This window comes from Dactylosporangium sp. NPDC005572, from assembly GCF_040605515.1.
GTDB lineage: Bacteria > Actinomycetota > Actinomycetes > Mycobacteriales > Micromonosporaceae > Dactylosporangium.
In genome coordinates this window covers 1-92,780 of the sequence record NZ_JBEXCY010000025.1, presented here as the reverse complement: position 1 = coordinate 92,780, position 92,780 = coordinate 1, and the positions used below count along the sequence as shown (strand labels likewise).

At 71.6% G+C, this 92,780-nt stretch carries 83 protein-coding genes, 1 tRNA gene and 2 pseudogenes; 40 read left to right on the top strand and 46 right to left on the bottom strand.

Annotated elements, in window-relative coordinates; all coding sequences use genetic code 11:
• Window positions 1-68: 68 nt before the first annotated feature.
• The 6 genes from ABZS66_RS15770 to ABZS66_RS15745 all read right to left on the bottom strand — a co-directional run bounded on the left by ABZS66_RS15770 (window position 69) and on the right by ABZS66_RS15745 (window position 6,455).
• Window positions 69-1,667 carry an ABC transporter substrate-binding protein gene (locus ABZS66_RS15770; RefSeq protein WP_354758049.1) on the bottom strand — a complete coding sequence of 533 codons (1,599 nt, stop codon included), beginning with the start codon at window positions 1,665-1,667 and terminating at the stop codon, window positions 69-71.
• 93 nt (window positions 1,668-1,760) lie between these two features.
• On the bottom strand, window positions 1,761-2,924 hold the full coding sequence (locus tag ABZS66_RS15765) for a sialidase family protein (RefSeq protein WP_354758047.1): 1,164 nt from the start codon (window positions 2,922-2,924) through the stop codon (window positions 1,761-1,763).
• Window positions 2,925-3,051: 127 nt separating this feature from the next.
• Window positions 3,052-4,041 (bottom strand): Gfo/Idh/MocA family oxidoreductase, encoded by a 990-nt coding sequence (locus tag ABZS66_RS15760; protein WP_354758045.1) that lies wholly within the window; start codon window positions 4,039-4,041, stop codon window positions 3,052-3,054.
• A gap of 13 nt (window positions 4,042-4,054) precedes the next feature.
• Window positions 4,055-4,807 carry an SDR family oxidoreductase gene (locus ABZS66_RS15755; RefSeq protein WP_354758043.1) on the bottom strand — a complete coding sequence of 251 codons (753 nt, stop codon included), beginning with the start codon at window positions 4,805-4,807 and terminating at the stop codon, window positions 4,055-4,057.
• On the bottom strand, window positions 4,804-5,562 hold the full coding sequence (locus tag ABZS66_RS15750; RefSeq protein WP_354758042.1) for an MBL fold metallo-hydrolase: 759 nt from the start codon (window positions 5,560-5,562) through the stop codon (window positions 4,804-4,806). Before ABZS66_RS15750 ends, ABZS66_RS15755 begins: the two co-directional genes overlap by 4 nt.
• Entirely contained in the window at window positions 5,559-6,455 is an 897-nt protein-coding gene (locus ABZS66_RS15745) for a dihydrodipicolinate synthase family protein (protein ID WP_354758040.1), read from the bottom strand. Before ABZS66_RS15745 ends, ABZS66_RS15750 begins: the two co-directional genes overlap by 4 nt.
• Before the next feature lie 203 nt (window positions 6,456-6,658).
• Here ABZS66_RS15745 and ABZS66_RS15740 point away from each other — a divergent pair, with 203 nt between their 5' ends.
• From ABZS66_RS15740 to ABZS66_RS15715, 6 genes are all read left to right on the top strand, one after another.
• Window positions 6,659-7,450 (top strand): IclR family transcriptional regulator, encoded by a 792-nt coding sequence (locus ABZS66_RS15740; protein ID WP_354758038.1) that lies wholly within the window; start codon window positions 6,659-6,661, stop codon window positions 7,448-7,450.
• Between the two features lie 137 nt (window positions 7,451-7,587).
• Window positions 7,588-7,971 carry a RidA family protein gene (locus ABZS66_RS15735; protein ID WP_354758036.1) on the top strand — a complete coding sequence of 128 codons (384 nt, stop codon included), beginning with the start codon at window positions 7,588-7,590 and terminating at the stop codon, window positions 7,969-7,971.
• Entirely contained in the window at window positions 7,968-9,275 is a 1,308-nt protein-coding gene (locus tag ABZS66_RS15730; protein ID WP_354758034.1) for an aminotransferase class III-fold pyridoxal phosphate-dependent enzyme, read from the top strand. The genes ABZS66_RS15735 and ABZS66_RS15730 overlap by 4 nt, the downstream gene beginning before the upstream one ends.
• Window positions 9,272-10,717: a M81 family metallopeptidase gene (locus ABZS66_RS15725; RefSeq protein ID WP_354758032.1), complete on the top strand. Its 1,446-nt coding sequence runs from the start codon at window positions 9,272-9,274 to the stop codon at window positions 10,715-10,717. Before ABZS66_RS15730 ends, ABZS66_RS15725 begins: the two co-directional genes overlap by 4 nt.
• Window positions 10,717-11,730 carry a PLP-dependent lyase/thiolase gene (locus tag ABZS66_RS15720; protein ID WP_354758030.1) on the top strand — a complete coding sequence of 338 codons (1,014 nt, stop codon included), beginning with the start codon at window positions 10,717-10,719 and terminating at the stop codon, window positions 11,728-11,730. Before ABZS66_RS15725 ends, ABZS66_RS15720 begins: the two co-directional genes overlap by 1 nt.
• An 82-nt stretch (window positions 11,731-11,812) precedes the next feature.
• On the top strand, window positions 11,813-12,589 hold the full coding sequence (locus ABZS66_RS15715; protein ID WP_354758028.1) for an SDR family oxidoreductase: 777 nt from the start codon (window positions 11,813-11,815) through the stop codon (window positions 12,587-12,589).
• Window positions 12,590-12,679: 90 nt separating this feature from the next.
• Here ABZS66_RS15715 and ABZS66_RS15710 read toward each other — a convergent pair.
• The 4 genes from ABZS66_RS15710 to ABZS66_RS15695 all read right to left on the bottom strand — a co-directional run bounded on the left by ABZS66_RS15710 (window position 12,680) and on the right by ABZS66_RS15695 (window position 16,142).
• Window positions 12,680-12,754: transfer RNA gene (locus ABZS66_RS15710), tRNA-OTHER, on the bottom strand.
• Window positions 12,755-13,528: 774 nt separating this feature from the next.
• Window positions 13,529-14,515 carry a hypothetical protein gene (locus tag ABZS66_RS15705; protein WP_354758026.1) on the bottom strand — a complete coding sequence of 329 codons (987 nt, stop codon included), beginning with the start codon at window positions 14,513-14,515 and terminating at the stop codon, window positions 13,529-13,531.
• An 83-nt stretch (window positions 14,516-14,598) separates the two neighbouring features.
• Window positions 14,599-15,267, bottom strand: a complete 669-nt coding sequence (locus tag ABZS66_RS15700) for a formylglycine-generating enzyme family protein (RefSeq protein ID WP_354758024.1) — start codon at window positions 15,265-15,267, stop codon at window positions 14,599-14,601.
• A gap of 32 nt (window positions 15,268-15,299) precedes the next feature.
• Complete coding sequence (locus tag ABZS66_RS15695; protein WP_354758022.1) at window positions 15,300-16,142, bottom strand: LLM class F420-dependent oxidoreductase; 843 nt, start codon at window positions 16,140-16,142, stop codon at window positions 15,300-15,302.
• A gap of 123 nt (window positions 16,143-16,265) precedes the next feature.
• On the opposite strand from ABZS66_RS15695, the gene ABZS66_RS15690 reads away from it, so the two are divergent.
• Both ABZS66_RS15690 and ABZS66_RS15685 read left to right on the top strand, forming a co-directional pair.
• The gene (locus tag ABZS66_RS15690; RefSeq protein ID WP_354758020.1) at window positions 16,266-17,156 is read left to right on the top strand and encodes a LysR family transcriptional regulator; all 891 of its coding nucleotides are present in this window, start codon (window positions 16,266-16,268) and stop codon (window positions 17,154-17,156) included.
• A gap of 28 nt (window positions 17,157-17,184) precedes the next feature.
• Window positions 17,185-17,340: a zinc-binding dehydrogenase gene (locus ABZS66_RS15685; RefSeq protein WP_354758018.1), complete on the top strand. Its 156-nt coding sequence runs from the start codon at window positions 17,185-17,187 to the stop codon at window positions 17,338-17,340.
• Here ABZS66_RS15685 and ABZS66_RS15680 read toward each other — a convergent pair.
• From ABZS66_RS15680 to ABZS66_RS15645, 8 genes are read right to left on the bottom strand one after another with little or no spacing between them, the layout of a single operon-like run.
• Window positions 17,333-18,253: a cyclase family protein gene (locus tag ABZS66_RS15680; protein ID WP_354758016.1), complete on the bottom strand. Its 921-nt coding sequence runs from the start codon at window positions 18,251-18,253 to the stop codon at window positions 17,333-17,335. The two genes, ABZS66_RS15685 and ABZS66_RS15680, sit on opposite strands and share 8 nt — an antisense overlap.
• Window positions 18,254-18,287: 34 nt before the next feature.
• Window positions 18,288-20,543: a glycoside hydrolase family 3 C-terminal domain-containing protein gene (locus ABZS66_RS15675; RefSeq protein WP_354758014.1), complete on the bottom strand. Its 2,256-nt coding sequence runs from the start codon at window positions 20,541-20,543 to the stop codon at window positions 18,288-18,290.
• Window positions 20,540-21,757, bottom strand: a complete 1,218-nt coding sequence (locus tag ABZS66_RS15670; protein WP_354758012.1) for a family 1 glycosylhydrolase — start codon at window positions 21,755-21,757, stop codon at window positions 20,540-20,542. The genes ABZS66_RS15675 and ABZS66_RS15670 overlap by 4 nt, the downstream gene beginning before the upstream one ends.
• Window positions 21,758-21,813: 56 nt before the next feature.
• Window positions 21,814-25,023 carry a family 78 glycoside hydrolase catalytic domain gene (locus ABZS66_RS15665; RefSeq protein ID WP_354758010.1) on the bottom strand — a complete coding sequence of 1,070 codons (3,210 nt, stop codon included), beginning with the start codon at window positions 25,021-25,023 and terminating at the stop codon, window positions 21,814-21,816.
• A gap of 58 nt (window positions 25,024-25,081) precedes the next feature.
• Window positions 25,082-26,338, bottom strand: a complete 1,257-nt coding sequence (locus ABZS66_RS15660; RefSeq protein ID WP_354758008.1) for an extracellular solute-binding protein — start codon at window positions 26,336-26,338, stop codon at window positions 25,082-25,084.
• Window positions 26,335-29,019, bottom strand: a complete 2,685-nt coding sequence (locus ABZS66_RS15655) for a family 78 glycoside hydrolase catalytic domain (RefSeq protein WP_354758006.1) — start codon at window positions 29,017-29,019, stop codon at window positions 26,335-26,337. Before ABZS66_RS15655 ends, ABZS66_RS15660 begins: the two co-directional genes overlap by 4 nt.
• The gene (locus ABZS66_RS15650) at window positions 29,016-29,837 is read right to left on the bottom strand and encodes a carbohydrate ABC transporter permease (RefSeq protein ID WP_354758004.1); all 822 of its coding nucleotides are present in this window, start codon (window positions 29,835-29,837) and stop codon (window positions 29,016-29,018) included. Before ABZS66_RS15650 ends, ABZS66_RS15655 begins: the two co-directional genes overlap by 4 nt.
• Window positions 29,834-30,754, bottom strand: a complete 921-nt coding sequence (locus tag ABZS66_RS15645; protein ID WP_354758002.1) for a sugar ABC transporter permease — start codon at window positions 30,752-30,754, stop codon at window positions 29,834-29,836. The genes ABZS66_RS15650 and ABZS66_RS15645 overlap by 4 nt, the downstream gene beginning before the upstream one ends.
• Window positions 30,755-31,076: 322 nt before the next feature.
• On the opposite strand from ABZS66_RS15645, the gene ABZS66_RS15640 reads away from it, so the two are divergent.
• The 3 genes from ABZS66_RS15640 to ABZS66_RS15630 all read left to right on the top strand — a co-directional run bounded on the left by ABZS66_RS15640 (window position 31,077) and on the right by ABZS66_RS15630 (window position 35,573).
• Window positions 31,077-32,114, top strand: a complete 1,038-nt coding sequence (locus tag ABZS66_RS15640) for a LacI family DNA-binding transcriptional regulator (protein WP_354758000.1) — start codon at window positions 31,077-31,079, stop codon at window positions 32,112-32,114.
• A 74-nt stretch (window positions 32,115-32,188) separates the two neighbouring features.
• Window positions 32,189-33,229, top strand: coding sequence for a LacI family DNA-binding transcriptional regulator (locus ABZS66_RS15635; RefSeq protein WP_354757998.1), 1,041 nt, complete (start codon window positions 32,189-32,191; stop codon window positions 33,227-33,229).
• 316 nt (window positions 33,230-33,545) lie between these two features.
• Window positions 33,546-35,573 carry an alpha-L-rhamnosidase C-terminal domain-containing protein gene (locus ABZS66_RS15630; RefSeq protein ID WP_354757996.1) on the top strand — a complete coding sequence of 676 codons (2,028 nt, stop codon included), beginning with the start codon at window positions 33,546-33,548 and terminating at the stop codon, window positions 35,571-35,573.
• A 156-nt stretch (window positions 35,574-35,729) separates the two neighbouring features.
• Here the strand turns inward: ABZS66_RS15630 and ABZS66_RS15625 are convergent, their stop codons facing one another.
• Window positions 35,730-35,882 carry a hypothetical protein gene (locus ABZS66_RS15625; RefSeq protein ID WP_354757994.1) on the bottom strand — a complete coding sequence of 51 codons (153 nt, stop codon included), beginning with the start codon at window positions 35,880-35,882 and terminating at the stop codon, window positions 35,730-35,732.
• Window positions 35,883-35,929: 47 nt separating this feature from the next.
• On the opposite strand from ABZS66_RS15625, the pseudogene ABZS66_RS15620 reads away from it, so the two are divergent.
• Window positions 35,930-36,136 (top strand): annotated as a pseudogene (locus tag ABZS66_RS15620) (helix-turn-helix transcriptional regulator); the annotation flags it as partial.
• Between the two features lie 7 nt (window positions 36,137-36,143).
• Here the strand turns inward: ABZS66_RS15620 and ABZS66_RS15615 are convergent.
• Window positions 36,144-36,545, bottom strand: a complete 402-nt coding sequence (locus ABZS66_RS15615) for a helix-turn-helix domain-containing protein (RefSeq protein WP_354757992.1) — start codon at window positions 36,543-36,545, stop codon at window positions 36,144-36,146.
• Window positions 36,546-36,649: 104 nt separating this feature from the next.
• Here ABZS66_RS15615 and ABZS66_RS15610 point away from each other — a divergent pair, with 104 nt between their 5' ends.
• A complete protein-coding gene (locus ABZS66_RS15610; RefSeq protein ID WP_354757990.1) occupies window positions 36,650-37,537 on the top strand; it encodes a zinc-binding dehydrogenase in 888 nt (295 codons plus the stop codon).
• Between the two features lie 84 nt (window positions 37,538-37,621).
• Here the strand turns inward: ABZS66_RS15610 and ABZS66_RS15605 are convergent, their stop codons facing one another.
• From ABZS66_RS15605 to ABZS66_RS15590, 4 genes are all read right to left on the bottom strand, one after another.
• Window positions 37,622-38,056, bottom strand: a complete 435-nt coding sequence (locus ABZS66_RS15605) for a hypothetical protein (RefSeq protein ID WP_354757988.1) — start codon at window positions 38,054-38,056, stop codon at window positions 37,622-37,624.
• A gap of 50 nt (window positions 38,057-38,106) precedes the next feature.
• Window positions 38,107-38,718, bottom strand: coding sequence for a DUF998 domain-containing protein (locus tag ABZS66_RS15600; protein WP_354757986.1), 612 nt, complete (start codon window positions 38,716-38,718; stop codon window positions 38,107-38,109).
• 5 nt (window positions 38,719-38,723) lie between these two features.
• Window positions 38,724-40,019 (bottom strand): sigma-70 family RNA polymerase sigma factor, encoded by a 1,296-nt coding sequence (locus ABZS66_RS15595; protein WP_354757984.1) that lies wholly within the window; start codon window positions 40,017-40,019, stop codon window positions 38,724-38,726.
• A gap of 116 nt (window positions 40,020-40,135) precedes the next feature.
• The gene (locus ABZS66_RS15590; protein WP_354757982.1) at window positions 40,136-40,516 is read right to left on the bottom strand and encodes a YciI family protein; all 381 of its coding nucleotides are present in this window, start codon (window positions 40,514-40,516) and stop codon (window positions 40,136-40,138) included.
• A 164-nt stretch (window positions 40,517-40,680) separates the two neighbouring features.
• On the opposite strand from ABZS66_RS15590, the gene ABZS66_RS15585 reads away from it, so the two are divergent.
• The 4 genes from ABZS66_RS15585 to ABZS66_RS15570 are packed head-to-tail and all read left to right on the top strand — an operon-like array spanning window position 40,681 to window position 43,727.
• Entirely contained in the window at window positions 40,681-41,427 is a 747-nt protein-coding gene (locus ABZS66_RS15585; protein ID WP_354757980.1) for a flavin reductase family protein, read from the top strand.
• On the top strand, window positions 41,424-42,116 hold the full coding sequence (locus ABZS66_RS15580) for a dihydrofolate reductase family protein (RefSeq protein WP_354757978.1): 693 nt from the start codon (window positions 41,424-41,426) through the stop codon (window positions 42,114-42,116). Before ABZS66_RS15585 ends, ABZS66_RS15580 begins: the two co-directional genes overlap by 4 nt.
• Window positions 42,117-42,149: 33 nt before the next feature.
• Window positions 42,150-43,040: an alpha/beta hydrolase gene (locus tag ABZS66_RS15575; RefSeq protein WP_354757976.1), complete on the top strand. Its 891-nt coding sequence runs from the start codon at window positions 42,150-42,152 to the stop codon at window positions 43,038-43,040.
• 30 nt (window positions 43,041-43,070) lie between these two features.
• Window positions 43,071-43,727 (top strand): DUF998 domain-containing protein, encoded by a 657-nt coding sequence (locus ABZS66_RS15570; RefSeq protein ID WP_354757974.1) that lies wholly within the window; start codon window positions 43,071-43,073, stop codon window positions 43,725-43,727.
• A gap of 91 nt (window positions 43,728-43,818) precedes the next feature.
• Here ABZS66_RS15570 and ABZS66_RS15565 read toward each other — a convergent pair whose 3' ends face one another.
• From ABZS66_RS15565 to ABZS66_RS15535, 7 genes are all read right to left on the bottom strand, one after another.
• Window positions 43,819-44,724: a hypothetical protein gene (locus ABZS66_RS15565; RefSeq protein WP_354757972.1), complete on the bottom strand. Its 906-nt coding sequence runs from the start codon at window positions 44,722-44,724 to the stop codon at window positions 43,819-43,821.
• A 65-nt stretch (window positions 44,725-44,789) separates the two neighbouring features.
• Window positions 44,790-48,206 (bottom strand): serine/threonine-protein kinase, encoded by a 3,417-nt coding sequence (locus ABZS66_RS15560; protein ID WP_354757970.1) that lies wholly within the window; start codon window positions 48,204-48,206, stop codon window positions 44,790-44,792.
• Between the two features lie 51 nt (window positions 48,207-48,257).
• The gene (locus tag ABZS66_RS15555; protein ID WP_354757968.1) at window positions 48,258-50,009 is read right to left on the bottom strand and encodes an ABC transporter ATP-binding protein; all 1,752 of its coding nucleotides are present in this window, start codon (window positions 50,007-50,009) and stop codon (window positions 48,258-48,260) included.
• Window positions 50,006-52,567, bottom strand: a complete 2,562-nt coding sequence (locus tag ABZS66_RS15550) for an ABC transporter ATP-binding protein/permease (protein WP_354757966.1) — start codon at window positions 52,565-52,567, stop codon at window positions 50,006-50,008. The genes ABZS66_RS15555 and ABZS66_RS15550 overlap by 4 nt, the downstream gene beginning before the upstream one ends.
• On the bottom strand, window positions 52,567-53,271 hold the full coding sequence (locus ABZS66_RS15545) for a hypothetical protein (RefSeq protein ID WP_354757964.1): 705 nt from the start codon (window positions 53,269-53,271) through the stop codon (window positions 52,567-52,569). Before ABZS66_RS15545 ends, ABZS66_RS15550 begins: the two co-directional genes overlap by 1 nt.
• Before the next feature lie 221 nt (window positions 53,272-53,492).
• Entirely contained in the window at window positions 53,493-54,167 is a 675-nt protein-coding gene (locus ABZS66_RS15540; RefSeq protein ID WP_354757962.1) for a flavodoxin, read from the bottom strand.
• Between the two features lie 19 nt (window positions 54,168-54,186).
• Window positions 54,187-55,071 carry an aldo/keto reductase gene (locus ABZS66_RS15535; RefSeq protein WP_354757960.1) on the bottom strand — a complete coding sequence of 295 codons (885 nt, stop codon included), beginning with the start codon at window positions 55,069-55,071 and terminating at the stop codon, window positions 54,187-54,189.
• 229 nt (window positions 55,072-55,300) lie between these two features.
• On the opposite strand from ABZS66_RS15535, the gene ABZS66_RS15530 reads away from it, so the two are divergent.
• The 3 genes from ABZS66_RS15530 (at window position 55,301) to ABZS66_RS15520 (ending at window position 57,909) form a co-directional block, all read left to right on the top strand.
• Window positions 55,301-56,059 carry a carboxymuconolactone decarboxylase family protein gene (locus ABZS66_RS15530; protein WP_354757958.1) on the top strand — a complete coding sequence of 253 codons (759 nt, stop codon included), beginning with the start codon at window positions 55,301-55,303 and terminating at the stop codon, window positions 56,057-56,059.
• A gap of 132 nt (window positions 56,060-56,191) precedes the next feature.
• Complete coding sequence (locus ABZS66_RS15525; RefSeq protein ID WP_354757956.1) at window positions 56,192-57,190, top strand: RNA polymerase subunit sigma-70; 999 nt, start codon at window positions 56,192-56,194, stop codon at window positions 57,188-57,190.
• Window positions 57,191-57,195: 5 nt separating this feature from the next.
• Complete coding sequence (locus ABZS66_RS15520) at window positions 57,196-57,909, top strand: DUF6069 family protein (RefSeq protein WP_354757954.1); 714 nt, start codon at window positions 57,196-57,198, stop codon at window positions 57,907-57,909.
• A 273-nt stretch (window positions 57,910-58,182) separates the two neighbouring features.
• Here the strand turns inward: ABZS66_RS15520 and ABZS66_RS15515 are convergent, their stop codons facing one another.
• From ABZS66_RS15515 to ABZS66_RS15505, 3 genes are all read right to left on the bottom strand, one after another.
• Window positions 58,183-58,773 (bottom strand): DUF4328 domain-containing protein, encoded by a 591-nt coding sequence (locus ABZS66_RS15515; protein ID WP_354757952.1) that lies wholly within the window; start codon window positions 58,771-58,773, stop codon window positions 58,183-58,185.
• A 240-nt stretch (window positions 58,774-59,013) separates the two neighbouring features.
• Window positions 59,014-59,463 (bottom strand): HIT family protein, encoded by a 450-nt coding sequence (locus ABZS66_RS15510; RefSeq protein ID WP_354757950.1) that lies wholly within the window; start codon window positions 59,461-59,463, stop codon window positions 59,014-59,016.
• 102 nt (window positions 59,464-59,565) lie between these two features.
• Window positions 59,566-60,171: an NAD(P)H-binding protein gene (locus tag ABZS66_RS15505; protein WP_354757948.1), complete on the bottom strand. Its 606-nt coding sequence runs from the start codon at window positions 60,169-60,171 to the stop codon at window positions 59,566-59,568.
• Between the two features lie 114 nt (window positions 60,172-60,285).
• Here ABZS66_RS15505 and ABZS66_RS15500 point away from each other — a divergent pair, with 114 nt between their 5' ends.
• Both ABZS66_RS15500 and ABZS66_RS15495 read left to right on the top strand, forming a co-directional pair.
• On the top strand, window positions 60,286-60,579 hold the full coding sequence (locus tag ABZS66_RS15500) for a putative quinol monooxygenase (RefSeq protein ID WP_354757946.1): 294 nt from the start codon (window positions 60,286-60,288) through the stop codon (window positions 60,577-60,579).
• An 83-nt stretch (window positions 60,580-60,662) separates the two neighbouring features.
• On the top strand, window positions 60,663-61,271 hold the full coding sequence (locus ABZS66_RS15495) for a helix-turn-helix domain-containing protein (RefSeq protein ID WP_354757944.1): 609 nt from the start codon (window positions 60,663-60,665) through the stop codon (window positions 61,269-61,271).
• Window positions 61,272-61,332: 61 nt separating this feature from the next.
• Here ABZS66_RS15495 and ABZS66_RS15490 read toward each other — a convergent pair whose 3' ends face one another.
• Both ABZS66_RS15490 and ABZS66_RS15485 read right to left on the bottom strand, forming a co-directional pair.
• Window positions 61,333-62,475, bottom strand: a complete 1,143-nt coding sequence (locus ABZS66_RS15490; protein WP_354757942.1) for an NAD(P)-binding domain-containing protein — start codon at window positions 62,473-62,475, stop codon at window positions 61,333-61,335.
• A gap of 365 nt (window positions 62,476-62,840) precedes the next feature.
• A complete protein-coding gene (locus tag ABZS66_RS15485; RefSeq protein WP_354757940.1) occupies window positions 62,841-63,179 on the bottom strand; it encodes a TraR/DksA C4-type zinc finger protein in 339 nt (112 codons plus the stop codon).
• Window positions 63,180-63,455: 276 nt separating this feature from the next.
• Here ABZS66_RS15485 and ABZS66_RS15480 point away from each other — a divergent pair, with 276 nt between their 5' ends.
• The gene (locus tag ABZS66_RS15480) at window positions 63,456-63,872 is read left to right on the top strand and encodes a YciI family protein (protein WP_354757938.1); all 417 of its coding nucleotides are present in this window, start codon (window positions 63,456-63,458) and stop codon (window positions 63,870-63,872) included.
• Window positions 63,872-65,086 carry a sigma-70 family RNA polymerase sigma factor gene (locus ABZS66_RS15475; protein WP_354757936.1) on the top strand — a complete coding sequence of 405 codons (1,215 nt, stop codon included), beginning with the start codon at window positions 63,872-63,874 and terminating at the stop codon, window positions 65,084-65,086. Before ABZS66_RS15480 ends, ABZS66_RS15475 begins: the two co-directional genes overlap by 1 nt.
• A gap of 94 nt (window positions 65,087-65,180) precedes the next feature.
• Here the strand turns inward: ABZS66_RS15475 and ABZS66_RS15470 are convergent, their stop codons facing one another.
• Window positions 65,181-65,720, bottom strand: coding sequence for a hypothetical protein (locus ABZS66_RS15470; RefSeq protein ID WP_354757935.1), 540 nt, complete (start codon window positions 65,718-65,720; stop codon window positions 65,181-65,183).
• A gap of 240 nt (window positions 65,721-65,960) precedes the next feature.
• On the opposite strand from ABZS66_RS15470, the gene ABZS66_RS15465 reads away from it, so the two are divergent.
• The 5 genes from ABZS66_RS15465 (at window position 65,961) to ABZS66_RS15445 (ending at window position 71,420) form a co-directional block, all read left to right on the top strand.
• A complete protein-coding gene (locus ABZS66_RS15465) occupies window positions 65,961-66,725 on the top strand; it encodes a class I SAM-dependent methyltransferase (protein WP_354757933.1) in 765 nt (254 codons plus the stop codon).
• On the top strand, window positions 66,722-67,312 hold the full coding sequence (locus ABZS66_RS15460; protein WP_354757931.1) for a hypothetical protein: 591 nt from the start codon (window positions 66,722-66,724) through the stop codon (window positions 67,310-67,312). The genes ABZS66_RS15465 and ABZS66_RS15460 overlap by 4 nt, the downstream gene beginning before the upstream one ends.
• A 114-nt stretch (window positions 67,313-67,426) precedes the next feature.
• Window positions 67,427-68,242 (top strand): class I SAM-dependent methyltransferase, encoded by an 816-nt coding sequence (locus tag ABZS66_RS15455; RefSeq protein ID WP_354757929.1) that lies wholly within the window; start codon window positions 67,427-67,429, stop codon window positions 68,240-68,242.
• A 98-nt stretch (window positions 68,243-68,340) separates the two neighbouring features.
• On the top strand, window positions 68,341-70,959 hold the full coding sequence (locus tag ABZS66_RS15450; RefSeq protein WP_354757927.1) for an AAA family ATPase: 2,619 nt from the start codon (window positions 68,341-68,343) through the stop codon (window positions 70,957-70,959).
• 188 nt (window positions 70,960-71,147) lie between these two features.
• Window positions 71,148-71,420 carry an adhesin gene (locus ABZS66_RS15445; RefSeq protein ID WP_354757925.1) on the top strand — a complete coding sequence of 91 codons (273 nt, stop codon included), beginning with the start codon at window positions 71,148-71,150 and terminating at the stop codon, window positions 71,418-71,420.
• 133 nt (window positions 71,421-71,553) lie between these two features.
• Here ABZS66_RS15445 and ABZS66_RS15440 read toward each other — a convergent pair whose 3' ends face one another.
• Window positions 71,554-71,823 carry a DUF1876 domain-containing protein gene (locus tag ABZS66_RS15440; RefSeq protein WP_354757923.1) on the bottom strand — a complete coding sequence of 90 codons (270 nt, stop codon included), beginning with the start codon at window positions 71,821-71,823 and terminating at the stop codon, window positions 71,554-71,556.
• 219 nt (window positions 71,824-72,042) lie between these two features.
• Between ABZS66_RS15440 and ABZS66_RS15435 the strand changes: the two genes are divergently transcribed.
• Together ABZS66_RS15435 and ABZS66_RS15430 are read left to right on the top strand one after the other, a co-directional pair.
• Window positions 72,043-73,161, top strand: a complete 1,119-nt coding sequence (locus tag ABZS66_RS15435; RefSeq protein ID WP_354757921.1) for a CapA family protein — start codon at window positions 72,043-72,045, stop codon at window positions 73,159-73,161.
• A 105-nt stretch (window positions 73,162-73,266) separates the two neighbouring features.
• On the top strand, window positions 73,267-74,250 hold the full coding sequence (locus ABZS66_RS15430; RefSeq protein ID WP_354757919.1) for an endonuclease/exonuclease/phosphatase family protein: 984 nt from the start codon (window positions 73,267-73,269) through the stop codon (window positions 74,248-74,250).
• A gap of 14 nt (window positions 74,251-74,264) precedes the next feature.
• On the opposite strand, the gene polX is transcribed toward ABZS66_RS15430, so the two are convergent.
• The gene (gene polX / locus ABZS66_RS15425; protein WP_354757917.1) at window positions 74,265-75,998 is read right to left on the bottom strand and encodes a DNA polymerase/3'-5' exonuclease PolX; all 1,734 of its coding nucleotides are present in this window, start codon (window positions 75,996-75,998) and stop codon (window positions 74,265-74,267) included.
• An 83-nt stretch (window positions 75,999-76,081) separates the two neighbouring features.
• The gene (locus ABZS66_RS15420; RefSeq protein ID WP_354757915.1) at window positions 76,082-76,330 is read right to left on the bottom strand and encodes a hypothetical protein; all 249 of its coding nucleotides are present in this window, start codon (window positions 76,328-76,330) and stop codon (window positions 76,082-76,084) included.
• 136 nt (window positions 76,331-76,466) lie between these two features.
• Between ABZS66_RS15420 and ABZS66_RS15415 the strand changes: the two genes are divergently transcribed.
• The 4 genes and pseudogenes from ABZS66_RS15415 to ABZS66_RS15400 all read left to right on the top strand — a co-directional run bounded on the left by ABZS66_RS15415 (window position 76,467) and on the right by ABZS66_RS15400 (window position 80,123).
• Entirely contained in the window at window positions 76,467-77,000 is a 534-nt protein-coding gene (locus ABZS66_RS15415) for a M48 family metallopeptidase (protein ID WP_354757914.1), read from the top strand.
• A 107-nt stretch (window positions 77,001-77,107) separates the two neighbouring features.
• Window positions 77,108-77,524 (top strand): annotated as a pseudogene (locus tag ABZS66_RS15410) (GPP34 family phosphoprotein); the annotation flags it as partial.
• A 27-nt stretch (window positions 77,525-77,551) separates the two neighbouring features.
• Entirely contained in the window at window positions 77,552-78,607 is a 1,056-nt protein-coding gene (locus ABZS66_RS15405) for an NADPH:quinone reductase (protein WP_354757912.1), read from the top strand.
• A 286-nt stretch (window positions 78,608-78,893) separates the two neighbouring features.
• Window positions 78,894-80,123: an acyltransferase gene (locus ABZS66_RS15400; RefSeq protein WP_354757910.1), complete on the top strand. Its 1,230-nt coding sequence runs from the start codon at window positions 78,894-78,896 to the stop codon at window positions 80,121-80,123.
• A 43-nt stretch (window positions 80,124-80,166) separates the two neighbouring features.
• On the opposite strand, the gene fxlM is transcribed toward ABZS66_RS15400, so the two are convergent.
• A complete protein-coding gene (fxlM, locus tag ABZS66_RS15395) occupies window positions 80,167-81,435 on the bottom strand; it encodes a methyltransferase, FxLD system (RefSeq protein WP_354757908.1) in 1,269 nt (422 codons plus the stop codon).
• Between the two features lie 157 nt (window positions 81,436-81,592).
• Between fxlM and ABZS66_RS15390 the strand changes: the two genes are divergently transcribed.
• Complete coding sequence (locus tag ABZS66_RS15390; protein ID WP_354757906.1) at window positions 81,593-82,117, top strand: hypothetical protein; 525 nt, start codon at window positions 81,593-81,595, stop codon at window positions 82,115-82,117.
• A gap of 148 nt (window positions 82,118-82,265) precedes the next feature.
• Complete coding sequence (locus ABZS66_RS15385; RefSeq protein WP_354757904.1) at window positions 82,266-83,768, top strand: hypothetical protein; 1,503 nt, start codon at window positions 82,266-82,268, stop codon at window positions 83,766-83,768.
• 105 nt (window positions 83,769-83,873) lie between these two features.
• Here ABZS66_RS15385 and ABZS66_RS15380 read toward each other — a convergent pair whose 3' ends face one another.
• The 4 genes from ABZS66_RS15380 to ABZS66_RS15365 form a co-directional block, all read right to left on the bottom strand.
• The gene (locus tag ABZS66_RS15380; protein WP_354757903.1) at window positions 83,874-85,052 is read right to left on the bottom strand and encodes an ankyrin repeat domain-containing protein; all 1,179 of its coding nucleotides are present in this window, start codon (window positions 85,050-85,052) and stop codon (window positions 83,874-83,876) included.
• Complete coding sequence (locus tag ABZS66_RS15375; RefSeq protein ID WP_354757901.1) at window positions 85,049-85,978, bottom strand: hypothetical protein; 930 nt, start codon at window positions 85,976-85,978, stop codon at window positions 85,049-85,051. Before ABZS66_RS15375 ends, ABZS66_RS15380 begins: the two co-directional genes overlap by 4 nt.
• 300 nt (window positions 85,979-86,278) lie before the next feature.
• The gene (locus ABZS66_RS15370; RefSeq protein WP_354757899.1) at window positions 86,279-87,478 is read right to left on the bottom strand and encodes an MFS transporter; all 1,200 of its coding nucleotides are present in this window, start codon (window positions 87,476-87,478) and stop codon (window positions 86,279-86,281) included.
• Between the two features lie 89 nt (window positions 87,479-87,567).
• Window positions 87,568-88,542 carry a YafY family protein gene (locus tag ABZS66_RS15365; RefSeq protein WP_354757897.1) on the bottom strand — a complete coding sequence of 325 codons (975 nt, stop codon included), beginning with the start codon at window positions 88,540-88,542 and terminating at the stop codon, window positions 87,568-87,570.
• A 104-nt stretch (window positions 88,543-88,646) separates the two neighbouring features.
• On the opposite strand from ABZS66_RS15365, the gene ABZS66_RS15360 reads away from it, so the two are divergent.
• Window positions 88,647-89,771, top strand: a complete 1,125-nt coding sequence (locus tag ABZS66_RS15360; RefSeq protein ID WP_354757895.1) for an epoxide hydrolase family protein — start codon at window positions 88,647-88,649, stop codon at window positions 89,769-89,771.
• 50 nt (window positions 89,772-89,821) lie between these two features.
• Here the strand turns inward: ABZS66_RS15360 and ABZS66_RS15355 are convergent, their stop codons facing one another.
• Entirely contained in the window at window positions 89,822-90,907 is a 1,086-nt protein-coding gene (locus ABZS66_RS15355) for a hypothetical protein (protein ID WP_354757893.1), read from the bottom strand.
• A 92-nt stretch (window positions 90,908-90,999) separates the two neighbouring features.
• Here ABZS66_RS15355 and ABZS66_RS15350 point away from each other — a divergent pair, with 92 nt between their 5' ends.
• Window positions 91,000-91,356 (top strand): PadR family transcriptional regulator, encoded by a 357-nt coding sequence (locus tag ABZS66_RS15350; protein WP_354757891.1) that lies wholly within the window; start codon window positions 91,000-91,002, stop codon window positions 91,354-91,356.
• Window positions 91,353-92,315 (top strand): hypothetical protein, encoded by a 963-nt coding sequence (locus ABZS66_RS15345; RefSeq protein ID WP_354757889.1) that lies wholly within the window; start codon window positions 91,353-91,355, stop codon window positions 92,313-92,315. Before ABZS66_RS15350 ends, ABZS66_RS15345 begins: the two co-directional genes overlap by 4 nt.
• Window positions 92,316-92,780 lie beyond the last annotated feature (465 nt).

Genomic DNA, 92,780 nt, shown 5'->3' with positions numbered 1-92,780 from the left:
TTTCCTGCTCCAGGACGAGGACCCGCACGTCGTGCAGCCGCAGTTCGGCGGCCAGTCCAGGGACCGGGTCAGCTCACCGACCAGTCCGCGGCGTTCCAGAACGCGTCCACCACCGACGGGTTGAGCTTGAAGCCCTTGAGCCGGTCGCTGGTCGCCGCGATCGTGTTCGGCACGTACATCGTGAGGATCGGCATCTGCTCGTTGACGATCTTCTGGGCGTCGGCGTAGATCTGCTGCCGCTGGTTCTGGTCCCGGGTCGCGATGCCCTTGGCCAGCAGCTCGTCGAGCTGCTTGTTGCAGTAGGCGGAGATGTTGGTACCGCCGACCGCGGCGCACGACAGCCGGGCGTTCATCGACGCCGGGTCGATGGTGAACAGGCCGTAGGACGAGATGAGCAGGTCGAAGTCGCGCTTGCCGATCGCCTTGGACAGGTCCGCCGCCTGGTAGTTCTGCACCTTGGCGTTGATCCCGACCTCTTTGAGCTGTGCGGCGATGATGGTGGCGGCCGTGTCGCGGTCGCGCTGGCCGGGCGTGAGCTCGATGCGCACCTCGGTCCCGGCGTTCCAGCCGGCCTGGGCCAGCAGCTGCTTGGCCTTTGCCGGGTCGTAGCCGTAGTGGGTCAGGCCGCTCGGCACCGCCCACGCCGGGCCGTGCACCAGCGTGTCGACGACCGTGCCCTCGCCGTTGAGGACCTGCTTGACCAGCGCGTCGCGGTCGATCGCGTACATGATCGCCTGGCGGACCAGCGGGTTGGCGAGCTTGCCGGAGTCGTGCGCGGTGTGCAGGGCGAAGATGCCCGGGCCCTCGGCGCGCTGCACCGTGACGCCCTTGAGGCCCTCGATCCGCTTCGCGTCGGGCGCCGCGACCTGGGCGTAGTCGAGCTTGCCGGTCTGCATCTGGGCCATGGCCGCGTCGGTGGTGAGGTACTGCGCGAAGACGCGGTCCAGGCCGAGCTTCTTGCGGTACTGCGGATTGGCCTTGAACTCGACCTGGTCCGCCGTGACCCAGCGGGAGAAGACGTAGGGGCCGAGGCCGACCGTCGGGTTGCGGAAGAACGGGTTGTCGGTCAGCCCCTCGATCGGGAACTTGCCGACGATGTGCTCCGGCAGGATGAACATGATCGGCTGGACGAGCTCGTCGAGGAACGCGACGTTGGGCTGGTCGAGCTTGATGACGAAGGTGTTGTCGTCCGGGGCCTGGAAGCCGGCCACGCTGGTCGCGGCGCCGGACTTGAGCGCCGCGGCGCCGTTGACGGTGGCGAACTTGCCGGCGTAGCCGCTGCCGCTCTTGGCGTTGGCGTAGAGGTTGTACGTGAACACGACGTCACGGGCGGTGAACGGTGTCCCGTCGCTCCACTTGACGTCCTTGACGAGGTGGAACGTCCAGGTCTTGCCGTCCTCGCTCACGTCCCACTTCTCGGCCAGCCGCGGGCCGTAGGTGTTGTCCGCGGCGGCCGAGACGAGCGAGTCCCAGTGCAGTTGTTCCATCAGGTGGTCCGGCCCGATCGAGGCCAGCAGCGGGTTGAACCCGCGCGGGGCCTGGTAGAGCTGGACGGTCGCGTCGCGGCTGCCGCCGGTGCTGCCTTCGCCGCTACCGCCGGAGCAGCCGGCGAGGGCCAGGGCGAGCACGGCCAGGCCGGCGAGTAAGGCCCGGGTGTGTCGTCGCATGATCATGAGCCTTCCAGGGGTCAGTATCAGCCACAAGAACAGGAAAATCACAGGTCACGGCGGGCGCGGAGCGGCTGGATCGGGTAGGCCCCGTTACAGCAGCCGCAGCTTGTTCCACGCGACGAAGCGCCCGTGTTGCGGTGCGAAGCTGTAGAAGGTGACCAGGACTTCGCCGCCCGGCAGGTTCGCCATGGCGGGGTAGCCGCACTGGTACTCGGCGGTGTACCGGTACCCGTGCGGGTCGGCCAGCGGGAGCGGGCCGGAGAACGACCGGCCCCCGTCGTGGCTGCGGCGGACCTCGACGCCGGGGGCGTCGGGGCCGCCTTCGGGCGCGCACCGGCGGGTCGCGAGCAGCAGGCTGCCGTCCTCCGCCCGGTGCAGCAGTGGGGACATGCCGGTGAAGCCCATCGGCTCGTATGGGCTCCACGTCTGCCCGGCGTCGGCCGACTCGGCGCGGAAGAGCCGCATCGTCGTGTCGCCGCCGATGCCCTGCTGTCGCAGGACCGCCAGCAGGTGCCCGTCCTGAAGGTCGAGCACCGTGGTCTCGTTGAACCCGTCGATCGGGCTGTGCGGGCGGAACGCGGGGTCGTTGGTGACCGAAGGATCCGGGTCGCCGTCGGCGCTCAGGCCGTCGATCTCCGGGGAGGCGTACGGCCCGGCGAGCCGGGCGTCGGGGTCGAAGGCGATCGTCGGGCCGACCGTCCAGGTCCGCCCGGCGTCGGCGGAGACCAGCACCGCCGAGGACCACCGCTCCCCGCTCGTGCGCTGGCCCCAGACCGGCCACAGCAGGCGGCCGTCGGCCAGCTCGACGATCTCGCCGTAGACGGCGGGGCTGTGGAAGTCGAGGTCGAGGCGCTCGCCGCCGGTCCAGGTGCGGCCGCCGTCGGCGGAGCGCAGCAGGTGGACGGAGATGACCCGGCCGGCGACGCCCCGGCCCGGGGTCCACTTCACGCCGTTGTAGGGCAGCAGCAGCGTCCCGTCGCGCAGCGTGGTGAGGGCGACCGCGTTGAGCACCGCGTCGAGCCCCTCGCCGGGGGTCGCCACGATCTGCGGCGCGGACCAGGTGCGGCCCTCGTCGCCGGAGCGGACCACGCCGACGGTGCCGCCGGGCCAGCCGTCCGGGACGGTGGAGAACGACGCCACCAGCTCGCCGCCGATGCGGGTGAGCCCGGGGAACATCGCGGGGACGGCGTCGACGACGACGCCCGCCTCGGCGATCTCGAAGGCGGCGTCCGTGCCGGTGCGGTAGTGCGTCACCCGAACCTCCAGCGTTTCATCTAGTGAATCGCGCGTTCTATTTCTCGGGAATGTAGACGGTGGAACTGCCTCGGTCAAGATTCGGAGGCCTGGTCTATCTCCCCGAAACACTGTCGGCATGACCGTTTCATTTCAGCGACGGCAGGTCCTGCCAGGCCCCGGCCGTGGCCGCGCGGCGGACGGCCTCGGACGCGGCGAGCGCGGCGACCCCGTCGTCGAGGGTCACCAGCGGCTCGGCCTCGCCGCGGGCGACGGCGACCAGGTGTGCGGCCTGCCGGGCCAGTGCCTCGGCCGGCGGCTCGGGCAGCTCGTGCCGGACCACCCGGTCGCGGCCCTGCGCCCGGGCGCGGACCTCGAGCGTGCCGCGGCCGAAGTCGGCCAGCAGCGTGCCGCCGGTGCCGAGGACCTGCACGGTGCGGGTGCCGATCGGCTCCAGATAGTCGAGGTGGAACGTGGCGCGCAGGCCGGAGGCGAACTCCAGCAGGCCGTCGACGCAGTTGGGTCGCTCCACGTGCGGCACGGACGTGACGGTCCGCGCCGCCGCGAACGCCCGGACGATCGGGCCGAAGCACCAGCGCAGGTAGTCCCACTCGTGGGAGTAGTCGCGGTACAGCCGGTCGGGTTCCTTCGTCGCGAAGCGGGACACGGCCGCCTCGATGGTGCCGTAGGCGCCGAGCATGACGTGCACGGCCACCGGCTCGCCGATCTCCCCGCCGGCCAGCACCGCCCGGGTGCGTTGCACGACGAGCCGGTGCCGCAGCACGTACCCCACCAGCGCCGGCGTCCCCGTCGCCGCGACTCCGGCGGCCGCCGTCCGCGCCTCGTCCAGGGTCGCCGCGACCGGCTTCTCCACCAGCAGCGGGAGTCTCCGGTCGGCCGCGGCCCGCATCTGCGCCGGGTGGACCTGGTCCGGGCCGGCGATCACGAGCGCGTCCGGCCCCGCCTCCAGCAGCTCGCCGAACTCGCCGGTCGTCCGGCCGACGGCCGGGTGCGCGGCCGCCGCGGCCCGCCGCCCCGGGTCGGGGTCGAACGCGACCAGCCGGACCCCCGGCACCTTGGCGAACGCGGTGATGTGCTGCAGCCCGATGGACCCGAGCCCGCTCACGCCGACCAGCATCGTCTTGTCCTCATCAGTAGCTCGTCCATCCGCCGTCGACGACCAGCCCCGTCCCGGTCACGAAGGACGCCTCGGGGGTGCACAGCCAGGCGACGGCGGCGGCGATGTCGGCCGGAACGCCTCGCCGGCCCAGCGGGGTGGCCCGGTCGAAGGGGCCGGTGCCGGGCGCGGGGCCGTCGGGGCGGACCAGGATGTCGCCGGGCGCGACGTGGACGGCCCGGATGCCGTGCCCGGCCAGTTCGAAGCCGAGGGCCCGGGTCAGCCCGGCCAGCCCGGCCTTGGCCGCGACGTACGCGGAGGCGTCGGCCTGCGCGGCGTAGGCGGCGACGCTGGTGACGTTGACGATGACCGAGCCGGGGGGCATGTACGGCAGCGCGTCGCGGGCCAGCCGGAAGGGCGCCTTGAGGTTGACGTCGACGACGGCGTCGAGGCGCGCGTCGTCGTACTCGCCGAACGGGGCCGCGGCCGCGGGCCCGGTGACGCCGGCGTTGTTCACGAGGATGTCGATCCGGCCGCGGTGGCGCACGGCGGCGTCGACGAGCGCCCGGCACCCGGCCGCGGTGGCCAGGTCCGCCCCGGCCGCGACGATCGTGCGCCCGGGGCCGGCCAGCCGGGCGGCGGCGGCCTCACCCTCGGCGGTGCTCAACGCGCAGAGGACGACCTCGGCGCCGTCGTCGGCGAGCCGCTGCACGATCCCGGCCCCGATCCCGGTCGCGCCGCCGGTCACCACGGCGACCCTGTCCGCCAGGGGGCGCCGCGCGGTCATGGGAGCAGCCCCGGCGGGAGCGCACCACGGTCGAGGTGGTCGACCGCGGTCCGCAGGTGTGTATGGGCCTCCCGCAGTACCGGCGCGCCGTGCCCGGGCAGCAGGACGTCCGGCTGCAGCGCCGCCACGGCCCGCAGGCTCCGGCCCAGCGCCGGCAGGTCGGTGTCGGGCGTGGCGAGGACCGCGACCCGGCCGCGGGCGAACACCAGGTCGCCGCTGAACAGGGCGTGCGACCCGGCGTCGCGGAGGCTGAAGCAGCAGTGGCCGGCGGCGTGGCCGGGCGTCGGGTGGATCCCGAGCGTGAGCGCGCCGACGGCCAGCTCGTCCACTTCGAGCGGCTGCACCGGCACCGGCTCCGGGCGCAGCCCGGGCGGGTAGACCCCGGCCCGCCGCGCGGTGCGCAGGCCCGAGGCGTCCTCGTCGCCGGCCGCGACGATCGCCGCGGCCGGCGGCAGCGCCATGACGGTGGCGCCGAGCAGCCGGGCGAGGTCGGCGGCGCCGCCGGCGTGGTCGGCGTGCGCGTGGGTGAGCAGGATCCGCGACACCGGGCCGGCGCCGAGGCAGGCCCGCACGTTCGCGGCGATCCGGTCCGCGGCCAGGCCGCAGCCGGCGTCGACGAGCACGGCGTCGGTGCCGCCGTCGACGAGGTACACGTGCGAGTCGTGCGCGTCGGTGAGCCCGAAGCCGAGCGTGCCGCTGCCGACCAGGGTGACCCGGGGCGTGAGCCGGACCGGGGCCGGCCACGGACCTGTCACTGCCGGTCCTCGCGCAGGACGTCGCGGACGTGGCGGCGGGCCTCCTCGCCGGGCGAGGTGAACGGCTCGCTCATCGTCGCGGTCTCGATCACGCCGAGCTCGACCAGGGCCGCCTTGAGCGCGCCGATCGCGCCGGCGGTGAATGAGCCGTCGCCGTGTGGGCCCTCGTAGATGCGGTGCAGCTGCGTCAGCCGGTCCTGCACGTCCCGGGCCGCGGGCCAGTCGCCGGCGTCCGCGGCGTCGGCCAGGGCCCGGTGCAGCGAGGTGAAGACGTTGGACAAACCGGGCACGGCGCCGGTGAAGCCGATCTGCAGGGCGGCGTCGATGCAGGTCTCGGATCCGGTCAGCAGGCGTACCGCGGGCGATCGCCCGGTGGCCAGGACGGCGGCGCGGTGGCCGCCGAGGTCGCCGGAGCTGTCCTTGACGCCGGCCAGGACGCCCTTGGCGACCAGCTCGGCGAGCAGGGCGGCGCCGACCGGGGTCGGGACCCGCGACGGGACGTGGTAGGCGATCGTGGGCAGACCGCCGGCCTCGGCGACGGCCGCGAAGTGCCGGGCGAGCTCGGTCTGAGAGAGTGGAAACATCGACGGCGGTGGCACGAGCAGGCTGCGCGCGCCGGCGGCGGCGAAGCGGGCGGCGAGCTGGGCGGCCTGGCGGGTGTTGAGCGCCGCGACGCCGGCCATGACCTCGCGGTCGGTGGCCTCGGCGGCGGTGGCCACGACGGCCTCCTGCTCGTCGGGGAGCAGGTGCCCGCCCTCGCCGGTGGAGCCCAGCACCAGCACGCCGTCGGCCCCTTCGGACACGACGTGCCGGACGAGGCGCGACAGCGACGGCCGGTCGACCGTGCCCCGGTCGGTGAGGGGGGTGATCAGCGGCGGGACGACCTCTGTCACATCGGGCTCCCTTGCATCGGCTGAGTGGGCCGTCCCGCGGGTGACCGCGAGTCGGTATGCTCGCAGAGATAGAAATGAAACTCTCGTTTTAGCACGTGGTATACCTTCTAGTCGTCCGCGTGGATCATGTCAATCCTCGTAACAGGGTTGGAACACACTGGGCAGCGCGACGACAGCGGACTGTCGAACGGAGGCCAGGAACGATGCGAGAAGACGACGCCGCAGGTCAGGGCGGCACGGCGGGGTACAACATCCGCGCCGTGGACCGGGTGTGCGACGTGCTGGACGCCCTGCAGCAACACCCCGCGACCGGGCTGTCGCTCGCCGCGATCGCCGAGGCGGTGTCGCTGCCGAAGAGCTCCGCGCTGCGGTACCTGTCGGCGCTGGAGGCCCGCAGCTACGTGGAGCGCGACGCCGAGGACGGCTCGTACCGGCTGGGCCTGGCGTTCCGGCCGCAGCGCTTCGACTACCGCGCGGCCCTGCGCGACGCGGTGCTTCCGCACCTGGTCAAGCTGCGTGACCGGTTCGAGGAGACGATGAACTTCGCCGTGCTCGACGGCATCGAGGTCGTCCACGTCGAGGTGGTCGAGAGCGAGCGGCGGGTGCGGCTGGCGGCCAGCCGCGGGGAGCGGGCGTGCCTGCACTCGACCGCCACCGGCAAGGTCATGGCCGGCCAGATCCCCGAGAGCCGGCTGCGCACCATCCTCGAGCAGGCCGGGATGCCCCAGTTCACCGCCGACACCATCACCACCGTGGACGGGTTCCTGGGCGAGGTCAAGCTCACCGTGGAGCGGGGCTGGGGCATCGACGACTGCGAGAACCAGCCCGACGGGCGGTGCGTGGCCGTGCCCGTCGACGGCCTCGCGGTCCCGGCGGCGCTGAGCCTGTCCGCGCCCGCGTCGCGGTTCGCCTCGGAGGACGCCCAGCGGGTCGCGCACCTGCTCAAGAAGCACATGGGGCCGCTGGTGGACGCGGCCCAGGACGTGCCGCACTGACCGCCCCGCGGGTTCCGTTGTGATCATTTATCGCCGCGCGGGGGTTGACGGCTCCCGCACCGCGATGATTAGGGTGTCGAAACGGAACATCAATTGCAGCTAGTGAAACGGTGGTCTTCGTGCGGTACCCAACGCCCGTGACAAGTCCTGCCATCGGTCCGGCGGCCGGCCCCTACAGCCCCGCCGTGCGCGTGGGCGACCTGCTGTTCGTCTCCGGGCAGGGCCCGTTCCGCCCAGACGGCAGCCAGGCCGGCCCCGCCTTCCGCGACCAGGCCGAGACCGTCTTCGACAACATCGCCGCCCTCGCCGCCGAGGCGGGCACCTCGCTGGCCCACGCCGTCCGGATCGGCTGCTACCTGAGCACGCTGGACCACTTCGCCGAGTGGAACGCGGCCTGCCAGCGGCGCCTCAGCGCGCCGCACCCGGCCCGCACCACCGTCCCGGTCGCGCTGCCCGGCTTCGACATCGAGGTCGACGCCGTGCTGTGGATCCCGCCCGCGGACGAGGACACCACCCGATGACCGCCGACCAGGCCGTCCGCTCCGGCACCGCCGCCGCCGACCTCGCCGCCCGGGCCGCCGCGGTGCTCCCCGGCGGCGTGAGCTCCAACGTGCGGCTCGCCACCGCCCGGACCTTCTTCGCCCGGGGCAGCGGCCCGCGCCTGTGGGACGTCGACGGCAACGAGTACGTCGACTACCTGCTCGGCCAGGGCCCCGCGTTCCTCGGCCACGCCCACCCGCAGGTCAACGGCGCGGTTACCGCCGCCGTCGGGCGCGGGATGGTCTTCGGCGCCCAGCACGCCCTGGAGGTCGAGGCGGTCGAGAAGCTGCTCGCCGCGGTCGGCTGGGCCGACATGGCCCGCCTCGGCGTCTCCGGCACCGAGGCCGTGCACGCCGCGCTGCGCCTGGCCCGCGCCGCGACCGGGCGGCGGAAGGTGATCGGGTTCGCCGGGCAGTACCACGGCTGGCTCGACACCGTCCTCATGGCCCACGGCCCGGACGGGCACCGCCCCGGCTCCGCCGGACAGCCGCCGCAGTACATCGCCGACTGGGTCGTCGCCCCGTTCAACGACGCCGACGCCGTCCAGCGGTCCTTCGAGGAGCACCCGGGCGAGATCGCCGCGGTCATCCTCGAGCCGATGATGTGCAACAGCGGGGCGATCGCGCCGCGCCCCGGGTTCCTGGCCCGCCTGCGCGAGCTGTGCACCGCCCACGGCGCCGTGCTCATCTTCGACGAGGTCGTCACCGGCTTCCGGCTCGCCTTCGGCGGCGCCGCCCAGCGCTTCGGCGTCACCCCCGACCTCGCCATCTACGGCAAGGCCGTCGCCGGCGGCTGGCCCGTCGCGGCCGTCGCCGGGCGCCGCGAGCTGCTGGAGCTGTTCGGCACCGGGAAGGTCAACCACTCCGGCACCTTCAACGCCTCGGTCATGGCCGCCGCCGCGGTCTCGGCGACGATGGACGTACTGCGGGAGACCCAGCCGTACCGCTCCGTCGAGGAGCACGGCACCGCGCTCATGACCGGCCTGCGCGGCATCGGCGAGCGCCACGGCGTGCCGCTGCACGTCCAGGGCCTGCCGGCCGCGTTCCACGTCTCGTTCCGCGCCGAGGGCGCCCCGCCGACCGACGTGGTCGACCACGCCTCGCTGCAGTCGCTGGACCTCGCGCGGTACACCCGGGTCAGCCGCACCCTCGCCGCGCACGGCATCTGGGTCGCCGCGCGGGGGATCTGGTACGTCTCGGCCGCCCACGGCCCCGCCGAGCTCACCGACACCCTGGACCGCTTCGACCGCGCCCTCGCCGCGCACGTGGCGGAGTCGCGGCCATGACGCTGCCCCGGGTCGCGGTGCTGGGGATGTGGCACGAGACGAACACGTACGGTCCCAACCCGGCCGACCTCGCCGCGTTCGAGGCGTTCGAGCTCGTCGCCGGCGACGACGTCCGCCGCCACCACGACGGCGACCGGTCGGTCATCAGCGGGTTCCTGGCCGCGCCAGGACTCGACGCGGTGCCGGTCTACTCGGCCGGCGCCTGGCCGTCCGGTCCCGCGCCCGCCGAGACCCTGGCCACCCTGCTCGACCGCCTCACCGCGGCGCTGACAGCGGCCGCCCCGTTCGACGGGGTGCTGCTCAACCTGCACGGGGCGATGGTCGCGGCCGGGACACCGGACGTCGAGGCCGCACTGCTGCGGCGGGTCCGCGCGATCGTCGGCGGCGTGCCGATCGCCGCGGTGCTCGACCTGCACGCCAACCCGTCGCCGGCGTTCGTGGGCGCCTGCGACATCGTGCTCGCCTACGACACGTACCCGCACGTCGACATGTTCGAGCGCGGGCACGAGGCGGCGACCCTGCTGGCGGAGGCGATCGGCGGGCATCCGCTGACCACCGTGCTGGCCAGGGTGCCGCTGCTGACCTGTCCGCTCGCGCAGTCCACCGACGCCGAGCCGATGCGGGGGCTGATCGAGCGGGCGCGGGCCCGGGTCGCCCGGGCCGGGCTGGCCCGGGTCTGCCTCACGCCCGGCTTCGCGTACAGCGACGTCGACCGGGCCGGCATCGGTGTGCTCGTCGTCGCCGGCGCGGATCAGGCCGATGCCGCCCGCCGGGTCGCCAACGAGATCGCCGGCGACATCGAGGTACACGCTGAGGAGTTTGCCCTGCAGCGGCCGGGCGTGGAGGCCGCGGTGCGGGAAGCCCTCGCCGCCGGTGTCCGGCCGGTCGTGCTCGCCGACGTCGCCGACAACATCGGGGGCGGCAGCCCCGGGGACGGGACCGCGCTGCTGGCGGCGCTGATCGCCGCCGACGCGCCGGACGCCGTCGTCGTGATCGCCGACGCCGAGGTGGCCCGCCGGGCGGCGGCGCTCGGCACCGGGGCGAGCATCCTCGCCGCGGTCGGGGCGAAGGCGGACGCCCGGCACGGTACACCCGTGCAACTGCACGCCGAGATCCTCGCCGTGACCGACGGCGGTTACACCACCGCGGGGTCGTGGATGACCGGGCAGTCGTTCAGCATGGGCACGACCGCGGTGCTGCGGCAGCGGGGCGTGCGGGTCGTCGTCACCGAGCGCGCGACCCCGCCGTTCCATCGGGAGCATCTGACGTCCGTCGGCATCGACCCCGCCTCGGTCGCCGTCATCGTCGCCAAGGGCGCGGTCGCCTGGCGGTCGGCGTTCCCCGACGTGGCCCTCGCCATCGAGGTCGCCACGCCCGGGGTGTGCCCGGTCGACGTCGCGTCGCTGCCGCGGTCCACCACCCCGTCGCGGGTGGTGGCCTGATGGCGAGCCTGGGCGAGGGTGACACGCCGCTGCTCGACATCACCGACGTCCTCGACGTCCCCGGCCTGTCCGGCCTGTCCGGCGTCACCGTGCAGGTCAAGTGCGAGCATCTCAACCCGACCGGGTCGTTCAAGGACCGGGTGGCGGCGGTGGCCGTCTCGCTGGTCCGGGAGCGGGCGCTGCGCGGCATCGTCGGCACGTCCTCGGGCAACGGCGGGGCGGCCGTCGCCGCCTACGGGGCTCGGGCCGGGGTCCGGGTGATCCTGCTCGCCCTGGCCACCACGCCGCCGGAGAAGCTGGTGCAGATCCGCGCGGCCGGGGCGGAGGTCTACCTCGTCGACGGCCTCGGGCACGACCCGCGGACCACGCTCGCGCTGGCGTCCGAGGTGCGTGACGTCGCCGCGCGGCAGGGGTACCTGGCGTTCCTGACCGGGGGCCGGTACGCGCCGGAGATCATGACGGGAGCCCGGACGATCGCGTACGAGCTGGCCGCGCAGGCCTCGCCCACCCATGTGTACGCGCCCATCGGCGGGGGCGGGCTGTACGCCTCGCTGTGGCGCGGATACAAGGATGTCGGCGGTGCCGTGCCCCGGCTCGTGGCCGTCCAGCCCAGCGGCTGCCCGACGGTCCGGGACGCGCTCGCCGGCGGGCCGGGCGTCCTGACCTCGCCGAGCACCACCGGCATCTCCGGCCTGCAGGTGGCCACGCTGTTCGACGACGACGTTCCCGCGGCCGTCACCGGATCCGGCGGCCACCTCACCGAGGTCACCGACGCGGAGGTCGCCGCCGCGCACGCCCGGATGGTCCGGGCCGGCATCTTCGTCGAACCGGCCGGGGCCACCGCCCTGGCCGGGCTGCTCGCCGACGCCTCGTCCGGCCGGTTGCCGGCCGGGTCGCGGGCCGTGCTCATCGCCACGGGCGCCGGGTGGAAGGACGCCGGCGCCCTGCACGCCCTGACCGAACCCGGACCGCCGCCGCGGTGGACCGCCGGCCTCGCGGAGCTGCTCGCATGACCGGTTCCGGAGCGAAGCGGAGGAGGCCGGTCATCATCGGCTCAGGTTGGAAGACATGCGGCCGGAGCGAAGCGGAGGACGCATGACCGTCTTCGACGCGTTCTCGCTCACCGGCCGGACGGCGGTCGTCACCGGCGGCACCGGCCTGTACGGCACGCCGATCGCCCGCACCCTCGCCGAGGCGGGCGCCCACGTCGTCATCACGTCCCGCTCCCCCGCCCGCGCCGAGGCCGCGGCCGCGACGCTGCGCGCGTCCGGCCTCGCGGCGTCGGGCGTTGCGCTGGACCTGTCGGATCCGGCGTCGATCGCGGGCCTTCCGGGCCGCCTGGACTCCGGCGTCGACATCCTGGTCAACAACGCCGTGCACCGCCAGGGCGGCGATCTGTTCACCACGTCGGCCGCCGACTGGGACGCGACGTCGGCGGCCAACTCCCGCGGCCTGTTCCTGGTGACGCAGACGGTGGCGGCGGCGATGATCGAGCGCGGCACCGGCGGCGCGATCGTGAACATCGGCTCCATCTACGGCATCACGGGCCCCGACTTCGACCTGTACACCGGGACCTCCATGACGATGCCGCTGTTCTACGCGTACGACAAGGCGGGCATGATCGGCGTGACCCGTCACCTGGCCGTGCAGCTGGGCCCGCACGGTATCCGGGTCAACTGCCTGGCCCCGGGCGGCCTGGCCGACGGCACCCAGCCGGCGTCGTTCGTGGAGCGCTACTGTGCCCGCACACCCCTGGGCCGCCTGGCCACCGAATCCGACGTGACGGGTGCCCTGCTGCTGCTGGTCTCCGACGCGGGCGCCTACATCACGGGCGTGACCCTCCCCGTCGACGGCGGCTTCACCGCCCACTGACGAAGGACGCCGCGGAGCACGCGGTTGCGGGTGCCCGAGGTCGAGGCGGCGTCGGAACGTTTCGTGCTTCCACTACACCATCGGCCCTCACGGGCCTTGCGGGATTCGAACCCGCGCCTCCGATTGAAGAGATCGAAGTAACCGGCACCTACGCACCGGGCACCCGCGCGGTCACGCTAACAGCGGATCGCGAAGGTGTCTCGCCATTTCCGCGGACGGCGCGCCGCCCACCTCCGTCGTGCCGTTGTGCCCTAGTCGACCGCGGTTGCGGTGATGCCGGCCTGCGCCGCAGCCGGCAGCCACAGCAGTGCGGTGGTCGTCGCCGCGGTGAGCGCGGCGAGCAGCCAGCGGCGCGTGCGTCGGGTCATGGGAGGTCCTTCCGTCGGAGGGTGTGACGGCAGGGATTCGGGTCCCGGCACGAATCGGATTGGTGAACCCGCTCCCGGAATGGGGTGGGCCGTTCGGCCATACTCCACCCGTCCTGGTTTACAGATGCACGTGCGGGTAGCCACGTTGCACCGGGCCGGGCTTACCGCGTTTCCTGCACCGCCCGCCCGGTGTTCGTGGTGGCGCACCGCGGGTGCCACCACAGCCGGCGGGCAGGGTTGCGGGGTGTTGTAGACCCGCCCGCCGGCGCCCTACCCGGAACGGGTGGGCCGTCCGGAGCCGTGGCATGGCCGGTCGGTGATTCGTGTGCGGCATGCAGAGACTCCCGCGTCCGCGGCTTCCCCACCCGGCGCCGGTGGCGGTACATGTGGTGAGGGTCGGCGTGGCGCCAGGTGACTCCCCGTAGGAATCACCGCCTCCCACAGCTCGGCCGTTCCACGCCGACCCGCCGAGCGCCTGCTCCGGCCATGATTCTTGTGAACGCTCGCCGAGCTTCAGATCGCCGTCTGTGATGCACCTCCAGGTCCGCTCGGCGCTCGGGGGGGGCCGAGATTAGTCGATGTGGATGGTCTGTACCGTCTTCTCGGTGTCGATGTAGGCGATCTGCTTGCCGTCCGGCGAGTATGCGACGTCGAATACGCGGACCGAGTCAACGAGGTGTCTCGCCGCCCCGGTCTTGACGTCGACCAGAACCATCCCGTATCGGGTCCCTACTGCGATCTGTGTGCCGTCGGGGGACACCGCCAGCGCGGCGGCGTCTTCGATGTCGGGGCCGACCAGCTCAAGGGTGGAGCTCTGCTCACGGGCCAAGGCAACGTTCCAGGCGTAACCGTAGGATGCCTCGGCTGACCGGCCTGCCGTGATCGGCGATGAGGTGAGCAGGAACGACACGAAGCCGCCACGCCGGCTCCACACAGGATCGCCCACATCACCGGTCGAAGGACAATTTCGCGTCCCGTTGTAACCGTCTCGCAGGAACCAGGTTCCTACGGGTGAACGCACCGACAGGTCGGAGTCGACGATCACACCACCCTGGAAGGGCATGACCCTGAAGCACGGGAAGTCGCCGTGCATGACATATCCGTCATCCGGATGCGCGCCAAACGCAACCCGCCGCGCGTTGTCGAAGGCGATGATGCGAGAGAGCCGCTTGGTGGCAGCGTTGAACGCATAGACCACGATCCGGCCGTCGTTGCACTCCACACCGACCGCCAGCTGGCCCGTGGCGAGGGTGGTCAGGAACTCGATGTTTCCGCGACCCACGTCGCACGCGTCGGGGACCTCGGCCAGGATCTTCCTGCTGCCGCCGTCCTCCTTCATCTGCCACACTTCCGGATGGGCGTCGAATCCCTGCTCCCGAATGAAGTAGCGGGAACCGTCGGCGAGCCACTCGATGTCCTGGACGAACACCTCGGACCGCAACGATGACGCGATGAAGCAGCCCTGCAAGAGCAGCGCGCACCCGACGACTGCCGCGAGCGCGCAGGAACGGGCCAGCCGCCGCGTCAGCCTGCCGTAACTCGTCATTCGTGCGTGCACGAGAGGTCGAGCTCCTTCTCCGGTGACGTGTTCTGTCCGCTCGTACGCTGTGGGTTCCGGACCGTTGCCGACCATGCGGGCGATCAGCGCGGGATGGAGCGTGCGATGCGGAATCCGACGTCGTCGAGTTGGAGGTTCGGGTGGCTGCGGCGGCGCACGGAGGCCCGGCAGCTCCAGGGTTCGTCGAACCAGCCGCCGCCACGGAGCACTCGGTAGGTGCCGTAGACCTCGGCGTCGTAGATGTCCCAGCACCAGTCCCAGACGTTGCCGAGCATGTCGTGCAGGCCCCAGGGGTTGGGCCGCTTGCCGCCCACGTCGTGGATTCGCTCCTGCGAGTTGCCGCGGTACCACGCGATCTCGTCGAGCGGCCCGTAGTGCGGGCCGGTCGTGCCCGCGCGGCAGGCGTGCTCCCACTCGGCTTCGGTCGGCAGCCGGTACCCGTCGGCGGAGGCGTCCCATGTGATGCTGTCGGCGTGCAGGTGGTAGGCGGGTGCGAGGCCGTCGTGGTGGGACAGGGCGTTGCAGAACCGGACCGCGTCCCACCAGGAGACGCCCTCGACGGGTAGCTGATCCCCATGGGCCGTGCTCGGCCGCCGGCCGGTGGTCTCCGCGTACTGCGCCTGGGTGATCGGGAACACGGCGAGTTGGTAGGGCGCGAGCTCAACGGACCAGCGCTGCTGCGTCCGCCGGTCCGACAGGGTCACCTGCCCCGACGGGACCGTGATCATCGGGATTCCGGTGCTCGCGTCCATGGGTAGGCGATCCTACCGATCCACGGACGACGTCATTGCGGCAGATCAGCGTGACGTTCGAGAAACGCGGCGACCTCCGCTGGGTGCTCCAGCGGAAGCGGGTAGACCACGAGCCGGTCAACGCCGAGGTCCGCGTACCGCCGGGCGGTGTCGCGGTCCACCGGGGAGAGCTGCATGAAACTGATCTGCAGTCTGCCCAGCCGCTCCGGGCGTTCGACCTCGGCGGCCGCCCTCCGCAGCCCGGCAAGATGCCGGGCGAGGTCGTCCGGGTTGTCTCCGTTGCCGAACCAACCGTGGCCGCGGGTGACCGCTCGCCGGAAAGCGGCGGGGCTGTGACCACCGATCACGATTCGCGGTCCGTCCTTGTGGACCGGCCGCGGGTGAGCGTCGATACGGTCGAAGGCCACGTACCGGCCCTGGTAGGACGGTGCAGGCTGGGTCCACAGCGCCCGCATCGCGTCCAGGTACTCGTCGGTGCGCCGGCCACGCTCCGAGAAGGGCACTCCGACGGCGGTCATCTCCGGTTCCAGGTATCCGGCTCCGACGCCCAGAATCAGCCGGCCGCCACTGAGCACGTCGAGGCTCGCGACCTGCTTGGCGAGCACCAGCGGATTGCGCTGCGGCAGGATGACGATCCCGGTGCCGAGCTCCAGCCGTTCGGTGACGGCCGCGACGTAGGCCAGATGCACCAGCGGGTCGAGGATCGGATCTGTCGGCTCCATCGGCGCGGCCGGTACCCGCGGGCTGGGCAGCACGACGTGCTCACCGGCCCACCACGACCGGTAGCCCAGTTCCTCCGCCAGCCGGGCCAGCCGGACCGTCTCCGCAGCGCCCAGCGTGGCCTTGGCGTTCAGCCCATTGACGCCCAGTTCCACCAGCGCCACCCCCCCCCATCAGCTTCCGGCGGCGACGACGTGCGGCGCCGAGGTACGACCATGTGACCAATCGTGGGATCTCCCGCGCCCCCTGTCCAAGAGCTGGAGTTATAGCCTTTGGCTATGGATGTTCACGTCCGGGACCTGCGCTACTTCGTCGCTGTCGCAGAGGAACTCAGCTTCACCCGAGCCGCGAGCGACCGGCTCTTCGTCTCGCAGCCGACGCTGAGCAAACAGATCCGCCAACTGGAGCTCTCCTTCCGGGCCGCGCTCTTCGAACGGGACCGGCGGACGGTCACCCTCACCGCCGCCGGCACAGCCCTCCTCCCGCACGCCCGGCAGATCATCGAGCAGTGGGAGAGCGCACAGCGTGCGGTGCTGCACGCCGCGGCGGCCGACAACACGACGCTCACGGTCGGTTTCCAGACGAGCATCGGCCGGGGACTGATCCCGGCCGTCACCGCCACGATGGAGCGGCTGCTTCCCGGTTGGCGACTCCAGTTCCGCCAGGTCACCTGGGCCGACCCGACTGTGGGACTCGCCGGCAACGACGTCGACGTCGCCATCGCCTGGCTGCCCGTCCCAACCGGCGGCAACCTCGCTCACAAGGTCATCACCACGGAGGATCGATGGGTCGCGCTGCCGTCCAGTCACCGGCTGGCCGAGCGTCCCGTCGTCCACTTCGACGATCTCGCCGATGAGCCTTTCATCGCCCTTCCCGTCGCGGCCGGCGCGCTCCGCGAGTTCTGGCTCGGCAACGATCATCGCCGCACACCGGCGCGCATCGCCGCGACCGCCGAAACCGCCGAGGAAGCCTTCGAAGCGGTCACGTCTGGAATCGGCGTCGTCCTCCTGTCCGCCGGCAACGCCGAGATCTACCAGCGGGCAAACCTCACCTGTCGACCGGTCACCGGTCTGCCTCCCAGTGAGCTTGCCGTCGTCTGGCGCACCGGAGACGACCGCGAGGCGGTGCGAGCCTTCATCGACGCGTGTTGTCTCTGCACGGCAGCCTGACGAACACTGAATCGGGGCCGGGAAGAGCGTGGAGCTCCTCCCGGCTGTTGGCTCGATCGGATCAGTTGAGGTTGAACAGTGCGTCGAGGTCGCGTCGCTGCCGCTGGACCGCGCCGCGGAGGCGCACCGCCGCATCGAGTCCGGCGGGACCACCGGAAAGCTCGTGCTCGACGTCGCTACATGAGTGCGAGTGCGTTCGCCGGCGAGCCGACACCGCCCGCCAGGTGCATGGGCGCGGAGGCCAGCAGGCCGGTGTACCGCCCGGTGGCGGCGCAGTGGGCGGCGAGGCGGTCGAGGTACCACAGCTCGCCGAGGGCGACCCCGAGCAGGGTGAGCAGGTCGGTGTGCAGGCTGCGGTCGCCCGGCCCGGCGGGGACGGCCTCGACTGCGGGGTTGTCGGCGGCCACCGCGACGACCCCGCTGTCCCAGAGCCAACGCAGCATGTGGGTGTCGGCGCGCAGCCCGCTCGCGGTCCAGCCGCCGGCCGGGTCGGCGACAGCATCTCGTGCTGGCTGGTCGAGCTGCTCGTACCAGGTGATCCAGCCGAACCGCAGGAGCAGGACGGCGCCTGGGCGTAGTTCAACGGCCTGGGCCTCCAGCGTGGCGATGACGTCGGTGGCGGGGACGCCTTCGCCGCGGTCGGGGTGGAGCGGGCGGCCGGTCGACGCCCGCCAGCGGTCGACGTCGGCGAGCACGAACCGGGCCGCGATGCCGCGGCGGGCCCAGTGCTCGATGCCGTTGCGGGCGTCGGGTCCGCGTAGTTCGTGGGCTTCGCGTCCGCCGTAGAAGCCGTGCCGGGGGTGGCGGATATGGGCCAGACCGTCCCACTGGCTCGACTGTTGCGGCCAGAAGTCGTCGTAATAGTCGTCCAGGGCGCCGCCGTGGTCGATCACGGTGCGGGTGAGGGTGCCGCGGGTGTACAGGGCGGGGTCGGGCAGGCGCTGATCCCAGTTGAGCGCGAAGACGGCCCCGTCGGTGACGAGCCGCGCGGCGTCCGCGACGTCCTCCGGGGTGACGTCGTTGAACGCGCCAACCTGGTCGGTGTCGCCCCACAGGCCCCAGCTGCTGCGGTCCGGGTATCCGGGACGGCCGCGCAATTCGTCATAGGGTGGCCGCGGACGGGCCTCGCGGTCACCCGTGGACCGCATGACCTGCTCCGAACCGGCGGACGAGGTCGTCGACCACGGCGTTGGTGATGCCGGTGCCGGGGAACACGGCGAGGCTGCTGATCGGGAAGTTCCCGATCACGGTCAGCAGTTCGTCGTCGCCGAGGATGCCCTGCGGTCGCCCGTCGGCGTCGACGCCGATCGCCGCGCGTACGGCGGCGGAGCCGTCCGGATCGGCCAGCCATTCCTGCAGGGTGGCCATGCCGTCGAGCGGCCGCGCCGGCAGTGGGCCGGCGACCTCGACGCCGGCGGTCAGGCGTAGGTCGCGGGAGGACGCGCCGATCGCGAGCTCGAACGTGCCGCCTTCGAGCACCCATCCGCTGCGTGCCCAGTAGGACAGATCGCGCCTACTGAGGTGGAACGTCAGCGTCCGGGACGCCCCGGACTCGAGGTAGACCTTCGCGAAGCCTTTCAGTTCGCGGACGGGTCGGGCGACCTGGGCCTGGGGGTCGCCGACGTACAGCTGGACCACCTCGTGGCCGGCCCGGTGGCCGGTGTTGCGGACCGTGCAGCTGACGGTGATCGAGGCGTCGCCGGTGACGGCGGTGTGCAGGTCCGAGTACGCGAACGTGGTGTAGGACAGGCCGTGGCCGAACGGGTAGCTCACGTCGCGGCCGACGGCGTCGTAGCCGCGGTAGCCGACGAAGACGCCCTCGCCGTAGCGGACGTGTCCCGCCTCGCCGGGGAAGTTCAGGTACGACGGGGTGTCCTCCAGGCGCAGGGGGATGGTCTCGGCGAGCCGTCCGGACGGGTTGGCGATGCCGAAGAGCAGGTCGGCTACGGCGCCGCCGGCGGCCTGGCCGGACAGCCAGCATTCCAGGATCGCCCGGCTGTGCTGCTGCCAGCCGTCCAGTCGCACGACGGACCCGTTGACGAGGACCACGACGATGTTCGGGTTGGCCTGGGCGAGCTGCGCCAGCAGGCCGGTCTGGCCGGCCGGCAGGTCGACGTGGGTGCGGTCGAGGCCTTCCGATTCGTCGGCGGCCGGCAGGCCGAGGAAGACGACGACCGTGTCGGCTCGACGGGCCAGCTCGGCCGCCTCGGCGGCAAGGCCGTCATCGCGGGCCGTGTTGCTGAGGTCGTAGCCGGCGGCGAAGGCCACCTCGACGCCCGGCGATGCGGCCGCGCGGATCTCGTCCAGGGCCACCTCGACGCGGGTCGGGTTGACCTGGGAGCTGCCCGCGCCCTGGAAGCGTGGGGTGCGGGCGAGCTCACCGATCACGGCGATGGTCTGGCCGGCCGCCGGCTGCAGTGGCAGCATCGTGTGGTCGTTCTTGAGCAGCACGGCGCACTCGGCGGCGGCGGCGCGGGCCAGCCGGTGGTGCGAGTCGGCGTCGAACGTCGCCGCGACGGGGTCCGCCGCCCGTGCGACGAGGTTGAGCACCCGCAGCACGGCCCGGTCGAGGACAGCCTCGTCGAGTTCACCGTCGCGGACGGCGGTCACAATGGCTCGGTCGCTGACCCCGAGCCTGGGCGGCATCTCCAGGTCGAGCCCGGCGCGGAGCGCGGCGATGCGGTCGTGTACAGCGCCCCAGTCGGACACGACGAGCCCGTCGAATCCCCATTCGCCGCGCAGGACGTCGGTGAGCAGCCAATGGTGCTGCGACGCGTGCACCCCGTTGATCCGGTTGTAGGCGCACATCACCGTCCACGGTCCGGCCTCGGTCACCACCCGCTCGAAGGCCGGTAGATAGATCTCGCGCATGGTGCGCTCGTCGACGTCGGCGCTGACCCGCAGCCGGTCGGTCTCCTGGTTGTTGACCGCGAAGTGCTTCACCGACGCGCCGACGCCCTGGCTCTGGATGCCGCTGACGTGGGCGGCGCCGAGCACGCCGGACAGCAGCGGGTCCTCGGAGAAGTACTCGAAGTTCCGGCCGCACAGTGGTGATCGTTTGATGTTGATGCCCGGCCCGAGCACGACGGCGACGCCCTGCGCGCGGGCCTCCGCGCCGATCGCGGCGCCGACGCGCCGGACCAGGTCCGGGTTCCAGGAGGAGCCCAGTGCGCTCGCGGTCGGGAAGCAGGTGGCGGGCAGGCTGCCGGAGATGCCGGCGTGGTCGGCGTCGGGCTGGCGGCGCATCCCGTGCGGGCCGTCGGCGACCATGACCGCTGGTACCCCGAGGCGAGGTACCGGTGCTGTTTGCCAGACGCTGGAACCCAGGCACAGCGACGCCTTCTCCTCCAGGGTGAGCTCGGCGAGCAGGTCCGTCGGGCTTCTCACGATGTGTGGCTCCCGTGATGGATGGCGTCGAGCCGGCCGGTGGCGGCGACGCGGGCGAGGGCGTGGGCGGAGGGTTTGACGACCCGCGTGTGGTCGTCGCTGACGGCGATGAGGCCGAACTTGGGGCGGTAACCCTCGCTCCATTCGAAGTTGTCGAACGCGGACCAGTGCAGGTAGCCGCGGACGTCGGCACCTTCGCGGATCGCCTGGGCGGTGGCCGTGAGGTGCCCGTCGAGGTAGGCGAGGCGTTCGGTGTCGTCCTCGGTGGCGATGCCGTTCTCCGTGACGTAGAGCGGCAGGCCGGTCGCCGCGGCACGATGCAGCACCTCGCGTAGGCCGTCGGGGTGGACGGCCCAGCCCATCTGGGTCGTGGGTGTGCCGGGTGGCGGGTCGGCGAAGAGGGTCGGGGAGGCCGGATCGACCCATTGTTTGCGGTAGTACTGCACGCCGAGCCAGTCGCCACGGTCGGGTCCGGTGAGCCCGTCGAGGTACAGGTCGACGATCTCGTGGCGCATGGTGCGGTGGAATGCGTGGCAGGCCGGGTCGTCGCGGATGGGCGCGAGCAGCGGCAGCTGCACGGCCAGGCCCGTCTGCGCGCCGGGCGATGCGGCCCGGACGGCGGCGACCGCGGCGTGGTGGGCGTCGAGGAGGGTCCGGCCCACTCGCTTCCACAGCACCGGGTTGGTGGTTCCGGGCGGGTGGTACCCCTCGAGGTAGCCGTGCAGAGCGACCATCTGGGGCTCGTTGATGGTGCAGACGAACGGCATCAGCTCGCCGAGCTCGGCGGCGACGTGCCGGCAGTAGCGGGCGAACAGGTGCACGGCGTCCGGGCCGAGCCAGCCACCGCGGGCCGCGAACCAGCGGGGCAGCGTGAAGTGGTGCAGGGTGACGAAGGCGGTCATGCCGGTGCCGGCGAGGGCGGTGAGGACCCGCCGATAGTGCGCGACGGCAGCCCGGCTGAACTCGCCGGGCGCCGGTTCGATCCGGGACCACTCCAGCGACAGCCGATGGGCGTTGTGCCCGAGCTGCCGCAGGAGCGTGAAGTCCTCGGCGTAGCGGTGGAAGTGGTCGATGCCGTCGCCGGACGACTCCCGGGCGGCAGAGGCGGGGGCGTGTTCGAAGTCCCACCAGTCGTTGTTGACGTTGCCACCCTCGACCTGATGTGCGGAGGTGGCGGCACCCCACAGGAAGCCGGCGGGAAAGTCGCGGTGCACGTGGCTCCGATCTGCCGGAGCGGCCCGCCGCCGACGGCGGGCCGCTCCGGGCTGGGCTATCGCTGGACGGTGGTGAAGGTGAAGGAGCCGGATCCGGCGCGGTAGACGGCGTGGCCGCCGTCGACGCGCAGGAACTGGGTCCGGGCGGGCTGGTCCACGACGCGGCCGCCGCGCAGCGGCACCCAGATCTCGGCGGTGGTGTTCGCCGGGATCGTCACGTCGAGCCGGAACCGCTTGCCGTCGACCTTCCACGCCGAGCGGGCGGTGCCCTGCGGCGTCTGGTAGCTGCCCTTGACGAAGGTCAGATCGCCGACGAGCTTCGGCCGGATGGTCAGCGACCGGTAGGCGCCGCCGGCCGGGCGGATGCCGGCCAGGTCGGTGTGGAACCATTCCTCGATCTGGGCGAGGATCATGTGGTTCTTCGAGTCGCCCCGGGTCCACCGCTCCCCCATGGTCGTCATGCCGCCGGGGTTGGCGGTGGTCGACGCCATGAAGTAGCCGTAGCTGGGCTGCTCGTCGCGCTGCAGCAGGTCCCACAGCACGTCGTCGCGCCCACCGTCGGCGAGCGCCCGCACGGTCGGGGCCATGCCGATGGTGCCGCCGCTGAAGTGCGGCCCTTCGCCGGTGGGGTGGAACGCGTAGACGAGCTCGACCAGCGCGTCCAGGACGGCGCCGCGCTCGCTGTCCGGGACGAGCCCGGCGTCAAGAGCGAGGGCCTGCGCGGTCTGGGTCGCGCCGGTGGTGCCGGCGTTGCCGTCGGTGGTGTACCGGCGCAGGGTGGTGTTGTAGAAGTGGGCGTTGAACGCTGTCTTGATGTCGGCGGCGAGCGTGCGGTACTTCGCCGCGTCGGCCTGGTGGCCGGTCAGCTCCGACATCACCGCCAGCTTGCTGATCATGGTGTAGTAGCCCCAGGTGCCGGTGATCCGGCCCGAGGTCTGGTCGGCGGCGACCCAGTCGGCGAGCGCGGCGTCGACGATGTGCGCGTTGTCGCCGGTGCCGACCTTCTGGCGCTGGATGTAGTCGGCGAAGCGGACCATCGGCTCGTAGTAGCGGGCCATGGTCTGGGTGTCGCCGTACAGCTCGTACAACATCGACGGGACCAGGATGATCGCGTTGCCCCAGTTGATCTCGTCGCCGAACCGGCCGGTGTAGCCCCAGTCGTAGACCGGGGTCTTCAGTGCCACATTGCCGAACATCGGGGTGTCGGCCGTCGACTGGCCCTCGACGAGGTGGCGCATGGTGGTGCGCAGGTAGGCGTCGAGCTCGAAGTTGCGGTGGATGGACGCCATCGGCATGGTGTAGTCGGCCGGGTAGGACAGCTTCTCCCGGCCGGGGCAGTCGGTGAACACCGACATGACGTTGGATGCGAAGGAGTACCGCGACATCGTGTGGATGCGGTTGATCCGGGCGTTGGACGTGGTCACCTCGCCGGCGACCGGGACGGCCGCCTGCAGCCGCAGGCCCTTGACGAGCTGTTTCGTCGGGACGTAGCCGGCCGGCAGGCCGGTGACCTGGACCCACTGCATGCCGAAGTAGTTGAAGTTCGGGTGCCAGGTCTCCCAGGTTCCTCGGTCGCGCTGCCCGGCGGTGGTATAGGTGTTGAACAGGTCGCGGCCACGGCTGCCGCCGCCGCCCATGAGGGACGCCTGGTCGACGGTGCCGTCCGCGGCGAGCGACTCGGCCGGGGCCACCTTCACGACCGTCCCGGCCGGGAGGTCGCCGGGCAGGTGCAGTTCGGGCCAGCCGACGATGTTCTGCCCGAAGTCGAACACCCACGTGCCGGCGACGGGGTTCGTCACAGACACCGGTGTAAACGTTTCAACCACGCCGACGGGTTCGGCGCTGCGGGCGACGAGCTTGGTGGCCAGATTCGGCGGCGGCGCGATGCCGGCGTCGATCCAGCCCGTCGCGGTGCCGTCGCGGCGCTTCGCGGTGGCCGACAGGTCGGCGCCGGGCTGGTCCCAGCCGGCCTGCTCGCGGCGGGCGTCGTAGTCGGCGCCGGAGTACCAGGCGTCGGTGACGAGCGGACCGAGCGCGGTGCGCCAGGACCGGTCCGACACGACGATGTCGGTGGAGCCGTTGATGTAGCTGATCTCCAGTCGCGCGATCAGCCGGGGCGTGACCGCGGCGCCGGCCGAGGCGTCGCTGGCGGCGACGTTGTTCCCGGAACCGGTCACGGTCGCGCCGGAGAGGTGCGGCTTGGACAGCGCGGGCGTGAACGTGATCGCGGTGCCGGCGATGGTGGTGACCGTGCGCGACTCCAGGTTGTCTCCACCGCCGCCGGTGTCGACGTTGACGGTACCGCCGACGTGGTAGCCGGTCACGGAGTCGAGCTGCACGGTCGTGGCGCCCGGCGGGGTGTCGGCGGTGAGGGTGCCGGTGCCCTTGAGCTGGCTCTGCCACCAGGAGTACGGCGCGGTCCGGCCGACTGCCGGGTTGGTGACGCTGCGGCGCACGTAGGCCGGGCCGTTGCCGAGCTGGACGCCGATGGTGTTGCCGCCCGCGCGCAGGTCGCGGGTGACGTCGTAGGTGCGGTACTCGCTGGAGAGCTGGTAGTTGGCGTTGCCTGGGGCGAGAACCTCGTCGGTGAGCGTGCGGCCGTTGAGGGTGGGCAGGTGCAGGCCGACGCCGGACAGGTAGAGCCGGGCGGAGCTGACACGTTTGCGGTGGTCGACGGTGAACTGCCGGGCGAAGATCGGCATCGGCTGGTTCTCGGCGCGGCCGGGATACTCGATCCAGCGGGACGCACCCCAGTCGGATGGCTGGAGCAGGCCCATCTCCCACGACGACGTCCTGCTCCAGTCGGACTGGCGCCGGTCGGCGTCCCAGACCCGCACCTGCCAGACGACCCGGTCGCGCGAGGCGAGGGCGCGGCCGGCGTAGGGGATGCCGGTCTGAGTGGCCGAGGCGACCTTGCCGCTGTCCCAGATGAGCTTGCCGTGTTTGAGGTTCGCCTCGCTGGTGGCGGCCTGGAGCTGGTACGCGGTCTGCCGGTCGGCGGGGCACGCGGTATGTGAGTTCGGGCGGTAGCAGGGGTGTGTGGCCGCGCGGCGGGTTTCGGCAATCTGCCAGCCGAGGACCGGGGTGGCGTTGTCGATGCCCAGGGACTGGTCGGAACGGCCGTCGACGGTGAGGTTGACGACTTCGACGTTGGCCTGACCGGCGGCTGCTGCGGCCGGCGTGGCGTTCAATGCCTGGGACATGACCAGGGCGAGGGTCGCCCCAAGTCCCACGAGTGTGCGCACCTGATGTCTGGCGGTTGACACTGGTACTCCTTCACAAATGGCCCCGCCGGCCGTCGCCGGCCGGCGGGGTGTGGGGTGGTCAGGCGCCGGCCTTGTAGTCGGCGTCCATGGCGGCGAGCACCTTGTCCGGGGTGGACTGTCCGCTGAAGATCTCCTGCAGGCCGGACAGCATGGTCTGCTGGACCTTGGCGTTGGGCCAGAGCTGGTCCATGAACGGAACAGTCCGGTTGTCCTTGAGGTACGTGGTGAGTTCGGTGAACGCCGGGTCGACCGCGGATCCGCTGTCCGCCAGCGACGGCAGGCTGCCCTGCTTGGCGTTGAACACCTTCATGCCCTCGGGCGACATGACGAAGTTGACGAACTTCAGCGCCAGGTCCTTGTTCTTGGCCTTGGCGTTGACGCCGTAGCCGGCACCCGCGGCGGCGGGCATCATGAACTCGGCTGGGGTGTCGGTCGCGGGCAGCGCCTTGAGGGTGAACGTGCCGCTGGGGTTCTTGCCCTTGAGCAGGGCGACGACCCAGTTGCCCTGGATGATGCCGAGGGTCTTGCCGGTCGCGGCGAGGTCCTGGCTGGCCTCGTAGCTGGTGCCGAGCGGGTTCTTCTGGAAGCAGCCGGTCTTGTCCATCTCCTGGTACTTGGCCATCGCGGTCGTCCACGGCGACTTGGCGAACGAGGTGGCCCCGCTCTGCAGCTTGGTGTCGAAGTCGCGGTCGGTACCGAAGACCACGGTGGCGGCGAGGGCGTAGAGGGCGAGCTGGTTGACCCAGTTGTCCTGGATGCCGAGGGCGAACGCCGGGGTGCCCTTGCCTGCTGCGGCCTTGCAGAAGGCCAGCAGCTCCGTCCAGGTGCCCGGCGCCTTGAGGCCGGCCTGGGCGAGCGCCTGCTCGTTGTAGACGGCGCCGATGCCGTTGAGGCCGAACACGGCGTTGTAGGTCTTGCCCTGGTACTGCGCGACGCTCTTGAGCCCGGCCGGCAGCTTCGACGCCCACGGCTGGTCGGACAGGTCCATGAGGTAGCCGGGCTTGGCCAGCACGAAGGTGGCGCCGGGGTTGCCGTTGCCGGGCCAGACCGTCATCACGTCGGGTGCGGTACCGGAGGCGAGCTGCGTGCGGATCTGCTGCTGGTACTGGTCGGCACCGCTGGTGGTGTAGCGGACCTTGACCCCGGGGTTGGCGGCCTCGAACGCCGTGACGACCTCCTCGATGGAGCCCTGGTCGACGGAGGCGAGGGTCAGGGTGTTGCTGTCACTGCCGGAGCCGGCGTTGGTGCCACTGCTGCACGCGGTGACGGCGACGGCGAGCGCGGCGGCCAGAGCGAGTGCTCGGAACGATCTCATGGCGTCTCCCGAACGGGGGTGTGGTTGGGGATGGCGGTGAAGGTGTAACGGCCGGACGCCAGCCGCAGGACGAGCCCCGCGGCGGACGGTTCGGCGCCGAGGACCCCGGGCTCGTCGCGCTCGCGCACGCTGGCCGGGTCGGCGGTGGGGACTTCCAGCAGGGCGGTGCTCCCCGGAGGTACCGTGGCGGTCACGGTGATCCGGTCGTCGGTGATGGCCCAGCCGCAGGCGACCGTGCCGCGGGCCGTGTCCTGCTCGGCGCGGGCCCAGCTGAGCCGGCCACCCGGCAGCGGGCGCAGCAGCAGCTCGCGGTAGGCGACCGAGGCGGGCGTCTGGTCGATGCCAGCGACCCGGCTGAACAGCCAGTCGCCGACGCTGCCGAGGCTGTAGTGGTTGAAGGAGTTCATCGCATCGGCCTGGAAGCCGCCGTGCTCGGTCCAGCCGTCCCAGCGCTCCCAGATCGTGGTCGCGCCGTGACGGATCGAGTACCCCCAGGACGGGAACTCGTCCTGGTGCAGCAGCGCGTAGGCGAGGTCGGCCCGGCCGTGCTCGGCCAGCACCGGGCACAACAGCTGCACGCCGACGAACCCGGTGGTGAGCCGGTTGCCGCGCTGTTCGATGCCCGCGGCCAGGTGCTTGACCGCCGCGGCGACCAGGTCGTCGGGCAGTAGCCCGAACGAGAGCGCGAGCAGGTAGCCGGTCTGGGTCTCCCCTTCGACGGTACCGTCGTCGCCGACGTATGCGTCGATGAACGCCTCGCGGACGGCGGCGTACAGGGCGCGGTGCTCGGCCGCGTCGTGTGGCCGGCCGAGGACGTCGGCGGCGTCGGCGACGATCGCGGCGCTGCGGGCGAAGTAGGCCGTCGCGAGGAGGTCGCGCGGGGTGTCCGCGTCGACCTGCAGCCAGTCGCCGTAGTTGTTGCCGGTGTGGTGGCGCCAGCGCAGGTCCGGGTTGTGCCGGCGGATGTGCGCGACCCAGGCGGCCATCGCGTCGAAGGAGTCGGCCAGGACCTGCCGGTCGCCGTAGGTGCGCCACAGGTGCCAGGGGATGATCACGCCGGCGTCGCCCCAGGCCGGGGCGGCCTCGCGGTGCATGGTGATGACCGGCGCGACGTCGCGGAAGGCGCCGCAGGTGTCCTGGCCGTCGACGACGTCGCGCATCCAGCGGGAGAAGAACGCGGCGACGTCCGCGTTGCGGCTGGCGGTCGGGGCGAAGATCTGGGCGTCGGCGAGCCAGCCGAGGCGCTCGTCGCGCTGCGGGCAGTCGGTCGGCACGGCGACGAAGTTGCCCCGCTGGCCCCAGACGATGTTGTGGTACAGCTGGTTCGTGACCGGGTCGGAGCACTCGAACCGGCCGGTCCACGGGGTGTCGCTGTGCAGCACCCGGGCGACGATGTCGGCCGCGTCGAGCTCTCCCGGGTGGCCGTCGATCTCGGCGTAGCGGAACCCGTGGCTGGTGAACTGCGGCTCGAACACCTCGACCGGATCACCGGCGGCGACGTAGACGTCGGTGGCAGCGGCCCGCCGCAGGTTGGCCACATACAGTTCGCCCTCGGCGACGACTTCGGCGTGCCGGACGGTGACCCGGTGGCCGCGCGGCGCGGACCGCAGGGTGAGCCGGACCCGGCCGACGACGTTCTGCCCGAAGTCGACGACGTACCGGCCCGGCGCCTTGTGCTGCACCGTCGCGGCCGGCAGCTCCAGCGTGACGCGGACCGGATGGTCGGGCTCGGCGACCAGCGGTCCGGGATCGGTGCCGAGGACCGCGACCGGCGCGAAATCGTCGACGGTGGCGGCGGCGTCCCAGCCGGGCAGGTGCCGGCGGGCGTCGACGACCTGCCCCATCAGCAGGTCGGCGCTGAGGATGTCGCCTGGGCGCTCGGTCCAGGTGGTGTCGGTGGCAATGACCCGCCGGGATCCGTCGGCGAAGTCGAGGACCAGCTGCGCGAGGAACGCCGGGCAGTCGCCGTAGTGCTGCGCGGCGCGGCGCGGGTCGAAGCCGACGTAGCCGCTCCACCAGCCGTCGGCGACGACGGCGGCGAGCACGTTGTCGCCCGCCTGGACGAGGTCGGTCACGTCGTACGTCTGGTACTGCAGCCGCCGGTGGTACTCCGTCCAGCCGGGGGCGAGCTCGTGGTCGCCGGCCCGCCGGCCGTTGAGCCGCGGCTCGTAGACGCCCCGCGCGGTCGCGTACAGCCGGGCCCGGACCGGCCGGTCGGCGAGGTGGAAGGCCCGGCGCAGGTGCAGCGGCGGGGGTAGCAGGTCGGCGCCGGCGACGTCGTCGGCGCCCGGGGGCTCGACGGCCGGGTGGCGGACCGGGTCGCGGCCGATCCACGCGGCCGACCAGTCGGAGCGGTGCAGCAGGCCGGTCTCGAACCAGCTCTGCGCCGACCCGGCCGGTGCGCCGGTCTCGTCCCAGACCTCGACCCGCCAGTGGTAGCGGGTGGCCGACTGCAACGGCGGTCCGTCCCACGGGATCAGCAGGCCCTCGCCGGACTCACGCCGGCCGGTGTCCCATAGCGGGCGGCCCGGGTCGTCGAGGGTGGCGGTGATGCGGTACGCCGTCTGTGCGGCGCCGCGCCGGTCGCTGTCGAGCTTCCACGACAGCCGTGGCCGGGGGTGGTCGATGCCGAGCGGCTCCTGCCGCTGCTCTGCCTGCAGCCCGTAGATGCGGATGGTCATCCCTTCAGCCCTCCGGCGAAGCCGTTGATGATGCTGCGCTGCAGCGCGAAGTACACGGCCAGCACCGGCACGATGCTGATGAGCAGCGCGGCGAAGACGAGGTTCCAGTCGGAGACGTACTGGCCGAAGAAGCCCGCGAGCGCGACCGGCACCGTCTGCTGGGTGCCGCCGCTGAGGTACAGCAGCGGCGTGAAGAAGTCGTTCCACACCGCGACGGCGTTGAGCACGAGCGCGGTCACCGTGACCGGTTTGAGCATCGGGAAGACGACGTACCGGAACACCTGCACCGGCGTGCAGCCGTCGATGGCGGCGGCGTCCTCGAACTCGCGCGGCAGCGACCGCAGGAAGCCGACGTACAGGAATGTCGTGAACGGCACCTGCAGCCCGGCGTAGAACAGCACGAGCGCCCAGACCGAGCCGAGCAGCCCGAGGTCGCGCATCGTCTGGTACAGCGGCAGTGCCGCCAGCTGGAACGGCAGCACCAGACCGAGCATGACCAGCAGGAAGGTGCCCTTCGACCAGGCCGCTGCGATCCTGGCGAGGGGGTAGGCGGCGAGCGAGGAGACGGCGAGCACGACGACGACGCTGACCGCCGTGACGAGGGCGCTGTTGATGAGCGCCCCGCCGAGGCCGGCCTGCTGCCAGGCCTCGGTGAAGTTCGACAGGGTGGGCGAGGTGGTGGGCCGGATCGGCGAGCCGGTGTCGGACGGTGCGCGGACCGCGAGGTTGATCAGCACGTACACCGGGAAGCCGATCACGGCGGCGACGGCGACCATCACCAGTTCCAAGGCGAGGGTGCGGCGGCGGTAGCGGTTCATGACGCCGCCCGCTCGTTGCGGGCCAGCACCAGGTACTGCCCGGTCGACGCGATCGCGACGATGATGGTGAGGACGACGGCGAGGGCGATGCTGTAGCCGAACTCGCCGAGGGTGAACGCGTCCTTGTAGATCAGCGTCGAGATGGTGTCGGTGGCGTGCCCGGGACCGCCGCCGGTGAGCGCGTACACCTGGTCGAACAGCTTGATCCCGCCGATGAGCGACAGCATCAGGTTGATCGTGATCGCCGGCGCCAGCAGCGGCCGCACGATCGACCAGAAGCGGCGGACCGGTCCGGTGCCGTCCATCGCCGCGGCCTCGTAGATCTCACGCGGGATGGACTGCAGCCCGGCGAGGAAGATGACCATCGAGTACCCGGCGAACTGCCATACGATGACCGCGACGACCGACCACAGCGCCAGCTGCGGGTCGCCGAGCCAGTCCTGCTGCCACGCACCCAGCCCGACCGCGCCGAGCAGGCTGTTCACCGCGCCGTCGGGGCCGAGCAGGTTGCGCCACAGGTAGGCGGTCACGATCGGCGTCACCACGGCAGGAGCGAAGAGGAAGACCCGCAGCACGTTCCGCGACTTGATCATCGTGTTGACGCCGAGCGCGAGCAGCAGCCCGACGCCGTTCTGGATGACCGTGATGGCCACCGCGATGAGCAGGGTGTGCCGGATCGCCTGCAGCGCGTTCGGGTCGTCGAGCATGGCGCTGAAGTTGTCCAGACCGATGAACGACCAGGCCGGCGACAGGCCGTCCCAGTCGGTGAAGGCGTAGTACACGCCCCGCCCGCTCGGCAGGAGCACGACGTAGGCGAACAACGCCATCGCGGGGAGCACGAACCACCACGGCGGGTCGGTGCGACGCCGGCGCGGCGACCGGGGCACGTGCTCGGCCGTCTTCTCGGTCAGTGTCATGGGGCTGCGACCACTCTCTAAAACGTTTCATTCGGGATGGCCGGAATCGGTCCGGCCCGGGTCGATCGAGCCGCGCCGCAGCCAGGCGAGGCGGCGGCACCGCGGAGCGCGCAAGGGGTGTTCGCGTGAGCGGCGATCAGCCGTGGGCAACGTTTTCCAAATGTGTGACGCCGACCATAGGAGGGCCCCGGCTGTTACGTCAAGGGGTCGGAGGTGCTTCACGCTCATGAACGGCCTTTACCTGGAACTGGGTCTAGGAATTTCGCAATGATCATCCCTACACTGCGAGGGTAACGTTGCCCACCGCCCGGAGGTCCATCGGATGACCCGCGACGCACCGGCCCGCCGGGTCACCATCGTGGACGTGGCCCGGCACGCCCAGGTCTCCACCACAACGGTGTCCAAGGTGCTGCGCAACGCCACCGGTGCCAGCCCGGCGATGCGGGCCAGGGTCCAGCACGCCATCGCTGAGCTCGGGTACCGCCCGTACGCCGGCGCACGGGGCATGCGCGGCCGCACCTTCACGATCGGCGTGATGCTCCCCGACATCCGCAACCCGTTCTTCGCCGACGTCCTCGCCGGCCTGACCGAGCACCTGCACGGCACCGGCTACCAGGTGCTGCACGGCACCGGCCGCAACGGCGAGGTCATCGAGGCCCGGGTCACCGAGGCCATGGTCGACCGCGGCATGGACGGCCTCGTCCTCATCGCGCCGATCTCCTCCGGCGCGCACCTGGAGCGCATCGCCCGGGCTGTGCCGACCGTGGTCGTCGGGCGGCACGGCCGTTCCACGGTCTACGACACCGTCGCCGACGACGACCACACGGGCGCCCACCTCGTCGTCGCCCACCTCGCCGGCCTCGGCCACCGGCGCATCGCCCTGATCGACCACCACGAGACCGACCCCGTCCGCCTTGTCGAGATGCCCAACGCCGTGCGGGCCGCCGGCTACCGCCACGCCATGCGGATGCACGGGCTGACCGACGAGATCGACGTGGTGTCCACGACGTACACCCACGACGGCGGCTACCTCGGCGCGAAGCAGTTCCTGGCCCGCCCCGCACTGCCCACGGCCGTCTTCACCGGAGCCGACATCGTCGCCATGGGCGTGCTGCAGGCCCTGGCCGAGGCGGGCCTGTCGGTGCCGGCGGACATCTCGGTCGCCGGCTACGACAACACCGCGATCGCCGCCTTCGGTCCGGTCTCGCTCACCAGCGTCGACCAGGCCGGCCGGCAGATCGGCGCTGACGCCGCCCGGCTCCTGCTCGCCCGAATCGCCGACCGTCGCACGCCGGCGAGTCATCTCAAGCTGACCCCGACGCTCGTGGCCAGGCGTACGACCGCACCGCCGCGGCTGTGACAGTAGCCCTGGCCGCACCCACCGACCGGCCCGTACACTCCCGGGCGACGTTGCTCATGCTGTAAGGAGCTAGGATGCGGAAGCCGTCGGCACGCACCCGGCGAGTCACCATCGTCGACGTCGCGCAGCACGCCGAGGTGTCCACGACCGCCGTGTCAAAGGTGCTCCGCAACGCGTACGGGGCCAGCCCCGAGATGCAGGCGAAGGTCCGCAAGGCGATCGCCGAGCTCGGCTACCGGCCGCACGCCGCGGCCCGCGGCATGCGCGGCCAGACCTACACCATCGGCGTGATGCTGCCGAACATCCGCAACCCGTTCTTCGCCGACGTCCTCGACGGGGCGACCGAGGTCCTCGAGGCCGCCGGCTACCAGGTGCTGATGGGCCCCGGCTGCAACGGCGAGGCGGAGGAGGCCCGCGTCACCGAGACCATGATCGACCACAGCATGGACGGCGTCATCCTCATCGCCCCCGTATCCAGCCGCAGGCACCTCGAACACGTCGCCGCCGCCGTTCCGACCGTCATGGTCGGCCGCCACGGACGCTCGTCGAGCTACGACTCCGTCGCCGACGACGACCTCTCCGGTGCCGCCCTGGTCGTCAACCACCTCGCGGACCTCGGCCACCGCCGCATCGCCCACATCGAACACCTGGAGACCGACCCGGACCGCCTCGCCGAGATGCCCAACGCCGTACGTGCGGACGGCTACCGGCAGGCGATGCGCGCCCGGCGGCTCGACGAGTACATCGACGTCGCCTCCACCAGCTACACCCAGGAGGGCGGCTACCTTGGCACCCAGCAACTGCTCGACCGGCTCCACCGGCCGACCGCGATCTTCGCCGGCGCCGACATCGTCGCCATGGGCGCACTGCAAGCCATCGCCGAGGCCGGCCTGTCCGTGCCCGACGACGTCGCGGTCGCCGGCTACGACAACACCATGTTCGCCGGGTTCGCGCCCGTCTCACTCACGAGTGTCGACCAGGGCGGCCGCCAGATGGGCCGCAACGCCGCCCGGCTCGTCCTGGAGCGTATCGCCGACCCGTCACGGCCCGCGAGCCACATGAAGCTCGCGCCGACCCTGGTCCCCCGCAGGACCACTGCCGTGCTGTCCGGCTGACCTCCACTTGGAGGGAATGGGCATCGTTACCCGCGGCTGCCGAGCAACTTTCTGACTCGCGGTGCTGCGCTGCGACACCTTCGCAGCTCCGTGACGAGCCCAGTCACGCTGCCGCCACACGGCTGCCGTCACCGAAACCCAAGCAGTGCTTGGCCCGCAGCGACGGGCCGCCCTTGACCGGCCCGCGACGCGGCTTCTAGCATATTCACAACAGGCCATATGAAACGTTTCAGAACCGCCAACCCTGAAGCGTGGCAGCACCGCATGCTGCCCGGCGCCAGCCGGGCAGACTCCCCCGCCCCTCATGGAGGTCCAGGTGCACGTCAAGGCTGTCCTGCGCCCGTCCCGCCGACACCGAGCACACCTGAGCGCATCGGTCGTCACCGCCCTCGTGACCAGCATCGCGGCGGCCGTGATCTCCGCCCAGCCCGCCCAGGCCGCCCCGCCGACCTGGCCCAGCAACCCGAACTGGCAGAGCCTCGTCCCCGCACCGTCGAGCGACGCCGTCCGACCCGTCGCCGTCACCCGCACCAGCGGCTCGGTCACCAACGCCGGCGCGCTGACCGGCCAGAGCACCGGCTCAACCACGCTGCGGACCACCTCGGCCGCGTCACCCGCGACCATCGTGCTCGACTTCGGCAAGGAGGTCGGCGGCACACCGTACGCCACGGTCTCCGCCTCCACACCCACGAGCGGGTCGTCGAACACCCTGCGAATCGCCACGAGCGAAGCGCTGCCCTTCCTCACCGCCGGCAGCAACGGGCTCTACAACAACGACAACGGCTCCCCGATCAGCCTCAGCGTCAGCTCCGCCCGGACCTACACCGGAGCACTGCGCGGCGGGTTCCGGTTCATGGCCGTCCAGCTGACGACACCCGGCACCCTGACGCTTACCGCCGCCGGCGTCAACTTCAAGGCCTACCGCGCCGGCCCCGACAAGTACCAGGGCTGGTTCATCTCCAGCGACGACCAGCTCAACCGCATGTGGTACGCCGGCGCCTACACCGCCCAGATGGACATGGTGCCCACCGGCGTCGCCTCCTGCTTCACCACCCCCGTCATCTTCGACGGTGCCAAACGCGACCGCGCCATCTGGTCCGGCGACCTCATGATCACCAACCCGGTGGTCCAGCTGTCACTCGGCACCAACAGCGCCCCCTACGTCAAGGGCTCCATCGACAGCATCATGAACCTCCAGGCGACCAACGGCCGCCTCACCAGCGCCGTCGGCTTCCGCGGCTGCGGCAAGTTCGACTACGCGGTGACGTACTCGGCGTACTCCGCCATCCTCGCCATGCAGTACTACCGCTACACCGGCGACACCGCCTACATCAGCGCGCTGCGGCCGAAGCTCGAGTCCGCGACCGCCTACCACGCGACCCGGCTCGACGCCAACGGCCTCGTCGTCACCAACGACCCCGACTACTGGCAGACCACCCAGAACGGTGAGGTGACCGAGTACAGCCTGGCCTACTACGAACTGCTGCAGAACATGATCTGGATGGAAGACAAGGCCGGCACGGCCGCCAAGGTCACCGAGTACACCAACAAGGCGAACGCGTTGAAGAACGCCATCAACGGCCGGCTGTGGAACACGACCGCCGGCCTGTACCAGCACACCGACACCAGACCCAACGTCTTCCCCCTCGACGCCAACATGAACGCCGTCCGGCTCGGCGTCGCCCCGCCGGACAAGGTGCCGGGCATCCTCACCTACTTCAAGAACCGCTGGCAGGCCCACGGCAGCACCATCAGCCAGCCGTCACCGAGCATGGCCGACCCCTACGGCCACACCATCGAACCCCTCAACAACACCTGGGAGGTCATGGCCCGCTTCCAGAGCGGCGACACCGCCGGCGCCGTGGACCTTCTCCGCCGGCTGTGGGGCATCCAGGTCGACCCGAACAGCGGCTACTACACCGGCACCTTCTGGGAGTTCGTCAACAGCAACGGCCTGCCGTCCCGCGGCTTCGACAGTCTCGCCCACGCTTGGGGCGCCGGCCCGACCCAACTGATCACCGAATCGGTCCTCGGCCCCACGGCAGTCAACCCCGGCTACACCACCTGGCAGGTCAAGCCCCAGCCCGGCAGCCTCACCTGGGCCCAGGGCCAGGTGCCGACCTCCCGGGGTCCGCTCATCGTCAGATGGGCCCGGGACACGGCCGGCCAGTTCCGCCTGCAGGTGACGGCCCCGACAGGCAGCAGCGGCGAGGTCTGGGTGCCGTTGCTGACGGCCTCCGCCACCAGCACCCCGCCCGCCGGCGCGACGTTCGTCCGGCGTGACGGCACGTACGACGTCTACACGGTCGACGCGGGGACGTACGAGTTCACCTCGGCACCGTAGCCGCGTCGCAGCAGTGCGGGTGCCTCTCGCACTGGGGAAGGACACCCGCACCCATCAGGTGGCCGACGCGGTCCTGAGTAGCGCCAATGAGCGGTGTCTGCTGATCGGCAGACGCCCGGGGTCGGGGGCGAGGCTCCCCGACCCCGGGACGTCCGGTCACTCGGCCACCGGCGGCCGCGCGGACCGTGCGATCCAGGCCAGCGCGACGCCGCCGAGGAAACCGGCCGTGCAGTACGTCCAGGCCTGCACGGCGATGAACGCGCAACCGGCGGCGGCGATCGACAGCGCCCAGCGCGGGAGCCTGGTCACGCCCGCCAGGCCCGGCAGCGTCACCGCGACGGCGACGGCCGGCGGTCGAACTCACCGACCGCGAGGCCGACGTCCTGCACCTGGTGGCCGCGGGACTGTCCAACGCGGACATCGCGGCGCGGCTACGGATCGGCCCGGCGACGGTCAAGACCTACGTCAGCCGCCTGCTCGCGAAACTGGACGTGACCGACCGCGTCCACCTCGTGATCCACGCGTACGAGTCCGGCCTCATCACTCCGCACTCGACGGCCTGACCGCGCTTCAACTGCCGGCGTCGTGTTGCGACCGGGCGGCCTCGATGTCGCCCATGTGCCGTTCGGCCCAGTCCTTGACGTGGGCGAGGACCTCCAGCAACGACCGGCCCAGCGGTGTCAGCTCGTAGTCGACCCGGATCGGCATGGTCGGGGTAACCGTGCGGGTGACCAGGCCGTCCCGCTCCAGTCCACGCAGCGTCTGGGTGAGCATCTTCTGGCTGACGCCCACGATCTGGGCCGAGAGTTCGGAGTAGCGCAGCGGGCCACGCAGTCCGAGCGCCACGACGACCAGGCTCACCCATTTGTCGCCGATGGTCTCGATCAGCTGACGACTGGGGCAGCCCTGCTGGAACGCGTCATAGCAGGCCTCCGCCGGCACCGTCGCCTGGGTGGTTTCAAAAGCGGTCATGACGTACCTCCAGGTGCCCACTGCACTCCAAAGTGCCTACTTCCCAATGGAGAGTATGTCACCGACAGTGGTGTTAACGACAAACCCCTGAAGGAGAGACATCAATGCAAGCCCTGATCTCCCGTGCCGGCGATCCAACGCCGAGAGTCGAGCAGATCGACTCGCGCGATCTCGGCCCCGCCGAGGTTCGGGTCGCCGTGGCTGCCGCCGGATTCACCCTCTACGACGCCGTGGCCGCCGCCGACCACTCGCTGCTGGGCCTGCCGGACGTGATCGGCCTGGGCTTCGACTTCAGCGGCACGGTCGCCGAGGTCGGCGCCGACGTCGCGGGCGTGGCGGTGGGCGACCGCGTCGCCGGCCTGCACGGCGACGTCACCGCCCGCTCCCGGGCACACGCGAGCGAGGTGGTCGTGCCGGCGTCGAGCCTCGCGCTCGTCCCGGAGAACATCACCCTCGAGGCGGCCGCGGCCGCCACCCTGAGTGCGCTGGCGGCCCGCCAGGCGCTGGACCTGCTCGGGGATGGGCGTGGCCGGCTGCTGGTGACCGGCGGAGCCGGCGGGGTCGGGAGCTGGGCCGTCGCGCTGGGCGTGCGTGACGGCTGGGCGGTCGACGCCCTCGTTCGGCCCGGCACCGAGGCCCTCGCGCTGGCAGCCGGGGCGTCCACGGTGGTCACCGAGGTACCCGAGGCCTCCTACGACGCGGTCGTGGATGCCGGTGCGTTGCAGCAGGCTGCTCTCGCAGCGGTGCGCGACGGCGGCAGGTTCGTCGGCCTGAAGCCGGGTCAGCCGCTGGCCGCCGAGCGTGGCGTCACGGTCGCCGCGGTCCTGACCCGACCCGACGGCGCAGCGCTGGCCGACCTGCTCGGCCTCGCCGCGAAAGGTCATGCGCCGATCCGGATCGCCGCCACGAGGCCGCTGACCCAGGCCGCCGACCTCTACGCCGCCGCCATGGCGGCGCCGGGCTCCGACGGCCGGTGGCTCCTCATCCCGTAACCCACCCGCTGCGACGCACTGTGGGGACCAGGTCCGCATGGCACCTGGTCCCCGTGGCGTGCGGTCGTACAGCGTTCGTGGCGGCTATCGGCGACGGGTGCGACGGCCGGCGTTGGGGCCTCGGCCTGCGCGAGGTTGAGATCCGGTAAGGGCGGTCAGGCTTTCCACTGGTTGGTCGAGGTCGGTTGCGGTGAGCACTGGACACCCGAGCCGGGTCGACAGCCAGCGGCGCTGGTAGGCGCTCAGGTCATTGGCGAAGACGACAGCATCGATGTCCTTGCTCGAACAGGTCGTCGCGATCGCTTCGAGCTTTCCCGGGCCGATGAGGAAGCGCCGGGACAACGGGGCGGTCATGAGCCGTACCCCACCGTCGGAAACGCCCCTGCGCTGGACGAACCGTTCCAGCACGTGTCCGCCCAGCGCTGTCACCCGCGCGTCCAGGGCGTCGAGCCGTGCCTGGTAGTCGCGGTCCTTCGCGGAGAACAGCCCCACCAGGACTACGGTGCGGATGGCGGTCACCGGTACACGATCCCAGCCCAACCACGCCGTGTCACAGGAGATCCGGACGCTCACTCGTGGTGGTCGGTGGCCGGTTGCGGCGTCGTGAAGGCGAGGCGGATCATCCAGCCGAGGCCGGCGAAGAACGCGACCCGCTCGGCCAGGCCGGTCGGCATCGCGCGTGGTGGTTCGCTGCTGAAGGCGATGCCCGCCATGACGCCGGCGGCGACCCAGGCGACCGCGACGACGATCGCCACCAGCAGGCCGCCGGGCGGATACGGGCGGCGCCGGGTGGCCAGGGCCGTTGCGAACAGGCCCAGGAAGGTCAGCGTGCCGCCGACGTCGTGGACCTGGCCGTGCCAGGTGAACGCCTCGGGATACCTGGTGCCGGGCGGGGCGTCGGTGACGAACAGGCCGGCGATGACCAGTCCGGCGCCCGCCACTGCGGCCCACCGTACGGGCCATTTGCCTGCGTCGAGGCGGCGCAGGTGCGTCCGCACCGTGAGGACGCCGAGGCCGGCGGCGACGAGCGCGGCACAGTTGATCAAACCCCAGCGGCCCAGGGACAGGTGACTGATCCAGTGCCGGATCGGCGAAAGGTCCTCGCGGAGCGCGTCCTGCGTGACGATTGCGGCGAGGGCCGCCACGAGCAGGGCGCCGGCGAGTCGGGTTCGGTTGGTCATCGGCGTCATTCCTTTTCCCTTGTACTGCGGGACGGCGGCTCGGGCGGCGAACCGTCCACTGGGCCGTCCTGACCGGGGGCGGTCCGCTCGAGCGCCTGGAGTTTCCTGGTCACGATCGTCTTGTCGGCCCCGTTGTGGGTCATCGCTATCGCCTGACGAAGGAGGGCGGTGGCCGCCGCGGTGTTGCCGTCGGCGGTCTCGATATCGGCCAGCGCCGCCGGCAGGTAGGGGTAGTTCGCCAGCCGCGGATCGGACAGCAGCGGAACGATGATCTCTCGCGCCGCCGCGGTCCCGTAGGCCTTCCAGTGGGCGATGCCGCGGTTCAGTTCCGCCACCGGACCGGGGTGACGCTCGAGGTAGGAGTCGTAGAGCTGCGCGATCTGCGGCCAGTCGGTCGCCTCGAGGGTCAGTGCCCGGGCGTGGCATGCGGCGATGGCGGCCTGGTGGGTGTAGGGGCCGCCGCCGAAGCGGGTCGCGGTGGCGAGCGCGTCGAGGCCGCGACGGATCAGCAGGCGATCCCACAGCATCCGGTCCTGGTCCTCCAGCAGGACGGGGCCATCCGCGCCGGCTCGGGCGCGGAACCGGGAGGCGTTGAGCTCCATCAGGGCGAGCAGGCCGTGCGCCTCGGCGGCCGTCGGCAGCAGGTGGACCAGCATGCGGCCGAGTCGCATCGCCTCACCTGCCAGGTCGGGTCGGGTCCAGCCCTCGCCGGAGGTGCCGGCGTAGCCCTCGTTGAAGATCAGGTAGATGACCTCCAGGACCGCGGGCAGTCGATCGATCTGCTCGTCGCGGGTCGGGTTCTCGAAGGCGAGCCCGGCGTCCCTGATGGTGCGTTTGGCTCGGGCGATCCGCTGACCGGCGGTGGCCGACGGCACCAGTTGGGCGCGGGCGATCTCCTGGGTGGTCAGCCCGCCGAGCAGCCGCAGCGTCAACGCGACCCGTGCGTCGCGGCCCAGCGACGGGTGGCAGCACACGAAGGTCAGCCGCAGGATGTCGTCGTCGATGTGGCCGTCTGCGAGGTCCCCCATCGGAATGTCCTCCCTCCACGCCGCCTCCTCGGCGATGCGCTCGTACTTCGAGTCGAGGTCGACGTTGCGCCGGATCTGACTGACCGCCATGCGGCGGGTCACCGTCATCAGCCAGGCCCCCGGCCGATCGGGAACTCCCCCGGACGGCCACTGCTCCAGGGCCGCCACGAACGCGTCCTGCGCCACCTGCTCGGCCGCGCTCGGATCTCGCAGGATGGCGTGCGCCGCCGCGACCAACCGAGGGAACTCGATGCGCCACTGGTTCTCGACCATTGCGTGGTCGACGGGCGCCGGCTGCCGGCCCCGGCGGTCCGCCTGGCCGGGACCGGCGTCTGGGTCCGGACCGGGACCCTGCATCGGACGGGAACCGGGCCCGGAAGTCGGTTCGTTCAGTTCGGGTCTCCTGTCGCGTCGCCGGGTCCGCGGGGGCCGGTCACCTGCCGGATCTCGACCTCGCACCCGCCGTCGTGGGCGATGGCGAACCGGCGGCCCCACTCCCTGGCCTCGGCGAGGCTCCGCGCCTCGATGAACGCGAACCCGCCCACGATCTCCTTGGCCTCGGCGAAGGGCCCGTCGGTGATGCTGATCTGCCCGTCGTGGGCCACGATCCGGGCGCCGTAGGAACTGGGGAGCAGGCCGTCGGCCTGGAGCAGCACGCCGGCTACCGCGGCCTCCCGCATGAACTCGCCCATCCGCTGCATCAGTGCGGGGCTGGGCAGGCCGCCGGCCTCGAAGTAGTCGTTCGACTTGCTCATGATCAGGAAGCGCATCCGTGGCTCTCCTCGACGAATCCCGTGCCTCGACGTCCTCATGAGTGACGTCGTTCGAGGAGGCCGGTTTTCGACGTGGACGGCACGGCGTCTTCGGCCGGCGACGGAGAAGATCCGGTCGCCGGCCATGTCGAAAACCACCGCGGCCCGACCGACGTAGTTGTGTGACGAACACAGACCGCGGCGTGCCGGGCAGCAGCCCCCACGCCGACATCGGACGCCGGGACGAGCAGCCCGACGAGACGCGGTTCGAACCCGCGATCCACTACTGGGGCACCCCCGTCGTGCTGGTGTCGACCCAGAACCCCGACGGCACCGCGAACCTCGCGCCCATGTCGTCGGGCTGGTGGCTGGGCTGGAGCTGCATGCTGGGCTTCGACGCCACCTCCCGCACGGTCGAGAACCTGCGCCGCACCGGCGAGTGCGTCCTCAACCTTCCCGACGCCACCCTCGCCCCGCAGGTCGACCGGCTCGCGCGCACGACCGGCTCCGACCCGATGCCGGCCCACAAGGCCGCGATGGGCTACGAGTCCGTCGCCGACAAGTTCGGTCGCGCCGGCTTCACCCCGGTCCGGTCGGAGACGGTCGCGCCGCCGCGGGCCGCCGAGTGCCCCGTCCAGCTCGAAGCCGCCGTCACGGCGATCGGCGACTTCGGTGTTCGCGACCACCGGCTGCTGATCCCGGCCGTTGCCGTCGAGGTCACCATCAGGCGGGTCCACGCCCACCCGGACATCCGCTCGACGAGGTTCCACAACCGCATCGACCCCGGCCGCTGGGACCCGCTGCTGATGAGCTTCCTGGAGTACAAGGGCACCCGCCGCGTCGACCAGACATCCGGGCTGCGGCAGGTGGACGAGGAGTTCTACGCCGGCCGTTCCCCGCGCCGCATCACCCAGCGGGCGACGCGGTGACCGACCGGCCCGACACCGACCGGACTCCGGCGTCGAACCACCCGGCCCGCGACGAGCCGGACGTCGGCGCGGCCGTGATCCAGCACACCGCACCGTCCAGCGACCACTACACGATCCACCAGGAGCCCTTCATGCGCAGCATCACCGCCAGCTTCTTCATCTCCGTCGACGGCGTCGTCGACGCCCCGCAGCAGTGGCACTTCCCCTACGCCAACGACGACGTGATGCGCGTGGTCAGCCACGCCACCGAGGACGTCGACGCCCTCCTGATGGGCCGGCGCACCTTCGAGGAGTGGAAGGCCTTCTGGCCCGAGCAGCGCGGCTACCCGCTGGCCGACTTCATCAACAGCACCCACAAGTACGTCGCCAGCGACACCCTCACCGACCTGGGCTGGGGCCCTTCCAGCGCCCTGTCGGGCGACGTCGTCGCCCACGTCGCCGCCCTGAAGCGCTCCGAAGGCGGCACCATCGCCATCAACGGCAGCGGCACCCTGACCCGCCACCTGCTGCAGGCCGGCCTCGTCGACGCGTTGCACCTGCTGGTCCACCCGCTGGTCGTCGGCACCGGCAAGCATCTCTTCGAGGCCGGCACGGCCCCGGTCGGGCTGTCCCTGGAGTCCCAGGAGTACTTCGACAACGGCGTGAACTACCAGGTCTACCGACCGGCCGCGGTCGACGACGCCGCCTGACCACGCCCGATGCACATCAACAGGGGGACATCCATGAGCGCCACCGGTACCGACTTCACCACCACGCTGCTCAGATCACCGGACGGCACCATGATCGCCGTCGACTCCATCGGCTCCGGGCCGCCGCTCATCCTGGTGGGCGGCGCCTTCAGCTACCGCCGATGGAAGGGATTCGTCGATCTCGCCATCCGACTCTCCGACACGTTCACCGTCCACGGCTACGACCGGCGCGGCCGGGGCGACAGCGGAGCCGGCCCCACCGCTTCCGGGGCCGCCTCCGGGGCCGCCTCCGGGGCCGCCTCCGGGGCCGCCTCCGGGGCCGCATCGGTCGCCGCGGAGGCCGGCGACCTGGCCGTCGTTGCCGAACACGCCGGAGCGGACTCCCTGATCTTCGGCATGTCCTCCGGCGGCGTCCTCGCGCTCCGCTCGGTGGCCGCCGGGGTGCCCGCGCGCGGCGTCGTCGTCTACCAGCCGCCGTTCGTGGTCAGCGACTCCGGCGCCCTCCCACCGGCCGACTTCGCGGAGCACCTGGACCGCCTGGTCGCCGAGAACAACCGGTCGGCCGCCGTGCGCTACTTCATGACCAGGGGCATGGGCGCTCCCGCGCCGATCGTGGCCCTGATGCGACTCGCGCCGTTCTGGAAGGACCTCAAGGCGGTGGCCCACACGCTGCCGGCCGATGTCGCCGTCATGGGCGACACCATCGAGGGCCGGCCGCTGGCCCGCCACCCCTGGGGGCAGATCGAGGTACCCACCCTCGTCCTCGACGGCAGCAAGAGCCCGAAGGCGACCGGCCTGGCGGCCGACCAACTCGCCGGCCGCCTGCCGGCCGCACAGCGGGCCACCCTGGCCGGGCAGGGCCACAACGTCGCCATGACCGCCCTGGAGCAGGCGATCCGCGGGTTCGCCGGCCGCTCCAACTGACCCGAAACCAACCCCTTGAAAGGTACTCAGATGTCCACCGTGACAACCCTGCGCCCGGCCCGACGCGACACCGTCTCCGCACGGCTGCTCGCGGGTATCGTCTCCCCGATCCTGTTCCTGGTGGTCAGCTACCTCCAGATGCCGTTCAATCCCGGCCTGGACCTGACCAGGCACGCCTTCAGCTACCTCAGCATCGGCGACACCGGCCCGATCCAGCAGACCAACTTCATCGTCATGGGTCTGCTGAACATCGTCGCCGCGACCGGTCTACGGCAGGTGGTCGGCGGCCGGCTGGGAACCGCAGCCGCGGTCCTGCTGGCCCTCGACGGGCTCGGCCAGATCATCGCCGGCGTCTTCACCCTCGACCCGTCCAACGGGTTCCCCGAAGGCGCTCCGGCCGGCCTGCCGGAGGTTGTGAGCACGCACGGCAACCTGCACGGCGTCGGGTTCGGCCTGTCGATGTTCTCCTGGCTGGCCCTGCTGATCCTGCTCGGCCGGGTCCACAAGGTGGCCGGCGAGCGGGGCTGGGCGCGGCTGAGCATCCTGGCCGCCGTGGCGCTGCTGGTCACCGCGGCGTGCCTGATGCTGCCGTTCGGGACCGTCCTGCTGTACATCGTGCTGTCGTCGGCGTGGCTCTTCATGGCCGCGACCTTCCAGCACTTCCGCTCGCCGTCGGCCCGTACCTGACCGGAACCCCGACGCCGCGGCGACGCGGAGCCGGGGCGATTGCCGGAACAGACACCTGGTGTCTGGCGCCGCCTGCGGGCGGCGCCAGACGTCAGTGGGCGATGTCGACGACGACCCGGGTCGGGTTGCTCAGGAGCATCACCCGGAACCCGGTCCGGTGGTTCGTGGTGATGAAGGCCGACACTGTCCCGTTGTCGTAGACGGCCAGCGACACCGACCGTGCCTGCGTGAGGCCGATCGGCACGGGGTTCGGGCCGCCGACGACGCCGCGCTGCGTGGTGGCGGCGGTGAAGCCGACATGGATCGTCGTCGGTGTGGGGACGGTGTAGGCGACGCTGAGCAGCGGCGTCGTCGGCGTGCCGAGGTCGAAGACCACCCGGTCGTAGCCGGGGTGCTCGCCCGAGCGCACGGCGTCGATGCGGACCTGCGCGGCGGTACCGGCGCCGCCCTGGAACCGCTCGGTGCTGAACGGCTGGGTGGGCTGGTGGGCGACGTCGACGGCGATCCGGGGCGGGTTCGTCAGGCGCAGCACCCGGAAGCCGACCCGGTCGGCGAGCCCGAGACCGAAGCTGACCCGTCCCTCGAAGGCGCCGCCGGACTTGATCTGGCGCAGGGTGGGCAGCCGCGGGTTGTACACGCGGGTGAGGTCGAAGTTGTACGCGTACGCGCCGTCGAAGACGACCAGGAGCGTGGCCGCGCCGTCCAGCGGGATCGGCGTCCCGGTGCCCTGGCCGACGAGCGAGCCGTACGCCACCCGGTACCCGGGGGTACCGCCGCTGAAGTCGAAGACCGTTCGGTCGTACTGCTCGTGCCGGCCCGTCCGCACGCCGATCACGGTCGGCGGGTTCGGGTCGTACGGCGGCACGGTGGCGGTCCCCGTCACGGGCGTGACGCTCGTCGGGGCCGGGAGGTCGCCCGCCGCGGCCGCCGTGCCGGGCACGATGAGCACCGGGGCGACGACGACGATGGCGAGCAGCGTTCGAAGCTTGGTCCGCATGGCGATGTCCTTTCGAGGGGTCGGGACCGTTGGCATGTCCCAGACGCCTCAGCCATCGACTCGGTTTACCGCCGCTCGGACCCGAGTCCTTGATTCGACACCGACCCGGCCGACAGGTCCCAGTCGAGCTCCCACCGCCGCAGGCCGCCGTCGCCGTGGCCGGACAGGATGTAGCGCCCGTCCGGGGTCAGCGCGAGGCAGGTGGCGCCCCGCTCGTGGCCGTCGAGCACGCGCAGGCGGCGCCCGTCGGTTGCGTCCCACACCGAGACGAAGTCGGTGTACCGGCAGGAGACCGCGACGCGTCCGTCCGCGGTCAGGGCGACCGCGTCGGGCGTGTTCTGTGCCGGGCCGAACGTGCGCACGACGGCCCCGGTCGCGGTGTCCCACAGCCGCAGGCCCTCGCCGCTCTCTCCGGTGAGGGCCAGGCGGCCGTCGGCGCTGAGCGACACCGACCGCATGGTGTGGAGGAAGCCGCCGCGCAGCTGGTGCACGCACTCGCCGCTGTGCAGGTCCCACAGCTGCACCAGGTCGCCGCGCGCGGCCGCGACGAGCCGGCCGCCGAGCCGCAGCGCCCGGAAGGCGGCGCCGCCGCGCAGCTCGCGCCGCAGGTCGCCGGTGTCCAGGTCCCAGGTCCGGATGCGGCCGTCGCGGCCGGCGACGATGGCCTGCGAGTCGCCGGCGGTGAACCGGACCGGCACCGACTCCCTCATGTGGACGTTGCCGGTCACGACGCGCAGGCACTCGCCGGTACCGAGGTCCCACAGCCGCACGGTGCCGTCCCGGCTCGACGAGAGGGCCCGCCGCCCGTCGCCGCTCAGGCAGACCGCCTCCACCATGTGCTCGTGACCGGCGAGGACCCGCACGCACGCGCCGTCGTCGAGGTCCCACAGGCGGACCGTCGCGTCGCAGCCTGCGGAGACCGCGATCCGGCCGTCGGCCGACAGGTCGACGGCGCCCACGTCGCGGGTGTGGCCGGTGAGGTACCGCGACGACCAGGCCGTCCGCAGGGCCGTGCGGACGGCCCCGCGGCCCAGTGCCCACCAGGCGGTCATGATCCGCGGCGCCCGCTCGTGGCCGGGGACGGCACGGGCCTGCCGCAGCCTGTCGAGCGCGGTCGCGAGCCGCCCGGCCGCCGCCGCGTGCTCCGCCTCCGCGACCAGCGCCTCGACCCGGGCGCCCAGCCGGTGCAGCTCGTCGGTCCGGCGAGGACGGCTCAGCCGGGGCGCGGCGCGGTACTCGCCGGGCAGCCGCCACCGGCGGACCGCCCCGTCCCGGCCGGCCGACAATGCCGACCGGGCGTCCGCGTCGAGGTGGACCGCGGCGGCGCCGCCGGCGTGCCCCGGGAAGGTGCGCAGGCACCGGCCGCTGTCCAGGTCCCAGTACCGGACGGTGCCGTGGTACCGCTCGGCGGAGACCAGGACCCGTTCGTCAAGGGACAGGGCGTCGGCCGGGGTGCCGCCGGTCAGGATGCGGATCCGCCGGCCGTCACCGAGGTCCCAGACGCCGATCGTGCCGTCGAGACACCCGACGGCCGCGAACCGGCCGTCGGCGCTGAGGCCGAGGGCGGCGACCGGGGACGGAGCCTGGGCCAGCTCGCGCCGGCACCGACCGGCCGGCAGGTCCCACACCCGCGCGACGTGCCCCTGCCCGACGGAGACGGCGCTGCGACCGTCGGCGCTGACCGCCACCAGCCGCGCGCCCGCATGCTCGTCGAGCGTCCGTGGCGGCCCGCCGCGCAGGTCCCAGATCCGCAGTACCCCGTCGAGCCCCGCGTAGAGGACGAGGCGTCCGTCGGGACTCAGGCCGACGGTGGTGGACTGGGTGCGCAGGGCCAGCTCGCCGAGCCCGTCGCCGCCGCCCCACCGGGGCGGGTTGGGGCTGGCGTAAAGGAGCCGGCTCCGGGGGCGTCTGGCGGTCAGGTCCCAGTGCCGCACGGTCTCGTCCTCGCACACGGAGGCGGCGTACCGCCCGTCCGGCGTGAGGCCGGCGGCGTGCACCCGGCGGCGGTGCCCGGCGAGCCGGTGGCGCATCCGTCCACTGTGGATGTCCCAGAGCCGCAGCGCGCCGCCGGGTTCGCCGGTGAGGGCGAGCCGCCCGCCGGGGTCGGCCGCCAGCGGTACCCGCCCGGGTACGTCGTCGACGGGCGTCCAGGGCACGGTCCAGGCGGCGACGGCGCCCGCGTCGACGAGCGTGCCGGCCGTCGGCAGCACCGCCCGCAGTACCGCCTCGCCGAGCAGCTTGCGGGCGGCGGTGAGGTCGCCGCGCTCGAGGTGGATCTGGGCGAGCACGTCGCCGGTGTCGGCCCGGAGGCCCTCGAGCTCGGCGACCAGCCGGTCGTCGGTGACCGCACCACGACGCCACCGGTGGAGGCCCGCGTTGTAGGTGGCCGCCACGTGCTGCGGGTCGGCGGCGAGGGCCCCGGCGAACGCCTGCTCGGCCTCGGCCGGGCGGTCGAGGTCGAGCAGCGACAGGGCCCGGTTGCTGAGCTCGTCGGCCCGCAGCACGGCCGCCACGGGAACGGCCCGGGGGTAGGCACGGCCGGTGTGCCGCTCGTAGGCCATGACGAGGACGCCGGCAACCGCGGCCACCGATGCGGGCCGGTCATCGGGCGCCTCGGCCAGGCAACGGTCGAGCAGGTCGGCCACCTCCGCCGGCATGGCCGGCGGCCCGTCGTCGCGGCGGTCGTCGCCCTCGCCCGCCGGCTGGGCGGCCGACGCGAGGCTAGAGCCGCGGGCCGGTTGCGTCGCCGCCGTGGGCTGAGGGTCGTCGGCGTGGTGGGTGGCCGGCGCGTGCCCCGGATCGTCGGCAAGGTAGGCGGCCAGGGCGTGGCGGGCGGCCGGGCCGGCCATCCAGGTCACGCCGCCGGTGAACATCTCCAGGATCGACACCGCGAGGCTGTAGACGTCGCTCGGCGGGCCCGCTCGGGCGCCCGCCGCCTGCTCCGGCGAGGCGTAGGCCAGGGTCATGCCGCCGCCCGCGGCCAGGCCGAAGTCGGTGAGCTTCGCGACGAAGGCGCCGTCGGCGTCGTCGACGAGGATGTTGGCGGGCTTCACGTCGCGGTGGGTGACGGAGCGGGCGTGGGCGTGGGCGAGGGCCCAGGCGGTCTGCACGGCCGCGTCGAGGATACGTTCCACGGCGGCGGTCTCGCTGCCACGGTACAGGCGGCGGTCGTCGATCCAGTCCCGGAGGCTTCCACCCGCGATGTACTCGGCGAAGGCCCGCGGGACGCCGTCGAGCACGCGGACGTAGTAGCAGGAGCACACGTGCGGGTGCAGGCCGAGCGACACCCACGTCTCGGCCTCGGCGACGAAGGCGTCCCGGGGGACCTCCGGGCGTGGGCTCTTCACCGCCAGGTCGACGGCCCACTCGCGGTGGCGGACGCGGTACACCAGACCCATGCCACCCTGCTCATGCACCTTGAGGACCTCGTAGCGGCCGTCGACGACGTCGCCGACGCGCCACACCGCGGCGGGCTCAGGCATCGCCCAACATACCGCGCCCCGCCCGGAACCGCGGCTCGGCCGTCGCGGTACTCACCCCGCGGCCGTGATGCGCCAGCCGGCGGCGTCCTGCCGCTGCCGCCAGAAGGCGGCGAAGCGGCCGCCCGCGGCGAGCAGGTCCTCGACGGGGCCGTCCTCGACGACGCGGCCGTCCTCCAGGAAGACCACCCGGTCGGCGTGGCGGATGCTGGCGAGGCGGTGGGCGACGATGACGCGCGTGCGCGGCACCGGGTCGTCGGTGAGGGCCCGCACGATCGCCGCCTCGTTCTCGGTGTCGAGGGCGCTGGTGGCCTCGTCGACCAGCAGGATCGGCGCCGGCTTGAGCAGGGCGCGGGCGATGCTCACCCGCTGCCGCTCGCCGCCGGACAGCGCGGTGCCGGCCTCCCCGACGGCGGTGCGGTCGCCGTCGGGCCGCCGTGCGGTGAGCTCGTCGACGCGGGCGAGAGCGACGGCGTGGGCCAGCCGGTCCGGGTCGGCGCCGGGGTCACCGGCGAGGACGTTCTCGCGGACCGTGCCGTCGAACAGGTAGGGGTGCTGGAACACCACGCTCACCAGCGCACCCCGTGCCTGCGGGCCGAGGGTGGCGGCGTCCGCGCCGTCGACCAGGACGCGGCCCGCGGTCGGCTCGTACAGCCCGGCCAGCAGCGCGAGCACGGTGCTCTTGCCGGAGCCGGAGGGGCCGACGATCGCCGTCGTGCGGCCGGGCTCCAGGGTCAGGTCGAGGTCCTGCAGCACCGGCGGGGCGTCGGGCGCGTAGCGGAAACCGACCTGCTCCAGCCGGATGCGCGGCGGTGTCGCGGGCACGGCGGGGGCGGTCCCGGCCGCGGGCCCGGCCGGCGCCGCGGGGGCGTCGCGGACGGCGCGGATGCGGCGCAGGGCCGTCGTCGCGGCTTCGAGGCCGGGGGTGAGGTCGCCGAGCGTGGCGAAGGGTTCCAGGTACCGCGCGATCACGACGATGAGGGCGACCGCCTCCGGCGCACCAATGTCCCCGCGCACGGCCAGGACCGTGGTCGTCCCGGCGAGCAGCACGAGGGCGACCTGGCTGGCCACGCTGAACAGGAGCTGCCCGGGGATCTGCAGGAGCAGCAGCCGGACGGTGGCGCCGTGCTGGGCGGCGAGGGCAGCGCCGGCCAGGCTGCGGGCCGGCTCGGCCCGCCGCGCGGCGCGCAGGGCCGGCTGGGTGCGGGCGAACTCGACGATCCGCTCGGTGAGCGCGGTGTTGGCGTCGGCGGCGGCACGGTCCGCGGCCCGGCCGACGCGCCCGGCGGCCCAGAACGCGCCGAGCAGCACCGGCACGCCGGCGAGGGCGGCCAGGCCCAGCGGCGCCGAGACCGGCAGCAGGGCCAGCCCGATCGCGACCGGGAGCAGGATCGCGCCGAGGACCGGCGTGACGAGGTAGATGATCAGGCCGACGAGGTCCGGGCCGGTCGCGGCGATCGCCTGCCGCGCGGTGGCGGTGTTCTCGGCGGTGAACCAGGTCAGGCGGGTGTGGCTGAGCCGGTCGGCGACGTCGTGCTGGGCGTGGTCGAGCAGCGCGAAGCCGAGGTCGATGCCGACTCGCGCGGCGAGCGCGTCGACGGCCCAGCCGGCGGCGGTGACGGCGGCCAGCGCCGCCAGCCACGGCCACGCGCCGCCCGGGTCGTTGCCGAACAGGGCGCCGACGAGCGGCACGAGCAGGACGGCCGCGGCGGCCCGCAGGACCACGCCGAGGACGGTGAGGGCGGTGTGGCCGGCGACGCGGCGGCGCCGGTCGGCGGGCAGCAGCCGCAGCAGGGTCCTGATCACAGGGTCGCCTCCTCGGGCGTGGCGGAGCGGGTCTCGCCGGCGGTCCAGAGCCGGTGGTAGCGGCCGCCCGCGGCGAGGAGCTCGTCGTGGGTGCCGGTCTCGGCGACGCGTCCCTCGTCGAGCACGACGATGCGGTCGACGCCGGTGACGGTGTGCAGGCGGTGTGCGATGACCACGACGGTCCGGCCGGCGGTGAGCCGGTTCAGTGCCTGCTGGACGAGGTACTCCGATTCGGGGTCGGCGAACGCGGTCGCCTCGTCGAGCACGAGCACGGGGGTGTCGGCGAGCAGCGCCCGGGCGATCGTGAGGCGCTGCCGCTCGCCGCCGGAGAGGGCGGCGTCGGGCCCGAGCACGGTGTCGTAGCCGTGCGGCAGGCGGGTGATCCGGTCGTGGATGTGCGCGGCCCGGGCCGCCGCCTCGACCTGGTCCCGCGTCGCCGTCGGGACGGCGAGGGCGATGTTGTCGTGGACGGTACCGTGCACGAGCTGCGTCTGCTGGAACACGAACCCGACCCGCTCGTAGAGCTCGTCGGCGGTCAGGTCGCGCAGGTCGCGCCCGCCGACCCGGATCGTGCCCTCGCCGACGTCGTGGAAGCGGGCCAGCAGCGCGGCGAGGGTCGACTTGCCTGATCCGGACGGGCCGACCAGTGCCGTCACGGTGCCCGGGCGCAGCACCAGCGAGACGTCCCGGATGACGGGGACACCGGGCCGGTAGGCGAATCCGACCCGGTCGAACACCACCGTTCCCGGCTCGTCCGGCGCGCTCGCGGCGGGCCCGGCGCCGATCGCCAGCTCCGGCTCGTCGAGGGTGTTCTGGACGCGGCGGGCGGCGAGCAGGCCGGTGCGCAGGCCGCTGAGGCCGTAGCCGATCCCGAGCAGCCGCGCGCCGAAGCCGGTGCCGAGCAGCAGGAACGGCAGCAGCTGCACCGGCTCCATCGACCCGGCGGTGACCAGCCACGTGCCGAGGGCGGCGATGAGCAGCAGGAACGTCGCCGGGCGGGTGGCCAGGTCCATCGCCGTCTTCTTGCCGGTGAACGGTCGCTGCCAGTCGTTGAGGAAGCCGATGTACTCGTCGAGCCGCGCACGGAAGGTGGAGGCCGTCGCACCGCCGAAGACCCGGATCACCGGCTGGCCCTCCAGGTAGGCCCCGGCCTCGCCGTTCATCCGCTCAGCCCAGCGCAGCGCCTGCGCGGTGCGGGTGCCGGACTGCACGATCATGATCCACATCGTGACGATGTAGACGAGCACCGGCAGGAACAGCGCCAGCGCCAGCCGCCAGTCGACGGTGAACAGGTAGGTCAGGACGGCGACCGGGGCGACCACGGCCGCGGCGGCGTCGGGGACGGCGTGGGTGACGAGGTAGTGCAGAGCGAGGGTGTCGTCCTGCACCACCTGCTTGACGTGCCCGGAACCGCGCGCGGTGAACCAGCCCAGCGGCAGCCGGGCCAGCTTGCCGAGCAGCCGGTGGCGCAGCTCCCGCGCGAAGCGGGCGTCGACCGCGTGCAGCCACAGCGTCAGCGCCGAGCCCAGCAGCATGCCGGCGCCGAGCAGGCCGAGCGCCCAGCCGCCGACGCTCCACAGCTCGCCGGCCGGCGCGCCGGCCAGCACCCGCCGGGCCAGCTCGACGAGCAGCACGAACGGGGCGAGCTGGATGAGGGTGACGACGGCCTGCAGCGCCCCGGCGAGCCACAGGGTCCGCTTGAGCGGCACCAGCAGCCGGCCGGCGGCCTGCGCCCGCCACGCCCCGCGCGCCGGTGCCGGTGCGGACTCGGCCGCAGGCGGCGGCGCCGTCTGCTCCTCGGGTGGCGCCGTGGAGCGGCGCTTGCCGAACGCGCGGCCGTGGTACCAGTAGGCCTGCGCGTACACCTCCGACTTCGGGAACCCGAACTCGTCGCGCAGCCGGACCCGCAGGTGTCTGAGCGAGCCGGACTCCGGGCCGGCCCACGCGTACCAGTCCGACCAGTCCCGCGCCTCGATCGCGGCCGCCAGCGACGTTTCACCGTGCCGGGGCACCCAGTGCGTGCGCAGCCGCGGATGGGTCGTGAGCGGGATGAGGCGGTCGGCGTCATCGTGCTGTTCGAGGTACAACTCGATCGGGATCTCCGCGGGAACCGCGCCCAGGATGCCGTTGACCGCCGGGATCGACGCGGAGTCGCCGACCAGCAGGTAGCCGGCCGGGGGCTCCTCCGGCACGTCGAACCGCGACGAGCCGAGCGAGGAGACCGTGATCTCCCACCCCGGCTCGGCGCGCTGCGCCCACACCGACGCCGGGCCGGCCGGCTCGTGCAGCACCATGTCGATCGTGAACTCGCCGGTCGATTTGTCCGCCGAGGTGATCGTGTACGCGCGCTGGTGCTCGGCCTCGCCGCCGTCCGGGTCGGGGAACCAGAACCGCAGCCACGCCGTGGGCTCAGCGACCGCGTCCTCGAACAGCGTCGGTGAGGTCAGCCGCACCCGCACGAAGTGCGGCGCGATCACCTCCCGGCCCACGACGGTGGCCCGGTGGTCGCGGGCGCCGAAGCTCCGCATGAGCGCGCCCTGGAACCCGCGCTTGGCCATCACAACTCCTTCTGGGTGCTGGAGAGGTCCGCAATGATCTCCGCAACGGCCCGTCCGGGCGGCGCGGCCAGCAGCAGGCCGCGGATCGCGCCGGTCAGCACGAGGCGCACGTACTCGGCGCGCTGCAGCTGCGGCAGCGCGAGATGGGCCGGGCCGAGGTCGTCGTCGACGACGATGCCGGCGATCGCCGCCTCGCGCTCCCGGCCGAGGCCGCCGGCGTCGTCGTGCTCCGCGGCCGCGCTGTGCTCCTCGGAGGCCGCCATCGCGATGCTCAGCGACGCGACGGCGCCGCTGAGGACGATCGCCGCCTCCGTCGTGTAGCCGCGCCTGGCGAGGGCCTCGACCTCGTCGGTGAGCAGCCGCCGGCCCGCGTCACCGCGCGGGAACAGCACCTGCAGGTACCGTGCGAGGCCCGGGTGCGCCAGGATGAACCCCCGCAGCTGCAGCGCGAACGACAGCAGGTGCGGCTCGACGTCCAGTGCCGCATCGTCCCGCAGCGTCAGCTCCCCGAGGATGCTCTCGCCGACGAGCCGTTCCAGGCCCCACCGCCCGTCCACGTGCCGGTACAGCGCGGCGGCGGTCACGCCCAGCTCGGCCGCGACCGCCTTCACGCTCAGCGCCTGCATCCCGAGGGCGCGCCCGGCCCGCACGATGTCGTCGGTGCCGATGCGCGGCGCGCGGCCGCCGATGCGGGGGTCAGCCATCCGCCCACCTCGTTGTTATAGGGGGTAACAAAGGGTAAGCTAACCTAAGTTCGAGGGACGCGCAACGGGGTGACCGGAAGGACGGCGACGACCTTTCCTTCACCCCGATCCGGGCAGCGACTACCGGCCCGAGATCCGGAGTTCCTCTGCGCTCCCCTGCCCTGCCGGGTCCGACAGCGAGCGGCTGCAGACCGCTCCGCCAGTTGCAGGCATCGCCTCCCTCACCGCAGCCCGATCTCGCGCAGCCAGCGTTCAACCTGGGGCCGGGCGTCCGATGCCTCTTCGCCTCGTACCGCCAGGCCTCGGCCGATGGTCGCGTCCGGGCAGAGGGCGGTGTAGTCCTCGATCGTCCTGCCCAGACCGCTGACGGCGTACGTCACGAACGGGTGGATGGCCTTTCCGGCCAGGTCGACACTCCCGGCGAAGGTACGCATGATCATGGGCGGACGGACGTTCCAGATGCCGCTGCCGAGCAGCACGACGTCGTAGCCGGTGATGTCGGGCGCGGTGCCGGCTATCGCCGGGCGGGCGTCGGCGTTCTGCTCGGCGACGTTGCGCTCGACCGTTGCGCGGTAGCTGCGCGGGTACGGGTCGGCGGCCCGGATGCGGTGGACGTCGACCCGGATCAGCGAGGCGATCATGTCGGCGACGACCTGGGTGTTGCCGACCTCGATGTCGCGGGTGCCGCCGTACCAGTAGTTCTCGCCTGCTCGTGAGAAATAGGCCAGCAGCACCTGCGGCGGCGACGATCCGGGCGCCGAGGCGCCCGCGGCGGTGGTCTGCGTGTTCGGCGGTGCCGAACTGGAGCCGCCGCAGGCCGCTGTCGCCGCGTTGAGCAAGGCACCTCCGCCGAGCAGCAGAGACGTGCGCAGGACGGCCCGACGGCGCATGATCATCGCCTCGACAGTCCTCTGCTCAGTGCTCGGGGATCGGCCGGCCGAAGCTCGCCAGGGTGATGTCAGCGGGTTCCGGGCCACCGCGGTTGCCGGTGTCCAGGCCGTCGATCGCGGCCAGTTGCCCATCGGTGAGGTCGAAGTCGAAGACGTCGAAGTTCTCCGCGATGCGCTGCGGCCGCACGGACTTCGGGATGGCCGATCGACCCTGCTGCAGGTGCCAGCGCAGCATCACCTGCGCCGGTGTCCGGCCGTGCGCCCTGGCGATCTCGCCGATCACCGGGTCCTCGAGGGTGCTGCGGTGGCCGCTGTCGCGGTAGAACGTGATGCCGCCGATGGGCGCCCAGGCCTGGGTGAGGATGCCGTGCCCGGTACCGAAGGTCTGCACGTCCCGCTGGGTGAAGTACGGGTGCACCTCGATCTGGTTGACCGCGGGCACGACCGTCGCGTGGTCGAGCAGTGCGGTGAGGTGCTCGACCATGAAGTTGCTGACCCCGATGGCGCGGACCTTCCCGTCGGCGTACAGCGTCTCCAGCGCCCGGTACGCCTGCAGGGTCCGGTCGAACTCCGACGGCAGTGCCTGGTGCAGGATGAGCAGGTCGATCCGGTCGACGCCGAGTTTGCGGGCGCTCTTGTCGAAGCCGTGCAGCGTCTGCTCGTACCCGTAGTCGCTGATCCAGATCTTGGTCTCCAGGAAGACCTCGTCCCGGTCGACGCCGGATGCGGCGACGGCCTCGCCGACCTGCCGTTCGTTGCCGTATGCGGCGGCCGTGTCGATGTGCCGGTAGCCGGTCGACAGCGCCGCCCCGACCGCCGCGCGGGTCTCGTCCGGCGGCGTCTGGAAGACACCGAACCCGAGGGCGGGCATCTCGACGCCGTTGTTCAGCGTCAGCTCAGGTACAGCCATGTGGAGTTCCTTTCCGGAAGCACCCTCGACGGTAGGCACGCCGGCGCGAACGAGGGAGGTTCTGGCGTTACCTCCCTCGTCGGCCGGGAAAAGCCGAGGTACCCGGTAATGACAGAACCTCCCAGGGTGATCGCGTCGGACGTAGCGTCGGGGTATGGGCAAACGGTCGGCGCCGGGGCCGCCCCGGTCACGATCCGCCTGATCCCGAACTCCTGAAGGGCGACCCACCATGGCTCGCAACGCGCAGGCCCGCAAAGAGCACGACGAACTGGTTCCCGCGGACGTGTCCATCCTTGCGGTCACCGATCCCGAGCTCACCGAGTACTTCGACAACTTCGCCTTCGACGAGGTGCTGCGGTACGGCAACCTCGACACCCGCACCAGGCTCATGGTCCAGCTCGCCGCGCTCATCGCGTGCCAGGGCCTGAGTGAGTACCGGGTCCTGCTCGGCGCGGCCCTCTCCGCCGAGGTCACACCGGTCGAGGTCAAGGAGATCGTGTACCAGGCCGTCCCCTACGTGGGCATGGGCAAGGTGTTCGACTTCCTGCACGCCACCAACGACGTCCTCACCGAGCGCGGCGTCCAGCTGCCCCTGCCGGGCCAGTCCACCACCACGCCGGAGACCCGCGAGGCGCAGGGACTGGCGGTGCAGAAGGCCATCGTCGGCGCCGACCGGGTCGACGCCATGTACGCCGCGGCGCCCGCGGACGAACTGCCCATCCAGCGGTACCTCTCGGCGAACTGCTTCGGCGACCACTACACCCGCACCGGACTCGACCTGCCGACCCGGGAGTTGCTCACCTTCGCGATGCTCATCTCCATGGGCGGCTGCGAGCCCCAGGCAACGAGTCACGTCGCCGCCAACCTCAACGTCGGCAACGACCGCCAGACCCTGCTCAGCGTCGTCACCCAGCTGCTGCCGTTCGTCGGCTACCCGCGCACCCTCAACGCCATCCGGCTCATCGACGACGTCACCCCGGCTGCCTAGGCAACGCCACCTCCTCCTCCCCCTTCGTGCTCCGCCACCGGATCAGCCATGCCGACCGACCCCGGTGATGAGTTGTCGCGCCCGTACCCGTCACATCTACGACGGGACACGACGAGGCGGAAGGATGACGTGATGGGTGCGGACACGCGGCTGGAGGAACTGGGCGTGAGCGGGCTGGGCGACGTCGACGAGCAAGCGTTCTCGGGGCTGGCGGAGCGGCACCGGCGGGAGCTGCACGTGCACTGCTACCGGATGCTCGGGTCGTTCGAGGACGCCGAGGACACCGTGCAGGAGACGTTCCTGCGTGCCTGGCGGCGCCGGGAGACCTTCGCGGGGCGCTCGACGTTCCGGGCCTGGCTGTACCGGATCGCCACCAACGCCTGCCTGGACCTGCTCGCCAAGTACCGCCCGGAGCCCGCGACCGGCGGCGAGGTGCTGTGGCTGCAGCCCTACCCGGACCGGCTGCTCGACGAACTGCCCGCGGGCGACGCGGACGAGCCGGAGACCGTCGCCGTCGCGCGGGAGACGATCGAGCTGGCGTACCTGGTCGCGGTCCAGCACCTCGCGCCGCGCCCGCGGGCAGTGCTGATCCTGCGGGACGTGCTCGGCTGGCCGGCGAAGGACGTCGCGGAGCTCCTCGGGGACTCCGTCAACTCCGTGAACAGCGCGCTGCAGCGGGCCCGCGCCGGCATGCGGGAGCACCTGCCCGCCGAGCGGCAGGACTGGACCGGCGGCGAGGAGGACGCCGGTACGCGCGAGCTGGTCCGCCGCTACACCGACGCCAGCGTGGCCACGGACATCGGCAGGCTCGCCGCACTGCTGCGCGACGACGTGCGCTGCTCGATGCCGCCCACGCCGGGCCTGTACGTCGGCCGCGACACGGTGGTGAACGACTGGATCGAGAGCGGCTTCGAGGGCATCGGGCACCTGCGCGCCGTCCTCACCTCCGTGAACCGGCAGCCCGCCGTCGCCTTCTACCTCTGGCGGAAGCCGGAGGGCGCGTACCTGCCGCTGACGATCGACGTCCTGCGCATCACCGGCGGCGCGATCACCGAGATCATCACGTTCCACGACGACCGGTTCCCGCGGCTCGGGCTGCCGGAGCGCCTGCCGGCGGACGGCACGGAGTAGTCCCGGTGCGGACGCTCGCGCTGCGCGGTGGCGCGCGTGTCGCGGTGGTCGAGGCCGAGTGGACCGACGCGTTCGGCGTCGTCACCCGCGGGCGGGTGCAGCTGGAGCTGCGCGACGGCGAGCCCGGGCCCGTCCTCGAACGCGACGCCGGGTTCTGGCTCCGCGGCACCGGCGTCCGCGCCCTGCGCAACCCCGGCCGCCGCACGGCGCGGGTGCGCATCGTCACCCCCCGGACGCGGACCGTCACGTGCCCTTTACCGAACACCTGGAGGAACGAGATGAGCAGCATGAACGACAGCGGGGTCGTCGCACGGACCAGCCACACCAGCCGACTCCGCGGGCTCGCCGGCATCGGCTTCATTGCCGCGCTCGCGGCGATGGTGGCCACCACCCTCGCCGCTGCGCTTGCCCGGGCCGTCGGCGTCGACTTCGAGATCCCGGATGGTGGCGAGACGATCCCGTTGCCCGGGTTCGCCGTGGTGACCGGCTTCTTCTCGGTCGTGGGCATCGTCATCGCCGCCGCGCTGCTTCGCTGGAGCGCCCGCCCCGCTGAGCGGTTCGTGTGGACGGCGGTGTCGCTGACCGCGATCTCGCTGGTCCCGCCCCTCCTCTCCGGGGCAGCCACCGCCACCATCACCGCCCTGCTCGGGCTACACCTCGTCCCTGCGGCGGTGATGATCCCCACCCTGGCCCGGAGCCTCCGCACCCGAACCGATTGACGCGGGCTGTGACCTCCGTATGGTCAATCGCGCCGGACCGCCCGTGGTGGGGCGCCGGGCGTTCGAGCGCGATCCGTGACGCTCGTGTCCAGGCCCATCACGCTGATCCGGTACCTCGGCTGACCGTGGCTACGCCGGTCGGGACTGGTCATCGTCCCGGCCGGCAGGTGAACACACGCCGGCGCTGTGACCACCGGGGGTAGCCCCACCGCCCGGTCGGCGGCAGGAAAGGAACGGCAGGACCGCGGTCACGGCCCTGCCGTCGTCGAGGGGTCACCCAGCGGCCGGGTTGTCCTGCCAGTCCGAGACGCGTCGCACGATGATGATGCCGAGGACCGCGGCGAGGATGCCGGCGCCGCCGGTGATCACCGCGAGGAACGCCGGGGTGTACACGGTGGTCACGGTCGCATCGGTCCCGGGGGTGGCGTACACGGTGGTGTTGGTGTAACTGAGGAAGGTCACCAGCAACGCCGTCCACCACGCGCTGACGAGCTGGACCGAGGACCACGCCTTCTCCGGGTAGCTGCGCCGGTAGACCTCCTTGACCACCTGGCCGGGGATGACGAGGTTCGCCACGGGGACGAACCAGCCGGCAATCACCCATGGCTTGCGCCACTCGAGGGGGTTGTTGCGCCGGCCAAAATTGTCGTGGGCCAGGTAGAGCCAGACGATGAACACGACCAGGGCGAGCACCCGGGCGACGGTGACGGCCTGCAGGCCGAGCTCGCCCTCGATGGACCAGCCGAAGCCGAACTCTTCCCGTCGCGCGACGACCTCGCCGGAGACGTCCTCAGGTCCCAGAAGGTTCCGGACGATGAAGAACGCATGGGCCAGCCCGGCGATCGCCAGGGCGGCGACGGTCACCCAACCGGTCGTCTGCAATCTATGGGGTACAGCAATGCGAGTTTCGCTCATGCTTCGAGGAGCTTAGGTGCCCGCCGCACGCGCCAGAGTTTCATGGTCAGCTATCGGACCACGACAGATTGTGTACCGCCATGCGTGCACCGACCCGGCCCGTCGGGTTGGCGCTTTGTGGCTCGGTCCGCGCGTTGTCACGTGCCAATGCCCGCCAGACGTTTCCGGCCTGGATGCGGAAGTGACCAGTCAGTCCGTCGACGCGATGGCGTCTTTGATCGCTTGCGCGTCGCCGTCGAGGAGCGACCTCTTGCGTTCCGGCGAGTCGACCTTGATGGTCCAGCCGTCTCCCGCGTAGCGAGGGATGACGTGAAGGTGGAAGTGGAAGACGGTCTGGAAGGCGACTTCGCCGTCACAGAGGAGGACGTTGATCCCCTCGCAGCGCAGGTTTGAGCGTCGCAAGGCCCGTGCCATGTCATGACCGACCGACCAGACGTGAGCGCTCGTGGCTCCATCGAGGTCTTCGAGGCCCACCGCGTGCTCGCGCGGCACGACGAGAAGATGGCCGGGTGTGACGGGGTTCAGGTCCATGAAGACCACGACGGTCTCGTCCTCGTACACCACACTGGCCTCGGCCTGTCGGGCCACAATGGCGCAGAAGATGCACTCCTGCGCCGCCGATGTCGCGTCCTGTGTCATGCGCGCAATAGTCCCAGTGCGCCCAGACAGGTGCTACTCAGTTGATGGCGGAGCCTGACCATTGCGGCATAGAGTGCGCACCTGATCAGGCGCTTCCGAGGTTCATGAGGTGATGGCCACGGCTCGGCGCAGGTAGGCGTTGTGACCGAGTTCGGCGAACATGAATGCCGCGACGTCGGCGCGGGAGACCTTGGCGGTGAAGGAGAGCCGGAGGTCGGTTCCGGTGCGGTAGCGGTCGGTGCGGGGCCCGTTGGTGAGGACCGGCGCCCGGACCACGGTCCAGTCGGCATCACTGGCTCGCAGGAGTGCCTCAGTCTGTTCCTTGTCGCGGAGAGTGGCCCGTTCCAGCAGCCAGGAAACGGTGACGTACGCGGTGCGGTGACGGCTGTCCGCGACGCCGTAGTTGCTCAAAAGGATGAGACGGCGGGGACCGTGGTCGGCCATGGCAGACAGCACTGTGCGGATGCCCTCGGTGCAGACATCGGGGCCTCGCCGTCGCCGACCCAGTGTGCTGACGATCGCATCGGCACCTTCGAGGGTCCCGGCCACTGCCGCAGGGTTGCGCACGTCGCCGCCGACGACGTGGAGCTTCGAACGCGGACCGATCCGGGCCGGGTCGCGGGTGAGCGCGTTGACCTCGTGGCCGTGCTGGAGAGCGTGCTCGACGACGACGCGGCCCGTGCGTCCGGTCGCGCCGAAGATGGCCAAGCGCAATGGATGCTCCTCGACACTTTTTGTTGATCAGCCTATCCGGGACAAGTGTCCCGGATAACTGCTACAGTGCCCCCGGTAGCACCGAGCCGTCAACCCTGGAGGTCAGTCATGCTTATCGTCGCCGGAACCGGCTACGTCGACCCAGATCACCGCGACGCACTCCTGGCAAGCCTCGCCCCGTCCCTCCGCCACACCCGAACCACACCGGGATGCCTGGACTACGTGGTGGCGGCCGACCCGATCGAGCCGGACCGGGTCAACATCTACGAGCGGTGGGAGTCCGAGGCGCACCTCAACACCCACCTGGCCGGAATCTCGCAGACCGCACCGCCGATGCCGCACGTGCGCAGCGTGGAGGTCGTGCGATACGAGATCAGCGCGTCCGGCCAACTCCAAGGCTGAATGGACCGCCGTTCCGGCCGACAGCTTCGAAGCGCGAGGAGCCGACGGCCCGACACGGCTCGACACGGCATACGATCGCAGCGATGCCACCAACGGACCGGACCCCGAACGCCACGCACGTCGACGCGGTCGCGGAGCCGGCCAAGCCTCAACGCGCCGACGGCCGACGCAACCAGGCGCGGGTCCTGGAAGAGGCATTCGCCGCCTTCGCGGCGCACGGCGCCGCCGTCTCGATCCGCGAGATCGCCCGCCGAGCCGGCGTCAGCACCGGCACCGTCAGCCGGCATTTCCCCACCAAGGAGGCGCTCTTCCAGGCGGTTGCGCTGCACCGGATCGAACACCTCGTCCACAGCGCGGAAGACATCGCCGCGCGCGAGGACCCGGCAACAGCCTTCTTCACCTTCTTCGCGCTGCTGGTGCGGCAGAGCGCAGCCGATCATGCCGTCGGTGACGCGCTCACCGGCGTCGGGTTCGACCTTCAGGCCGCAGCATCGACGGCCATCCGCGACTTCGGCGCGGCCATGACAGACCTGCTCACCGCGGCACAGCGGGCCGGTGCGGTCCGCGATGATGCCGACACCGCCGATGTCAAAGCCCTCATCGCCGGCTGCATCGCCCGCGACGGCGACGGCGCCGCGCAACAGCGCATGATAGAGATCGCCCGCGACGGACTCCGACCCCGATCGGCTTGAGCGCCCGGCCGGCGGTATGGGTCTGTCCGCTCGACGCAGCGCTCGTCTCGGCCGTGGTCGTTCAAGCGGCGCAGCGCATCAGTTCGTCGACTGCGATGCGCGCGGACGACGGGCAGCCCTTGGTAAAGCCGTAGAAGGGGCCGAAGTCGCGGGTGGAGGCGAAGCCGATCACGTGGAGACCTGCCAGTGACGTTTCGAAGCCCTCGGTCAGGTCGGGGAAACCATCTGTCGTCCTCACCTGGTGCGAGACGCTGCGCAGGTAGGGGATGCGCGACAGGTCTGCCTTGTAGCCGCATGCGAAGATCACATGGTCCGCGGTCAGCGTTGTCTGATCGGAGAGCTGAAGTCGCACATCTTGATCACCGGGCGTCACGTCGATGACCGCGCAGTTTGGATGGCTGGTGACAACGTCCGTGGCGAGGCGTGGGACGAGCCAGGGCTCGAGGGTGAGGCGGCCGACTCGCCAGAATTCGCCGGCGATCCGCTGTTGTTCCTCCGCGGAGAGTCGGCGCCACCATCCTCGCTCGGCCAGCGTCTGATCGATGTATGGGTCCATGAAGGCCCAGCTGACCTTGGCGAACTCCGGAATGGGATGGCGATGCACCAGGTGCACCTGCTCGGCGTGCCGGTCGCACAGCAGCGCTGCCCACTCGTAGGCGCTCTGCCGCCCTCCGACAATGGCGACACGGGCGGCGGCGAGATCCTCGAAGGTGACAAGCTCGCTGGTATGTGATCGGAGTGTCGGCGGTACGTCCTCGTGCCAGTGTGGGACGTTGGCGAAGTAGCACATGCCCGGGACGGCAATAACCTTCTCCGCGGTGATCGTCGAGCCGTCGTCCAGGTTTGCGAGAAAGCTCCCGTTCGGTTTGGTGAGGTCCGCGACCATCCGTTCGTCGACTTCGAGCGACGTGCGCTCACGGAACCACTCCGCGTAGTCGATGAAGACAGCGATCGGAATTGGGTCGAAGTCCTCGGGTCGCATCCCTCGGTCCTCGAAAAAGGCCTTGAAGGTGTAGTTGCCGCCGGCGTCGAGGTGCCAGTCCGGTCCCGAGCGCAAGAACATGCCAGCCGGCATCTGCTCACGCCAGAAGGCCAACGAATGGCCGACGATGTGAGTGTCGATTCCGTTGTCACGAGCGAAGGCAGCGGCCGAGTATGCGTACGGTCCCGCACCGATCACCAGGAGTTCTGTCCGCTTCGGCATATTTCCTCCCGAACGGCCGGATACTTCCACGCTACCTCGGGCCCGCCATCACGCCGCGGCTCGAGCCTCGGCGACGCAGACGTACTCGTGCGGCTCCTCGGCTTCGGTGATCTCGCGCAACCTCCTTTTCCGACGCGTCGGACGCAGGGGGGTGACCGCACGGGCCACCAGTCCAGAATCCGTTCAGCCAGCCGGTGCCGGCGAGCGACATCGCCCGCGCTTGCCGGCGGGCGGTTGTGTAGTTGCGCGGGGCCCACGCGACTACGCCGGGAACTGGGGACAGGGCTTCAGTTTCCTCGGGGGCTTCACAGCGGTCTTTGTGGTCGGCCTCCTCCTGACTCGGCCATGGCGGTTCACAGCATGGCTCAAGCACAGGTGACGCAGGTGCGAGCAAACGGGCGGGCTGCGAGGCGACCAGCGGGGATCTGGCTGCCACAGCGTTCGCAGATGCCGTAGGCGCCGGAGTCCAGGCGCGCCAGGGCCTCGTCCAGGTCAGCCAGCCGGCGGCGGGTCGCGGCGAGGACGGCGGCGAGCTGCGCGCGCTCGTAGGCGATCGTGCTTCCCTCGGGGTCGTGCTCGTCGTCGGCGTTGGAGTCCTGGCTCGCCTCGAACACGGCGTGCAGGTCCGCCTCGAGCCCGTGCACCTCGCTGGCGGCGGCTGAACGGAGCCGCTCCAGCTCAGCACGAATACCGTCGTCGGCCATCGTTCTACGGTACTTCCCCGCACATCGGCACGAGCGCGGGTCGAAAGGTTTCCGCAGCTCCGTGCGGGCGTCGCCGCCGTCCAAAGGTGCGACGATAAGCGTCCGCGTCAGTCGTCGCTCAGGGCCGGGTCTGACGGGCGCAACGAGGGTCGGACGGATTCGGCTGCGTCGCGGCGAGAGATTTCTCCGGGGCCGTGTCGATCCGCGGGCCGCCCGTTCGACGTGTGGGTACGAGTGCGCGGGCCGGGAGGCGGCCCCGCCGAACGAGGAGGACCTATGCCGAAGTACATGCTGATCCTGCGGGGCACCGACGAGTCGAACGCGGCCGTGATGGCCGGGTTCGAGGAGTTGGCGGCCTCCACCTACCGCTACATCGAGGACCTGGTCAAGGCCGGCGTGTTCATCGCGGCCGAAGGGCTGGACGATGCGGGCCAGAGCGTCGTGGTCGACTTCAGCGGCGAGGCCCCGGTGGTCACGGACGGGCCGTACGGAGAGACCAAGGAACTGTTCGGGGGCTACTTCCTGCTCGATGTCGCCTCGAAGCAGGAGGCGGTCGAGTGGGCCAAGCGGGTCCCGTCGGTCAACGGGTCCAAGATCGAGATCCGGCGGGTGGCCGGGGACGACGAGCGGCCGGCGGACAGCGTGGGGTCCGTCGAGGAACGGGCCGGGAGCGAGAGCCCCGGCCGGGTCTGATGGGTACGGCCGACGTCGAGGCCGTCTGGCGGATCGAGTCGGCGCGGATCGTCGCCGCGCTGACCCGGTTCACCGGCGATTTCGGGCTGGCCGAGGACGCCGCCCAGGAGGCGGTGGCCGAGGCGCTGGAGTCGTGGCCGCTCTCCGCTCCGGCCAATCCGGCCGGCTGGCTGATGGCCACGGCCCGGCGGCGGGCGATCGACGCGATCCGCCGCCGGACCGCCCTGCAGGACCGATACGCCCTGCTCGCGGCTGACCCGGTGGTCGACGAGGACATCGACCCCGACCGGATCGACGACGACATCCTGGCGCTGATGTTCGTCAGCTGCCACCCGGTGCTCTCCCCCGAGGCCCGGGTGGCGCTGACCCTGCGCGTGGTCGGCGGCCTGTCCACCGAACAGATCGCCCGTGCGTTCCTGGTGTCAGTGCCGACCGTGCAGGCCCGGATCACCAGGGCGAAGAAGACGATCGCGGCGGCCGGGGTGCCGTTCGAACTGCCGCCGGCCGGTGAGCGCCGGGAACGGCTGGGCGGCGTGCTCAGCGTCGTCTACGTGATCTTCACCGAGGGGTCGACGGCCACGTCGGGCGACCGGCTGCTCAGCCCCGGCGTCGCGTACGAGGCGATCCGGCTGGCCCGTACGCTGGCCGCGCTGCTGCCGGACGAGCCGGAGGTGCACGGTCTGCTCGCGCTGTGCGAGCTGACGGCCGCGCGCTTCCCGGCCCGGACCGGCCCGGATGGTTCGCCGATCCTGCTGGCGGACCAGGACCGGCGGCGGTGGGACTTCTCGGCGGTCCGCCGTGGGCTGGCCGCGCTGGCCAAGGCGTCGGCTCGCGGGCTCGGCCCCTACGGCCTGCAGGCTGCGATCGCCGCCACCCACGCGATGGCGCCGTCGGTGGAGGCGACCGACTGGGACCGGATCGTGGTGCTCTACGAGGCGCTCGGCCGGGTCGCGCCCTCGCCGGTGGTCGAGCTCAACCGGGCCGTCGCCGTGGCCATGGCCTCGGGTCCGGCGCAGGCCCTGGCCATGGTGGACGAGCTGATCGCCTTGGACCGGCTCCCCGGTTCGCATCTGGTTCCGACCGTGCGCGGTGAGCTGCTGGCCCGCCTCGGTCGGCGACCGGAGGCGCGCGCCGAGCTGGAACTGGCGGCCCGGCTGTGCGCCAACGAGCGCGAACGCTCAGTGCTGCTGCGCAAGGCGGCCGCGCTGGACTGACTCCAGCCCAGCCAGCCGCGGTCGTCCCCGGGGGCGGCGGGAGCGTGCCGGAGGTCGGGGTCGTCGTCGCCCATCACAAAGGCGCATCCGAGGCTCAGGACACGCGCTGCTTGCGTGCTTTGGCGTACCGGCTGGTGGGCGGCAGGAACAGCAGCACGACCACGGCGATGCTGAGTACCATCGCCGCCGCGCCCAGCGCCTTGGTCGCGCCGGGTGCCACGTCCGAGATCACGAGCCCGTTGGCGCACAAAGCGCTCAGCAGGAGCACGGTCAGGACGATGCGCGCCCACAGTGCCCCGTTGCGCACGGCGAGCGCGATGCCGAGCACCAGCACCGCCGACACCAGACCCGTCACACCCCGAACGACGAGCGTGTTCGCGGCCTCGTCGACCACGCTCGCGGTCAACTCGGACCCCAGCAGGGCCTCGGTGTCCTCGCCCAGGACGTCGCCGGCGGTCCGCTCCGCCAGGTCGTGCGCCTTGACGACGAGCAGCACGGATCCGACCGCGCTGAACAGGCCGGCCAGGAGGGCGCCGAAGAAGCCGAACGTGAGGGTGGCGGGGCGGATCGACGGGGTTGCGGCGTACGTGGCGACGGCAGCCGGTTGGACCGGCTGATGACCGGTGTTGGACATCTGCGGTACTCCCTGTTCTTCGATGGACCGCGGCCCTGGACAAACCGCACGGCCGGCCCGCCGATCGGCGGGCTTGTCGAAGCTAGGACTCGGCTGCCGCCCACGAATGGGGAAGAACACCCATGTTGACCTGACCGTCGTCACAGGCCTCGCTGCCGGGCCCAACTTGGGGAGTTATCCCCAAGCCGCCGGCCGGTTGGGTCCCTAGCCTCGGCGGCCATGAGCGATGATTGGACCGTCGTGGACGAGGGCTGGGGCCGCCAGGCCGTGCCCTTCGCCACGCTCAGCGAGCCGAGCAACTGCCGGGAGTACATCTCGGTACACCATCGGCTGGGAATCGGCCAGGGCGAGCGGCTGCTCGACGTCGCCTGTGGTGCCGGCCTGGCGTTGGAACTGGCCGCGGTGCGCGGTGCGACGTGCACGGGCATCGACGCGTCGGCCCGGCTGGTGGCGGTCGCCCGGGACCGCTCCCCGCACGCCGATATCCGGGTCGGCGACATGCATGATCTGCCTTGGCCGGACGCCAGTTTCGATGTCGCGACCAGCTTCCGGGGGATCTGGGGTACCACACCGGAAGCGTTGCCGGAGCTCCTGCGGGTGCTCGTGCCGGGTGGCCGGCTGGGGATGACGGTGTGGGGTCACATCAAGGCCTCCCCCGGGGCCTGGGCGCTCAAGCCGTTTCGTACCGCGTCGCCGCCCAAGCTCGCCAACCAGGCGGCGATGCAGCTGGGCCGTCCGGGTGCGGCGGAGGATCTGCTTGCCCGCGCCGGCTTCGTCGACATCGAACGATTCGAGGTTCCCTTCGCATGGGAGTTCGCGGATCCGCCGACCTACGCCCGCACCATCGCCGCCACCGGGCCGGCCTACGAGGCCATCCAGAACACGGGCGAGACAGCCTTCCTCGCGGAGGCGGTCCGGTGCGCCACCGCGTATGTCCGTGAGGGGCTGCCGCTGCGGGCCGAGATCGCCGTCACGGGGTTCATCGCCAGGAAGGCGGGTCCATGATGGACGCCGGATTCCTGTCCGAGGCCGCACCGGATCCTCAGGCACAGCTCATGTTCGACGAGGATGTCGCCGACTTCGGTGCGGTCATGAACGTGTCGCGGCTCTGGGCCTACCAGCCGGCGTCCTTCTTCGGGCTCGTGGACCTGCTGCGCCAGTCCAGTGTGGCGCACGGCATCTCGGGCCGGCAGCGCGGCATCCTGGTGGCCGCCTGCGCTTCGACGCTCGGCGACTCCTACTGCTCGCTGTCGTGGGGGACGAAGCTGGCCGCCAAGACCGATGTCGCGACCGCCGCCGGGGTGATCCGCGGCGAGGACTCGGCGCTGACACCGGCCGAGCAGGCGATCGCCCGGTGGGCGCGCAAGGTCGCCCGGTGGCCCCAGCAGACCACCGAAGAGGACGTGCGGGGGCTTCGCGACGCCGGCTTCACCGATCGGCAGATCTTCGGGGTGACGCTGTTCGTGGCGTTGCGCGTCGCCTTCTCGTCGGTCAACGGGGCCCTCGGTGTCCGGCCCGACGCCTTCTTCCGCGAGTTGGCACCGCAGCCGGTGCTCGACGCGGTCACCTTCGGCCGCCCCATCGCAAGTTAGGGATGTCTCCCCATGCCGCACGCCGCAGCCGCGGCGACAGTCATTGCCGGTGGTGCCGTCCGGGGGGGGACGGCACCACCCGGGTAGGTCGGCGCCAATCGAGAGGAATGGAAGATGATGAGTACACCATCCGAATTGGAGCTGCTCAAGGCACGCCAGCAGCTCACCTGGGCGAGCGGTGACTACAGCCGCATCGCGTGGATCACGGTGCCGGTGGCCGAGGCGCTGGCTGACGCGGTGGAGCTGCGGCCGGGTGCGGCCGTGCTCGACGTCGCCACCGGCACCGGCCACGTGGCCCTTGCCGCCGCCCGGCGGTTCTGCACCGTGACCGGCCTGGACTACGTCCCTGACCTGGTACGGACGGCCCGCGCGCGGGCGCAGGCCGAGGGTCTGGAGATCGACTTCGTCGAGGGCGACGCCGAGGAGCTCCCGTTCGACAACGACAGCTTCGACTTCGTCCTTTCCGCCATCGGCGTCATGTTCACCGCCGATCATCACCGGGCCGCGCGGGAGCTGCTGCGGGTGTGCCGTCCCGGCGGCGACATCGGCCTGGCGAGCTGGGCCCCGGACGGGTTCGTCGGCGAGATCCTGAAGATCGCCGGCAAGTACGCCCCGCCGCCTCCTGCGGCCCGGCCCGCCACCCGCTGGGGTACCGAGGACTTCATCACGGAGCTGCTCGGTCCCGCGGCGGCGAGCCTCACCTTCGAGGCGGCGTCGGTGCGGCAGCGGTTCCTTTCGGCCGAGCACTTCGCGGACTTCTTCATCACCCACTACGGCCCGACGCACAAGGTGGCCGAGCGGCTGGACGAGGACGACCTGTGCAACTTCCGCTCGGACCTGGTCGCCCTCGCCGAGGGCGCCAACGTCGCCACCGACGGGACCGTCGCAGCGGACTGGGACTACCTGATCGCCTGTGCCGTGGCCGTGTAGCCGAGTTCGCCGCGGAGGACTCCTGCCGCCGCCCCGGTGCCGTCGGACCGGTCGCGGCGGCAGGTCATCTCACGCAGTACAAAAGGGAGGCTTTCGCGATGGACCTGTGGGAACGGGCCGGCGCCCTGGACACCCTGGACCGCCAGGCGCACGACGCGCTGCACAGCGGCCGCATCGTGCTCGTGGCCGGCGAGGCCGGGATCGGCAAGTCGGCCCTGGTGCGGGAGTTCGCCCGGCGCCGCGGCCCGCAGGCACGAGTGCTGTGGGGCGCGTGCGATCCGCTGGTCACCCCGCGCGCCCTCGGCCCATTGCACGACGTCGCCCGGCAGACCGGCGGCCAGCTCGCCGAACGGCTGCGCGCGGGTACGTCGGCCGACGACGTGTTCGCCGCGGTACTGACCGAATTGTCGGGCCCGCAGCATCGCCGCCGCCTGACCGTTCTCGTCATCGAGGACGTCCATTGGGCCGACGAGGCGACACTCGACCTGCTGGTGTTCCTCGGCCGCCGGCTGGACCGGCTGCCGGTCCTGCTCGTCGTGACCTTCCGCGACGACGAGATCGGTGCCGTGCATCCCTTGCGGCGCGCGCTTTCCGCGCTTCCGCAGGCTTCGGTACGGCGAATGGCGCTCGCCCCGCTCTCCGCCGACTGTGTTGCCGAGCAGGCGCGGGCCGCCGGCCGGGATCCGGCCCTGGCCGGCCGCCTGACCGGTGGCAACCCGCTGCTGCTGACCGAGTTGCTGACCGCGGACCGCGGCGGGATTCCCGAGAGCGCCAAGGACCTGATCCTGCATCGCCTGGCCGGCCTGTCCGACGGCGCACGGCGCCTGGCGTACCTGATCTCGGTGATTCCGACCAGGGCCGAGCGAGCCGTCTTCGCCAGGCGCGTCGCGCTGGTCAACGAGTGCGTGGCGGCGGGGGTGCTGGTCAGTGACGGTGGTGGTGTGGCGTACCGGCATGAGCTGCTGCGCTCCGCGGTCGAGGACTCGCTGGTCGCCGCCCACCGCGAAGAGCTGCACCGGCACGCCCTGGAACTGCTCGGCGACAGCCCTGGCGTGGACCCCGGCAGGCTGGTCCACCACGCCCGCCTGGCCCATGACGCGGAGGCGGTCCTGCGCTACGGGCGCATCGCCGCCGAGGAGGCCGCGCGGCAGGGCGCGCACCGGGAGGCGGCCGACCACTACCGGGCCGCCGCCTTCCACGCCCACCGGCTGCCCGCCCGCGAACGGGCAGTCCTGCTGGAGGCCTATTCCACGGAGGCGTACCTCGTCGGCCGCATGGAGGAGGGGCTGCGCGCCCGGCAGACCGCGCTGGCGCTGCGCCGCGAACTCGACGAGCCCCTGCGCGTCGGCGAGAACCAGCGGTGGATCTCGCGGATGGCGTGGTTCGCCGGCGACGCCGTCCAGGCCCGCAAGGCGGCCGTCGACGCCGTCCAGACGCTGCTGGCCCTGCCGGAGGGGCGTGAGCTGGCGATGGCGTTCAGCAACCAGTCGCAGCTGCACCTGCTGGCGTACGAACTGGACGAGGCGATCGACCGGGGAACCCTGGCCCGGTCGGTTGCCGATCGGGTCGGCGACCGGCAGACCGCCTTGCACGCCATGGTCAACGTCGGCACCGCCGAACTCGCATTGGGTGTACCGGGAGCGGCCAGGCGGCTTCAGCAGGTGCACGAGGCCGCGGCTGCCCTGGGGTTTCTCGACGAGGCCGCGCGGGCGCTGACCAACCTGGCCGGTGTCACCTCCGGCGAACTGGCCGAGTACACCGAAGCCGAGCCGATCGCCGACCAGGCGCTGATGTTCGCCCTGGAGCACGAGACGGACGCCATCTACGGACTGGTGCTGGGCTATCGCGCGACGATCCGGTTCGTGACCGGCGACTGGCCCGGGGCGCTCAGCGACGCCGACGAGTCGCTGGCCCGGTCGGCGGGCGGGGTGAACGCCGTCCTGCCGCTGGTGGTCCGGGGACGGATCCAGGCCGCCCAGGGCCATGGCGATGCGTTGTCCACATTGGACGAGGCCGGGCGGCACGCGTCCGCCGTCGGCGACCTGCAGTCGATCGTCCCCGTGGCGGTGGCACGGTCCGAGTTCTTCCGCTGGAACGGGGATCTGGCGCGCGCCCGCGGCGAGGCCGAGCACGGGTTGCGGCGGCTGTTCCGGGTGCGGCACCGCTTCCACCTCGAAGAGCTGGGATACCAGCTGTGCCAGGCGGGCGGGCAGCCGCCACCCGACCTGAACCCCGCCAGTCCCTACACCCGGCTGATCGCCGGCGACTGGGCGGGTGCGGCGGACGAGTGGCATCGGCGGGGCAACCTGTACGGCCGCGTCGAGGCCATGGCGTGCGGTGACGAATCCGCGGCGGTGGAGTCCCTGCTGCTGCTCGACGAGATCGGCGCGACCGCCGCGGCGGCCCACCTGCGTGGCCGGATGCGCCGGCGCGGGTTCGCCAGGGTGCCCAGGGGGCCTCGCCGCGCCACCTCGGCTCATCCCGACGGCCTGACCCCGCGCCAGGCCGACGTGCTCGAGTTACTTGCACTGGGGCTGACCAATGCGGAGATCGCCGACCGCCTCACGTTGTCCCACAAGACAGTCGACCACCACGTGTCAGCGATCCTGGCCAAGTTCGCGGTGAGCACCCGCAGCCAGGCCGCGGCCAGGCACTGGCAGACGCGCCGAGGCGACCGACGTCGCGCCTCCCGGCCGGATGTCACCCCACCGGAATGATCAGCCCTTCGGCAGCGTCGTCGTACGCGCAGTTCACTCGTGCCTGCGTTTGACACATCGGGTAATCCGCGCAAGTCTGGGCTGGTAGGGCAGGCCGCCATCACATCCGCGGCCCCGCACGGCGGCCCGTCGCACATCCGCGGCGCCGTGCCTCGCATTGCTGCCAAATCTGGAGGAGCAACGTCGTCATGGTTTTGCTGACCGACCACGCAGTGACAGCCATCCAGACCCTGACCGCCCAGCCTGGTGCACCGGAGGGCGGCGGTCTTCGCATCGCCGCCGACGAGACCCGCGGTTCGCTGCGGCTGAGCCTGGCGTCCAGCCCGGCGCAGGGCGACGCGGTCGTGGAGGCGTCCGGCGCCCGGCTGTTCCTGGACCAGACGGCCAACGAGGTGCTCAACGACAAGACGCTCGACGCCGGTGCCGACACCGACGGGCAGATCGAGTTCACCGTCACGTAGCCGTCCGGCCTCGCTCCGATCGTCGCCAAGTTGCAGGTCGCCACCCGCACCGAGGCGATCGTCCGAGCCCGCGACGCCGGGCTCGGACGCGGCGACTGACGGCTCGGTCGCGAGGATCGCGCGAGCGAACCCGCTAACGGCTGATGTGCACCAGGCGGTCGGAGACGGCCTCGATGTCGGCCGCCGCCGTCACCAGGAGTTGGTGGCCGAGGTCGGACAAGGCCCGTGCTGCGGCCAGCTCATCGCCGATTTCCGGAATATCGTTGTCGGATGGGTGCAGCCGCGCCTCCCCGGTGCCCACGATGTGTGCGCTGTCCTCGGCGTGCAGGCGTGCTTCCGCGTACGTCTTGCCGTCGTCCTCGCCGATGAACACATCGACGGTCCAGTGCTTGGCCACGATCATGACAAACTCCACCGCTGTCCGCTTCGGATGCCCGGCCTTGCGGATGTCAGGTCTGGCGGGAACAGGGCCGAGACTACGCTCACCGCCGGGCGGTGCGGGGGTGAGTGATCGGGGCATCGTTCCACCGCCACCACTCCGACAGGCGGTGCTGCCCAGCACTTCGCCCCAGCGCGGCGAGCGAACCGGCGTGACAGCATCCCGCACCATGACGGACCTGCTATGAACACACGACGAGACGATGGCCGGCTGACGTTGTTCCTGTGCGGCGACGTGATGCTGGGTCGCGGAATCGACCAGATCCTGCCGCACCCCCTCGACCCGACGCTGCGCGAGAGCTACTGCCACGACGCCCGCGACTATGTCGCGCTGGCGGAGGCGGCGAACGGCCCGATCCCCCGCCCCGCCGCCTACTCGTGGCCCTGGGGCGACGCATTGGACATCCTGGCGGCAGCCGCGCCCGACGCCCGGATCATGAACCTGGAGACCAGCATCACCCGAAGCGACCGGTTCGCACCGGGCAAAGGGATCCACTACCGGATGAACCCCGCGAACCTGCCCGGCCTCACGGTGGCGCGGCCCGACGTGTGCACACTGGCCAACAACCATGTGCTGGACTTCGGACGCCTCGGCCTCCAGGAAACGCTCAGCACCATGACCGGCGCGGGGCTCCAGGTGGCCGGCGCCGGCCTGAACAGGCGCCAGGCCCAGCGGCCCGCCACCGTCACCGTCGACGACGGCCGGATCCTCGTGATCGCGTTCGGGACACCATCCAGCGGCATTCCCTCGTACTGGGCCGCGACCGACGACCGCGCCGGCGTCGACGTCCTGCCGGAGCTCTCCCGCAACAGCGCGCCGCGCCTCGCCGACCGGATCCATCGCCACAAGCGACCCGGTGACATCGTCGTCGCCTCCGTTCACTGGGGATCCAACTGGGGCTACGACATCCCGGACGAGCAGATCCGCCTGGCCCACCAGCTCATCGACAACGGCGCCGACATCGTGCACGGCCACTCCTCACACCACCCCCGGCCGATCGAGGTGTACCGCAACCGGCTCATCCTGTACGGCTGCGGCGATCTCATCAACGACTACGAAGGCATCGGCGTCCACCGGCAGTACCGCGACGACCTGCGGCTGATGTACCTGGCGTCGATCGCGCCCACCGGCGAGCTGGCATGCCTACGCATGGCGCCGACGCAGGCCAGACGCATGCAGCTGCACCGCGCCTCCCCGGAGGACACCCAATGGACACGGACCGTCCTCGGCTCGGTCAGCCGCCGGTCCGGCGTCCGGATCGACGCCGCCCCACCCGGGATGCTCACCCTGCGACCGAACTGACCGCGCCGAGCGTGGCCGTATCGGATGACCTCGACCGGGTGATTCGTCGGCGCGATCTCCGACATTACGCGTCGAGGACGGCCGATGGATGCCTATCGTGCGGGCATGACGACGGTGCGGGTGGCCACGTTCAACCTGGAGAACTTCGACGAGACGCCGGCGGGGCAGCGGCCGTCGCTGGCGGAGCGGATCGCGTTGATGCGGCCGCAGATCCAGCGGCTGCGCGCGGATGTCGCCTGCTTCCAGGAGGTCCACGGTCAGGAGCGACCCGGCGTACCCCGGGCGCTGCTCGCGCTGCGCGACCTGCTCGACGGCACGAACCTTGCCGGCGCGAGCGTGCTCAGCACCAAACCCCAGGACGACGACGTCTACAACGAACGCAACCTGGTGGTCGTCACGCACCTGCCGGTCCTGGCCCGCCGGCAGCTGCGCAACGACCTCGTCGCCGCCCCGATCTACCGGCGGCTGACCGCCGTCCCGGTCGACGCCCAGCCCGTGCAGATCGGCGTGGAACGGCCCATCCTGCACGTCGAACTCGACCTCGGCGCCAGCGGCCACCTGCACGTGATCAACGTGCACCTCAAGTCGAAGATCCCGACGCCGATCCCCGGCCAGATGATCGACAACTACACCTGGCGAAGCGCGGACGCCTGGGCCGAGGGCGTGTTCGTCTCATCCATGAAGCGCATGGCCCAGGCGTTGGAGGTCCGCCGGCTCGTCGACCAGATTCTCGACGCCGACCCGACGGCCCGCATCGTCGTGGCCGGAGACTTCAACGCCACTCCCGACGAGGTTCCCGTGCTGGCGATCCGCGGCAACGTCGAGGACACCGGCAACGGCGATCTCGCCGCGCGGATCCTCGTCCCGATCGAGCACAGCATCCCGCAGTCGTCGCGGTACACGCTGTTCCATCAGGGCCGGGGCGAGATGCTCGACCACATGCTCGTCACGCGGAACCTCCTCGCCCACTACCGCGGTTCGGAGATTCACAACGAGGTCTTGCACGACGAGTCGGCATCGTTCGCCACCGACCGCAAGTACCCCGAGTCCGACCACGCTCCCGTCGTGGCGACGTTCGACCTGCCCTGACCGTGTGGGCTCCGTCAGCCGGGCCGTCCCGCGCGCTTCGCGTCGATGAACGTGCGGAGGCGGTCGATCGGCCAGGTGTTGACGACGTCGTCGGGGGTGAGCCAGCCGCGCTGGGCGGTGCCGATGCCGTAGCGCAGGTGGTCCAGGTGTACCGGGGCATGCGCGTCGGTGTCGACGGCGAACCGGACCCCGTACCGCTTCGCGCGGAGGATGAGCTCGTCGGGGAGGTCGAGCCGGTCGGGGAAGCTGTTGATCTCCAGGATGGTGCCGGTGCGGGCGGCGGCGGCGAACACCGCGTCGAGGTCCGCGTCCAGCGGTGGCCGCTTGCCGATCAGGCGGGTGGTCGGGTGCCCGAGGACGGTGACGTAGGGATTCTCGCACGCACGGACCAGCCGCCGGGTCAGCTGTGCGGCCGGCTGGGTGAAGTGTGAGTGCACCGACGCGACGCACAGATCGAATCCGGCCAGGAACGGGTCCGGCCAGTCCAGCTCGCCGTCCGGGCCGATGTTGAGCTCCGTGCCGTGCAGCAGTACCGGGCCGTCGCCGGTCTCGAGCTCCCGCAGCGCGCGGCGCTGTTCGAGCATCTTGTCGTCGGTCATGCGCTGCATCGGCATGTTCTTGGCGTGGTCGGTGACCGCGTAGTACTCGTAGCCGCGGGCCCGCGCCGCGGCGACCATGTCGGCCAGCGGCGCCACGCCGTCCGTGAGGTCGGTGTGCGTGTGCAGGTCGCCGCGGATGTCCTCCTGGGTCACCAACGCCGGCAGGGCCCGGTCGCGGGCCGCCTCGACCTCGCCCCGGTCCTCCCGCAGCGGCGGCGGGACCCACTGCAGCCCGAGCCGCTCGTACACCTCCTCCTCGCTCTCGGACGCCACGAGGCTGCCGTCGTCGGCGCGGAACAGCCCGTACTCGGAAAGCTTGAGCCCGGCGCGGACGGCGAGCTCACGGACGCGCACGTTGTGCGGCTTGGAGCCGGTGAAGTACTGCAGCGCCGCACCCCACGACGCGGTCGGGACCACCCGCAGGTCGATCTGCAGGTCGCCGCGCAGCCGTACCGACGACTTCGTCGCGCCCCGGGCCAGCACGTCGGTGACCGCCGGGAGGTGGGTGAAGGTGTCCATCAGCGGGCCCGACTTCGCCGCGGCGGCGAGGATGTCGACGTCGCCGACGGTCTCGCGGAACCGGCGCAGCGAGCCGGCCCAGGTGCACCGCACGCACCCCGGCACGCCGCGCAGCGCGTGGACGACCTGCTCCGCGGCCTCGGTGGCGACCGACAGGAGCACCCGGCCGTGGCTGCGCTCCAGCAGTTCGATGCCGTGCAGGATGTTCTCGGCCGCCTTCGCGCCGAACCCCCGGTGACCGGACAGCTTGCCGGCGACGATCGCGTCCCGCAGCTCGTCGATCGAGGCCACGCCGAGCTCGTCGTGCAGCTGCACCGCCCGCTTCGGACCCAGCGTGGGAATCCGGGTGAGCTCGCGCACGCCGCTGGGCACCTGCAGCCGGAGTGTGTCCACCGCGGCGACGTGGCCGGTGTGCAGGTACTCGGTGATCTTCTCGGCGATCGAGGTGCCGACGTTCGGGATCTGCCGCAGCCCGCCCGGGTCCATGCTCGCCACGTCCAGCGGGTGACCGGCGACCGCGCGGGCCGCCTTCTCGTACACCCGGCTCTTGAACTGCTCCCCGCCGGTGATCGCCAGCAGATCGGCGTACTCCTGCAGCAGCGCCGCGACGCCGTCGTTCCCCCGCGCCATGCCGCCAAGTCTAGGCGGGCACGACCCGGATCGGACGGGCTACGGCGATCCCGGGGCATCGTCCGATGTGGACAGGCAGGCGGTCACCGGTCCAGCGGCGGATGGTCGTGTGCTTCCCGCGCGGCAAGGATGGCCATGTCTCGCCGGTACTGTTCGGCCGACAGGTAGCCGGCGAGCAGCCACTCGGTCAGCACGGCCTCGACCCGCTCGCCCTGCAGCGAGTCCGGCGGCGACCCGAGCGGCTCCCGGCTGCGGCGCCGGGCGATCCAGGCGCTGCCGGACGACAAGATCGCCACCGCCAGCAGGACGATCAAGAAGACGGTGAACTCCACCGCGACCACCCCCTGCCGGCATCAGGGCTCACATCCAAGCCTTGCTCAGCCGGTTTCCAGCAGCAACCGGTTTCGCGGCGGCGCGCCGCTGGACGTACACCTCTGAGCCGTTGCGAGCCGGTGTCACCCTGGGCCGGTGGACGGGGGAGGTCGCACGGCGAGGCTGCGGGCGTTGGCAGCGGTCGCGATGTCGGCCGGGTTCTGGGTGCTCGCGGCGGCGCTGCCCATCGGGCTCGGCTGGCTGGCGGTGCGGTCGTGGATGAGGGTTCCGGGTTCGGGTGTACCTGAGTTCCTGAGCCTCCTCGCGGTCACGGCCGGGGTGAGTGTGGCGGTCCCGGTCTGGCAGCTGCTGCGCGCGCGGCCGGACCCGCCCGACGAAGGCGTCGCGGTGGACGAGGCGGCGGCGCCGGAGCTGTGGCGGCAGGTCCGTGAGCTCGCCGCCGCGGTCGGCACCCGCCCGCCCGACGAGATCCGGCTGGTCGCGCGCGTCAACGCGTCCGTGTGGGAGGACACCGGCCTGCTCGGTCTGCGCGGCGGCCGACGGCACCTGTACGTCGGGGCTCCGCTGCTGTTGGTCTGGCCGGTCTCGCGGGTGCGCGCCCTGCTGGCCCACGAACTCGGCCACTACTCGACCGGCTGTACAGCTGGGGCGAACTCCGCGACGCCGTGAACGCGCTCGCCAACCGCGACGGCGCGGCACTGATCCGCCGGCTCGGCCCCGCGACCCGCCGGGCCGACCGGCGTCACGCCAACTAGCTCGCCGCCACCGGCGGCCCCACAGACGACGAGTTCCTCGACTCCGTGCTCGACACGGTCGCCGGCGGCCGGCCGCGCACCGCCCACGAGTGGCTGCTGCACCTCGGCGACGCCGTCACCGACACGGTGGCCGCCCGGGCGCGGCTGCGCGGCCGGTACGACGCCCGCTCGGACAGACACGCGTACAACGGCCTGGCCGACCCCGGCTCCGCGAACGCCGTCCGGGCCCGGATTCTGGCCGCCCTTGCGGCGGGCGACCTCGACGGCTCCGACGTCGCGCTGGGCATGATGCTGTGGGCCACGGAATTGTCCGGCCAGGTCCTGGGCCGGCGCGCCGTGCTGGCCCGGTGGCAGCTCGGCCACTTCGGCACCCGGAACACCATCGCGCGGGCGGTCCGCATCGTCACCGGGATGGGCTCCCGCACATCGAATCCGTGACCGCGGTCGCCGTCGTAGGGTTGCGGAATGAGCCAGGCCAACAGGGCGATCGTGTACACGGAGTTCGGTGACGCGTCGGTGCTGCGTGAGGTCGACCGGGTGATCGCCGAGCCAGGCCCCGGGGAGATCCGGGTGCGGGTGGTGATCTCCGGGGTGAACCCCACCGACTGGAAGCAGCGCACCGGGGCCACGGCCACGTCGGACATCCCCGCCGAGGGTGCCGTGCCCAACCAGGACGGGTCCGGCATCGTCGACGCGGTCGGCGCCGGGGTGGGCGGGTTCGCGGTCGGAGACCGGGTGTGGCTGATGCTGGCGGCGTATCAGCGGCCGGGCAGCGGCACGGCGCAGCAGTACACGGTGGTGCCCGCCGACCGGGTGGCGCCCCTGCCCGACGGCGCCGGGTTCGAGGCCGGCGCCTGCGTCGGCGTGCCCGCGATGACCGCGCACCGGGCGCTCACCGTCCACGACAGTGCGCCGGCGCGGCTCGCTCCCGGCGCGCTCGACGGTGTCAGCGTGCTTGTCGCCGGCGGGGCCGGAGCCGTCGGCAACGCAGCGATCCAGCTTGCCACGTGGGCCGGCGCGTCGGTGGTCGCGACTGTCAGCGGGCCGGAGAAGGCCGCGCTGGCCCGTGCTGCCGGGGCGGGCCGGGTGGTGAACTACCGGGAGCCCGACGCGGCTGCCCAGATCCGCGACGCGTTCGGCGGCGGGGTCGACGTGATCGTGGAGGTGGCCGCCACGCACAACGCCGAGCTGAACCTGTCGGTGCTGCGCCCGGGCGGCACGATCGCCGTGTACGCCGACGACGGCAGCGGCGGCCCGCTCGCGGTCGACGTGCGCCGGCACATGGTGCTCAACGTCCGCTACCAGTTCGTGCTGTTGTACACGGCGGGCCGCGACGCTCTCGCCCACGGCGCCGCCGCCGTCACCGCGGCCCTGGCCGACGGAGGCCTGCGCTTCGGCGCGGACGCGGGCGTGCCGCTGCACGTGTTCCCGCTGGCGGAGACGGCCGCCGCCCACGCCGCCGTCGAGGCGGGCACGGTCGGCAAGGTACTGATCCGGGTCGATCAGTCCACCACCGGCTGACCACCCTCCGAGCCGCCCGGGCCTTCCAGCTCGGGGATGTCGACGTATCGATCCGCTCCAGGCCGGGTGCACCTCCCCGACGCAGCTGCCTGCCAATGACCGTGAGTCGACCGCCTCGGCAGATCACGGCTCAGCACCCGCCGAAAGGCCGAAGGCGATGGTTGGGCGGGAGCTTGCGCCGTAATCCCGGGAGATGAGCCGGCCCGGGCGCTGGTTTCACTCTTCGGCCGACCGTGGGTGAGTTTTACCGGGGGCGATCCCACCGGTCGGCGTAGTTGGCTAAACAATGATGGTGAAGCGGGATGGTCGGCTACTGACACTCACGGGCTTGCGGTGGGCGGCTGCTGTAGCAGTGTTCGGGCAGCACATACTGGAACAGTTTTTCAACCAGCGCCTGGATGCGTCCAAGCCCATCAGGTCGTTCATCTGGGCCGCCCTCGTCAACGGCGGCGCCGTAGGCGTCTCGTTCTTCTTCGTACTGTCGGGCTTCGTCCTGACCTGGTCGGCAAGGCCCGGGGACCGGGCTCGGACCTTCTGGTGGCGGCGTTTCGTCAAAATCTACCCCGCGACATTCGTCACGACGCTGGCGGCAATTGCTGTCGTCGGTGGTGTCAGTACGACGCAAATCGTCACTCACCTGACGCTGAGCCAGAGCTGGACATCCAGGGCAGACATCTTCGCCGCGCTCAACCCGGTGACCTGGTCACTGGCCGTCGAGGTGTTCTTCTACCTGTGCTTTCCGCTCCTGCTGTCATTGCTGCGACCGGTGAAGCCGATCGTGCTGTGGTCGATGGCCGTGATGATGGTCGAAATCGTCGTTGCAGCGGCCGTGATCCTCGTCCATCTGGATCACACGACCGCGATGTGGCTCGCGTACATCTTTCCTCCCGTACGGCTGGCTGAGTTCATCCTCGGGATTGTCGTGGCCCTGCTGGTCCGTGCCGACGCATGGCGCGGGCCGGGACTACGGTGGGCGCTGCCGATACTGGGGGTGGCCACCGGGGCCGGCCTCCTCGTGCCGTTCCCGGTCAACCAACATGCGCTGACCCTCATACCCGTCGCCATGGTTGTGGCAGCCGCGGCCCGAGCCGACCTCAGCGGCGCCCGAACCTTCTGGTCCCGACCCGGCATGCTGTACCTCGGCAATCTGTCCTTCGCGTTCTATCTCGTCCACCTACTGGTGATCATCGGGGCTGACCGGCTCGGCCTGCTCCCGCAGCACGCACCGCTCCCGGTCGCGCTGCTCGTCACCAGCCTGCTGTTCGCCGCAAGCTTCGTCGCCGCGATGCTCGTCCACCACGGCGTCGAACTGCCGGCCGCCCGCCTGCTCCGCGCCGACCTGAGGTTGCGAAGCGACACGCGAACACCCCCCGCCAGGCACCGGGCGGCCAGACACCGTGCAGTGCGCGGCTCGCGCCGACCTGTCTCGTCCCGGCCCGTGCTGCAGGGTCAGCCGGTACTGAGCGTGCCGATCCAACTGAGCCGGACATCAAGGTCGCCCAGCGCAGTTCGTTGAGGTTGGCCACGGGCCACGAGGGGTACCGGCTGGCGATCCGTGGTCAGGTCCAGGCCACGACGATTGGGTTGTGTTCGCGGGGCAGGACGAACCGGCCGGCGGCTGGATCGGCTGCGGGCAGGACAGCGGGCATGGTGAAGGCGACGGTCCTGGTGCGGAAGTGTGTGTTCCAGTGGCGGATCTGGTCGGCGGTTTCGTCGGCGAGGGTGTCGCTGGTGGGGCCGTGGCTGATGACGCCTACTTCGTAGAGTTTGATGCCGTCCGGGGCGGTCGACGCGGGCCGGGTGGTGAGGTAGGCGAGGTCGGCGCCGCGGACGGTGGCCATGGATCCCCATGCGAACGAGGGTGTGACGGTGCCGCGATGGGCGGCGGCCCGTGCGACGTTCATGCGCATGAGCGCGTTGCCGAGGGTGCAGGCCAGCCACAGGTCCATCCAGGCGGTTGGCACCTCGCCCTGGATCAGCACGCCGGTCCACTGCTCGTGTCGTGCGGTGTCGAACACGCCGGCGAGCGCGGCCGGGTCTACGGTCTGGTCCTGGTGGACGTGCAGCTGGACGGCGTGGTCGTCGGTGAGGTGGACGAGCTGGTAGGCGTCGGCGCCGATGCCGCGCAGGGGCATGAAGGCGGCGGGTTCGCTGTTGACGGCGTGCCACCCGTCGGGGCCGCGTTCGAAGGCGATGCAGCGGGTGGTGGTGCCGCGCAGGCGCAGCGGGACGAGGAGCCGGCCACCGGGGACGAGTTGGTGGAGCCAGGCGTCGGGGATCTCGTAGGCGCCGACGGTGGCGACGGCTCGGTCGTATGGGGCGTAAGGGGTGTGGCCGAGCGCTGCGTCGGCGAGGACGACGTCAGTGTTGCTGACGCCGGCTTCAGCGAGGTGGGTGCGGGCGACGGTGACGATGTCCATGTCGACGTCGAGGGTGGTGACGTGGCCGTGTTCGCCGACGACGGCGGCGATGAGGGCGGCGTTGTAGCCGGTGCCGGCGCCGGCTTCGAAGACGTTGTGGCCGGGGTGCAGGTCGAGTTGTTCGAGCATGGTGGCGACGATGCTGGGCTGGCTGGCGGCGCTGATCGTCGTACCGGCGGTGTCGTGTTTGGTGGGGATGGCGTCGTCGGCGTAGGCGCGTTGCACGGGCACGCCGGGCAGGAACCGTTCGCGTGGCACGCCGCGCAGTGCGGCGATGACCCGGCCACTGCGAGCGGTGCCGTTGCGGATGAGCCGGTCGACGAGTTCGTGGCGCAGCTGCTCCGCCGCCGACCCGGCGGTCCGGGCGGCGGGTTCGCCGGGGTCGTTGGGGCGGATCTGGGTCGTCACGGTGGGCACCTTCCTGAGCGCTGCTGCCAGCTCGTGCCGCCCGGCTGCTCAACTGGCCCGCGGTCGGACGACGAGTTGCGTGGTTGTGACGCAAGTAGCGTCAGGTCCCGGGAGAAGACCTATCGACACCGTACGATCACGTGAAGGAGGAGGGCAGATGAGACGATCGCGCAAGTTTGGACTTGGCGTCAATGTCGGTGTCCTGGCTGTCGCGGCGGTGGCCATCGGCGTCGTGCCGGTTTCAACGCCTTCTCCCGGCGGGCGTGACGCTGATTTCAGACGCGCCGCCAACGACGGTTTCAAGGAGTACCCGACGCTTGGTCTGGTGGGCAGGCCTGCACCCGACGCCCTGAAGGCGCGCGCAGCTGTCGACGCCGGGGCCGCGGTTGACCGTACGCGGAATGCAGGCTTCGGCCCCGACCTGACCCCCGGCACGCCGCAGGTCGAACTGCTGCTGATCTCCACGCAGCACAAGGGCCACGACGAGTCGCTGAAGCAGCAGGAATTCACGGACAACCTTGAGTGGGTCGTCACGTACGAGGGGACACGGCCGACGGTTCATGGTCCGTTGCACCTCGATCCGCAGTTCCGGGCGGCCGCGATGAATCTTGAGTGCGACATGGTGTTCTTCGTCGATGCGGTGACCGCCGAGCTGCTGCACGGGGCGCTCCAAAAGTGCTGATCGTTGAGCTGGCGGCGCGCCCTCCGTGAGCCGGTCGGCCGGAGCGGACGGCGGCGGTTGGTAAGGGCGGGGCTACCAGGAGCAAGCGACCGCGCATGCCCTACCATCGGCCCGTCCATCAACTCGGATCGAACTGTTCGGGGGAATCATGACGGTACCGTCGCAGCCGCCAGCAGAGGTCGTCACGCCGCCGTCGAAGGTCGCGGAGCTCGCGACCAACCTGCGGCTGGGCCCGCTGGCGGCCGGCCGGAAGGGCGGCGGCGCGATCGCGACCCTGGCCACGGGCGCGATCCTGGCCGGCGGCCTGTTCGGGGTCGCCGCGCTCATCAACGCGCTCCCCGAGAGCTTCCACGTGAAGGCACTGGCCCTGGTGGCCGTGCTGGCCGTCCTGGCGGCCATCGGCGTCACGGTGCTGACCTTCTACATGCTGTTCAAGGGCTCCGCGTCACTCTACGCCTACGCCGGCGGCATCGTCTGGGCCGGGCGGGGCCGCCCGAGCGGCGCCGGCTGGGCCGACATCGACACGCTGTACGTGACCACCCGCGGCGCCAAGGAGTCCTCGGCCGACGTGGTGCTGTTCGACGGCCGCAGCGTCACCGTCGAGGGCCACGGCAAGGAGGACCCGGACCCGCTCTTCACCGAGCTGCGCCAACGGCTGGCGGCGCACCACCGCCCGGTCCGCGTCGGCGCCTTCGCGGACCAGCGGTCGCGGCCGGAGAAAGAGACCGCGCTCGACGACCGTCCCCTGGCGGTGATCTCGGTCGTGATCGGGGTGTTCGCCTCGCTGGCACTGGGCTTCGGCCTGTGGAAGGCCGGCCTGCCGGGGCCCGTCGCCGCGATCATCGCCCCGACGGTCTACGCCCTCCTGGCGATCGCCCTGGGGCTCGCCGTCGACGACCGGCTGGTGAAGGTCGGCTACGCGTTCCTGGTGGTCGCCGGGATCGTCGTGCTGTCGGTCGCCATCAAAATCCTCGACGAGTACAACTGGGCCGTTGTGGCGGTCGCGGTCCTCGCCGTCGAGGGCGCGATCCTGGCCGTGTGGCAGGCGGTCTACGTCCGGCTGCCCGCCCGACGGCCGACCGCCGGGCGCAAGCGGCTGGCCGCGAAGGCGGCGTGGCAGTACACCTCGGAGATCGCCGTTCCCGTCGCCGGTCCGCGCACGGCGGGCCGGCTGCTCGGCGTCCCCGCCGACGCGCCCACGACGACCGGGGCCGACGCGGTGCACGGCACCGCCAACGGGCTGCCGGTGATGGTGTTCGACCGCTGGCGGCGCGCGCCGCGCATCACCGACCCGGTGCAGACGGTGTGGGTGGTGCGGCTGCCGATCACGCTGCCGTTCCTGGCCTCGGCGTACTTCAGGCAGCACGACAAGCTGAGCGCCACGCTCGATGCGTTCTTCGGGTCCCCCGCCGCCGACGGCCCGCCTGAGCAGCACGCGGCCGATCCGGAGATCGCCCGCCTCGTCGCCGAGTCGCCGGCGCGCACCGCGATGAACGACCTGCGCCTGCCCCGGACCTGGTGGGTCGACGGCGACTGCCTGTATGCCACCGACGCCGGAGGGGCCGGCCCGGACACGGAGCGCACCTACGCGGAGAACCTGACCGCGCTGGCCGCGGCGTTCCCCTGGCCGGCGCTCCAGGCGCGCCGGTGATGCGGTCCCGCTCGGGCGGCCGAAGCCGTGGGTGAGGTCGATCGTATCGACCTCACCCCGAGCAAGCACGAAGGTGCACCGCTGCGGGTGTGACCTTGACTCGGCTCAGCGGCCGAGTTGCCGCTCCAGCTCTTCGAGCACGTCGATGATCTCCAGTCTGTCGGTACCGGCGGGCATGATGCGCGTCGTGCCGTAGGCGAGCTCGACCAGAGCCGAGCGCGCGGCAGCGAGTTCGCCTGCGGTGGCGTCCAGTTGATACCAGGATGCGTTGGTCGCTGGGACGATCTCGTTGCGCAGCCGCACGGCAACGGTCCGCGCCGTGCCGGCGTCCGTGCCCGTCCGGGTCTCCCACTCGTCGTCGCCGAGATCGTCCAGAGCGATGTCGATGACGCTCGCCAGCAGGTGAAGCAGCCGCGGATCGCTCGCGAGCCGGATGCCGGTCGGGACAATCCGCACGACGGTGCGAGTGATCGGCACGTCGTCCAGGCCGACGTGGTGTTCACCCAGCATGAACTGGACGTTCTGGCGCTGCCAGCCGCGGGCAAGCTGCAGCGCGGTCATGCCGTCGGCGCTGACGGTGTCGATGGCGGCACCGGCCAGCAGGAGGGCTGCGATGACACGCTTTTGGTTGCGTTCGACCGCGTGCATCAACGCCGTACGCCCTCGCCCGTCACAGGCGTCCGCGTCGGCGCCGGCCTGCAGGAGCACGTCCACCGCGGCGTGATCGCCGCGCCGGGCGGCCACGACGATCGCCGGTGTCGCGTCGGAACGCTGCTGGTTGGCGTCCGCGCCGTACGCAATGAGCAGGCGCAGCGCCGCCGGGGCGACCGATCCCATGACCGCGGTGATGAGCGGTGCCTCCTCGGTCGGACCCACGGCCGCCTCCGCTTCCAGGAGAACCCGCAGCGTCGCAAGAACCGCCGGCGACGGGCGAAACGCGGCATAGGACACGGCCTCGGTCAGCACGCTGGACCTGGTGGCGGGCTCCGCCGCCAGCGCTCCCCTAGCGATGAGGGACTGCACTACGTCCGGGTGCGCCCCGATCACGGCAGCACGCAGCGGCGACGCGGCATGAGGATCGGCGGGGCCAACCCGGGCGCCGCGGTCCAACAGCAGCCGTGCGATGCCCGACCGGCCGCTGCGCGCAGCCTCGGCCAGCACCGACCCGCGGAACCGGCCGACCGTCGCGTCCGGGTCCGCCCCATCGGCCAGCGCCCGCCCGACGGCCGCCTCGTCACCGGCCCGCACCGCCTCGACCAGGCGCTGATCGGCAGCGTGATTCATCGGTCATCACCACCCATCGGGTCAGTGAACGCTCGCAAGTGCAGCCGTGCTGCCACGTTGCCGGCGAACCAGGCGAAGAACTCGCTGTTGCGGTCGAGGCCGGCACGGACCGTGTCGCACCAGTCCTGCAGGTCGAGCACCGAGAGGTACTGCTGCACGATGTGGTCCCGTTGTTCGGTGGTGCATCCGGATCGTTCCGGACTCTTGTCCGCCAGATGGTCGGCGATGACCGCCGCATCGACGTACCTGTTCACGGTCGGGGTTTGCCTGCCGAGGTGCGCGGCATGTGCGGCGAGGGCGATGGGCGCCGGCGGATAGTGCTCGAGGGTCATGCCCACGCCACGGCAGCCAGCCATGATCTTCAGTAGCCGGCCGGTGTGATCGACCAGGTCATCGTCGACCTCGGTCCCGACGATCGCTTCGTGCAGGTGGGCCGCGGTGGCGACCTGGCCGGCGAAGTACCCGTTGAGGAAGTCGCCGTCGCAGGCGTGGCGCAGCAGCCATTGACGGGAGCTGTAGACGCCGTGTCGGCAGAGCGCCTCGATGACGTAGACCCGCCCCCAGCCGGCAACCCGCTGGGCCAGCCACAGCAACGCCTGTTCGCCTGCCCGGCGACGTCGCAGCGCCTCGGCGGCCAACGGCCCGAACCGGTTCGACAGCAGGCCGATGGTCTGGATCAGCGGGATGTCCTCCTCCGCCCAACCCGCGGCGAGCAGTGCCAGCCCGACGGTGGCAGAGCATTGATCAGTGCTGTGCCGCACCAGCCACCGGCCGGTCCGCTGAACCCGCTGCCGGTCCGCGCGCAGCGCTGCGGCGGCGATGTGTTCGTTGTGGTGGATCGGGACATCGACGTCGTGGAACGCGTCGGCAAGTTCGCTCGGTGGCGCGTCGGCCCGGCCGAAGTGCACGTCGAGAATGGCGGCCACGTCGACGCCGTGGAGCCGCCGATCTTCCGGAGCCTGCGGTCGTTGCCGCCGGCGGTGTGGTTCGTCGTCCGGATACGGTTCGCCGTCACGCGGCAGGGGCGAGTCCGGATCTTGCTGATGCAGGCGTAGAGCGTGGTCGAACAGGGTGGTCCGGGGTCCGAGCGATCCAGGCTCGGTCGTCACGCTCACCGGCGGACGGAGGACTCGATTCTTTCGATCATGGCCGGGATGATGCCAGCTCGTTCCCGCCAGGGCAAGTACCGCACGCCGTGTCAGGCATCCCGGCGAAGACCTCGGTACTCACGCTGGTGGGCGGGGTACCAGAGCGACGAGGAGCAGCAGCGGTACCAGTGCGGTCATCGTTGTGGTGAGGCCGAACTGATCGGCGCCCCAGCCGATGAGGCCTGGGCCGAGCAGGATGCCGGTATAGGTGAAAGTGCTCAACCGCGACACCAGCGTCGCTGTGGGCGCGCCCGGCAGTCGGCCGACGGCGCTGAAGCTCAGCGGTATCAGCACCGACGAGCCCAGCCCGGCCAGGGCGAAGCCGGCCACCGCCGCGGCGGGGTGCGGCGTCAGCACAGCGGCCGCGAAGCCGCCGGCCGCGATCATTGCGCCCAGGCGGAACAGCGTGTTGCCGCCCCAGTGGCTGGTGAGCCGGTCGCCGACGAGCCGGCCCAGCGTCTGGCCGCCGGTATAGGCGGTGATCGCGGCCGCGGCCAGGGCGAGGGTGGCGTGCCGCTCCTCGTGCAGGAAGATGCCGCCCCAGCCGAGTGCCCCACCCTCGCAGATCATGAGTACCGTGGCGGTCAGGCCCAGCACGAGCAGGGCGCGACTCCAGCCGGTCCGCAGGCCCGTCCCGCCCGCCGGGTCGTCCTGGCCGGCCGCGTCGCTGGTCTCGTCCTCGGTGCCTGCGGCTCCCGGCAGCCTGGGACCCAGCACCAAGCCGGCGGCGAGCAGGAGGGCGCCGGCGGTGATGAGGTGGGCGTCGAGCGAGACTCCGGCGTGGGCCAGGGCGGCGGTGGACAGCGAGGCGACGACCGCGCTGACGCTCCAGGCCGCGTGGCAACTGTTGAGTAGCGGTCGGCCGGCCCGGCGCTCGACGGCCACCGCGCTGGTGTTCATCGCCGCGTCGGTGGTGCCGTGGACCGCGCCGAGCACAGTTGTCAATGCGGTCAACGACCACGGGCCGGGCGCGACGGCGATGCCGGCCAGCAGCAGCGGCATGACCGCAAGCGTCACGCGCAGCACCGCCCGGGCCCCCACCCGGGCCGTCAGCGGCCCGACGACCTGCATGCAGGCCAGCGCGGCCAGCGCGAACAGCAGTCCGGTGAACCCGAACCACCCGTCAGTGAGATGGAAGGTGTCCTTGACTGACGGTGCCCGGACGATGTACGTCGACAGCGTGAGCCCGTTGAGGAAGAACACGGCGATCACGGGCCACCGCCCTGAAGCCGCCCGCACAGCTGGTTGATCGGCCGTGAGCTGCTCGTTGATGGTCATGCAGGTCCCCCGCCTCCGGTACGGACCCGGACGGGCCCACCTTGACGACGATCGGCAGCCGATAAATCGGACAACCCCTGCCGGCGGAGCTAGGCGGACGCCTGTTGACTGGAGTCGATGGCGCGCTGATACCGCTCCGACAGTTTGCGCAGCGCGTCCACGAGCTCCGGGGAGTCTATGATCGTGAAGTCCGCATCCAGCATGCCCAGATAAAGGGCGAGCATCTCCGGATGGTCCGAGCCCGGCTCGAAGGAGCACCGGTCGTTGCTCAGGGGCTGGATCTCCACGGGGATCGGCAGCCGACCCTGCACGTATTGCGCGGGTGCGTGCACGACCACCCGCGCCCGGTACCGCCAGGTCGCCTCGTCGACCCTGCGTGCCAGCTGCGTCGCGATCTCCCGGTCGGGCGGTAGGGCGCGGGGCGTGAAACGCGGCCCCGTCGGCGTCCGCGGCTCGATCCGGTCGACCCGGAAGGTACGCCAGGCGTCCCGGTCCACGTCCCAGGCCACCAGGTACCAGCGGCGCCGGTCGTTCACCAGGCGGTACGGCTCCACGGTGCGCCGAGTGGCCGCCCCGGAGTGCGCCTGGTAGTCGAACCGGAGCAGCTCGTGGTCCCGGCAGGCGCTCGCGATCGCGGTCAGCGCATCCGGATCGACCTGCGGGCCGGGTGATGGCGTCGGCAGCGTGTACGACTGGAAGGCGCTGATCCGGTGGCGTAGCCGCGAGGGCAGCACCTGTTGCAGCTTCGCCAGTGCACGGACCGAGGTCTCCTCGATCCCCGCGATCGAGCCGCTCGCAGCGGTACGGAGTCCGACCGCGACCGCCACCGCCTCCTCGTCGTCGAGGAGCAGCGGCGGCAGGGCGCCGCCCTGGCCGAGGCGGTACCCGCCGGCGACACCCGGCCGCGCGTCGACCGGATAGCCGAGCCCGCGCAACCGGTCGATGTCGTTGCGGATGGTACGGGTGGTGACGCCGAGTCGGGTGGCGAGCTCGGTGCTGGTCCAGTCGCGCCGGGCCTGCAACAGGGACAGCAGGCGCAGCAGCCGAGCCGAGGTCTCCAACATTCTCCAATCCTGCGGGCAAACTAGGAACGATATCTTCCTATATTGTCTCTAGCCTTCTCCGCGTGCGCCCGTCCGTACCGGCCCCGCCGACAAGGAGAAGCACGATGAGCAACGGCATTCAGCCCTTCCGCATCGAGATCCCCCAGTCCGACCTCGACTACCTGCACGACCGTCTCGCCAACGCCCGCTGGCCCAGCGAGCTGCCCGGCGTGGGGTGGACCCGCGGCATACCGCTGGACTACCTGGCGGAGCTCGCCGAGTACTGGCGCATGCAGTACGACTGGCGTGCCCAGGAGGCGCGGCTCAACCGGTACCCACAATTCATGACCGAGATCGACGGCCAGCGCATCCACTTCCTGCACGTCAGATCCAGCCACGCCGACGCGAAGCCGCTGCTGATCACGCACGGCTTCCCGAGCTCCGTCGCCGAGTTCCTGCACCTGATCGAACCGCTGGTCGACCCGGCCTCGGGCCAGGCCTTCCACGTCGTTGCGCCGTCCCTGCCCGGGTACGCCTTCTCGACCCCGCTGAGCGCGACCGGCTGGGCGATGGGTCGCACCGCACGCGCCTGGGTCGAGCTGATGCGCCGGCTCGGCTACGAGCGCTACGGCGTGCACGGCGGCGACATCGGCGCGGGCGTGTCCGGCACGGTCGCCGGCCTCGACGGCGAGCATGTGATCGGCGTTCACGTGGTGACCGATCCGCTGACCGCCGCGAACGTGGCCACGTTCCTGCCCGGGATGGCCGACCGGCTCAACGAGAACGACCCGGTCGACAAGCTGATCCTGGACCGGATGGACGCGTTCACGACGGATGGTTCCGGCTACCTGGCGATCCAGAACAGCCGGCCGCAGACCATCGGCTACGGCCTGGTCGACTCACCGCTGCTGCAACTCGCCTGGATCGCCGAGAAGGTCCACGAATGGACCGACCTGCCGGTCGACCGCGACCAGCTCCTCACCACGGTGAGCCTGTACTGGTTCACCGGCTCCGGCGCCACCGCCGCGCACACCCTGTACGAGCAGGCGCACTCGTCCGACTGGGGCGCGCCGCCGGCCGTACCGCAGGGCTTCGCAGTCTTCGGCGCCGACGAGACGGTACGCAAGCTGGTCCCGGCACCGGCCGACGCGCACTGGACCGAGTTCCAGCGCGGCAGGCACTTCCCGGCGATGGAGGCCCCGGCCCAGCTCGCAGCGGACCTGCGGGCCTTCTTCGGGCCGCTACGGTGATCGATGTCCCAAGCCATACCTGGGACTGTGGACCCGTCTGCAGGGTGTCGTCAGCTGGGCAGCCGCCAGACGCTCAGGTCGTTCGGAGTAGGTCCCGTGGTCAGCCAGGTGCCGTCACCCCATCCCAGCGGGCCCGAGGAAACCTCCATCGGGTACCGCACCTGGCCGAGCACCTCCAGCGCGTCCACGTCGATCAACCAGTGCCGGATACCCGTCTCGCCGTGCCCGTAATAGCTCGTGCTGGCCACGAGAGTGCGGTCATCGACGAGGCCGTACTGATGCAGGTCCCAACACGCCGACGCATCCGTGGGCGGGAGCATGTCGGCGAACAGCGTGCCGACCACCGTGTGATCGGCCGTGTCGTGCACGGTCAATTCGTGGCATCGGCTGTGGCCGACTGTAAGGAACGTCCGACCGGCAGGCCCGGCGGCGACCAGCACCTCGTCGTCGCCGGCCAGCCGAGCGATCCTGAGTTCGCCATCCTGCCAGCGTCCCCACAATGCCGGTGAGCCGTCCTGCCCCTCTCCCACCGACAGGCCCATGACAGCCGGATCGGGGTGGGGGATGTGATGCGACCCTGCCGCATATGTGGCGGTGGCGGCTCGGCCCGTCACAGTCCCGTCTGACACATCGATCATCAACCAGGCCTCAGCGCCGGACCCGCCGATGGCCTTCGAGCCGTCGTCGCCGGCCAATGGCCCCCGCACATGGGCCCAGACCGTCCGCGCTCCGACGCCGAAACCGACGGAACCGTGACCGGGGTAGCGGTGGTCCGCATCGCCGGCGTAGTCGCCAGCCGACTCGTGGAAGTCTCCACAGGCCCAGCAGGCATGCGGAATCTCCCAACGCGTCAGGCCGTCCGGCTCCACCGCACGTGCTGCATGAAGCCCGGCGAACACCGCAACGTCGAGGCCGGGCGCCACCGCGTCAACGCCGCCGGCATCACGCGGCCACGGCGCCGGGAACGACACGACCGGGGCGTTGTCGCCGGTGGTCGGACGGTCCAGGTCGTACACCGTCAGCTCGGTGTCAGTCCGGACAATGACCAACCGCCGGTCCGGCGGACCCGGCACGAGCGGTCCCTGGATTTGGCTGGGCAACAGCATCGCAGTGACCAACCGCGGGACGATCTCCATGCTGAGGATCATCTCGCAGCGCCCGCTGCGGCCGTCATCCCCACGCTGTGCGCGGGCAACACGATACCTTCGTAGCCGATATATTGGACGGCATGGACCTGCCGCTCAGGGAGCCAACCTTCCTGATCCTGACCGCGCTCGCGGCCGGGCCGCTGCACGGATACGCGATCATCGCCGAGGTGTCCACGCTGTCCGGCGCCCGTGTCGGCCTGCGGCCGGGCACGCTCTACGGTGCGCTGGACCGGCTCACCGACGACGGTCTCGTCGAGCCGGGCGCCGAAGAGATCGTCGACGGTCGGCGGCGACGATACTACCGGCTGACCGACGCCGGCGACGCCACCCTTCGCGCGGAGACCGCACGGCTGCGCGCCAACGCGGAGGCGGCCACCGCCCGATTGCGGGTCCGCGACGCGCGGGCCGCGGGCAAACTCGCTGGAGGTTTCGCGTGAGTGGTGAGCTGGAGCGGCGTTACCGTGCCCTGCTGCGCGCCTATCCCGCCGCCTACCGGGCCGAACGCGGCGACGAGATCGTCGACACGTACCTCGACCTCGCCGCCCCGGGCCGACGGTGGCCCAGTCCGGCCGACGTCGCCGACCTGGTGCGCGGCGGTGTGCGGCAGCACCTGCGCGCTGCCGGCGCGACCGGCCTGCCGTCCGCGCTGCCGATCGCGGCGACGATCGCACTGGCGCTCAACACGGTGATGGCGGTGTTCTGGTTCGCGTTCGTCGAGTCGACCCGCGTGACCGTCCACGGTACCGACTCGATCACACCGTCGCCGGGGTACGGGTTCGGTCCGTTCGCGTCGCTGGGTGTCGTCGTCTGGGGATGCTGGGCAGCGGCAGCGGTCGCCGCGCTCGCCGGCCGCGCCCGGGCGTTGGTCGCGCTGGCGCTGGCGGCGACCGTGCTGGTCGCGCCGGTGTCGGCGGTGCTCGATCTCTTCCGGCCGCCGGCCATGCTCCTGCTACCCATGATCGCCCTGGGCGTGGTCGCGCTGGCGGTACCGCGGCGTCCCCGTTTCACTCCGGCGCTCGCGGGTCTGGCGAGCACGGCGTACACCTGGCCGACGATGTTCATGACCAGCTACACCCCTGCCGACTACTACCCTGTGGTCGGATTTCTGCCGCTCGCCGCCGGGCTTCTGGGGTTGGCCGTCCTGAGTGCCGGGGTCCCTCTCGCCGCCCGCCGCGACCCGCGGGCGTGGTGGCCGGCGCTGATCCTGCTCGGCCCGTTCCTGCTACTGCTCGTCAACGAGCTGGCGCTGCTCGCGACCGGCAACAACCGCAGCCCGCAGGCGTCGATGCCGTCCCTGATCGCGATGGCCGTGGCCGTCACCGGCGTGACGGCGCTTGTCTTCGCAATAATTCTGGGGGTACGGCAACGCCGGCGCACGTGGCCGGACGTCACATGAGAGCCACGGTGCCTTGAGCCGTCCCAGGCGCGGATCCGGGCGACGTCGCTGTCGTCGCGTGGACGGGCGATGATCAGTGTGCCTGACCGCAACGGCCGGGCAGTTCGACGATCACCCACATGGTCGCCATCGGCTGTCGTTTCGGCCTACCGCGAGCGGGCAGCGGCGGCTCGTACGGAAGGCGCTCACCCCGCAGCTCCTGCGCGGTGAGCATGACCAGTCACCGCCCCCAGGAGCTGAGACGAGTCGCAGGTTTCAGTGTCGGCGCGGTTGCCGGTCATGGTGAACGACGAGGAATCCTTCATGGCGATGTCGGACTACGGGGTGGCGATCGGATCAGCACGCCGGGCGCGGCCGTGATACGACACAAGATCGATGTCAGGGCCCTGCCGGCCAACTCGGCCAAGGCGCTCGACGAGCGCTTCCAGGCGGCCACGCCGCTGCGGCGTCTCCTCAACAAGGTCT

Bases quoted from the DNA above. Each gene is read 5' to 3' on its own strand.
- ABZS66_RS15690 (WP_354758020.1), top strand. From the start codon at position 16,266: ATGGATGTTCACGTCCGGGACCTGCGCTACTTCGTCGCTGTCGCAGAG.
- ABZS66_RS15435 (WP_354757921.1), top strand. From the start codon at position 72,043: ATGAACACACGACGAGACGATGGCCGGCTGACGTTGTTCCTGTGCGGC.
- ABZS66_RS15715 (WP_354758028.1), top strand. From the start codon at position 11,813: ATGACCGTCTTCGACGCGTTCTCGCTCACCGGCCGGACGGCGGTCGTC.
- ABZS66_RS15595 (WP_354757984.1), bottom strand. From the start codon at position 40,019: ATGGTCGAGAACCAGTGGCGCATCGAGTTCCCTCGGTTGGTCGCGGCG.
- ABZS66_RS15590 (WP_354757982.1), bottom strand. From the start codon at position 40,516: ATGCGCTTCCTGATCATGAGCAAGTCGAACGACTACTTCGAGGCCGGC.
- ABZS66_RS15480 (WP_354757938.1), top strand. From the start codon at position 63,456: ATGCCGAAGTACATGCTGATCCTGCGGGGCACCGACGAGTCGAACGCG.
- ABZS66_RS15635 (WP_354757998.1), top strand. From the start codon at position 32,189: ATGCGGAAGCCGTCGGCACGCACCCGGCGAGTCACCATCGTCGACGTC.
- ABZS66_RS15510 (WP_354757950.1), bottom strand. From the start codon at position 59,463: ATGACACAGGACGCGACATCGGCGGCGCAGGAGTGCATCTTCTGCGCC.
- ABZS66_RS15700 (WP_354758024.1), bottom strand. From the start codon at position 15,267: ATGGACGCGAGCACCGGAATCCCGATGATCACGGTCCCGTCGGGGCAG.
- ABZS66_RS15645 (WP_354758002.1), bottom strand. From the start codon at position 30,754: ATGACACTGACCGAGAAGACGGCCGAGCACGTGCCCCGGTCGCCGCGC.
- ABZS66_RS15430 (WP_354757919.1), top strand. From the start codon at position 73,267: ATGACGACGGTGCGGGTGGCCACGTTCAACCTGGAGAACTTCGACGAG.
- ABZS66_RS15365 (WP_354757897.1), bottom strand. From the start codon at position 88,542: ATGTTGGAGACCTCGGCTCGGCTGCTGCGCCTGCTGTCCCTGTTGCAG.
- ABZS66_RS15355 (WP_354757893.1), bottom strand. From the start codon at position 90,907: ATGGAGATCGTCCCGCGGTTGGTCACTGCGATGCTGTTGCCCAGCCAA.
- ABZS66_RS15530 (WP_354757958.1), top strand. From the start codon at position 55,301: ATGGCTCGCAACGCGCAGGCCCGCAAAGAGCACGACGAACTGGTTCCC.
- ABZS66_RS15475 (WP_354757936.1), top strand. From the start codon at position 63,872: ATGGGTACGGCCGACGTCGAGGCCGTCTGGCGGATCGAGTCGGCGCGG.
- ABZS66_RS15615 (WP_354757992.1), bottom strand. From the start codon at position 36,545: ATGACCGCTTTTGAAACCACCCAGGCGACGGTGCCGGCGGAGGCCTGC.
- ABZS66_RS15740 (WP_354758038.1), top strand. From the start codon at position 6,659: ATGCGAGAAGACGACGCCGCAGGTCAGGGCGGCACGGCGGGGTACAAC.
- ABZS66_RS15490 (WP_354757942.1), bottom strand. From the start codon at position 62,475: ATGCCGAAGCGGACAGAACTCCTGGTGATCGGTGCGGGACCGTACGCA.
- ABZS66_RS15770 (WP_354758049.1), bottom strand. From the start codon at position 1,667: ATGCGACGACACACCCGGGCCTTACTCGCCGGCCTGGCCGTGCTCGCC.
- ABZS66_RS15755 (WP_354758043.1), bottom strand. From the start codon at position 4,807: ATGACCGCGCGGCGCCCCCTGGCGGACAGGGTCGCCGTGGTGACCGGC.
- ABZS66_RS15575 (WP_354757976.1), top strand. From the start codon at position 42,150: ATGAGCGCCACCGGTACCGACTTCACCACCACGCTGCTCAGATCACCG.
- ABZS66_RS15485 (WP_354757940.1), bottom strand. From the start codon at position 63,179: ATGGCCGACGACGGTATTCGTGCTGAGCTGGAGCGGCTCCGTTCAGCC.
- ABZS66_RS15390 (WP_354757906.1), top strand. From the start codon at position 81,593: ATGAGACGATCGCGCAAGTTTGGACTTGGCGTCAATGTCGGTGTCCTG.
- ABZS66_RS15610 (WP_354757990.1), top strand. From the start codon at position 36,650: ATGCAAGCCCTGATCTCCCGTGCCGGCGATCCAACGCCGAGAGTCGAG.
- ABZS66_RS15500 (WP_354757946.1), top strand. From the start codon at position 60,286: ATGCTTATCGTCGCCGGAACCGGCTACGTCGACCCAGATCACCGCGAC.
- ABZS66_RS15560 (WP_354757970.1), bottom strand. From the start codon at position 48,206: ATGCCTGAGCCCGCCGCGGTGTGGCGCGTCGGCGACGTCGTCGACGGC.
- ABZS66_RS15640 (WP_354758000.1), top strand. From the start codon at position 31,077: ATGACCCGCGACGCACCGGCCCGCCGGGTCACCATCGTGGACGTGGCC.
- ABZS66_RS15385 (WP_354757904.1), top strand. From the start codon at position 82,266: ATGACGGTACCGTCGCAGCCGCCAGCAGAGGTCGTCACGCCGCCGTCG.
- ABZS66_RS15350 (WP_354757891.1), top strand. From the start codon at position 91,000: ATGGACCTGCCGCTCAGGGAGCCAACCTTCCTGATCCTGACCGCGCTC.
- ABZS66_RS15440 (WP_354757923.1), bottom strand. From the start codon at position 71,823: ATGATCGTGGCCAAGCACTGGACCGTCGATGTGTTCATCGGCGAGGAC.
- ABZS66_RS15760 (WP_354758045.1), bottom strand. From the start codon at position 4,041: ATGCTGGTCGGCGTGAGCGGGCTCGGGTCCATCGGGCTGCAGCACATC.
- ABZS66_RS15495 (WP_354757944.1), top strand. From the start codon at position 60,663: ATGCCACCAACGGACCGGACCCCGAACGCCACGCACGTCGACGCGGTC.
- ABZS66_RS15525 (WP_354757956.1), top strand. From the start codon at position 56,192: ATGGGTGCGGACACGCGGCTGGAGGAACTGGGCGTGAGCGGGCTGGGC.
- ABZS66_RS15655 (WP_354758006.1), bottom strand. From the start codon at position 29,019: ATGACCATCCGCATCTACGGGCTGCAGGCAGAGCAGCGGCAGGAGCCG.
- ABZS66_RS15540 (WP_354757962.1), bottom strand. From the start codon at position 54,167: ATGATCATGCGCCGTCGGGCCGTCCTGCGCACGTCTCTGCTGCTCGGC.
- ABZS66_RS15470 (WP_354757935.1), bottom strand. From the start codon at position 65,720: ATGTCCAACACCGGTCATCAGCCGGTCCAACCGGCTGCCGTCGCCACG.
- ABZS66_RS15600 (WP_354757986.1), bottom strand. From the start codon at position 38,718: ATGACCAACCGAACCCGACTCGCCGGCGCCCTGCTCGTGGCGGCCCTC.
- ABZS66_RS15565 (WP_354757972.1), bottom strand. From the start codon at position 44,724: ATGCGGACCAAGCTTCGAACGCTGCTCGCCATCGTCGTCGTCGCCCCG.
- ABZS66_RS15370 (WP_354757899.1), bottom strand. From the start codon at position 87,478: ATGACCATCAACGAGCAGCTCACGGCCGATCAACCAGCTGTGCGGGCG.
- ABZS66_RS15545 (WP_354757964.1), bottom strand. From the start codon at position 53,271: ATGGCTGACCCCCGCATCGGCGGCCGCGCGCCGCGCATCGGCACCGAC.
- ABZS66_RS15460 (WP_354757931.1), top strand. From the start codon at position 66,722: ATGATGGACGCCGGATTCCTGTCCGAGGCCGCACCGGATCCTCAGGCA.
- ABZS66_RS15450 (WP_354757927.1), top strand. From the start codon at position 68,341: ATGGACCTGTGGGAACGGGCCGGCGCCCTGGACACCCTGGACCGCCAG.
- ABZS66_RS15360 (WP_354757895.1), top strand. From the start codon at position 88,647: ATGAGCAACGGCATTCAGCCCTTCCGCATCGAGATCCCCCAGTCCGAC.
- ABZS66_RS15455 (WP_354757929.1), top strand. From the start codon at position 67,427: ATGATGAGTACACCATCCGAATTGGAGCTGCTCAAGGCACGCCAGCAG.
- ABZS66_RS15405 (WP_354757912.1), top strand. From the start codon at position 77,552: ATGAGCCAGGCCAACAGGGCGATCGTGTACACGGAGTTCGGTGACGCG.
- ABZS66_RS15660 (WP_354758008.1), bottom strand. From the start codon at position 26,338: ATGAGATCGTTCCGAGCACTCGCTCTGGCCGCCGCGCTCGCCGTCGCC.
- polX (WP_354757917.1), bottom strand. From the start codon at position 75,998: ATGGCGCGGGGGAACGACGGCGTCGCGGCGCTGCTGCAGGAGTACGCC.
- ABZS66_RS15570 (WP_354757974.1), top strand. From the start codon at position 43,071: ATGTCCACCGTGACAACCCTGCGCCCGGCCCGACGCGACACCGTCTCC.
- ABZS66_RS15550 (WP_354757966.1), bottom strand. From the start codon at position 52,567: ATGGCCAAGCGCGGGTTCCAGGGCGCGCTCATGCGGAGCTTCGGCGCC.
- ABZS66_RS15400 (WP_354757910.1), top strand. From the start codon at position 78,894: ATGATGGTGAAGCGGGATGGTCGGCTACTGACACTCACGGGCTTGCGG.
- ABZS66_RS15730 (WP_354758034.1), top strand. From the start codon at position 7,968: ATGACCGCCGACCAGGCCGTCCGCTCCGGCACCGCCGCCGCCGACCTC.
- ABZS66_RS15380 (WP_354757903.1), bottom strand. From the start codon at position 85,052: ATGAATCACGCTGCCGATCAGCGCCTGGTCGAGGCGGTGCGGGCCGGT.
- ABZS66_RS15720 (WP_354758030.1), top strand. From the start codon at position 10,717: ATGGCGAGCCTGGGCGAGGGTGACACGCCGCTGCTCGACATCACCGAC.
- ABZS66_RS15535 (WP_354757960.1), bottom strand. From the start codon at position 55,071: ATGGCTGTACCTGAGCTGACGCTGAACAACGGCGTCGAGATGCCCGCC.
- ABZS66_RS15725 (WP_354758032.1), top strand. From the start codon at position 9,272: ATGACGCTGCCCCGGGTCGCGGTGCTGGGGATGTGGCACGAGACGAAC.
- ABZS66_RS15445 (WP_354757925.1), top strand. From the start codon at position 71,148: ATGGTTTTGCTGACCGACCACGCAGTGACAGCCATCCAGACCCTGACC.
- ABZS66_RS15650 (WP_354758004.1), bottom strand. From the start codon at position 29,837: ATGAACCGCTACCGCCGCCGCACCCTCGCCTTGGAACTGGTGATGGTC.